98 protein-coding genes and 7 pseudogenes (1 of these 105 only partly in view) are annotated in these 115,343 nt (G+C 61.1%); 59 read left to right on the top strand and 46 right to left on the bottom strand.

What is annotated here, in order from left to right; genetic code table 11:
* A protein-coding gene (locus GQ59_RS18435; RefSeq protein WP_244448001.1) for a diguanylate cyclase domain-containing protein crosses the window boundary here: on the top strand, window positions 1-835 show its 3' portion. The gene continues 764 nt to the left of window position 1, outside the view; 835 of the gene's 1,599 nt are visible here — the last part of the coding sequence; its start codon lies off the left edge, out of view; the stop codon is at window positions 833-835.
* Window positions 836-913: 78 nt separating this feature from the next.
* Here GQ59_RS18435 and GQ59_RS18430 read toward each other — a convergent pair whose 3' ends face one another.
* From GQ59_RS18430 to GQ59_RS18400, 7 genes are all read right to left on the bottom strand, one after another.
* Window positions 914-2,707 (bottom strand): ABC transporter ATP-binding protein, encoded by a 1,794-nt coding sequence (locus GQ59_RS18430; RefSeq protein WP_037083827.1) that lies wholly within the window; start codon window positions 2,705-2,707, stop codon window positions 914-916.
* On the bottom strand, window positions 2,701-3,720 hold the full coding sequence (locus GQ59_RS18425; protein ID WP_084683218.1) for a glycosyltransferase family 2 protein: 1,020 nt from the start codon (window positions 3,718-3,720) through the stop codon (window positions 2,701-2,703). Before GQ59_RS18425 ends, GQ59_RS18430 begins: the two co-directional genes overlap by 7 nt.
* Window positions 3,720-4,823 (bottom strand): glycosyltransferase family 2 protein, encoded by a 1,104-nt coding sequence (locus tag GQ59_RS18420; protein WP_037083825.1) that lies wholly within the window; start codon window positions 4,821-4,823, stop codon window positions 3,720-3,722. The genes GQ59_RS18425 and GQ59_RS18420 overlap by 1 nt, the downstream gene beginning before the upstream one ends.
* The gene (locus tag GQ59_RS18415) at window positions 4,808-6,034 is read right to left on the bottom strand and encodes an acyltransferase family protein (protein WP_084683217.1); all 1,227 of its coding nucleotides are present in this window, start codon (window positions 6,032-6,034) and stop codon (window positions 4,808-4,810) included. Before GQ59_RS18415 ends, GQ59_RS18420 begins: the two co-directional genes overlap by 16 nt.
* Window positions 6,035-6,448: 414 nt before the next feature.
* The gene (locus tag GQ59_RS18410; RefSeq protein ID WP_037083824.1) at window positions 6,449-7,933 is read right to left on the bottom strand and encodes an ATP-binding protein; all 1,485 of its coding nucleotides are present in this window, start codon (window positions 7,931-7,933) and stop codon (window positions 6,449-6,451) included.
* A complete protein-coding gene (locus tag GQ59_RS18405; RefSeq protein WP_037083823.1) occupies window positions 7,930-8,652 on the bottom strand; it encodes a response regulator in 723 nt (240 codons plus the stop codon). Before GQ59_RS18405 ends, GQ59_RS18410 begins: the two co-directional genes overlap by 4 nt.
* A 260-nt stretch (window positions 8,653-8,912) precedes the next feature.
* On the bottom strand, window positions 8,913-9,182 hold the full coding sequence (locus GQ59_RS18400; protein WP_037083822.1) for a hypothetical protein: 270 nt from the start codon (window positions 9,180-9,182) through the stop codon (window positions 8,913-8,915).
* 436 nt (window positions 9,183-9,618) lie between these two features.
* Here GQ59_RS18400 and GQ59_RS18395 point away from each other — a divergent pair, with 436 nt between their 5' ends.
* From GQ59_RS18395 to GQ59_RS18385, 3 genes are all read left to right on the top strand, one after another.
* Complete coding sequence (locus tag GQ59_RS18395; RefSeq protein ID WP_084683216.1) at window positions 9,619-10,743, top strand: efflux RND transporter periplasmic adaptor subunit; 1,125 nt, start codon at window positions 9,619-9,621, stop codon at window positions 10,741-10,743.
* The gene (locus tag GQ59_RS18390; RefSeq protein ID WP_244448000.1) at window positions 10,740-13,796 is read left to right on the top strand and encodes an efflux RND transporter permease subunit; all 3,057 of its coding nucleotides are present in this window, start codon (window positions 10,740-10,742) and stop codon (window positions 13,794-13,796) included. The genes GQ59_RS18395 and GQ59_RS18390 overlap by 4 nt, the downstream gene beginning before the upstream one ends.
* 224 nt (window positions 13,797-14,020) lie before the next feature.
* Window positions 14,021-14,743: a response regulator transcription factor gene (locus tag GQ59_RS18385; RefSeq protein ID WP_037083819.1), complete on the top strand. Its 723-nt coding sequence runs from the start codon at window positions 14,021-14,023 to the stop codon at window positions 14,741-14,743.
* 245 nt (window positions 14,744-14,988) lie between these two features.
* Here GQ59_RS18385 and GQ59_RS18380 read toward each other — a convergent pair whose 3' ends face one another.
* Complete coding sequence (locus tag GQ59_RS18380; RefSeq protein WP_037083818.1) at window positions 14,989-15,837, bottom strand: MipA/OmpV family protein; 849 nt, start codon at window positions 15,835-15,837, stop codon at window positions 14,989-14,991.
* Window positions 15,838-15,919: 82 nt separating this feature from the next.
* On the opposite strand from GQ59_RS18380, the gene GQ59_RS18375 reads away from it, so the two are divergent.
* Window positions 15,920-17,455: an ATP-binding protein gene (locus GQ59_RS18375; protein WP_244447999.1), complete on the top strand. Its 1,536-nt coding sequence runs from the start codon at window positions 15,920-15,922 to the stop codon at window positions 17,453-17,455.
* Between the two features lie 18 nt (window positions 17,456-17,473).
* Here GQ59_RS18375 and GQ59_RS18370 read toward each other — a convergent pair whose 3' ends face one another.
* The 8 genes and pseudogenes from GQ59_RS18370 to GQ59_RS18340 form a co-directional block, all read right to left on the bottom strand.
* On the bottom strand, window positions 17,474-17,815 hold the full coding sequence (locus tag GQ59_RS18370) for a hypothetical protein (RefSeq protein WP_037083817.1): 342 nt from the start codon (window positions 17,813-17,815) through the stop codon (window positions 17,474-17,476).
* A gap of 11 nt (window positions 17,816-17,826) precedes the next feature.
* Window positions 17,827-18,825 (bottom strand): glycosyltransferase family protein, encoded by a 999-nt coding sequence (locus GQ59_RS18365; protein WP_152564380.1) that lies wholly within the window; start codon window positions 18,823-18,825, stop codon window positions 17,827-17,829.
* Between the two features lie 481 nt (window positions 18,826-19,306).
* Window positions 19,307-20,305 (bottom strand): ABC transporter permease, encoded by a 999-nt coding sequence (locus GQ59_RS18360; RefSeq protein WP_037083816.1) that lies wholly within the window; start codon window positions 20,303-20,305, stop codon window positions 19,307-19,309.
* A gap of 12 nt (window positions 20,306-20,317) precedes the next feature.
* Window positions 20,318-20,977 (bottom strand): annotated as a pseudogene (locus GQ59_RS33635) (ATP-binding cassette domain-containing protein); the annotation flags it as partial.
* A 327-nt stretch (window positions 20,978-21,304) separates the two neighbouring features.
* A pseudogene (locus GQ59_RS33630) lies at window positions 21,305-21,736 on the bottom strand (ATP-binding cassette domain-containing protein); the annotation flags it as partial.
* Window positions 21,737-21,905: 169 nt separating this feature from the next.
* Window positions 21,906-22,853: a sugar-binding protein gene (locus GQ59_RS18350; RefSeq protein WP_037083814.1), complete on the bottom strand. Its 948-nt coding sequence runs from the start codon at window positions 22,851-22,853 to the stop codon at window positions 21,906-21,908.
* Window positions 22,854-22,995: 142 nt separating this feature from the next.
* The gene (locus GQ59_RS18345) at window positions 22,996-23,988 is read right to left on the bottom strand and encodes a substrate-binding domain-containing protein (RefSeq protein WP_037083813.1); all 993 of its coding nucleotides are present in this window, start codon (window positions 23,986-23,988) and stop codon (window positions 22,996-22,998) included.
* Between the two features lie 41 nt (window positions 23,989-24,029).
* Entirely contained in the window at window positions 24,030-25,010 is a 981-nt protein-coding gene (locus GQ59_RS18340; RefSeq protein ID WP_037083811.1) for an NAD-dependent epimerase/dehydratase family protein, read from the bottom strand.
* A gap of 114 nt (window positions 25,011-25,124) precedes the next feature.
* On the opposite strand from GQ59_RS18340, the gene GQ59_RS18335 reads away from it, so the two are divergent.
* The 5 genes and pseudogenes from GQ59_RS18335 (at window position 25,125) to GQ59_RS31965 (ending at window position 30,549) form a co-directional block, all read left to right on the top strand.
* On the top strand, window positions 25,125-25,907 hold the full coding sequence (locus GQ59_RS18335; protein WP_201772428.1) for an ATP-binding cassette domain-containing protein: 783 nt from the start codon (window positions 25,125-25,127) through the stop codon (window positions 25,905-25,907).
* A 12-nt stretch (window positions 25,908-25,919) separates the two neighbouring features.
* The gene (locus GQ59_RS18330) at window positions 25,920-26,909 is read left to right on the top strand and encodes an ABC transporter permease (protein ID WP_037083807.1); all 990 of its coding nucleotides are present in this window, start codon (window positions 25,920-25,922) and stop codon (window positions 26,907-26,909) included.
* 32 nt (window positions 26,910-26,941) lie between these two features.
* Window positions 26,942-27,952, top strand: a complete 1,011-nt coding sequence (locus tag GQ59_RS18325) for a substrate-binding domain-containing protein (protein WP_051904059.1) — start codon at window positions 26,942-26,944, stop codon at window positions 27,950-27,952.
* A 186-nt stretch (window positions 27,953-28,138) separates the two neighbouring features.
* A pseudogene (locus tag GQ59_RS18320) lies at window positions 28,139-29,100 on the top strand (aromatic amino acid lyase); the annotation flags it as partial.
* 1,134 nt (window positions 29,101-30,234) lie between these two features.
* Window positions 30,235-30,549 (top strand): hypothetical protein, encoded by a 315-nt coding sequence (locus GQ59_RS31965; protein ID WP_152564379.1) that lies wholly within the window; start codon window positions 30,235-30,237, stop codon window positions 30,547-30,549.
* Window positions 30,550-31,714: 1,165 nt separating this feature from the next.
* On the opposite strand, the gene GQ59_RS18310 is transcribed toward GQ59_RS31965, so the two are convergent.
* Together GQ59_RS18310 and GQ59_RS18305 are read right to left on the bottom strand one after the other, a co-directional pair.
* Window positions 31,715-33,622 (bottom strand): CHASE2 domain-containing protein, encoded by a 1,908-nt coding sequence (locus tag GQ59_RS18310; protein WP_051904058.1) that lies wholly within the window; start codon window positions 33,620-33,622, stop codon window positions 31,715-31,717.
* Complete coding sequence (locus GQ59_RS18305) at window positions 33,622-37,302, bottom strand: FecR domain-containing protein (RefSeq protein WP_037083801.1); 3,681 nt, start codon at window positions 37,300-37,302, stop codon at window positions 33,622-33,624. The genes GQ59_RS18310 and GQ59_RS18305 overlap by 1 nt, the downstream gene beginning before the upstream one ends.
* A 113-nt stretch (window positions 37,303-37,415) precedes the next feature.
* Between GQ59_RS18305 and GQ59_RS18300 the strand changes: the two genes are divergently transcribed.
* From GQ59_RS18300 to GQ59_RS33080, 3 genes and pseudogenes are all read left to right on the top strand, one after another.
* On the top strand, window positions 37,416-37,958 hold the full coding sequence (locus GQ59_RS18300; RefSeq protein WP_037083800.1) for a Pycsar system effector family protein: 543 nt from the start codon (window positions 37,416-37,418) through the stop codon (window positions 37,956-37,958).
* 1,201 nt (window positions 37,959-39,159) lie between these two features.
* Window positions 39,160-40,002, top strand: a pseudogene (locus GQ59_RS33435) (amidohydrolase family protein); the annotation flags it as partial.
* Between the two features lie 88 nt (window positions 40,003-40,090).
* Window positions 40,091-40,696: an amidohydrolase family protein gene (locus tag GQ59_RS33080; protein ID WP_084683214.1), complete on the top strand. Its 606-nt coding sequence runs from the start codon at window positions 40,091-40,093 to the stop codon at window positions 40,694-40,696.
* A gap of 507 nt (window positions 40,697-41,203) precedes the next feature.
* Here the strand turns inward: GQ59_RS33080 and GQ59_RS18290 are convergent.
* The 11 genes and pseudogenes from GQ59_RS18290 to GQ59_RS18240 form a co-directional block, all read right to left on the bottom strand.
* On the bottom strand, window positions 41,204-42,433 hold the full coding sequence (locus tag GQ59_RS18290; RefSeq protein ID WP_037083798.1) for a metal-dependent hydrolase family protein: 1,230 nt from the start codon (window positions 42,431-42,433) through the stop codon (window positions 41,204-41,206).
* Window positions 42,434-42,447: 14 nt separating this feature from the next.
* Window positions 42,448-42,933 (bottom strand): GAF domain-containing protein, encoded by a 486-nt coding sequence (locus GQ59_RS18285; protein ID WP_037083796.1) that lies wholly within the window; start codon window positions 42,931-42,933, stop codon window positions 42,448-42,450.
* Window positions 42,934-42,945: 12 nt separating this feature from the next.
* On the bottom strand, window positions 42,946-43,920 hold the full coding sequence (locus GQ59_RS18280) for an ABC transporter ATP-binding protein (RefSeq protein WP_037083794.1): 975 nt from the start codon (window positions 43,918-43,920) through the stop codon (window positions 42,946-42,948).
* Window positions 43,913-44,914 (bottom strand): ABC transporter ATP-binding protein, encoded by a 1,002-nt coding sequence (locus tag GQ59_RS18275; protein ID WP_037083792.1) that lies wholly within the window; start codon window positions 44,912-44,914, stop codon window positions 43,913-43,915. The genes GQ59_RS18280 and GQ59_RS18275 overlap by 8 nt, the downstream gene beginning before the upstream one ends.
* A gap of 29 nt (window positions 44,915-44,943) precedes the next feature.
* A complete protein-coding gene (locus tag GQ59_RS18270; RefSeq protein ID WP_037083791.1) occupies window positions 44,944-45,888 on the bottom strand; it encodes a succinylglutamate desuccinylase/aspartoacylase family protein in 945 nt (314 codons plus the stop codon).
* A gap of 47 nt (window positions 45,889-45,935) precedes the next feature.
* Window positions 45,936-46,781 carry an ABC transporter permease gene (locus tag GQ59_RS18265; RefSeq protein WP_037083789.1) on the bottom strand — a complete coding sequence of 282 codons (846 nt, stop codon included), beginning with the start codon at window positions 46,779-46,781 and terminating at the stop codon, window positions 45,936-45,938.
* 5 nt (window positions 46,782-46,786) lie between these two features.
* Window positions 46,787-47,767 (bottom strand): ABC transporter permease, encoded by a 981-nt coding sequence (locus GQ59_RS18260; RefSeq protein ID WP_037083787.1) that lies wholly within the window; start codon window positions 47,765-47,767, stop codon window positions 46,787-46,789.
* 34 nt (window positions 47,768-47,801) lie between these two features.
* Window positions 47,802-48,907, bottom strand: a pseudogene (locus GQ59_RS18255) (M24 family metallopeptidase).
* A gap of 76 nt (window positions 48,908-48,983) precedes the next feature.
* Window positions 48,984-50,159 carry a M24 family metallopeptidase gene (locus GQ59_RS18250; protein WP_037083785.1) on the bottom strand — a complete coding sequence of 392 codons (1,176 nt, stop codon included), beginning with the start codon at window positions 50,157-50,159 and terminating at the stop codon, window positions 48,984-48,986.
* A gap of 93 nt (window positions 50,160-50,252) precedes the next feature.
* Window positions 50,253-51,788 carry an ABC transporter substrate-binding protein gene (locus GQ59_RS18245; protein WP_037083783.1) on the bottom strand — a complete coding sequence of 512 codons (1,536 nt, stop codon included), beginning with the start codon at window positions 51,786-51,788 and terminating at the stop codon, window positions 50,253-50,255.
* A 46-nt stretch (window positions 51,789-51,834) separates the two neighbouring features.
* Window positions 51,835-52,872, bottom strand: coding sequence for a GntR family transcriptional regulator (locus GQ59_RS18240; protein ID WP_037083781.1), 1,038 nt, complete (start codon window positions 52,870-52,872; stop codon window positions 51,835-51,837).
* 181 nt (window positions 52,873-53,053) lie between these two features.
* Between GQ59_RS18240 and GQ59_RS18235 the strand changes: the two genes are divergently transcribed.
* From GQ59_RS18235 to GQ59_RS18220, 4 genes are all read left to right on the top strand, one after another.
* The gene (locus tag GQ59_RS18235) at window positions 53,054-54,028 is read left to right on the top strand and encodes an aldo/keto reductase (RefSeq protein ID WP_037083780.1); all 975 of its coding nucleotides are present in this window, start codon (window positions 53,054-53,056) and stop codon (window positions 54,026-54,028) included.
* 338 nt (window positions 54,029-54,366) lie between these two features.
* Window positions 54,367-55,161: a molybdate ABC transporter substrate-binding protein gene (modA, locus tag GQ59_RS18230; protein WP_037083778.1), complete on the top strand. Its 795-nt coding sequence runs from the start codon at window positions 54,367-54,369 to the stop codon at window positions 55,159-55,161.
* Between the two features lie 299 nt (window positions 55,162-55,460).
* A complete protein-coding gene (locus GQ59_RS18225; protein ID WP_037083777.1) occupies window positions 55,461-55,691 on the top strand; it encodes a hypothetical protein in 231 nt (76 codons plus the stop codon).
* Window positions 55,692-55,775: 84 nt separating this feature from the next.
* The gene (locus GQ59_RS18220; RefSeq protein ID WP_037083776.1) at window positions 55,776-56,003 is read left to right on the top strand and encodes a hypothetical protein; all 228 of its coding nucleotides are present in this window, start codon (window positions 55,776-55,778) and stop codon (window positions 56,001-56,003) included.
* 649 nt (window positions 56,004-56,652) lie between these two features.
* Here the strand turns inward: GQ59_RS18220 and GQ59_RS18215 are convergent.
* Both GQ59_RS18215 and GQ59_RS18210 read right to left on the bottom strand, forming a co-directional pair.
* Window positions 56,653-56,892: a hypothetical protein gene (locus GQ59_RS18215; protein ID WP_037083775.1), complete on the bottom strand. Its 240-nt coding sequence runs from the start codon at window positions 56,890-56,892 to the stop codon at window positions 56,653-56,655.
* Between the two features lie 462 nt (window positions 56,893-57,354).
* Window positions 57,355-58,161, bottom strand: a complete 807-nt coding sequence (locus GQ59_RS18210; protein WP_037083774.1) for a hypothetical protein — start codon at window positions 58,159-58,161, stop codon at window positions 57,355-57,357.
* Window positions 58,162-58,822: 661 nt separating this feature from the next.
* On the opposite strand from GQ59_RS18210, the gene GQ59_RS18205 reads away from it, so the two are divergent.
* Window positions 58,823-60,070 carry a threonine/serine exporter family protein gene (locus tag GQ59_RS18205; protein WP_037083773.1) on the top strand — a complete coding sequence of 416 codons (1,248 nt, stop codon included), beginning with the start codon at window positions 58,823-58,825 and terminating at the stop codon, window positions 60,068-60,070.
* Between the two features lie 68 nt (window positions 60,071-60,138).
* Here GQ59_RS18205 and GQ59_RS18200 read toward each other — a convergent pair whose 3' ends face one another.
* On the bottom strand, window positions 60,139-60,924 hold the full coding sequence (locus GQ59_RS18200; protein WP_037083772.1) for an IclR family transcriptional regulator domain-containing protein: 786 nt from the start codon (window positions 60,922-60,924) through the stop codon (window positions 60,139-60,141).
* Between the two features lie 380 nt (window positions 60,925-61,304).
* Between GQ59_RS18200 and GQ59_RS18195 the strand changes: the two genes are divergently transcribed.
* The 7 genes from GQ59_RS18195 (at window position 61,305) to GQ59_RS18165 (ending at window position 69,456) form a co-directional block, all read left to right on the top strand.
* Window positions 61,305-62,747, top strand: a complete 1,443-nt coding sequence (locus GQ59_RS18195) for an NAD-dependent succinate-semialdehyde dehydrogenase (protein WP_037083771.1) — start codon at window positions 61,305-61,307, stop codon at window positions 62,745-62,747.
* Window positions 62,748-62,792: 45 nt separating this feature from the next.
* Window positions 62,793-63,194 (top strand): nuclear transport factor 2 family protein, encoded by a 402-nt coding sequence (locus tag GQ59_RS18190; RefSeq protein WP_037083770.1) that lies wholly within the window; start codon window positions 62,793-62,795, stop codon window positions 63,192-63,194.
* Window positions 63,195-63,252: 58 nt separating this feature from the next.
* Window positions 63,253-64,818, top strand: coding sequence for an ABC transporter substrate-binding protein (locus GQ59_RS18185; RefSeq protein ID WP_037083769.1), 1,566 nt, complete (start codon window positions 63,253-63,255; stop codon window positions 64,816-64,818).
* Window positions 64,819-64,888: 70 nt separating this feature from the next.
* On the top strand, window positions 64,889-65,830 hold the full coding sequence (locus tag GQ59_RS18180; RefSeq protein WP_037083767.1) for an ABC transporter permease: 942 nt from the start codon (window positions 64,889-64,891) through the stop codon (window positions 65,828-65,830).
* Between the two features lie 23 nt (window positions 65,831-65,853).
* Window positions 65,854-66,705 carry an ABC transporter permease gene (locus tag GQ59_RS18175; RefSeq protein ID WP_051904055.1) on the top strand — a complete coding sequence of 284 codons (852 nt, stop codon included), beginning with the start codon at window positions 65,854-65,856 and terminating at the stop codon, window positions 66,703-66,705.
* A gap of 55 nt (window positions 66,706-66,760) precedes the next feature.
* Window positions 66,761-68,569: an ABC transporter ATP-binding protein gene (locus GQ59_RS18170; RefSeq protein ID WP_051904054.1), complete on the top strand. Its 1,809-nt coding sequence runs from the start codon at window positions 66,761-66,763 to the stop codon at window positions 68,567-68,569.
* A 41-nt stretch (window positions 68,570-68,610) separates the two neighbouring features.
* Window positions 68,611-69,456, top strand: a complete 846-nt coding sequence (locus tag GQ59_RS18165) for a nitroreductase family protein (RefSeq protein WP_051904053.1) — start codon at window positions 68,611-68,613, stop codon at window positions 69,454-69,456.
* Between the two features lie 46 nt (window positions 69,457-69,502).
* On the opposite strand, the gene GQ59_RS30660 is transcribed toward GQ59_RS18165, so the two are convergent.
* The 3 genes from GQ59_RS30660 to GQ59_RS33625 form a co-directional block, all read right to left on the bottom strand.
* Complete coding sequence (locus GQ59_RS30660; protein WP_152564378.1) at window positions 69,503-69,757, bottom strand: hypothetical protein; 255 nt, start codon at window positions 69,755-69,757, stop codon at window positions 69,503-69,505.
* Between the two features lie 106 nt (window positions 69,758-69,863).
* Window positions 69,864-70,283, bottom strand: a complete 420-nt coding sequence (locus GQ59_RS18160; protein ID WP_051904051.1) for a DUF1353 domain-containing protein — start codon at window positions 70,281-70,283, stop codon at window positions 69,864-69,866.
* A 54-nt stretch (window positions 70,284-70,337) separates the two neighbouring features.
* A complete protein-coding gene (locus GQ59_RS33625) occupies window positions 70,338-70,742 on the bottom strand; it encodes a S8 family serine peptidase (RefSeq protein ID WP_152564377.1) in 405 nt (134 codons plus the stop codon).
* A 198-nt stretch (window positions 70,743-70,940) separates the two neighbouring features.
* Between GQ59_RS33625 and modB the strand changes: the two genes are divergently transcribed.
* From modB to GQ59_RS18080, 17 genes and pseudogenes are all read left to right on the top strand, one after another.
* On the top strand, window positions 70,941-71,642 hold the full coding sequence (gene modB, locus GQ59_RS18155; RefSeq protein WP_037083763.1) for a molybdate ABC transporter permease subunit: 702 nt from the start codon (window positions 70,941-70,943) through the stop codon (window positions 71,640-71,642).
* Entirely contained in the window at window positions 71,639-72,700 is a 1,062-nt protein-coding gene (gene modC / locus GQ59_RS18150; RefSeq protein WP_037083761.1) for a molybdenum ABC transporter ATP-binding protein, read from the top strand. Before modB ends, modC begins: the two co-directional genes overlap by 4 nt.
* A gap of 85 nt (window positions 72,701-72,785) precedes the next feature.
* Window positions 72,786-72,914, top strand: a pseudogene (locus GQ59_RS33620) (BrnT family toxin); the annotation flags it as partial.
* A 304-nt stretch (window positions 72,915-73,218) separates the two neighbouring features.
* The gene (locus GQ59_RS18145; RefSeq protein WP_037083759.1) at window positions 73,219-74,565 is read left to right on the top strand and encodes an extracellular solute-binding protein; all 1,347 of its coding nucleotides are present in this window, start codon (window positions 73,219-73,221) and stop codon (window positions 74,563-74,565) included.
* Window positions 74,566-74,698: 133 nt separating this feature from the next.
* Complete coding sequence (locus GQ59_RS18140) at window positions 74,699-76,000, top strand: carbohydrate ABC transporter permease (RefSeq protein WP_037083758.1); 1,302 nt, start codon at window positions 74,699-74,701, stop codon at window positions 75,998-76,000.
* 2 nt (window positions 76,001-76,002) lie between these two features.
* The gene (locus tag GQ59_RS18135) at window positions 76,003-76,860 is read left to right on the top strand and encodes a carbohydrate ABC transporter permease (protein ID WP_037083757.1); all 858 of its coding nucleotides are present in this window, start codon (window positions 76,003-76,005) and stop codon (window positions 76,858-76,860) included.
* Window positions 76,860-77,915 (top strand): ABC transporter ATP-binding protein, encoded by a 1,056-nt coding sequence (locus GQ59_RS18130; RefSeq protein ID WP_037083756.1) that lies wholly within the window; start codon window positions 76,860-76,862, stop codon window positions 77,913-77,915. Before GQ59_RS18135 ends, GQ59_RS18130 begins: the two co-directional genes overlap by 1 nt.
* An 11-nt stretch (window positions 77,916-77,926) precedes the next feature.
* Window positions 77,927-78,661 (top strand): annotated as a pseudogene (locus GQ59_RS31950) (glycerophosphodiester phosphodiesterase); the annotation flags it as partial.
* A 6-nt stretch (window positions 78,662-78,667) separates the two neighbouring features.
* Window positions 78,668-79,666, top strand: a complete 999-nt coding sequence (locus GQ59_RS31945) for a LacI family DNA-binding transcriptional regulator (RefSeq protein ID WP_432762593.1) — start codon at window positions 78,668-78,670, stop codon at window positions 79,664-79,666.
* Window positions 79,667-80,491: an inositol monophosphatase family protein gene (locus GQ59_RS18115; RefSeq protein ID WP_037083755.1), complete on the top strand. Its 825-nt coding sequence runs from the start codon at window positions 79,667-79,669 to the stop codon at window positions 80,489-80,491.
* Window positions 80,492-80,589: 98 nt separating this feature from the next.
* On the top strand, window positions 80,590-81,627 hold the full coding sequence (locus GQ59_RS18110; protein WP_037083964.1) for a LacI family DNA-binding transcriptional regulator: 1,038 nt from the start codon (window positions 80,590-80,592) through the stop codon (window positions 81,625-81,627).
* A 109-nt stretch (window positions 81,628-81,736) separates the two neighbouring features.
* Complete coding sequence (locus GQ59_RS18105; RefSeq protein ID WP_037083754.1) at window positions 81,737-82,405, top strand: amino acid ABC transporter permease; 669 nt, start codon at window positions 81,737-81,739, stop codon at window positions 82,403-82,405.
* Between the two features lie 15 nt (window positions 82,406-82,420).
* Complete coding sequence (locus tag GQ59_RS18100; protein WP_084683222.1) at window positions 82,421-83,077, top strand: amino acid ABC transporter permease; 657 nt, start codon at window positions 82,421-82,423, stop codon at window positions 83,075-83,077.
* A 52-nt stretch (window positions 83,078-83,129) separates the two neighbouring features.
* Window positions 83,130-83,930 (top strand): transporter substrate-binding domain-containing protein, encoded by an 801-nt coding sequence (locus GQ59_RS18095; protein WP_037083753.1) that lies wholly within the window; start codon window positions 83,130-83,132, stop codon window positions 83,928-83,930.
* A 34-nt stretch (window positions 83,931-83,964) separates the two neighbouring features.
* On the top strand, window positions 83,965-84,744 hold the full coding sequence (locus tag GQ59_RS18090) for an amino acid ABC transporter ATP-binding protein (RefSeq protein WP_051904050.1): 780 nt from the start codon (window positions 83,965-83,967) through the stop codon (window positions 84,742-84,744).
* Window positions 84,745-84,782: 38 nt separating this feature from the next.
* Window positions 84,783-85,718, top strand: coding sequence for a 2-hydroxyacid dehydrogenase (locus GQ59_RS18085; RefSeq protein WP_037083749.1), 936 nt, complete (start codon window positions 84,783-84,785; stop codon window positions 85,716-85,718).
* Between the two features lie 15 nt (window positions 85,719-85,733).
* Window positions 85,734-86,057 carry a hypothetical protein gene (locus GQ59_RS18080; RefSeq protein WP_037083748.1) on the top strand — a complete coding sequence of 108 codons (324 nt, stop codon included), beginning with the start codon at window positions 85,734-85,736 and terminating at the stop codon, window positions 86,055-86,057.
* An 18-nt stretch (window positions 86,058-86,075) separates the two neighbouring features.
* Here the strand turns inward: GQ59_RS18080 and GQ59_RS18075 are convergent, their stop codons facing one another.
* The 4 genes from GQ59_RS18075 to GQ59_RS18060 form a co-directional block, all read right to left on the bottom strand.
* The gene (locus GQ59_RS18075) at window positions 86,076-86,498 is read right to left on the bottom strand and encodes a VOC family protein (protein ID WP_037083747.1); all 423 of its coding nucleotides are present in this window, start codon (window positions 86,496-86,498) and stop codon (window positions 86,076-86,078) included.
* A gap of 83 nt (window positions 86,499-86,581) precedes the next feature.
* A complete protein-coding gene (locus tag GQ59_RS18070; protein WP_037083745.1) occupies window positions 86,582-87,418 on the bottom strand; it encodes an AraC family transcriptional regulator in 837 nt (278 codons plus the stop codon).
* A gap of 74 nt (window positions 87,419-87,492) precedes the next feature.
* Window positions 87,493-88,332 (bottom strand): tryptophan 2,3-dioxygenase, encoded by an 840-nt coding sequence (gene kynA, locus GQ59_RS18065; protein WP_037083744.1) that lies wholly within the window; start codon window positions 88,330-88,332, stop codon window positions 87,493-87,495.
* 24 nt (window positions 88,333-88,356) lie between these two features.
* On the bottom strand, window positions 88,357-89,010 hold the full coding sequence (locus tag GQ59_RS18060; protein ID WP_037083743.1) for a glutathione S-transferase: 654 nt from the start codon (window positions 89,008-89,010) through the stop codon (window positions 88,357-88,359).
* 118 nt (window positions 89,011-89,128) lie between these two features.
* On the opposite strand from GQ59_RS18060, the gene GQ59_RS18055 reads away from it, so the two are divergent.
* From GQ59_RS18055 to GQ59_RS18015, 9 genes are all read left to right on the top strand, one after another.
* Complete coding sequence (locus GQ59_RS18055) at window positions 89,129-90,343, top strand: polyhydroxyalkanoate depolymerase (RefSeq protein WP_037083962.1); 1,215 nt, start codon at window positions 89,129-89,131, stop codon at window positions 90,341-90,343.
* Window positions 90,344-90,425: 82 nt separating this feature from the next.
* Window positions 90,426-91,799, top strand: a complete 1,374-nt coding sequence (locus tag GQ59_RS18050) for a malonyl-CoA decarboxylase (RefSeq protein WP_051904049.1) — start codon at window positions 90,426-90,428, stop codon at window positions 91,797-91,799.
* Window positions 91,799-93,328, top strand: a complete 1,530-nt coding sequence (locus GQ59_RS18045; RefSeq protein WP_037083742.1) for a malonate--CoA ligase — start codon at window positions 91,799-91,801, stop codon at window positions 93,326-93,328. Before GQ59_RS18050 ends, GQ59_RS18045 begins: the two co-directional genes overlap by 1 nt.
* Before the next feature lie 88 nt (window positions 93,329-93,416).
* Window positions 93,417-95,084 (top strand): UGSC family (seleno)protein, encoded by a 1,668-nt coding sequence (locus tag GQ59_RS30655; protein WP_051904048.1) that lies wholly within the window; start codon window positions 93,417-93,419, stop codon window positions 95,082-95,084.
* A gap of 2 nt (window positions 95,085-95,086) precedes the next feature.
* Window positions 95,087-96,064 carry an NAD(P)/FAD-dependent oxidoreductase gene (locus GQ59_RS18035; protein ID WP_051904047.1) on the top strand — a complete coding sequence of 326 codons (978 nt, stop codon included), beginning with the start codon at window positions 95,087-95,089 and terminating at the stop codon, window positions 96,062-96,064.
* A gap of 4 nt (window positions 96,065-96,068) precedes the next feature.
* Window positions 96,069-96,758: a GntR family transcriptional regulator gene (locus GQ59_RS18030; RefSeq protein ID WP_051904046.1), complete on the top strand. Its 690-nt coding sequence runs from the start codon at window positions 96,069-96,071 to the stop codon at window positions 96,756-96,758.
* Window positions 96,759-96,869: 111 nt separating this feature from the next.
* Window positions 96,870-97,919: an ABC transporter substrate-binding protein gene (locus GQ59_RS18025; protein WP_051904045.1), complete on the top strand. Its 1,050-nt coding sequence runs from the start codon at window positions 96,870-96,872 to the stop codon at window positions 97,917-97,919.
* A gap of 97 nt (window positions 97,920-98,016) precedes the next feature.
* The gene (locus GQ59_RS18020) at window positions 98,017-99,765 is read left to right on the top strand and encodes an ABC transporter permease (RefSeq protein WP_051904044.1); all 1,749 of its coding nucleotides are present in this window, start codon (window positions 98,017-98,019) and stop codon (window positions 99,763-99,765) included.
* On the top strand, window positions 99,766-100,836 hold the full coding sequence (locus GQ59_RS18015; protein WP_037083741.1) for an ABC transporter ATP-binding protein: 1,071 nt from the start codon (window positions 99,766-99,768) through the stop codon (window positions 100,834-100,836).
* A 16-nt stretch (window positions 100,837-100,852) separates the two neighbouring features.
* Here the strand turns inward: GQ59_RS18015 and GQ59_RS18010 are convergent, their stop codons facing one another.
* Entirely contained in the window at window positions 100,853-101,707 is an 855-nt protein-coding gene (locus GQ59_RS18010) for an NADPH-dependent oxidoreductase (RefSeq protein WP_037083740.1), read from the bottom strand.
* Between the two features lie 72 nt (window positions 101,708-101,779).
* On the opposite strand from GQ59_RS18010, the gene GQ59_RS18005 reads away from it, so the two are divergent.
* The 3 genes from GQ59_RS18005 to GQ59_RS17995 all read left to right on the top strand — a co-directional run bounded on the left by GQ59_RS18005 (window position 101,780) and on the right by GQ59_RS17995 (window position 103,984).
* Window positions 101,780-102,154, top strand: coding sequence for a hypothetical protein (locus tag GQ59_RS18005; protein ID WP_152564376.1), 375 nt, complete (start codon window positions 101,780-101,782; stop codon window positions 102,152-102,154).
* A gap of 32 nt (window positions 102,155-102,186) precedes the next feature.
* Complete coding sequence (locus GQ59_RS18000; protein ID WP_037083737.1) at window positions 102,187-103,419, top strand: M24 family metallopeptidase; 1,233 nt, start codon at window positions 102,187-102,189, stop codon at window positions 103,417-103,419.
* A 109-nt stretch (window positions 103,420-103,528) separates the two neighbouring features.
* Window positions 103,529-103,984 (top strand): RrF2 family transcriptional regulator, encoded by a 456-nt coding sequence (locus GQ59_RS17995; RefSeq protein WP_037083735.1) that lies wholly within the window; start codon window positions 103,529-103,531, stop codon window positions 103,982-103,984.
* A 43-nt stretch (window positions 103,985-104,027) separates the two neighbouring features.
* On the opposite strand, the gene GQ59_RS17990 is transcribed toward GQ59_RS17995, so the two are convergent.
* Complete coding sequence (locus GQ59_RS17990) at window positions 104,028-105,245, bottom strand: SfnB family sulfur acquisition oxidoreductase (RefSeq protein WP_037083733.1); 1,218 nt, start codon at window positions 105,243-105,245, stop codon at window positions 104,028-104,030.
* Between the two features lie 269 nt (window positions 105,246-105,514).
* Here GQ59_RS17990 and GQ59_RS17985 point away from each other — a divergent pair, with 269 nt between their 5' ends.
* Window positions 105,515-106,834: an LLM class flavin-dependent oxidoreductase gene (locus GQ59_RS17985; protein ID WP_037083731.1), complete on the top strand. Its 1,320-nt coding sequence runs from the start codon at window positions 105,515-105,517 to the stop codon at window positions 106,832-106,834.
* A 175-nt stretch (window positions 106,835-107,009) separates the two neighbouring features.
* The gene (locus GQ59_RS31940) at window positions 107,010-107,192 is read left to right on the top strand and encodes a hypothetical protein (RefSeq protein WP_152564375.1); all 183 of its coding nucleotides are present in this window, start codon (window positions 107,010-107,012) and stop codon (window positions 107,190-107,192) included.
* Between the two features lie 99 nt (window positions 107,193-107,291).
* On the opposite strand, the gene GQ59_RS17980 is transcribed toward GQ59_RS31940, so the two are convergent.
* Entirely contained in the window at window positions 107,292-107,951 is a 660-nt protein-coding gene (locus GQ59_RS17980) for a peroxiredoxin (protein ID WP_037083730.1), read from the bottom strand.
* A 763-nt stretch (window positions 107,952-108,714) separates the two neighbouring features.
* On the opposite strand from GQ59_RS17980, the gene GQ59_RS17975 reads away from it, so the two are divergent.
* From GQ59_RS17975 to GQ59_RS17965, 3 genes are read left to right on the top strand one after another with little or no spacing between them, the layout of a single operon-like run.
* Window positions 108,715-109,665: a class I mannose-6-phosphate isomerase gene (locus tag GQ59_RS17975; RefSeq protein WP_037083728.1), complete on the top strand. Its 951-nt coding sequence runs from the start codon at window positions 108,715-108,717 to the stop codon at window positions 109,663-109,665.
* Window positions 109,666-109,667: 2 nt separating this feature from the next.
* Window positions 109,668-111,971, top strand: coding sequence for a glycosyltransferase family 4 protein (locus GQ59_RS17970; RefSeq protein WP_037083727.1), 2,304 nt, complete (start codon window positions 109,668-109,670; stop codon window positions 111,969-111,971).
* A 7-nt stretch (window positions 111,972-111,978) separates the two neighbouring features.
* On the top strand, window positions 111,979-113,277 hold the full coding sequence (locus GQ59_RS17965; protein ID WP_037083725.1) for a glycoside hydrolase family 130 protein: 1,299 nt from the start codon (window positions 111,979-111,981) through the stop codon (window positions 113,275-113,277).
* A gap of 127 nt (window positions 113,278-113,404) precedes the next feature.
* On the opposite strand, the gene GQ59_RS32715 is transcribed toward GQ59_RS17965, so the two are convergent.
* The 4 genes from GQ59_RS32715 to GQ59_RS17955 form a co-directional block, all read right to left on the bottom strand.
* Window positions 113,405-113,572 (bottom strand): hypothetical protein, encoded by a 168-nt coding sequence (locus tag GQ59_RS32715; protein ID WP_167336308.1) that lies wholly within the window; start codon window positions 113,570-113,572, stop codon window positions 113,405-113,407.
* A gap of 74 nt (window positions 113,573-113,646) precedes the next feature.
* Window positions 113,647-114,033, bottom strand: a complete 387-nt coding sequence (locus tag GQ59_RS17960; RefSeq protein ID WP_037083723.1) for a hypothetical protein — start codon at window positions 114,031-114,033, stop codon at window positions 113,647-113,649.
* A 195-nt stretch (window positions 114,034-114,228) separates the two neighbouring features.
* Complete coding sequence (locus GQ59_RS32365; protein WP_156376355.1) at window positions 114,229-114,402, bottom strand: hypothetical protein; 174 nt, start codon at window positions 114,400-114,402, stop codon at window positions 114,229-114,231.
* Window positions 114,403-114,605: 203 nt separating this feature from the next.
* Window positions 114,606-114,947: a hypothetical protein gene (locus GQ59_RS17955; protein WP_037083722.1), complete on the bottom strand. Its 342-nt coding sequence runs from the start codon at window positions 114,945-114,947 to the stop codon at window positions 114,606-114,608.
* Window positions 114,948-115,343 lie beyond the last annotated feature (396 nt).

The following is a 115,343-nucleotide window of genomic DNA, read 5'->3' as shown; positions in this document are numbered from 1 at the left end:
TTGTGACGGGGACAGCCTTGCGATCCTTGAAGCCAATCACGCGGCGCTTCACTTCTATGGCTACGACAGATCGGTTCTTCTTGGCAAAGCCGTTTTCGACATGCACGCCGAAGGCCAGGGTGAGGAGTTCGCCGGGAGGCTCCGCAACCTCGATGGCGACTGCGAAGCCCGCACCGTCTGGCGCCAGCGAACGGCGCAGGGCCGGGAACACCACGTCCTCATTTATGTCCGGTTGCTCCACGACGGCGGCGATCGACGGCTTCTGCTGACGATCGCGGACGTCAGCGACCGCGTGCTGGCGGAGGCGGAGGCCAACAGGCTGGCGCATCACGATGTTCTGACGGGCCTGCCGAACCGTATGCAGTTCTACAAAGCGCTCGACGCGGCATTCAAGTCTGAAGCGACCGAGGGCGTCGTCATCGTCTACTGCCTCGATCTCGACGGATTCAAGCCGGTCAATGACACGTTCGGCCATGCCGCCGGCGACGAGGTCTTGAAGCTTGCCGGCGAGCGCTTGCGCTCGGCCGCAGCCGGACATCTGGTCGCCCGCCTCGGCGGCGACGAATTCGCAATCCTCGTGAAAACCGAAAACCAGGCGGATATCGACCTTGCCGATCGGTGCATAGCGGCCCTGAACGCACCCTTCCGGATCAAGGGACTATCGATCAGCATCGGGGTCAGCATAGGCATAGCGGCTGCAAGAGTTGCCGCCGGCGATCGAGAAACGCTTGTTCAGGCCGCAGATCGCGCACTTTACCGGGCGAAGTCGGCCGGCCGCAACACCTGGCGGATGGCTGAAGACGAGATCATGCCGTTGGCTGTTACGGTTCGCTGAGGCTAAGGGCAGACCCCCATCGTCGCTTGGCGCCTGGTCTTGAGAACGCGGCGGTTCCGGCGGGATCAAACGTCATTCTCACGATTGGCTGCCATGCGATGTCTCATGTTCGTAAAGCTGTTCCATGCTCAAGGATGCAACCTCGGCAAAGGGCGTCTGATTGCGGACGCGGCCGGCACCGAGAATGACGACCTCGTCGCAGAAGGAGATGGTGCTGTGATGATGGCTGACAACGATCGTGGTGCGGCGCCCGGCTCTTAATTTCAGCGTCTCCACGATCGATGCCTCGGACAAGCCGTCCATGGCATTCGTGGCCTCGTCCAGGATCAGGATTTCCGGATCGCGGACCAGAGCTCTGGCCAGTGCGATCCGCTGTCGTTGACCGGCCGACAGGCTCGCTCCCCGGTAACCGACGACAGTTTCATATCCGTCAGGCAGCTTCTCGATAAATTCGTGCGCTTCGGCAAGTCTGGCCGCGCTTTCCGCCTCAGGGAGGGAAGTGTCGTGGCCGTAGACGATGTTCTCGAAAATCGTGCCATCCACCAGTTCAAGATCCTGGCTGGCAAGCGCAATCTGCCGGCGCCACTCAGCGGGATCGATTTGGTCGAGGGGAATGCCGTCGACAAGAATGCTCCCCTGATCCGGCTCTACAAATCGGCATAGGAGATTGACAATCGTGCTCTTGCCGGCGCCCGACCTGCCGATTATTGCGGTCGAGCGGCCTTGGCGAATGTCGAAGCTTACCGACCGCAGGACCACGGGCCGCGTGCTGGAACCCGGATACCTGAAGGTTACCTGGTCGAACTTGATCTGCCGGCGGAGCCCCTGGATCGAACGGCTACCCTGGGGAGGCGCCGGTTTGTCGGAGGTATCCAGTAGCCACCTGACTTCTTCCAGCGCTCCACTCCATCCCTGGATCTGGCTCCAGGCCATCTGCAGCGCGCGGACATGCGGTTGCAGCCTATAAAGCAGGACGACGAAAGCCACGATCACCGGGAACCCGACCCCGACCCGCCATGCGCTGACCACCACCCCCAGAAAGAGGGCGGAATGCAGCACTTCGGTTAGCGGCGGGAGCGCTGCCTGGCGGCTGTTGAGAACGAAGCCCGCCTTCCGCACGGCATTCGAAGCCGCGTCGAAGATCGTTCTTTCACGCACCTCCTGTCCGAATGCGCGGATCAGGCGCCCGGCGTGAACGAGGTGAAGCATCCTGGCGGCAAGTTCACTGTTGAACGACGTGACGTTGCGGCTCGGGCCCTTCAGTCCTGCCGACAGCAAGGCATGGATGGCTTGGATCAGGACGAGCCCAAGTGTGACGCATAGCGACATCTGCCACGAAAGAAGCAGCAAAAATGCGAGCAGGATAACGGCCGCTGATGCATTCACGATCGCGGCAAGGATGGTCTGGACCGCATCCGAGGCCCGCCAGGACTCGTTGGAGATGATGTTCAGAAGCCGGCCCGGGCTTTGCTGCAGGAAGAACGGGTAGCCGATCGTCAAAAGCTGGTCGGCGAGACGGTGCCGGATCGAATGACCGGCCTTGCCATATATGAAATTGGCGAGCACCGCGTTGGCAAAGGCCAGCACGTTCTTCACGGTGATCAATCCCAGAATGGCGGCCGCGATGACGATCAGCCGGGTCTGATCGTCCAATCCGGTTCCTACCCGCTGAAAGACGGCGGAAAGGCCAGCCATTCCCGAAGCATCGTTCTCGCCGGCAATGATGCTGAGCATCGGGATGACAAGACCGATCCCGGTGCCCTCGAGCACCGCGCTGCTCAGTCCGAGGATAACCACGATTGCCAACAGGCCGGTGTTTTTCCCCAGAGCCTCGCGCATGAGGTGAGAACTCGATGTCAGGAAATCTAGCATGGCGGCGATTCCCGTTGCGGGCGGCGCAGATGGCTGGTCGTGTCGGCATCCGTCTGTTTTGGCCACCGAATGGCTAGTAGGGCAAACTTGGCTGCTCCAACCAGGTTCATGGCCACGATCGTCAGGTGGGACAGGGAAATCTCCGGATCGAAACGGTAGCCGCCGAACAGTTCGCGCCAGGCCGATCGGGTCGTCCAGCAGAAATGACGAAGCAGCCAGGATGCCTTGAACGCGTGCTTGACGTAGAGGCCGCCGTTTCCAAAGCTGTAATCCCGGTGAAGCCGCTCGATGGCATCGCGTGTGGTTCGGCCGTGAAAGTGCTGGACCGTCATGTCGGGAACATATTCGATTGGAATGCCGAGTTGATAGGCACGGACGAAGTAATCCGTATCTTCTGCGGACCGCAACGGGCCGCCGGCCCCGAACCGTTCGTCAAAGCGCCCGATGCGGGCCGCGGCTTCTCGATGCATGGTCATGTTGCAGCCGAGCACAAATCCGCCCGGATGAACATCCGGCGTGAAACGGGCCCGAAATCGCGACCGCTTGATCGTGAAAGGCAGGTCGTGCGGGCTGCCGAGATCGACGCGACCACCCCGGATAATACATCGCTCACCGGCCGAATAATGCCGGTTCAGATCCTGGAGATAGGAGGTCTCGACGACGCAGTCATCATCGATAAAGATCAGAATCCTGCCCCGCGCCCGCTCCATTCCCGTATTGCGCGCGGCAGCCAGGCCCGGCCGCGGCTCCACCATCCATCTGACGGGGACAGCGGATTTCGCCGTGATGTGGGATAAACGCGCGGCTGTATCGTCGGTGGATCCATTGTCGACCACCACCAGTTCGCAGCTTAAGGAACAGGCTTTACAGGCGGTTTCGATCGAGCGGATACATGCCTCGAGCGCGGCTGCCCTGTTCCGCGTGCAGACGATGAAGCTCGCATCAATGGGGTGACGCCCCTCAGGAGACAAGGGGGGACTGGCGTGCAGGGCCTGCTTGTGCTCCCCGGACATCAGGCGAGCCCTCGAAGCGGTAACACCGTCTTGGCCGGTACCGATTGATAATATCGTGCCACCCCATCGAGCCTCCGGATCGCCTCTTCCGACATGCGGCTCAGCCAGGGCGCAGCGACCGCGGCTCGGAGGCCGTAGCGTTCCCGGCGCCGGATGACATCCCATTTTCCCGTTCGCTTAAGAAACGCGTGGGTCAGCTCCGGACGTTGTTCGTCAGCAATGAATTGGTAGAGGAAATAGAAGAAGCACAGGGCTCCTTCCGCGTAGCTGCGGGCGCTCGCACCCACTTGCTCGGCGACCTTTCCTTCGATCGCGAGCATGCAATCGGCGGCTCGGCGCACCGTATCCGGCGTAACGGCTGCGCCGATGGCGAGAAGAGCTTCGGGATCGTGGCTAAGAGCCTGCCGTTCGAGGTTCTCGGCGACGATCTTCAGATGGGTTCGGCGCATTTGCCGCCTGTGCTTGTTGGTAACGCTGTCGCTGTGGATACGGTAGGCGATCAGGCTCTCATCGATCATCGCCGCCGGAAACTCACGGGTCATGCGCCTGAAGAGATCGAAGTCCTCGGCGTGGACATAGCTTGCGTCATAAACCAGCATATCATCGGGAATGATCTTGCGATTGTACATCACCGTCGAATGCAGGAAGATCGTGAAGAACAGCGACAATATGTGCCAATCTGCCGACTGGTAAATGGGATTTGGCGTGCTGCGCACGACGCGGCGGCCGAGAAGCCGATCGACTTCGGTTCCGCAGATCGCAAGCTGGGGCTGCTGGTCAAAGAGAGCGATTTGACGGGAAAAGCGGGTTGGATAGGAGATATCGTCCGCGTCCATTCGGGCGATCAGGTCACCTCTGGCCAGGGCAATGCCCTCGTTCAAGGTCGCGATCAGCCCGCGGTTTTCGCGCGAAACGATCCGAACGCGATCGTCAAGCTTCTGATATCGCTGCAAAATATCTAGCGAGTGGTCGTTCGAGCCATCATCGATGGCGACGATCTCAAGGCGCCTGTAGTCCTGCCGCAGGATGCTCTCGACCGCGGCAGCGAGATAGGGTTCGCCGTTGTAGACGGGCAATATGACGGAGATCAGCGGGGAGGACATCGTTCGACTCGCAATGGCGTGGAAAATTGAAGTTCCTGCATTTGCGCAGCCTCCGAAATGGCTGTCGCAGACGGCGCGTCATACGTCGGGTCCGCAAAACGCAGGTCTCCGGATCCTTCCGGCTTGCCGAACGACGGGTCGGTAGCCTGCCTGCTTTGGGGGACATATGGGAAATAGCGCTTGAACTGGTTGAGCGGTTTTTCGAACGCCAGCCACGAGATTGTGGCCAATGCCAACGTTCCTGTGGTCGCCAAGATGAGGCGTCCGAACCCCTGTTCCGAGACGTTGAACGGAATCCACGGCTGTGCGCTTACCACGAAGGAGAGAACGATCGGATGGAACAGGTAGACCCCGTAGCTGATACGTCCGACAGCGGTAATCGGGGAGAGTTCCAATAGTCGGCCGGGAGCTCCCCGCAGGCCGGACGAACAGTATCCGACCAGGGCCGTGAGCGGGATGAGAGGAAGAACCTCCAGGCCGATCCAGTTCATCCAGGCGAGCGTCGGTGACAGGGAGAGCGGTTTCGCCCACATCAGAATGGCTGAAGCGACAAGCAGGGGTGCCGAACTCAGCCGCATCCAGTGCGGCAATGTCGGTGACCGCGCGCGATGGAGTGCAAGGAGCGCGCCGGACACCAGCGCGTCCATCGATGCAGGGGGAAGAAGATCCCGCGCGAGCGAAGGCGTGCCCGTGAACGGCCAGTAGAACCGATAGGCGAGCGAGCACGCGATGAGAGCGAGGCAAATCGGCTCAAGCCAGCGACGCGGGGCGAGGAGGATGACGAGCGGCCACACGACATAGAACTGCTCTTCGATGCTCAGGCTCCAGGTGTGACAGAGCACCCAGGGCGTCCATTCATCACGAAGGGCATACCAGAAATTCGAGAGGTAAAGGGCATGCCATTTGATGCTGCCGCGGGCGTCCTCGAGGTTGACCAACCAGACGAAGCTCAGCACTGCAAAGTACGGGGGGAATATGCGCAAGGCCCGGCGAATATAGAACGATCTTATCGCGATGCCTGGTTCGAACTGGGTGGTCGAGCGCGCTTCCAGCAAAAGTCGGGTTATCAGGAAGCCGCTGAGAACGAAGAACAGACGTACGCCGATATGGCCCCAGTGGGATCCATCGGCCGCGAAAAAATGCGCGTATAGAACCGTCGAGACGGCAAGAGTTCTAAGGCCATCCAATTGTCGGTCGCGTGCATGTAGCATGGAGCCCCCCAGTTGCGCAGAACTTGTGATAACTCCCGCCTCACTCGCATTTTGCCGCCGTGCTTTGTTTTGAACCCCAAGGAACCTGTTTTGGCAGCCCGAAAAGTTCAGGTGGAATCCGACCAAACTGTGGCCGCCACGCCGCTTCGGACTTTAGCCCCGAGGCGGGGCAGCCTTTAGTCCTATCTGGAGAGGCAGGATTTTCGACCGACGCGGAGGATTGGCCTCGCGGTCCAGCTTGGCGACGGACGCTGTTTGAGCTTTGCTTCGTACCAGGAGAACACCGGCCGATGGTGGAATTCCACGTCGCTGACCTCGGTTGGATTGACAGCGTCGATCCTGGCATTGATCGGGGTCTTCAACGCTCCGGTGGAGGTGACCGAGAAGGAATTGATATTCGCCCTCGGGCAGGAGCTAGAGCGTCCATTGCGCCGCGATGTTTTCTCGTGGACGTCGAGCCGCTTGTGTTAGTTCAGGTCGCTCGATGACGGGAAGAGAGATCGAAGCTCTCAAGCCCGGATTGTTCGAGGCAAGCACGATATCCCCGCCATGGTGTCGAACGATTGCTCTGGCAATGGACAAGCCCAGACCGACCCCGCCCGTTTCACGGTTGCGAGACTTCTCCAGGCGGAAGAAGGGAGAGAAGACCTTCTCGCGCATCGCCTCAGGGATGCCGGGGCCGGGATCCTCCACGATGATTTCAGTCGCCGATGGCGATTGGCGCACGAAGACTGTGGCCTGCCCGCCATAACGGATCGCGTTTTCAATGAGATTGCGGACAGCGCGCCGTAGCCCGTCGGGACGACATCTGTAGGTTATCTTCCTGCTTTCGACATACTCGACCCGTTGGCCCATCTCTTCCAGATCGGCACACAGGCTCTCCACCAATGCATTGAGATTGACCGTTTTTGTTTCCTCGACCGTCGCCTCGCCCTTTGCGAATGCGATCGTTGCCTCAGTCATGACCTGGATCTCGTCGATCGTGACCAGCATCTTCTGCTGGAGTTCCGGATCTCCGACAAACTCGGCGCGCAAACGTAAGGATGTCAGCGGAGTGCGCAGGTCATGGCCGATTGCCGCCAGCATCCGGGTCCGGTCTTCCACGAAGCGGTGAAGGCTCTGCTGCATCCGGTTGAATGCCTCTGCGGTCCGTCGGATATCGTCCGGCCCTTCCTCCGGCAGGGGCGGGAGCGACTCTCCGCGACCCAGAGCCTCCGCCGACACGGCAAGCCGTCGAAGCGGTCTTGCGATACGGTTCGCCGTCAAGACCCCGATGACCGAGAGGATGAGGGCCGTAATCGACAAGGTGAAGAGGGATTGTGAGGTCCACCAATTATTGGGAATGACTTTGTAATAGGCAGAGTTCAGCCACAGTCCGTCTTGAAGCTGGACCGCAAGGCCAAACCCGTCCGATTGGCCGATATAGGCGAACCTCGCCGGCTGGGCGAGGCTCCACACACCAGGCGCGGGCGTGACCCAGGCTTCGCCGGCGTTTTTCGCGACAATCCTCCTGCGTTCTTCCGGCCTGTCGATGGCTGCCGGCTGAACGCGCCATTCCGGCGGAAAGTTCGGGAGGTTTGGCAGGGGACGCGCAAGCTCTTCGACGGCGCGTCCCCGCCAGGCGTCGGCGTCATCCGGAGCCTGTTCACTCAGCCAGAACCGGGCATAACTGGTTTCGCTGGCGGCGAGGGCGTCCTGCCTCAGGTTGCGCGGAATCGACTCCATGAGCCTGGTAATGGTCGCGGTGCGGCTGAAGAATTCGCTTTTTGATACTGCCTTGAGCGCCTTGTCGCGTTCGTCCCAGGAGATCAGGAACGACAATGCCTGGGAACTCGCGAGCGCGAGGAGCATGAAACCGATAAACTGCGCAGCGAGACTTCTGGTCCAAAACCGTATCATTGCAGCACCACATCGGCGGAAAGACTGTAGCCGCCGCCCCAATGGGTTTTGATGATTGTCGGGTTCTTGGGATCGGCTTCGATCTTCTTGCGCAAGCGGCTGACCTGGTGGTCGATGCTGCGGTCGAAAATCTCCGCGGCTTTGCCGGCAGTCAGATCAAGGAGCTGATCGCGCGTGAGAACGAACCCGGGATGCTCGAGAAAGGCTTTGAGCAGACGGAATTCCACGGTGCTCAGGGAAACGACAACGCCGTCCTCGTCGGTCAGTTCTTGCCGGCCGACATCAAGCCGCCATTGGTCGAACCTGATGACTTTTGCCTTGATGTTGTCGCGCGGCTGCGTTGGCAGGGTGGTTGCCCGCCGCAGGACGGCGCGGACGCGGGCGAGCAATTCCCTGGGATTAAACGGCTTTACGACATAGTCGTCCGCTCCCAATTCCAAGCCTATGATGCGGTCGGTATCGTCCGCCATGGCGGTGAGGAATATGATGGGCACGTTCGTCGTGCTGCGTATGTGTCTGCACACCGAAAGGCCGTCTTCACCGGGCATCATGATGTCGAGGATGATGAGGTCAAGGACGTTTCGCTCCAGGATCTTGCGCAAGGCGGCGCCGCTGTCGGCGGAGCTGATGCGATAACCTTGCTGTCCGAGATATTTCCCGACCAGATCCCGGATGTCCTGATGATCATCGACAACTGCGATATGGGATGATGCCTGCATGAACTGCCCTCTACACCCGGAAATGATAGCATTGCGTCGGCAAGCCCTTCCATCGAATTCTGTTGCAAGTTCCCAGGCCCGGCTCCCACGACGTGCGCACGATTGGGCGTGGGCTGGCATAGGGCGGGGTGGGACTGCAGCGAAATTGATACCTTTGGTTCCCCGCTCATCCGCCTGGATTCTGCCCAGACCGGAGAGGGGCCGCCGCGGCAATATTTGCGACCTTGCCGCGGACGGTGCCTTGAATGAACTGCGAGTTGTCAGTTCGGGCGGTTGGCGCCTTCATAATAGTCGCCGCTGTCGAATGGGCGACGATCATCGCGGGTGGTTCCGCCAAACACCGACTGGCCGGACGTGCTCGGATAACCGAAGGTCCTGGTGCTGTCGACCCGCAGAGGATTGGCAGGACGCGACGAAGCGCCGCTCTTGGAGGCACCTTCATAATAATCACCCTCGGCAAGCGCCGGGACGGCGAATGCGGCCGAAGCCAGCAGAGCAGCGATAGCGGAGGATAGGAAGATCTTGGTCATGAGTTTTTCCTTCAGTTTCGATAGCGTCTCCTTGACGCATCCCAAACATAGAAGGTGTTTGTCGCACGCGTATGCCGCAAAACAGGGAAATTGTCGCAAAGTATCGCATCGCAACATTCCATGCCTGAAGGTGAAAACAGGCGATTTAGCGCCGGCCACTGGGGTCGGTGCCGCTCCATCTAACGGGCGGCGCCCGTTAAGAACCTGAGACACGAGCGTGCCGTAACATTTCTTAATGTGACTACACAGTGTGGCTCCTTCCCATCGCTATCGTGTGACCAAACAAGTCAAGGGCGCTCGGCGGCCCACTTAAAAGGTCCACTCAATGATCGCATTATCAACCGCATCATCCACGCTTCAACGATGCTGCGCGCTTGTCGGTAAAGCGGCGGTGCTCGCATGTGTGTTTTCGACGGTGGCGTCAGCAGACGCTCAAATGCCGGTAACGACGATCATCGCCAAGCGAGGTGCGCTGACGGAAAGGATCGAGGTGGTTGGTTCGCTCGCGGCGCGCGAAGAGATCGAGGTCTATCCCGCGGTCCTCGGCAAGGAGGTGCGGCAGGTTCTGGTAGAGGCCGGACAACATGTTGAACGCGGCCAGGCGCTCGCGGTCCTGGACACGACCGAAGCCCTGATGTTGCTGGACAAGAATGCAGTGAACGTCCTTCGCGCGCATGCTGCCGTGGCGGTTGACAGCAGCAAGATAGATGTGGCGATGGTCACCGAAGCCGAAGCACGCAAGAAGCTGGAACGCAGCCGCTCGCTGCAGCCAAAGGGTGCGATCGCCGACAATGTCCTCGAGGAGGACTTGAACGCTCACGCCCGAGCCGTCGCGGAGTTGCGACTGGCGCGCCAATCGCTGGAGCTCGCCAACGCAGATCAACAGTTGATCGCCAGCGAGCGGCGGGAAATCGAACTGACTGTTCAGAGAAGCACCGTGCGGGCGCCCAGCTCGGGTCGTATCTTGAGCCGGAAAGCGCGTGTGGGTGCGATGACATCAAGTTCAGCCGAACCTCTTTTTGTCATCGCTGACGATGATGATATCGAGTTCGTGGCGCAGGTGACGGAGACAAGCTTCGTTCGGCTGCGCGAAGGTATGAGTGCCGAAATTACCTTGCCAGGACGTGACCAAGCCATCGCGGGAACCGTCCGCCTGAACGCCGCGCAACTCGATCCCAGGACCAGAAGCGGGACCGTGCGGATCGAGCTTGCAGACAAGGCCAGACTTGTCCCAGGCGTCTTTGCGCGCGGTAGCATCGGTATCGAAGACCGGCGAAATGTTCTCCTCCCGGGGACGGCCGTCAAAAGCACTGCGGCTGGCCACAACGTTTACGTCGTTTCAAACGGGCTCGTGGATATCCGTCCGGTCCGCATCGGATCCCAGCAAGGCGGCTTTGTGGAAATCGTCGATGGCATCCGGGAGGGCGAGGAGGTGGTCCTGAAATCAGGTGCCTTCCTGAAGGCACAGGAGAGGGTAAGGCCCGTATTGGCCGCGACGCCGGCAGCGCGTGCCGACGCATCCACGCCTACCTCAAATCGGCTCGGAGCGCGATTTCAATGAACATATCCGCCTGGGCGATCCGTAATCCGCTTCCCTCGATCCTCCTATTCCTAGTCCTTGTCGCCGCGGGTCTCTACAGCTTTTCAGGGCTGCCCGTCACCTACTTCCCGACCATCGACGAGCCGGCGGTGAATGTCATTATCGACCAACCCGGCGGCGCGCCGAGCGAGTTGGAGACTGAAGTCACTCGCCTTGTTGAAGACGCGGTAGCGTCTCTTGCGGGGGTGGAAGAGATCAAGTCGACCGTTACTCAAGGCCGTTCGGTTACCGCTGTCGAATTCGAGTTGGGCGTCATTTCGCCAGACCGCGCCATGGGTGACGTCCGCGACGCAGTTGCGAAAATCCGCAGCGATCTTCCCGACGGAATAGATGAGCCTGTGATCGAACGGGCCGAGGAAGAAGCGCAAGCGGTCGTGACCTATGCCGTGACAAGCCCGGACATGACCGTCGCAGAGCTTTCGTGGTTCGTCGACGATGTCGTTGCCCGGCATTTGCAGGGCCTGAAGGGCGTTGGCCGCATCGATCGTGTCGGAGGTGCTGACAGGGAGATCCATGTCGAACTCGATCCGTCGCGATTGCAGGCGCTCTCCCTGACGGCGAATGCCGTTAACGAAAGCCTCATCGCAAGCCAGTTGGATCGTTCTGGCGGCCGCAGCAACCTGAATGGCAGAGAACGGACGCTGACGGCCGTCGCGGCGGCGCAGACGATCGCCGAACTCGGTGCTTCTCGCATCCTCCTGTCGGATGACGCCAGTGTGAAACTGGAAGATGTCGGCAGCGTCCAGGATACGATCGCCGAAGCCCGGGCCTTTGCCACTTTGGATCAGGAGGACGTCGTCGGTTTCGCGGTATATCGCGCAAGGGGTTCGAGCGAACTCGCTGTTGCGCAGGAAGTGGCCACCGCACTGGAGAAGTTAAATCTCGAACAGTCGTCGATCCGCTTCAAGCTGGTCGACGACAATATGTCCTACACGGCAGGCAACTACAACTCGGCCATGCATACCCTCTATGAGGGCGCGGCATTGTCAATCGTCGTCGTATATCTATTCCTGCGCGACTGGCGGGCCACGGTCGTAGCCGCAATCGCGCTTCCGCTTTCGATCATCCCGACCTTTTTTGCCGTCGATCTCCTGGGCTTTTCCCTCAACATTCTCAGTTTGCTTGGGATCACCCTGGTGACAGGAATTCTCGTGGATGATGCGATCGTTGAAATTGAGAACGTGGTGCGTCACCGCGACATGGGCAAATCCGCCTTCCGCGCTGCATTGGACGCCTCTGATGAAATAGGGCTTGCTGTCATAGCCATATCGGCCACCATCATGGCTGTCTTCACACCCGTGGGTTTCATGAGCGGCGTGGTCGGGCTGTACTTTCGAGAATTCGGGCTAACCGTTGCGATAGCGGTGTTCTTTTCACTTCTGGTGGCCCGATTGATCACGCCGATCATGGCTGCATACATCATGACGAACGCCCCTCCGTCGCAGATTCGCAGAGGGCGTCTGGTGTCGGCCTATGAGAGGCTGCTGAAGGTCGGTCTGCGGTGGCGATGGATGACAGTCGGATGCGCCTTTGCGGCCTTTGCACTGGCTTTATACGCCCTGACCTCGCTGCCGACCGCCTTTTTGCCGGAAGAGGACACCGGGCGCTTGACCCTCTCGGTGGAGCTTCCCCCTGGGGCGGCTTTGCACGAAACAAGGGCGGCGACGGACGAAATAGCTGCCCTGATCCGGCGGGACTTCGCGGTGGAAGGCGTATTCGTCAGGGCAGGGTCGAGTACGGCCGGACAGGAAGACGTACGATATGCGGTCGTCCTGATCGATCTGCTCCACAAATCCGAGCGCGACCGTTCATCGTTCTCGATACAAGCCGATCTTGAAAAGGCGCTTTCCTCTATTTCTGACGTCAGGCTGCGCTTTCTCAACACCCGCGGCGGGCGGGACATATCTTTCGCTGTCCTGTCTGCGGATGGCGTTCTGGCTCAGCGGGCGGCAGATAACATACTTCAGGAGCTTGCCGTCGACGAAAACTTCGTCAACCCGACCGCCGACAACGCGGCAACGCGACCAGAACTGCGGGTGAAAATCGACGCGGACAAGGCTTCAACGATCGGCGTATCGCCGGCAGAACTTGCCCGCACGATCCGTGTATCGACGGTGGGCGACGTCGATAGTCGATTGCCCAACTTCATCGACGGCGGCCGACAGATTCCAATCCGTGTGCTGCTCCAGACATATGCTCGCGACGATTTGCCAACCCTCGAAATGCTGTCAGTCCCGACGACGAGAGGCACATCGGTTCCGTTGTCTTCCGTCGCCGACGTCAGCTTTGATGAGAGGATCGCCGCCATCGAGCGATTCGATCGCCAGCGTCGCATCGAAATCTCAGCCGACATGGCTGACGGTACGACGTCAGGCCAGGGTCTCGACAGGCTGGCACAGCTCGAAAGCGTCAAGAGCCTGCCGGCGGGCGTGCGCATTCAGGCGACCGGGGATTCCGATACCGAAGGCGAGGTGTTCTCAAGCTTTGCGGTGGCGATGGGATCGGGTGTCATGCTCGTGCTTGTCGTTCTGATCCTCCTTTTCGGAAGCCTGCTGGCGCCCTGGACCATTCTGGCCTCCCTTCCCCTGTCGATCGGTGGCGTTGCAGCTGGCCTCATGCTCAGCGGCAATGCCGTCTCGCTTCCCGTCGTCATCGGTATCCTGATGCTGATGGGGATCGTCACGAAAAACGCCATCATGCTCCTGGACTTCGCCATTGAACGCGAAGCCGATGGACTGTCTCGGGTCGATGCGATCGTTGAAGCCTGCTCGGAGCGGGTTCGCCCCATCATCATGACCACGTTTGCTATGATCGGGGGAATGGCCCCCTCCGCGCTCGGGGTAGGGGACGGCGGCGAATTCAAGGCGCCCATGGCGATCGCGGTGATTGGCGGTCTGCTCGTTTCTACCGTTCTCTCGTTGATCGTCATCCCATCGCTCCACCTGATCATGTCCGATTTTGGCGATCGTACCGCTCGGATCTTCAAGCCCTTCCTCCAGTCGGCCGAGATCTGAAGGTTGCAGGCGTCGCAAGGACGCTTGCACTCCCAGCGGAGGGCCGGCCAACCACCTGGCCGGCCCTGCCGTATATCGCAGGGCGGTGCGGCTCTTATCGCCATAGCAAGATGCGTTCGGTATCCTGTACGCTGCGCGTGGCGACCGCAACAAAACTTAACAAAGCGAAATATCTGAGGACCAGCAGCCGGCCCATTGTAGGGTCCTCGAACAGGGAAAGACCTATGCAGCCCAATTCAGCGTCCGCGAAGATATTGATCGTGGAAGACGACTTCGAAATCGGCAATCTTCTGGCATCGACAATTCAAGAAAGCGGGATGCTGCCGACCGTGGCCGAGGACGGAAACGTGATGCAGTCCCTGCTTCGCAGCAATTCCTATGATCTGATCATCCTCGATGTCATGCTGCCGGGCGAAGATGGCCTAAGCATCTGCAAACGCATCCGTTCGGAAAGAACGATCCCGATAATCCTGCTGACGGCACTCGGAGAGGAAGTCGATCGGATCGTGGGACTTGAAGTCGGCGCCGATGACTACATTACAAAACCCTTCAGCCCGAGAGAAGTGGTCGCTCGGATCCGCAGTCTCCTGCGCCGCGCCTCTTATGGCCTGACAAGCAGCTCCGCTCAAAGGAGGTTGCGCTTCGACGGATGGGTGATTGACCCGATGCGGCGCCGGCTTCACGATCCCAGCAACGCTCGCGTCGCTTTGACAACAACGGAATTTGATCTGCTGCTGGCGTTCTGCAGAAATCCGGGCAGGGTCATCACCCGCGAGGAACTGCTCTTGTTTACCCATTCCGGGCTGGCAGGGCCGATCGAGCGCAGTATTGATGTGCATATCAGCCGCCTTCGTCAAAAGATCGAGGCTGATCCTCGCGAGCCAACGCTCCTGCAGACGGTCAGGCTGGGAGGATATACTTTCACCGCGTCGGTGGAGGAAGTCTGAAACAGAGGCCTCAATCGTTCTCCGGCGCCGTAATGCCATGCGGCCGCGGTAGCAGGGCCAGCACAAATAGCCGAGCAAGATCGTTTGGTGCCAGATGTTATGACCTCGAGCAGGCGCTGGACGCCCGCTGCGAGTGCCACGGCATAACCTCTGGCAGTCAAAGATATCGCCAGGGCCAACGTGTGCCGCCTTATGGATCGGAAGCGACCGTGCAGGCGACACGCCTTTCATTTCTCTGCGAGGCTTCAGAACTTGTAGCCGACAAAAGCAGAAACGGAAGGTTGGATCTTCTTCTCAACGATAGGGCTATCCGCGGCATCTCCGGTGAGCACTCCGATGCCTGCTTCCCCGCGCACCAACCAATGATCGCTCAGAGCGTATGTGGCAGAGGCAGAAAGATCGACACGCTTCAAGCCTGCTCCTGCTTTATATTCAGGCAGGCCTGAACGTGCCGACTGCGCGGCATCGACGCCGAAATAAGCCTGCATATGCTTGTCATCGGCCACGGTGGCTTCGGCGCGTGCGCCCAGAATGAGACGCTCCGTGACGGGTGCCGAGTATTCGATACCAAACTTTCCAATCAGGCTTTCGCTGCCAGCGATGGTCTGGTCAACGCTCGCATAGATTTCCACCGGACCCCATTCATAGCCGACCTTTGCGCCGACTGTTGCGGCGAAATCGATGTCGCCGAGCCCGCGGAGGCGATCACCGTCACCGTCATCCCGCCCCGTTTCATAACCGATCTGAGCGGCGATGGAAAATCCGCTTTGATCCAGGACAGTGACGCTGATCCCACCTGGATCGATTTCCAACCATTCGCCATAGCTGAACACCACGAAGGGAATGGGGCTGACTTCAAATTCGTCGCTCCCTTCGTATTTGGGATCGTAAGAGGCGCCGGCACCAACGATCAGGCTCCAGTTGCGCTCCGGCTGGCGTTTGTCGAAACGCTGCCTGTCGAAAGGTGGCTCCGGCGTCTGCTCCGTGGTGGCCTGGTCGGCGCCATAGGCGTTTGGGGACAATCCTACAACGCTGAATGCGGCGCATAAGGCGAGGGGCGAAAGACGCCGCTTGGCTTTTTCAAGATCTAGCATAAGGGCTCCAGAACAGGTTATCAGTCCCCCCACACAGAGGAGCCTGCGACGGCTTGTGTTTCATGCCGGAGCCCCCCGGTGCGTGTTTTTTTGTTACGCTTTGTTGCGGCTCGCCGCGATCAGCAACGCGGCGGCCCGGCCGCAACAAAACGTAACAATCAAGCAGCAAGAAATTTGGGACCTTGTGAGGGAGTTCGCCTATATTTCTGCTTCGTTGAGCGGCGTCGGCTCAGGCGCGCTTCATAATTTCGACAGGGTGCTCATGTTTTTCCGGCGGCTTCCAGGCCTATCGACGATCCACAGTCAGATCACCGGCGTTATTCTTCTCGGCCTCACCATCACCGTCTTAGGCGGCTCTTTTCTCGAGCAGCGTGTCGGAAATGGATATCCGATGGTTGACGTTGAGGAACTCGCCGACAGTGTGTTTACGATAGGTTCCATCCTCAAAACAGCCACGCCTGAGGAACGCGACATCGTTCTTCGTGCAGCCAATCGTGCCGGTTGGGATCTCAATCTGCGACCGCGCGCCCTGGCGGAAACGTTCAAGAACTCATCACCGCAGGAAAGCGTCCTGGACGCGACGATAGACTGGCTTTTTTCCCCCGACGGGAGGCAGACGCCACTCGGTGGCTGGCAAACCTTTGTCGATGACAAGCGCGTCCTCTCAACCGAGGTTGACGACAAAACAATCCTCGTTTTGGGCGGTCTTCCAAGCACGGCGTTCTGGAGCGAGGTCCTCGTCCGGGGGCCACACTATCTACTGGCGCTCATCACCTTGATCGTGCTGTTTTCTTCGTTCGGGGTCCGGGCGATCACGCGACCGCTGCGGAAGATTGCTTCAGCGGCTGCGAATGCCGACATCACGTCCGGCCGGGTCATCTTCGACGAGGAAGGCAGCGTGGAGATCGTTGCTGTTGCACGCTCCTTGAACGGGATGAGCGGTCGTATCACCGATATGATCCAAAGCAGGACGCGGATGCTGCGTGGAGTGAGCCACGATCTGCGCACGCCATTGACGAGACTGAGACTTCGAGTGGAGCGGGTCGGCGACGCGCAATTGCGCGATATGTTGCTGGCGGATATCTCTCGCATCGATAGCCTTCTCAAGGAGAGCCTCAGCTATCTGCGTGACGACCACCATCGGGAGCAGGTGGAAACGATTGACCTCGCAACGACGCTGCAGACGATCTGCAGCGAGTTTGACGATGTGGGCCATAAGATCAATTATATCGGCCCCAATCATCTGTCCGCCAATTGCAAGCCCCTCGCGATAACGCGTGCAGTGACCAATCTTTGTGAAAACGCCGTGAAATTTGGCGAGAAGGTCGCAATCGAGCTGAAGCGAAGCGGAGACAGGGTGGTGGTCGACGTGTCGGACAATGGTCCCGGGATACCGAAGGAATCACGTGCAAGGGTGTTGGAACCATTCTTCAAACTGAATGCGGCGAGGACTGATGGCAACGCTGGTTTCGGGCTTGGATTGTCCATCGTTGCGGAAATCGTGCAGGCCCACCGGGGAACGCTGGAGCTGTTGGACGGGGAGCCATCCGGGTTGTTGGCACGGTTTACGTTTCCAGCAGATCTCCAGGCTGACGGCGTCACCGCGCAGGTTCGGTGAACGTTTGCGCGAATGGCTTTAATCCGCCACGTGAAAGCGAATGCGCTGGACAAATGCCGCGGTATCGAAATGAATCCGAGGGCGATTGTCTTCGTCTGGACGGTCGTGAACGAAGATTTCGTAGTTGATGATCGGCTTGCGGGCGTGTTTTCTGGCTTCGGCTATCTGCGCGGTGTTGGTAACGATCGCCGCATATCGATTCTGCCGCAACTCCTCGGTGAACTTGTGCCTGTCATCGATATGTTTGAGCGCAAACTCATGCTTGCCGAGAATGTTGCACAGCTGGGCGGCTACTTTCTGGTTTGCAACATAAACGAGAACTGGCGGACGTTCCCGAATGCCTTCCGACACGTCAACCATGTCATGCTCACCTATTCCCTTCTTCCATCACAGCGCGAACCGGTGCTGTCCGCATTGCCTGTCGCGGAGGCGGCGTAGCGCTGGCCATAATCCGGGGGGCTTACCCCTTCTGGACCGGCGCTTACTGTCGCGCCTGCCTCGAATTTGGCTGCAGCTCTGGGGACCGATATCGGACTTGTGCGCCAAGCGTGTGGAACGACTGGGTCCGGTTCGCCCGCGAGGGAAGCCAACATGGCGTCGGCCTGATTGAAATATTGCTTGATCCAGGGTACGGGCCCGACGCCAAATCGCCTTTTCGAACCCCATCGCTCGCCTTTTTCGACCATCGTATCCCAGGGCCTGGGCTTGCCGTGGAAAACAATGATTTTCGCGTTCCGCGGCTGCTTGATCCTCGGCAGGAGCAGATTGATGGGAAAGTATTTCGTGCAGCTTCTCTTGAAGCTGACGCAGAAACCTGTCGGCCAATAACTTTTTTGCCGAACCGCCTGCGTCAGGTAGGATTGGTCGTTCTTGAACTGCGCGATAATCGCGTCAGCCTTGCTTGCAAAGTCATGGTAAATTTCATCGACATTTCCCGCATGAAATCCAACGACGGATGACTGCGCACCCCTGTCCGGCCTGCAGCTGTTTGGGAGCAGGTTCCAGAGATCCGGATTCCATTCCCGTTGGATCACAAAATGGCGGCGCTCTCGAAGCAAGCCGATCAGCGGAGCGAGTGATCGTTGGACCATGACGTCAAGATCGAGGAAAAGCACGACCTCTCCAGGCGGGAAAAGACCGGGGGCAAACACTCCGATCTTGGGCCAGCACCCTCGTCTCCACGCCTGCTCGGGTAGGCCGAGGTTCGGGATAGGACGGGTGATAATGGTGGAAGCAAGGCCGCGACGATCGTCCGTCAGGCACACAAAGTCGAACGGCTCCTCCATGTTGCGCAATACGCCGGCATAAAGAGCATTGACATGGTTGGCGGTGAAGGCCGTTCCCCATTTCATGCAAACAATCGTAACCATCATGCCGCTCCATCAATAATCTGGAAGACGGTTAAGCGACTTTGGTGCGGATGATTGTTTATAGTTGTTATATGATGTTGCCGAAGATTGTCATTGATGTCGGCGGTGCGGATGACCGACAGTGCGCCGCATGACGAGGCGAAGGCCCTATGCAAGTTGCGCCGTGGCTGCGATATGCTGAACGCTCGCCCGATGAACTAGTCAGCGCGATGATGAGCTCGCAAACCGGGGGAGGAGGTTTCACCGGCCGGAGCCCATCGATGACTCGACCTTCGTTATCGATACACCGGTCTGGGGGATGGAACGCCGCGATGTCCCTCTTTTCGTGCGATGCCCATCGTCTGGCCTCCAGGAATGCCGAAAGCGATACTTGTTCCCAGTCAAAACATTGACTGTATCTGTGCCGAGCGGTCCTAATACGCCTGCCTTCTCCAAATGCCGTTTCGCCCCTGCAAGGTAGCCTTCGTCGGAAGCTTTCAGCTCACACTTGAGGTTTGCTGCCGTCTTCTAAGGCGGCCATGGCAGTGGCCTGCCTGCGGGCGTCGCGGTAGCGGGAAAACTGGGTGTCGGCGATCACACCGGCAAGGATGACACTGCCCATGACGGCGAAATTCAGTGAGGAGGGGATGCCCAAAAGATTGACGAGGTTTTGCAGTACCTGAAGCAGGATCACGCCCAGCACCACACCAATGATCGACCCCTCGCCACCCCGCAAGGAGAAGCCGCCAAGGACCGCGGCGGCTATGCCATACAGCTCGTAAAAATTGCCATGGGATGAGGGCTGGACAGAGCGGGTATACATGGCGAAAAATACCGCCGAAATGCCCGTCAGGAAAGTGCAGAGCATATAGGCTTGGATGACGACCCTGGTTGTATCGATACCTGCAAAACTCGCCGCCTCGGGATTTTTGCCGACGGCAAAGAGATGCCGGCCGAGCACCGTCCGGTGCAGGAGAAACCAGGCGGCAACAGCTACCAGCAGGAACGCGACGACGGAATGCGGCACGCCGGCTGTGCGGCCCGCGATCAGATATTCCAGCATCGGAAAGTCGGACCCGAAGGTGAAGCCGGCGGTGCCATCCCTGGTGTAGAAGCGCGCAATGCCGCGATAGATCAAAAGCCCGCACAGCGTGACGACGAAAGGCTGAAGCTTGAGGCGGGTTATCAGCCAGCCGTGCAGAAGGCCGATGGCGAGCGACAGCGCCATCGCGATTGCAAGTGCAATTGGCCAGGGAACGCCGAAGCTGGCGATGAGATCGATAAATATGACGCCAATCAAGGCGATCACCGAGCCGATGGACAGTTCGATGCCCGCCGTGACGATGACGAAGGCCTCGGCAATGGAGAACAGCCCGAACAGGCCGATCAGGTTTGCCGTGTTGGCCAGGTTGATCGGCGACAGGAACCGTGGGTTGATCACCGCGACGATTGCGCCGACGGTGATCACAAGCGTGGCTAATCCGATATCTTTTTTCTGCATGCTAGGGAGTCCCTATTCCACGGCCAGTTGGAGAATGGCCTCCTCGGTCAGTTGATCGCGTACGAGCGTACCGGCGAGGCGACCGCGGCACATGACGGCGACCCGATCGGATATCCCGATCACCTCTTCCATGTCCGAAGAGATCATCAGCAGCGCTACCCCATCGGCGGCGAGGGCCTGCATCAGGCGGTAGACTTCCGCTTTGGCGCCGACATCGATGCCGCGCGTAGGCTCGTCCAGAATGATTATCCTCGGCTTCATTGCCAGCCATTTGGCCAAGACCACCTTCTGCTGGTTGCCACCGGACATTTCTGCCGCCGCGCGACCAAGGCCTGCCGTCTTGATGTTCAGCTTGCGCCGCGATGCCTCAGCCAGGGCGGTCTCGGCGCCCATATCGACAAATCCTAGCCGCGACAGCGCGGCATGGCTCGGCATGGCGATGTTCTCGGTGATGGAGAAATCGAGAAAAAGGCCTTCTGTCTTGCGATCCTCCGGGACCAGGCAGAGGCCGGCGGCGATGGCGGCTGGAACGGAATGGTCGGCGAGCCGCTGGCCCTTGATTTCCAGCGCCCCCCCTTCGATGCGGTCTATGCCAAAAAGCGCGCGGGCAAGCTCCGTACGCCCCGCGCCGACCAGGCCCGTCAGGCACAGGATTTCGCCCGCGCGCAGGCAAAGGTCGAGCGGATGCTGCGGAAAGGCCTTCGTGCGCAGGCCCTTCAATTCCAGGACCGGCCAGCCGGGATCATGCTCTGCCTTTTCATAGAACTGGCCGACATCGCGTCCGATCATCAACCGGATCATGGCGTCCTTGGTGATTTCGCCGCAACCGAGGGTTCCGGCATTGCGGCCGTCACGCAGCGCCACGACGCGGCTCGCCACCTCCTCGATTTCAGCCAGGCGGTGGGTGATGAACAGCACCGCCACGCCGTCGGCGCTCAGCTGCCTGATGACGTCAAGGAGACGCTTGGTCTCGGACAGGGTCAGGCTGGACGTGGGTTCGTCGAGAATGAGCAGGCGCGGATCGATCGAAAGCGCGCGGGCGATTTCAAGCAATTGGTGGTCGGCCAGGGACAGGGCTGAGACAGCGTCATTCGGACCGAAACGAGTATCCAGCCTGGCGAGGATCGGCGCGACCTTGCGCTCCATGGCGGCCTGGTCGAGAAAGCCGAACATCCCGCGCCTGATTTCCCGACCCAGAAGGACGTTTGCCGTCACATCGAGATTGGGAAACGGATTGAGTTCCTGGTGGACAAGGGCGATGCCGCGCTCATGCACGCGCGCCGATGTCAGAGATGTCACTTCCTCGCCATCGATGACGATGCGACCTCCGTCCGGCGTGATGGCGCCGCTTAGCACTTTCATCAGCGTGGATTTCCCCGCACCGTTTTCTCCAACCAGGCCGACCACCTCACCGCCGCGAATGCTCAGCGAGACATTGTTGAGGGCGATTGCTCCCGGATAAACCTTGGTGATCCCCAGAAGGTCGAGCGATATGTCTTTTTGCCGATGGGCCGTCATCGAAACTCCCGGATGGCAGGAACGGACAGGTGCTGCACGAACCAGGCGAGTTCGTGCAGCAGGACCGTTTTGGAGACGACTTCTATTTCCCCACGCGTGCCTTCAGTTCGGCGGCGAAGGCATCGACATTGCCTTTGTCGATCTTCTTGGTCGGCACGATGATCAGGCCGTTTGCCGGTATCTGCGACTTGTCGCCCTTCAGGTAGGCGGCCATCAGCTTCATGCCCTGGTATCCCCATTGGTAGGGATCCTGGACCACCGTTCCGGCGAATTTGCCTTCCCTCACCGCGCCGAGCGTGACGGGATCTTCGTCGAAGGCGATGACCTGGATTTTTCCCAGCTTGCCGGCCGCCTGCAGGGCTTCGTAGATCTTGGGCGGATTATAGGAATAGAAGCCGACCATGCAGGTGATGTCGGGGTTGGCGGCCAGCACGTCATCGACATTCGACCGGGCGCGGGCGAAATCGACGTCGTCGCCGCGCACATCGACCAGCTCTATGCCGGATCCTTTGACCGCCTTTCGGAAGCCTGCGATCCGTTCGACGGCATTGTCGGCCCCCAGGAAGCCGACGAAGCCCATGCATTTTCCGCCCTTGGGCATGGCCACCCGCGCGATCTCGCCGGCCTGGACCCCGGCATCCGTATTGGACGAACCCAGATAGGCGATGCGCTTGCTGGCGGGCGCGTCGCTGTCGGTGGTGAATAGCGGCACCTGGGCCGCGATCCTGTTGAAGGCGTCGATCGAGTTTTTCGGATCGGCCGACGAGATCATGATCGCATCCGCCCCGGCGGCGACCAGATCGTCCATCAGGGCATTCTGCAGGGCGGCGGTTCCTTGAGCCGGGTAACGGAACTGCAGGTCGTAACCCGGCAATTCGGCCTGGGCCGCCTTCACGCCAGCCTCAGCCAGTTTCCAGAAATCGGATGCGGCGTTGACGACAAAGGCGAGCGCCGGCTTGTCCTCGGCAAGTGACGGACTGGCGGCAAGCACCAGGCCTGCGGCAAGTATCAGCGAATTGAGACGTTTCATGTTGCTCCTCCCCGCGGCCCTCAAAGGTCGCGCTAACCACGGTTTCACATCTGCTGGCGAAATTAATGCTATTATTAATAATTCGCATCCTGCCAGGGGCCTTGAAACGAACCGGCGCCTCGGTCCCTGGCATGGATCCGCACTAGTTCTTGGCACAGAAACCCGGATCGTCGAGGTTGCAGACGTCAAGGCCCGTAAACAGTGGATCGGCCACTTTCTCGCCCTTAATCAGCTTGATCATGACGTCAGGCGCCTTGTAGCCCATCTCGAAGGGGCGCTGGCCAACCTGCGAATGGCTTCGACCTTCGCGGAAGGCCTTGGTCTGTGGCGGTAGCGTATCGCCGGCGATGATGATCAGATCCTTGCTCTTGAGCTTGGGCATCACCTGGTCCGTGACCTGCGCATAGGCCTGCGGGGCAAACTGCGCCCAGCCGCCAACAAGGATAAAGGCGTCCAGCGTGGGATTTGCAGTGAACACATCGGACATCTGCTGGTTAGCAAGGTCAGCCTGGTCATTGGTGTAAACCGGGCACCCTGCGATTTCCTTCCAACCGCCCTGTCCGGTCAGGCGATCGATATTCTTGGCGCCGCCGATGGTGTCGCGGAAGCCCTGCGCGCGGGCATTGATATTGGCGGCCGCCACGTTGCCGAGTTGCAGGCAGACCGATCCACCCTTGGGCTTCAGCTTCATGGCCTGCTCGGCCATCTTCACGCCCATCAGGTAGTTGTCGGTGCCCAGATAGGTCTTTCGCAGGCCGTGGTCCTTCTCGAGAAAGTCCGCATCGACTGTCATGACCGGAACGGACGGGGCGATGGCCTTGATGCGGGTCGCCATGGCCGGCGCGTTCGAGGGCGAAATGGCGATGGCCGCAACGCCTTTCGTCAGCAGGTCGTCGACGATCTGGACCTCACCGGCCTCATCCGCCGATGAGGCCGGGCCGGTATAGAGGCATTCATATTCGCTGCTCGCATTCTCCGACTTCCACTTCTTGCATCCCAGATTGATCTGCTCGAAGAAAGGATTGTCGAGACCCTTGACGACGATCGCCAACGTCTTCTTACCCTGCGCAGCGGCCGGCGCCGCAGCGATCGCCGCAACTGATATGGCCGCCATTGCCAATAGAGTGATTTTCATTTTCTTTCCTCCTCCTCTTACACCGATCGAGGCCTCATGCCTCAGCCGGGATACCAGACAATGCGCGGGTCGTTGTCCGCGCGCTCGTAGCGCCACGCGCGATCGATCATCTGCTCGAGATCGACCTGCGGTACCCAGCCAAGCAGCATTCTTGCCTTGGAATTATCGAGCCAGTTGCTGTGAAACGGGGTGTCGATCTCGATCGGCCTTAGTCCATGCCGCGCCGCCAGACGTGCTCCGAGATCGCCGTAATCCACTGGTTGGTCCATTGAAATGTTGAAGAGCTGGCCGCTGGCGTGCGGGTTGTCGATGGCAGCCAGGATCGCCCCGACCACATCGTCGACATGGACGAAATTGCGCCTCAGGTAGCCGCCCCCGGCGTCGCGCATGACGGGCGCATAGCCGCCCGTGCGATATTGTTCGAGCGCATCTGCATCGATCAGTTCCGCCCAGTTCGGGCCGCCGAACTGGTCGTCGCCCAGGGCAAGAGCGAAGCGGAAGTCATCCTTTTCCATGATCCAGGGCGACCGCAGGGTCGTCCAATTCACCCCATACTGGATGCCGAACTGCTCCAGCATCACCTCCTCGAGGGTCTTGGTCAGGGCATAGCAGCCCTTGTAGGCGCGACGCGGCGAGGCTTCCGTGATCGGCTCGTCGTAGCGTTGAAAGATATGCCCCACGGTGCAATCGCCGCTGAGAAGGATGAACTGCCGGGCGGTATCGGATTTGCGGAACGCGTCGAGCAGCAGGAAAAGGCCCTTAAGCGCGACATCGAAAATATGTTCCGGCGTTTCCTTGACGGCGGCCATGTGGATCACATGGCTCACCCCTTGCAAGGCGTCGGCGACGACGGCGGGATCCGACATGGAACCGGCGACGACGGACAGGCGGTCTGCGGGCTCGATGGTCCTGTTGTTGCAAAGCGCCGCCACCTCCCAATCCGCGAAACGGAGATCAGACAGGAACGCCGGCAGGAAAGCCTGCCCTACCTTCCCTGTGGCGCCTGTCACCAGCAGTTTCATGTCGCACTCCCCTGCAACATTCTTGCGTGACGGATTTTGTTTACTAATAATATTAAGTCAAGTATTTAGTTATTAAATGCGCAAAACAGGGGCGCGGGCGGGGCGAAGTGCCGCCTGCCGGCGCCTCAGGAAGCCATCGCGGGGGAGGAGAGCCACGTGTCGCGACTTGTCTTTTCGGGAATTTCGAAAAACTTCGGGGCCATCCAGGCACTCAACGACGTGTCGTTGTCCATCGAACCAGGGGAAGTGCTGGGACTGATGGGCGACAACGGCGCGGGCAAGTCCACGCTGGTCAAGATCATCGCCGGCAATTTCCGCCCGTCTACCGGCGAACTCAGCATCGATGGAAAATCTGTCGTCTTTCACAGGCCGATTGATGCGCAGCGTGAAGGGGTGGAGATGGTCTACCAGGACCTCGCGCTTGCCGACAATCTCTCGGCCGCCTCAAACGTCTTCTTGGGCAGAGAGCCGCTGCGCCGGTTCGGGCCGATCCGATATATCGATTACAAGCGGATGAACACAGTCTCAGCCGACCTGTTCAAGCAGCTCAAGTCCGAAACGCGCCCGCGGCAGCTCGTGCGCCGCATGTCCGGGGGGCAGCGGCAGGCGGTCGCGATCGCCCGCACGCTGCTGTCTGAACCGAAGATCGTGATGATGGACGAACCGACGGCGGCCATCTCGGTGCGCCAGGTGGCTGAAGTACTCGACCTGATCCGCCGCCTGCGCGACCGCGGCATCAGCGTGATCCTGATCAGCCACCGGATGCCGGACATCTTCAGCGTATCCGACAAGATCGCCGTCCTGCGCCGCGGGCGCTTGGTCTGCCACAAACTGGTGGGCGCCTCGTCGCCCGAGGAAGTGACCGGACTGATCACCGGCGCCATCGATGCTGCCTAGGAGAAAATCGCCATGACGACACTCGACGAGATCATCAACAATTCCCGGCACGACAGCTGGTTTGCCCGGCTGAAGAACCTGCAGGTCTTTTGGGTCTTCATAGCGGCCGTCCTGGCATGCCTGGCCCTGTCGCTGATGACTGACGCGTTCACCAGCGAGCGTAATCTCTTCAATGTCGCCCGAAACTTCGCTTTCGTGGCGATCATTGCCATCGGCATGACGGCCGTGATCGCATCGGGCGGCATCGACCTGTCCGTCGGCTCGAACGTGGTGCTGAGCGCCATGGTAATCAGTGTGGCCATGTCTGGGGGCATGGGTTTCTGGCTTTCTGCCGGTCTTGCCCTGGGAGCCGCCCTGCTGGTCGGCCTGCTTAACGGCATCCTGATCGCTTATGCCGGCATGCCGGCCTTTGTCGTGACGCTTGGGAGCCTGTCGGCCGCCCGGTCTCTGGCGATGGTACTTTCGGACAACAAGATGATATGGGAGTTCGGCCCCGATCACGGCCGGCTGCTATGGATCGGCGGCGGCTCGACATTCGGGCTTCCCCATCCGCTATATGTGCTGTGTGTGCTGACCGTGGTCATGTCGCTGGTGTTTCGCTGGACGAGGTGGGGCCAGCATCTTTTTGCCATCGGCGGTAACGAGAATGCGGCTGTGCTGGCCGGCATCCCGGTGCGGAGACTTAAAGTCAGTATCTATATGTTCTCGGCCATGACCGCGGGGCTGGCCGGCATCTTGATGGCCGGCTGGCTGGGAAGCGTCACGACCAATCTCGGACAGGGAATGGAACTGACCGTGATTGCGGCCGCCGTGATCGGCGGCGCCAACCTGGCGGGCGGGGAGGGAAATGCGCTTGGTGCGGTGGTTGGCGCATTGTTGATAGAGGTGATTCGCAACTCCCTGATCCTGTTGGGGATCTCGACTTTCTGGCAGGGAATGTTCATAGGTACGTTCATAATCGTTGCTGTGGCATTCGACCGATTCCGGAATATGCGGCGATAGGTGGAAAACCTCGCGGTATTGTGGCAAGCGGCATGGAGAACTCCTTGAAACCAACCATGATGGATGTCGCGGCCCGAGCAAGTGTGTCACAGGCAACCGTTTCCCTGATCCTCAACGGCAGTTCCGGCGCCCGCTTCAGCGAAGCCACGCGCAAAAAGGTAATGGATGCGGTTCAGGAGCTTGGATACAGACTCCCGAACAGGTCGCCGTCTGGAGACCTATCGGACAGCAGGGTCATCTGCTTTATCACGGACGAGCTGACAACCGATCCCTGGATGGCGCTCGCCTTCGAGGGAGCGCGGGAAAAGGCGCTCGAATTCGGCATTATCGTCACGCTCGGGATTTTTCGTGCGGGCGAGGACCCCGAGGAGGACGTGTTTTCGCTGTGCCAGCAACAACCCCTGCTGGGCTATATCTTCGGCACCATCCTGACCCGCAAGATTGACCCGCCGGCGGCCCTGTTTAACGTGCCTTCAGTGCTGGTCAATTGCTACGACCAGGACAGACGACTGCCCTCCATCGTGCCTGGAGACGTCGCCGGTGGCCGCGCCGCCACGGAGCGGCTAATCCGTGCCGGCCGCAGCCGGATCGCCTTGATCAACGGCCAGGAGGGTCTCGACAATCCGCGTGACCGTTTGCGCGGCTACAAGCAGGCGCTGGCCAGCAACGACTTCACCTTCGACCCGCAACTGGTGCGCTACGGTAATTGGGAGCCGTCATCAGGCTATAGCGAAACCCATTTCCTGATGGACCTGCCCAATCCCCCCGACGCCATCTTCTGCGCCAACGATCTGATGGCGCTGGGGTGCGTCGAGGCGCTCAAGGAGCGGGGAAAGTCCATCCCGAAGGACGTCTCCGTGATCGGGTTCGACAATCGCGACATCGCCCAGTTCATCCGTCCGCCGCTGACAACCCTGCACCTGCCGCTGTTCGAGATGGGCGCCATGGCCGTGGAAATGATCCACGACATCGCCGGCGGCCTGAAAAGCAGCCATGACCAGCTGAAGGTCGAATGCGCGCTTGTCGAGCGCGAATCCGTCTAAATCCACCGCGGGCTGCAGCCCGGTTCGGCGATCTGATGTTATCAATCAGAAGCACGTCTCCGTTTCGAGATCGAGAAGGTAGACCTCGCGTGTATAGAACGCTCGGGATGAGGTCGGGAACAGCACATGGGTGTGGTTTTTGACAACCAGCGGCCCGGCGAGCCGGCCCCGAAGCATGCTGCAGGCAAAGGAGGCTTCAGTCTCGTCAATGGAACGCCATGTGCCACCGGTCTCGGTGCCTTGGCGGTTTCGCGTCTCTTCCACCTTGCCGATTGGGCCGTTGCCGCTGCCGCGATGACCTACGAGAATCTTGGCGCCCAGGCCGATCCCTTCGCGGAAATGCCACTGGCGCTGCGCCAATCACCCGGTCTGCAGCATGTCGGGCGCAATCTGCGCCAGTGGCTCGCCGGAAGCGCGCTTCTCGCGCAATCGGCCGGCAGCCGCACCCAGGATGCGTTGAGCCTGCGTGGCGTGCCGCAGATCCACGGGGCCGTGCGTGATGCCTTGGCGTATGTCGCAGACATCGTTGATCAGGAACTTTCGAGTGTCACGGACAATCCGATCGTTGCCGGTTCGCCTGAAACGCCCGAAGTCCATTCGCAGGCCCATGCGGTGGGCGCCGCCCTCGGTCTTGCCATGGACAGCCTTGCAACGGCTGCAGCAGAGCTCGCAGCCATATCCGAACGCCGGATCGACCGGATGGTCAATCCCTGGTCAGCGGACTGCCGGCCTTTCTCGCCGAGGCCAGCGGCGTCGCATCCGGGTTCATGATCATCCAGTACACGGCAGCAGCACTCGTCGCCGAAAACCGCCGGCTGGCGGCACCCGCAAGCCTTGATGGAGGCATCACCTCGGCACTGCAGGAGGACATCCTGACCCATGCGACGCCGGCAGCAGACAAGGCGTTGACGATCATCGACAATCTGCAGACCGTCCTGGCCATCGAAGTGATGGCTGCAGCGCAGGCGTATGACTTGCAGACCGGATCAGCAAAAAAGGCGGCGCGGGCGACGGTTCTCCATAAACGGGTTCGCGAGACGGTCTCCTTTTATCGTGACGACCGACCGCTGAACGTCGCGGTCGCCAAAGTTCGCGCGATGATCGGAACAACCCCAATCTCCTCGGAAGGAGACACGCTGGTTCTGTAACGATTATTTTGGACCGTTGCTCCGCGAAGGGTGAGCCTGCCACAGGGCGGAACGATGCGGCGGGTCCGCGCTTGGCCGCCAAGCTCGGCGAATGGGTTACCAATCTCGGTCGGCGACAGTCCAACCTGGGGGGCAAGATGCGGTCTGGCAGATCGAAGCGTTCGTGGCTGCAATGTCGTCAAATGCGCTCTTCCGTCGCCGCGCTCTCGACCAACATTGCCGAGCTCAACAAGAATCAGAGGCAGGCAATCGCGGTGGCGCTCTCAACGAAGTGAAGGCGGCTCAGGGAGCGTCCATGGCCAGCGCGACATCATTCTCGATCGTCGGGGGCGTCTCGGCCGGGTCGAGCAACAGCGTTGATTGACCTAGGAGCTGGCCCAGCCAAAGTCGGGGTGACGCACTTATTCGCGCGTTTCGTGGCGGGCCTGAGCCCCGTAGCCTTAGCCGGCTGCGGGGCGTTTCGTCCCTGGCTATCGCAAATTGCCCGGGACAGATAGACAAGCGCAAAGCGTGGTTAGGGTTGGAGCAAGCACAAAAAAAGCCCCGCCAGCAGGACTAACTGGCAGGGCCCATGTCGGGAGTAGAGCGCGGTCGCACTGCGTCCGTTCTCCCGGAAAAGTTCTCGATCACCCAATGGTCCTTGGCGATGTGAGCTTTCCCGGCCTCCTGATGGTGTTCTAACCGTTCGAGTGCTGAACGGTTCCCTTGTGGCGATCGATGATCGCGCCGCTCCCGCTCAAACCAACGCCCTGTAAACCAGCATGGTGGCTATGGCGATCAGGCTGACGCTGGCGCCCCTCTTTTTCGCACGAGCCATAAGAAAACGTTCCGCATCCCATTCGTAAGTCATCGGCATCTCCCTAATTTAGCTTGCGCTTATTTGGAGGCGGAAACTTGCGCGGCCCTTGAGCTGCCGAATTTGGAAAGGCGGAGCGCCAAGTCAGGTGTAGGTGCAGCGACAGAGGAAAGAGACGATACGCTCCGGCTCCCCAGCATAGGCCGGCGACGTTTGTTTCCGAATTCTAGATGTCGTCACTCGTTTAATTCAACTTTTGCGAGGAACATTCGATGCACCTCGCTGTTCGTCTTTTCGTAGGCATAAAGCCACGACGAAACGAGAGGAAACAATTCATGATGAAACTTCTAACTGTGAGCGCCTTGGCGCTTGGTTTAGCCACCTCCGCATTCGCCCAGGGTACCGGCGGCGGCACTGGTACGGGCGGTACTGGCACGGGCGGCTCCGGCGGGGCCGGAACTGGCGCTGGTACGGCGACCGATACGACGGCCCCCGGCACGTCAGCAACGGGTACAGCCAATACGCAGGGCGCGGGCACAGCCGGCAGTTCCAATTCCAACTGCGGCAAGAGCCCGACTGTTGCAGGTGCGGCCGGAAACAACGCTTCCACCTCCACCGCAAACAGCCCGGTCAATCAGGCCAACTCGTGCTGATCGATTAGCGGTTTCCACGAAGAGCCCCGCGCCTTTGGCCGGGGCTTTTTTGCCTGCACCAGTCAAGCCGGTTTCCGGAGCGCCATTCGCGCGCGGTTCCTGCCTCATTCCGGTCGAAATGGATCTCCGTCCCCGTATCCAGCAAATATCCAGGTCCCGGACAATGCCGGCAGCCTTCAGCAGGCCTGCTTTGACATCATCCTTTGATCGATTGCCGACCCCAGCGCCACAGCTAATGTCTGCAGGTCGATCACCGCGTCCGCGCCGGTCGGCTGCCAGGGATGCCGATCGTCTCGCGCATGGCTCGAATCGTCGTCATTGGCCGGTCGACGAGTCGGCGAGCTTCTGCGCCGGGAGCTTCTCGACCTCATTCGCGGCTCGCACGAGCTCCGCACTTAGATCGGTCGTCGGGCTCAATGCAGTGTGACCCTATCAGGCACCATACCCACCGAGTTCATATAGTCGGCCAAGGTATCTGCACTATCTTGCGGTAGGCCGCAAAACGGCTCGCCCCTGAAAACCACGGTTCGACCGTTGGTGGTGTCGAATATTTCCCAGGTATGTTCGCCGTCCTTGCGGCGATCGAAGCGGTGGCGTGTACTCATGCCGGGAAACTGACACGAAGTTGCAAGGAGTCAAGAACTCGTAGCAGACAAGGTCATGGCGAGTGGGCCGCGGTTCAATCGTCGGGAAAAGGCGGGCACGTGCAATAGAATACGAGAGCCACCAAGGCGAAGAATGCCAGAAATGCCAAAAAAACTACAATATACGTGCCCATTATTGATCCCCTTGTCGAGGATAAGCGCGTGGGTGTTTGTTTTGTTCCGAGGTTGCTCTTGTCAAGACGGGTCGGACGTCGCCGATGCGTTGCCGGACGAGCCAGGTCATAATCCGCTCATTCGGCTGGCCATGAGGCCTCCAAGCTAGCGATCGACGGCAAGCATCGAGTGGCAACGTGTTCTCAGGTCGCACGGCAAGCAACTCATCGGTATCAGGCAAGGCTTGCTATGATGGATGTCATTCCCGAGCGGACATCCGGATCATTCCGCTGAAGTTTAGACCTCGACTGCCGTCTGGCAAAACACTGGCGGCTCGTTGCTCGGAAATCCGAAGAACGATCCGCCAACGACAGCGCCTCCCCATGGTAGCCGGCAACGCCGGCACATTATGGGTGAGGATCGGCGCCGAAGTCCGTTGCATCGCTATTGCCGCGGTGTTGCGCGTGAATGGCCTCGTCGTCGGCCTCTCGCCCCACCACAGTATTGTGGCGAACTGCTGTGGAGACAGGAACCTCCTCCGTTTTGCCTTTGACCGTGATCCGGTCCACTTCAAGGACCGCGAATGTATCGCCCACGGCCCGTGCGGTCCGTTCACCCAGGAGCAGCGGCACCCCGTAAGACTTCGAAGCGCTTTCAAGTCTCGCTGCCAGATTGACGGCGTCCCCGAGTGCGGAATAGTCGAAACGAGTCGTCGAGCCCATGTTGCCCACGACACATTCGCCGGTGTTGATGCCGATCCCGATCGCCAGCGGATAGAAAGTCCGTCCCGTCGCCTCCGCTTCGGCCTTCAGGTCGCGGTTCAGCGCCTGCATCGAGTCGAGCATATCCAGCGCGGCGGATACCGCATGGACCGCGTGCGACGGGTCGTCGAGCGGTGCGTTCCAGAAGGCCATCAGACAGTCGCCGATATATTTGTCGATCGTGCCGCCATGGGAAAGCACGATGTCGGACAGCGGTGTCAGCAGCCGGTTGATCAGCATCGTCAACTGTTGGGGATCATCCTTGAGCTGTTCTGCGATCGTAGTGAAGCCCCGCACATCGCAGAACAGGATTGAAAGTTCGCGGGTTTCGCCGCCGAGCTTCAGTCTGGATGGATCGCGCGCGAGTTGATCGACGAGTGCGGGGGCCAGATATTGCGAGAAAGCCCGAGTGATCTGACGGCGTTTCTTCCGCTCCTGCGCATAATCGAGCGTCGCCTGCGCCGCGGCCAAGCCGGCAAAGGCGAGCGAGGACGTCATGGGGGACAGGAAGATGCGGCCGAAGCGCAAGCTGACATAGCTGCCGACGAACAGCACGACAATCGCCACCGCGCCCAGTGCCACCGTACGCCAGCCGGTACCTTTCCAGACAAGCACAGAGGCCGCCACGACTGCGGTCAGCAGCAGCAGTTGTTTCATCGGGCCGCTGGCTTCGGCGATGGAACTCGTGAGCCGCAGGTTGTCGAGTATGGTCGCCTGGATCTCGGCGCCAGCCGTCAGCTTGCCATTGTGAACCGTATAGGAGGTCGGAAAGACGTCGGCCCCGCCGCTGTCGATCGACGGCGCATTTTGCAGGCTCAACCCGACAATGGCGATCCGGTCCTTGAATATCCCTGGCGGCAGGAAATTTCCGGGATCGAGGGCCTGATAGTAGGACACCGTTGGATAGGTGCGGGGACCGCCAAACACCTGGATGAGGCTTCCCGGCTCCGGCAAGTCCGCCTCAATACCTGCGGCCGCCGCGACCATGGCGGCAAAGCCGTCGTCATAGTCGGGCATCGCGCGCAGCACGCCGTCCCGGTGCAAGCCGATCGAGGCGATACCGGTCGGCGCCTGCCGGTCGGAAAACATCTGCAGCGGCATGACCCGGATGAACTGGTCGGCCTGGTCCGAGGTCACAAGGGTCTCGTCGCCCGCCAGCACCACATCCGGACCAAGTGCTTCGGCGAGCGCTTCGTCCTCGGCCGGGGCCGACGGCTCGGAGAAAATGATGTCGAGGCCTATCACCTTGGCGCCAGCGGCCCTCAGTTGGGTGATCAGCCTCGCATGCAGGCTGCGCGGCCACGGCCACTGGATGTTGATTTCCGCTAGCGACGGCTCGTCGATCGCCACGATGATCGGCCCGTCCTTGGCAACAGGCTCCGCCCAGACGGTCGAAAGGTAATCGAAAGCCCGGTAGTCAATCAGCGGCCAGCCGGGCAGGCGGGCGATAAGTCCAGCCGCTCCGAAGAAAAATGCCGCGAGAACGGTTATGTGAATCCTGCGCGACGAGAAAATGCGCCGGGCGAAAAAGGAGAGTTCGTGCCCGCCGCCCATCAGAACCGAACTTTGAGCGTGCCCCTGAAGGACCGGCCCCAGCCGGGCGTGCCGGCGCTCACTTCGATGTCTTCATCCAGGAGATTGTAGGCCGTGAGATCCAGTTCGAAACGCTTGTCGAAGGGTTCCCAGGTCAGGCTGGCGTCGAGGGTCCAGTAGTCGTCAAGTTCGATACCGACTTCATCGACGCGATTGCCTACATAATTGGCGGCAAGCGTGGCCTTCACATTCGCTTCATTGACCCAGGTGAGAGCCACCTGTCCTCCCCATTCCGGTACGAAAGGCAAGGGGCCGCCAAATGTCGCGGATGAAGGGTCACGGTCCTCGGAGTCGGTGTATGCAACAGTCGATGAGAGACCGAAGCCGTGGCCGAGCAGAAGATTGCCGCTCAGGCTGCCGCGATCGATGCGGCCTTTAGAAGTGGTAAAAGGTATGGCGGAAAGCGGAATACCGATCTGCGGATTTTTCACATCCTGATGTTGGAAGTCCAAGGCAGTGAAGAAGTCCGGCGTCCATTCCGCGTCCCACCGAAGCGCAACGGTATTGGTATAGCCTTCCGGGTCGGTCGAAATCTGGTTCGGCTGCAGACCGACAATCCCGATTGGGGAGAGTGTCGGAGTTGATACATCCACGCTGCTACGTATGAAGCCTGCACGCAGCCATTGTCCGTTCGCAGGCGACCAAGCAATCCCGACGCGGGGATCGAGACGTTGGACGTCCACGCCGTCTCCTGAAAGCAAAGTCCCAAAGAGACCATATTCGGCCTTGAGATCGGGATTGATTTCATGGAGCAGGTCCACATAGATGCGGCCGATGCCGACATGGCTCGATGACGAAGCGCTTGCTGCACCTGATAGAAAGTCAAACGTGTCTTGCGATTGGTAACTATCGAGCCATCCAGCCTCGATGCCGTACCTCCAGGTGAAATTTCCGGTTCCGACCGTGTGATTGAGCGCGGCGATATAAGTATCTTGTTCGGATCTGCTTTTTGCGCTGTCGATCTCAAAAGGGAATCCTAAGATATCAAGCACTTCAGAACGGTCGCTTCGACTATCGGTACGATTAAAGAGCAATGCGGAGCTGACTACATTTTCGTGCTCAATCGTATGGCTCCAGCCGATTCCGCCACTTGTCAGTCTGTTAGTATGTAATTGCTGGGTGATATCCGGAACAAAAAACGGAAATCCTAGTCCAAACAGAGGATCGATATCCACAAGTCGTTGGAAGTCGAATTCGGAGTCGCCCTTCGCAGTATTGTAGTAGAGAACAAATCGATCATGCGCTGTCGGGCTTGCAGTCAGGTAACCATTGCCTCCAATGATCTTGTTGTCCGTATTAAGATCGGTGAACGCGCCAATATCCCGGCTGTCCGGCACCCTTTGCCACTGCAAATTCCCATAGAAGCTGATCGGGAATGGCAGGTTGCTATATCCCTGGACCTCTCCCTCCCCAATATAGTCCAGTTCGCCGCCGGCGGAATTGATCCCGCCGCCGATCGAGCCCTCGAAGAACGGGCGCCGGATGATGTTGGCGGAGCGTGAGCGGCCGGAAATGATATGCGGTTCGAGCATCAGGCCCTGCAGGAAGGACGAGAAAGCCTGTCCGTTCGGCGCGTTGGTGATGACGTTGTCGCCGTAGAAATAGTTGTTGACGAAGGGATTGGCGCTGCCGCGGATGCTCTGGTCGATATAAGCGGTGCCGGCGAACGGATCGAAGGCCGCGTCGCTATAATATTCGCCCCAGGCATTCATGCCTTGCAGGCGGAATGCATCATTCAGCGTCGATCCCGCCTGCTGGTTGGCGCCAAGCGAGGTGAAATCGCCGCCGCGGGCTTTCGAGCGCTTGAGATATTCCTGCGCGTTGCGGATGGCGCCTTCCGAATCGTAATTGTCGATCGCAATTGCCGTGCGCAGGGCAGAAATCACCGGATCATTGTCATCGAGCCGTTCGGCATTTTCCGTCGCCTGCTCGGCCGGTACGCGGTCGCCCTTCTCATAGTTCGCTGCCGCAAGCAGCAATTGCGCCTGCGAATAACCCGGATTGGCCACGCTCGCCGCAAGCAGGTCGTCGACCGCCTTGTCCAGTTCTCCGGTCTGGAGATAGTAACGGCCGCGGGCGACAAGTGCGATATCGAAGCCCGGATCGATGGCGAAGGCCGTGTCGATCTCCCGCTTGGCATCCTCGATACGGCCGATGTCGAGATAAAAGAGCGCAAGGTTGGAATGGGTGAGAGGATCCTGCGGATCGAGTTCGATCGCCTTCTTGAAGGCCGCTTCGGCCTCGCGGTTGGCGTTCCGCACCGAGTGGATGTTGCCGATCGCGTTCCAGGTAGTCGAACTCCCGGGCGCGACCTTGACGGCTGCTTCGAGGTCGGCAAGCGCGCCTTGATAGTCACCCTTGAAGCCTGCGCGAAAATGTGACCGGGCCTCGAGCGCCGTCGGTTCGGCGGGATCGATCGAGAGCGAACGGTTGAGCGCCTCTTCCGCTTGGGCGCGATCGTTCAGCAGAATGGCAAGCCAGCCGCGATATGCCGGCAGTTCCGGATCGTCCGGATACTGGCGTTCTGCCTCTTCGAGAACCTTTATGGCCGCGCCCAGATCCTGCAGGAAACCAAGCGCATAGGCGCGCAGAAATGCGCCGTCCGGGCCTCCTACCTGCGGCGGCAGTGCCTCGGCCCGGTTGGGATCGGCGAGCGCGCGGGCATAATAGCCGCCGTAGAGTGCGATACCCCGTCGTTTCGGGTCGAGGCCGCGCTGCGCCTTCTCGAACAGTCTGGCGGCCTCCGCATAGCGGGTCTCGCTTGCGGCAAGAACCGCCTCGATCAGCATCACGCGGGCGTGCTGCGAGGCGGAAAGCGGCCGGCCCTTGAGATTTGCGAGGGTTTGCCGCGCCCGCTGCCTGCCTTCGAGCGAAAGCTGGGCTTCGGCAAGTGCGACCCAATCCTCCGCACTGCGGCGATCGAGGGGAATGGCCGCGATACGATCAGCATTGCGGCGCATCTCGGCGACGGGCTGGGCAGATGGCGGCATCCGCCCGAATGCCGCGCGCGGCGGCAGGAAGAACAACATCTGCTCGCGGTCGTCGGAATCGACAATGACGATCTTACGCGGCGCCTGGCCGATGGAGGCGACCGCTCCTTCGCCCTGCCGCACTTCGACGCTGCCCTGCGGATTGCTCAGCTGGACGACACCCTCGAGAACGTTGAGGGATGTTTGGTCGCCCTTGACGGTCATGGTCCAATCGGTGCCGCGGATCGCTGCTGCCGCCGCCGGCGTCTCGACCCGGACCCCAGGCCCGCCGCGTTCTGCGCGTGCCCAGATAGTACCGGACTGAAGCTCCAGCACGGTGTCGGCACTGGTGCTGGCGGTGATCTGCTTGACGACCAACGAGGAATTGCGGCCAAGCCGGACCTGCGTCCGGTCGGAAAACAGGATCGCCAGCTGGCCGGTCGCATTTGTGCGCAGCACGTCGCCGGTAAGGAGGTCCTGCTTGAGGTCGACGAACTGCCAGCCGGATAGGTCGATAAAGCGGACTTCCTCACCCACCTTGCGGGCAATGACTGCGCCGGCAGCCGGCCCCGCCCGTTGGACAGGCTCCGCCGCTGCCGGAGACATCAGCCCGCCAGCAAGTATAGGCAGCACAACTGCTGCAACATAAAACCGATTGAACGCCCCCGACATGCCTCACAACTGCGTAGAAATGCGGCAGGAGTCAAGACGAGCTTTAGCAATGGCATTGCTTTTCGGCCGGACTGTATTAACAGGGAAACAGTTCGGAACAGGGGGAAAGCAAATTGAGCGACTTCGAAAGCGTGCCGACCGAGATGCTCGAAATGCCAATGGCGTCCGGCGAGATCACCGAGGAATACTTCAATCATGTTCGAAAGATCAACGACGTATTTTACGATCAGATCAAGATATCCGATCAGAAGGCCGCCTATATCTTTACCTTCATGCTCGCCTTTCTGATCTCGTCGAGCGAGGGGCGAGGCGTATTCACCTTGGCGCGTTATACCGATGGCGCGTGGGCAGCGGTGATTGTTTCCGCTTTGCTCGCTATTGCTTCAGTTTCGTCAATTCTTTCGGCCATCCTTGTGGTGCTGCCGCGGCGAGTGGAGAAGTCCACCTCGCTTTTTTGGGGAACATGGCCGCAGCACAGAGCAATATTCGAGCACGCGGCGCAGAGAAGCGATGTGGGCTATCTCTTCAAGGAATACCTGGACAACGCCGACGTGCTGTCCCTGATCGCCCGGCAGAAATACCGCTGTGTCTCCTATGCCTTCCGCGGGCTGATGTTCACGGTCGTTGCATACGTCCTGCTTCTTTTGGTGACCTGAAGGCACGAAGGCGGCCCTAACCAAGCTTTCGACCCGACTTGCTTTTAGAGCAGATGCGCATTGCATTTGCAGTCGTATGCCCGCGCAAGGGGCACCCCGACTGGGACGCTTGCGGCCATCACGCCGCTGCAGTGCCTGCATTGGACAAGTCGCAATGGCGTGCCTCCGCTCGGCTTCGGTGATGTCGCAGGCACGATTGCTCCCGGGGCAGATATCGCGCTGGCGCAGGCCGACGCGCTCAACATGGCGCGAGGTTCCGGACGCCCCGATAAGATGCTGGTCCACTCGGGGATGCGTCATAACGGCGATACCGTAATCGCGGATAGCACGATCCTCAAATGGAAGGGTAAGATCGCTCGGGTCTATGCGGCAGGGGCCGCGAGAAAGCGAAACTTCGATCCACAATATCCGCAAGCGCGCCGAAATCGAGCGGCACCCACCGACAAGGCTCCGGCTCTCTGGACTTGGCCAAGTGATTGACGCGGTTCTTGCTTTAATCCAGTCACTTCGAACATACGAAGGTCAATTTCTGGATGACCGATCCCACTCGTGCTCGTATCGCCAACCAAGCCGGTCCCACGGCGACGATCCACAATTCCCTGCCTATAGTGATTTTCAACCAGGCGCGACTTCGTCCCGGGGTGGAAACAAGGACGGACCGCAACGGCCAACCTCGACGCTACGGTGCGTTACGGGGACAGCGCCGAGCTGCGCCTGCCAGGGTCCATGTCGAGCAGCATTCGGAAACTCCCCTCGAAGCCGACGCGGTCGGGTACGACGGTCCGCCGGACGGCTATCTACCCGCGGACGGCGGCTTCTCTCACGAGCGAGGAATGACCCGTGTACGAGATCGAGCTCTTGCCGGAAGCCGGATCGTACCCGCCTCCCCACATGGCGAACCAGGCGAAGGGAGAGGAAGACGCGGCCTATCCCTGTGCGCTGGTCGATTGAGGGACGCCAGCCATTCTACCCGGACGGTTCGCGCAGCTTCGAGGAGGTCGACAGGCTGAACATCGGCGCCGATGGCGTTGCCGAGCCGCATTCCGAAACAGGGGGATATCGGTTCTTTCCGGGTGCTCCCACCCTCCGGTTTTCTCAAGGGGTGGCTGCACATCAGCAGTGGAGATCTTCGACCAGCACAATCCCGCAAGCCTACATCGATCAAATAAGCCAACATTGATTGAACAACAAGGGGAACGAAATGACTGGAAAACATGAAACCGACACGCCGTGCGACTGCTGCGGCGAGCCTATCGAGCCGCGGTTCGGCCGCCGCTCCCTGCTGCTCGGCGCAAGCGGCATCGCCTGCACCGGCGTGCTCGGGCTCGCAGCCCCTGCTTTGATCGCGCCAGGTCCTGCACGCGCGCAGCAATCGGCGCCACGGGCCCTGCCGGACCGCGAGGAATATCTTATAAAGGGCGGCTCGCTGCTGACCGTCGATGAGAAGCTGGGGAATATCGAAGGCGCCGATATTCACGTCCGCAACGGCGAGATCGCGGCGATCGGCGCAAATCTCCAGGCGCCCGGCGCAGAGGTCATCGATGCATCGCGCATGATCGTCATGCCGGGGATGATCGATACGCATTTCCACATCTGGACCAGTATCATGCGCAACATGCTGGCGCCGGGCCTGGAATATTTCGGCGTCAAGCGTGCCTTCGTGCCGCAGATGACGCCGCAGTCATTCTATGCAAGCGACATGCTGGCCATGGCCGAGAGCCTGAATGCCGGCGTGACGACCCTGCACAACTATTGCCACCACGTCATGTCGCCGGAGACCGTCGAGGCCGAGATGCGGGCGCACAAGGATTCCGGGATGCGCGCCCTTTTCACCTTCGGTCATCACGACCAGCTCATGAAGGACAAGCTCATCGACCTCGAGCTTGCGGGACAGGTCCAGAAGCAATGGTTCGACGCGAACTCGCCATTCGAAAAACTGGTAACCTTCGGCCTGAATTCCCGCGGCCCGGCCACCCTTACCGAAAAGCTGTTCCGCACTGAAATGGACTGGGCATTCGAACGCGGCCTGCCGGTGGCCATGCATGCCGGCCAGGGCAGCTACAGCTACGGCGTGGTGCCGCTGAAGACCTGGGGTTATCTCGGCCCGAAGACGATCATCGTCCATTTCGTCCATGAAGCCCGAGGACCGTGCCGCGATGGCAGAAACCGGTGCGCCTCTGAGCTACTCCGTTCATTCCGAACTGCGGCTTGGAAACTCCGGCTACCAGGCGCAGCAACTCGTGCACATGTTCAACGCAGGGGTCAATGTGTCGTTGTCCTTCGACGCCAACGCGCTTGCGCCGATAGACATGTTCGAATCCATGTCGTCGGCTTGGTACATGGGCATCCCGTTCAAGGGTTCGGACACAGAGAAGTCGAAACCGATTAATTTTGCCGATGTCATCAAGATGGGGACGATCAATGGCGCAAAGGCGCTGGGCATCGCCGACAGGACCGGATCGCTGACCGTTGGCAAGCGGGCCGACATCGTGCTCGTGCGCGCCGATGACCTCAACATGCTGCCTTATGGACGGCCGGAAGGCATGATCGGGCGCACGGCCCGCGCCGCCAATGTGGATACAGTGCTTGTCGATGGCCGGGTCATGAAGCGGGGCGGAAAGCTGGTCGGCCTCGATGTGGAGCGTATCAAGGAGGAGGCTGTGCGCGAGGCCTATGATCTGCGCGGTCGCGCAGGGGGGGAGATGGCCGGCCTGAGTGACTGGGCCAAAATTCACTAAACGGCGTCGGGCATGGAGCCTGCATAGGGAAGTCTCAGGCGGGGCTATGCCCAGCCCCATTATTCTCTACACTTCAGTCCGCTGACGAGATTGATGTTTACGGAACAGTCTTTCTCTGCTCATCGCAGAACAAGCGCAGAAGAACGGCGGCAACCTCCCAGCCGAGGCGACATTAAAGCAGCTGGCGGCTGCCAGCAAAGCCCGATGAATCTGCGAGCAGGCGCAAGCACTGATGGCAATGATCGCTTATGCCTTCCCGCAGTATGAGCGCCCCAAAAAGGCCAAGCCGGAAAAAACCAAGGGGCCTGCGCCTAAACCGGCACTGCGAGCCACACGGCGCGCGGTCCCAGCCGCACTAACAGATCACCAACCACCTCAACGGTGTCCCCATTGGCCAATCAGGTTCAGAACGCCAACTGCATTCCGCCAACCTAGTGCTCGGATTGTGAGATGGAGCAGGGCAGGGCAAGCCGTTATCGCCGCCAATTATGCCTCAGCTTCATACACTTATCTCCGGTTCTTCACGAAATTGCCGCCCCGGACGATGATCGGCATATGGGCGCCCTGATGCGTGAGCAGCGACATGTCGTCGAGCGGATTGCCGTCGATTACGATCAGATCGGCAAAGGCGCCGCGGGCGATACATCCGATCTTGCCTTCCATCCTGAGCAATTTTGCTGCGACATGCGTTGCCGAGGCGATCACGTCGTGGGCGGGGAGGACGCGTGAGCGAATCACGAATTCTTCCGACTGATGGCGGTGCATTTCGCCGAGCAGGTCGGTGCCGTAAGCCATCGGCAAGCCGGCGTCGCGCATGATCGAGAGCGATTCCATGCCGGCCAGTCGCACGGAATCGACTTTGGCGACAGAGGCGGGCGGCAAGCCAAGCGCCGGCCCCTCGACGCCGAGCTTCTCGTAGGTGACGAGCGTCGGCACGGAGATGCAGCCCTTCTCAGCGGCGAATGTCGCAGTTTCAGGGGTGATCAGGTTGCAGTGTTCCAGCGAATGGATCCCGCACTCGATCGCCCGGCGGATTGCCTTGTCGGTATAGAGATGCGCCGCGACATAGGTGCCGGCGTTCTCCGCCTCCTCGACGGCGGCGATCAGCTCTTCCCGCGAGAAGCCAAGGAAGTGGATCGGGTCGGTCGGCGAGGCGATGCCGCCGTTTGCCATGACCTTGATGAAATGGGCTCCCGATTTCAGTTCTTCGCGGGCCGCCTTGCGGATTTCCGGCACCCCGTCGCAGATGCGCCCGAGATTGCCGAGCGTGTGGCCGGCCCTCGGCGTCGGCGTGTCGTCATAGGGGCCGCGATAGTCCGTGTGGCCGCCGGATTGCGAGAGCGCCTTGCCACAGATATTGAGCCGCGGTGTCGGCCAGGGCGCTTCCTGCGTGGCGGCCAGCAGGCCGGAGGTCGCGCCGCCCAAATCACGGACCGTGGTGAAGCCGCGCATCAGCATGTCGCCCATGATCTTGAAGGCGCGCACGGTGACGATCGGATCGGGAAGTTTGGCGTTCTGGCCGAGGTTCGCCATGCCGGCGATGACATGCACATGAGCGTCGATCAGGCCCGGCATCAGCACCTTGCCGGCAAGGTTGATCCGCTGCGCGCCGGCACTGTTGATTAAGGGCGAAACCTCGCTGATCATATCGCCCTCGACGAGCACCGAGACCGGCTCGCTCGCCTGGGGGCTCGTTCCGTCGACAATGCGGGCATTTTCGAAAAGATAGGAGGTCACGGTCTTATTCCTTGTCAATTTCCCCGCGTATTGCGGGCGCGGCGGGCTTCGAGGAAGGCGGGGAGCAGCAGCGGAGCGAATTTCCTGGCGATCTCGACATGCGTCTCATCGTAGAAGAATTCCTCGTGCAGCAGGTTGATCGTGCCGATTGTCTCGCCGTCATAGACGACCGGGATGTTGATCGCGGCGTTGAGGCCGATGCTGGCGATCAGCTCGTGATCGAAGAAGGCCCATTTGATGGCCTCTCGGTCGCGGCCGAGAAAGGGTTGCTGCCGGCGCAGCACCAGATCGCCCCAGGGCGTGAGGCCCATCGGTTTGCGGCCGAAGACGGGATAAACGTCCGGCATGTTCGAATAGACGCGGGCCACCTCGTCGCCATCCGTGTAGAGCAGGGTCAACAGGCGGTGGCCGACGTGCCTGGCGAGAGCGGCGTCCAGCGCATCGTAGAAGAAGTTTGGCTGGCCAGGTTCTGCCAGAAGCCCGATCAGGTCCTCGATCATCGTGAAACTCCTCTATCGGTGATGGCAGGCGACGGACTGGCCATCGGCCTTCCGTTCGAGCCGCGGTTCGATTTGGCGGCAGATATCGGTCGCAAGGGGGCAACGGGTGTGGAAGGCGCAGCCCAGGGGTTTTCGCGTGGCGCTCGGAATGTCGTCGCTGACGGCGCTGAACTTGTGACGCTTGCGCGGATCATGCGCAGGTGCCGAGCGCAGCAGCAGTTCCGAATAGGGATGTAGGGGTTTCGTGAAGATCGCCTCTTTCGACCCGGTCTCGACGATCTTGCCGAGATACATGACGGCGACCCGGTGCGAGACGTGTTCGACCACGCCGAGGTCATGCGAGATGAACAGGTAGGAAAGACCGAGTTCCTTCTGCAGGTCGGCGAGCAGGTTGAGGATCTGCGCCTGTACGGACACGTCCAGTGCAGAAACCGGCTCGTCGCAGACGATGATATCGGGCTTGAGGGCCAGCGCCCGGGCAATGCCGATCCTCTGGCGCTGGCCGCCCGAGAACTGGTGCGGGAAATTGTCGGCCTGATCGGGCCTCAAACCCACCAGCGACATGAGCTTGGCGACCTCGGCCCGCCGTTCCTCGATCGTGCCGATGCCATGGATATCGAGCGGCGCGCGGATGATGTCGCGCACCCGCTGGCGCGGGTTGAGCGAGGAGAAAGGATCCTGGAAGATGATCTGCATGCGGCGGCGGTAGGATCGTGGAATGCCCCGCATTTGCGTGACGTCCTCGGCCCCCTGCATGGCGATCTGTCCCTCGGTGGCCTTCACCAAGCCCATGAGGGCGAGCCCGGTGGTCGACTTGCCACAGCCGCTTTCGCCGACAAGGCCGAGCGTTTCGCCCGAGCCGATCGAGAAGGAAACGCCATCGACGGCCTTCACCTCGCCGACCTGCCGCTGGAAGACGCCGGAGCGGATGGCAAAATGCACCTTGAGGTTCTCAACGGAGAGGAGAGGGGCCGCGGCATCAGGCATTGTCATGCTCCCAGCAGGCGGCGAAATGACCGGGTTTCTTTTCGAGGAAGGGTGGGCGTTCCTCCAGGCAGCGAACCGAGGCGCCTGGACAGCGGGGCGCAAACGCGCAGCCCTTCGGCAGGTCCCAGAGCGGCGGCACGGTGCCGGGAATATCCGTCAGCCGCTCCGGGGCGGCTTCCGTTCTGTCCCGATGGGGTACGGCGCCCATCAGGCCGACCGTATAGGGATGGATCGGGTTGTCGAAGAGCTCGTAGACGCTGCATTCCTCAACTCGCCGGCCGGCATACATGACGATGACGCGGTCGGCGATTTCGGCAACGACGCCGAGATCGTGGGTGATCAGGATCTGCGCGGTGCCGAGCCGCTTCTGCAGGTCGGAAATCAGTCCGAGAATCTGCGCCTGCACGGTCACGTCGAGGGCCGTCGTCGGCTCGTCGGCGATGATGATCTTCGGCTCGCAGGCAAGCGCCAGAGCAATCATCGCGCGCTGCCGCATGCCGCCGGACAGTTCATGGGGATATTGCCGGGCGCGGCGTTCGGGATCCGGCATCTGGACCAGTTCCAGGCACTTGACGGCGCGCGCAAAGGCCTCGCGCCGCCCAAGCCTTCGATGCTGGCGGACGGATTCAGCGATCTGTTCGCCGATCGTCAGCACGGGGTTCAGCGCCGATAGCGGTTCCTGGAAGATCATGGCGATCTTGTCGCCGCGGAAATCCTCGACCTGGCGCCGATCCATGGCGAGAAAATCCTCGCCATGGATCCTGATCGAGCCGGATGCGACGCGGGCGCTGTCGGGCAGGAGACGCAGCAGCGACAGCGCGGTCATGGATTTGCCGCAGCCGCTTTCGCCAACGATGCAGACCGTCTCGCCGGGGCGCACCGAAAGGCTCATCTCCGAGACGACGGGAAAGGCCCCGTTCTCCCCGAGGATCTCGACATTCAGGTCGCTGACGGCAAGCGCCGGTTCGGCGTGTTCCATAGCCCGATCTTCCATCTATTTCATCCGTGAAGCACGTCCGACAATCAGTCGGTGGCGCCTTCCATGTTCCCGACCATGTAGCCGTAGTCGCCGGACTCCACGAGATTGCGGGAGAGGTGCTGCATGATCATGATTCCGTTTTCGAAGGGGGTCGGAATTTCTTCCAGCACTTCAAAGTCGTAAGGGCTGACGACACGGCCGAGGAGTTGGCCTTTCGTGATCAGCTCGCCGTTCGCCGGCGCCAGCGGTTCCAGCCAGCCGGCCTGGGTCGGTCGGATGCCGGCGATCTCGTTGACGACCACCTGCTTCGGGTTCGGGGTGACGTCCCCCGAAATGGCACCCAGATGGCGCAGCATGTTCAGGAGGCCGGCAACTGTGCGATCGACGTAAGGGCCCTGGTCGATGATGCCGCCACCGAGTTCGACGACCACGACCGGAATGCCACGCTTGTCCAAGGTCACGGACTTGGTCGTGCCGGAGAAGACCGTGCCGTCTTTGCCCTGTGCGGGCCGGTAGAGGACCTTGGAACCGAAGGAACGGGACAGGGCTTCGTCGTTCCAGATATAGACGTAATCGACGGTTGGGCGGTCGGTGCCGGAATGCAGGTCGAGATGCACGTCGATCTTGTCGAGGAACTGGGCTGATATCGCATAGGCCAGCTGCTGGGTGTAGTTGCCATTCGGGTTGCCCGGAAATTCGCGATTGAGGTTCAGTTCGTCAATCGGCGTGAAGCGGTGGTTGACGGCGAAGGCGCGTGGGTTGGCGACCGGCAGAAGCACAATGCGGCCCTTGAGCGGCAGGTCCTTGAGGATGCGGAAGAGGTCGACGATCGCCTGCGAGCCGGCATTCTCGTTGCCGTGGATTGAGCCGGAGATCCCGATGGTCGGACCGTCCGTCTCGCCCACAAGTTCGTGCATGAAGAGCACGGCATCGCTGCCGTCCGCATGGGTCGTGAATTTGGGACGAAGCTTGTTGATCGACTTGACCATGGATGTTTCCTTTCACTGTCGTTGTCGTCTGGATCCTGAGGGGTTGGCTATTTCTTCTTGCCTGCAGAGCGCGAGAGATGCCGCGGGTCGAGCACATCGCGCAGGCCGTCGCCGAGCAGGTTGAAGCCGAGCACCGTCACCATGATCGTGGCGCCTGCTATGATTGCCAGCCACGGCTCGTCGCGCATGAAGCGTGTTCCGTAGGCGAGCGTCCAGCCCCAGGTCGGCGCCGGCGGCGGCAGGCCGAAACCGAGGAAGCTGAGCGCCGATTCCGAGATGATCGCGGTGCCGAAGCCGAGCGAGGCGAGCACGATGATCGGCCCTATCGCATTGGGCAGGATTTCCTTGACGAGGATGCGGACCGGATGGGCGCCGAGCGCCCTTGCGGCCTGCACATAGTTCTGCTCGCGCAGGACCAGCGTCGTCGCGCGAACCACGCGTGCATATTCCGTCCATGCGACCACGATGATGGCAATCGCCACGTTGATCGTGCCGGGGCCGAGCACCGCGACGATGGCGAGTGCGAGCACGATCGCCGGAAAGCCCAGGAAGATGTCGGTGATCCGCATCAGGATCAGGTCCGTCCATCCGCCGAAATAGCCCGCGGTCAGCCCGACCGTCGTGCCGATGAGAGCCGATGCGGTGACCGAGATGCAGGCGATGGTCAGCGAGACGCGCGCGCCGTAGATCAGCCTCGCCCAGAGGTCTCGCCCGAAATTGTCGGTGCCGAGCCAGTGGGTGAGCGTCGGGCCGGAGAAGCGGTTGCGCATGTCCATCTGCTCGATGCCATGCGCCGACAGATAGGGCGCAAAGACGGCGCAGATGACGATCGCCAGCACGATCGACATGCCGAGGATCAGGGAGATATTGCGGAAACGCCTGGACAATCTCATGAGCCTCAACCCAAACGGATGCGCGGATCGACGACCGCATAGAGAAGATCGACGACGAGGTTCACCAGCGCGAAGATGATCGCGAACGTGAGCACGATGCCCTGAATGAGCGGCAGGTCGCGCTGCGAGATCGCCGTGATGGTCAGTTGGCCGAGGCCCGGCCAGGCAAAGATGGTTTCGGTCAGCACCGCGCCCCCGAGCAGGGCACCGAAGCGCAGGCCGACGACGCTCAGCACCGGGAGGAGCGCGTTGCGGAACGCATGGCGAAGGATGACGCGCTGGCGGCGCAGGCCCTTGGCATAGGCGGTGCGCACGAAGTCCTCACGCAGCACTTCGAGCATCGCCGTGCGCACGAGCCGTGAGATGATCGCAGCGGAGTTGGCGGCAAGTGCGACTGCCGGCAAAAGGATATGCGCGAAACTGTCGATGAGGACCTGCGGCCGGCCGGTAAGAGCGGCCCAGAGCGCTTCGGGAAAGGGCGCGCCGCGGCCGATTGCCGGAAGCCAGCCGAGCGTCACGGCAAAGAGCAGCATCAGCAGCAGGCCGAGCCAGTAGACCGGCATCGAAACGCCAAGCTGGGCGAAGATCATCGATACGGTATCGACGATCGAACCCTGTCGCGTGGCAGCCAGAACCCCGAGTGAGATGCCGACGAGACAGGCAAGGATCAGTGCGACAACCGCAAGCTCGATGGTCGCGCCCAGCCGGCCGGCGACGATTTCCGACACTGCCTGATTCTGAAAGATCGAGCGGCCCATGTCGCCCTGCAGCAGCCGGCCGAAATAGGAGCCGAGACGGATATACCAGGGATCGTTGAGGCCGAGCGCGTTGCGCAGGTTGTTGATCGCTTCGGTCGAAGCCTCCTGGCCAAGCAGGACGGAAGCCGGATCGCCGGGGATCAGCAGCAACAGGCCGAAGGTGACGACGACCATGCCGGCCGCCATCGGGATCAGCAGCAGCAGACGGCGGACGATATAGGCTAGCATCGGGCGGTTCCGCTTGGCTGTGCCGGAGCGACGGTCATGACAGGACGATCTCCTCGAAGCGGCGCGGGAATTTCGTGAGTGAATCGGGACCTTGCCCGGTGACGAGAACCGTGTCGGCGAGGCGAAAACCCCCGACCTCCGGCACGTAGAGCGCAGGCTCGCTCGAACAGATCATCCCGTCCCGGAGAATGGTCTGGTCGCCGGCCTCGACCCAGGGCGGTTCGTGGAAGGCAACGCCCATGCCGTGGCCGACGCGGTGCTTGAGATAAGGGCCCATGCCCTGTTCGCGGATATAGGCAAGCGCGGTGATATCGGCAGAGGCGCAGGTGCGGCCGGCGACGAGACCTGCCGTGCCAGCCGCTGCGCTTCCTGGGCGATGGCATAATATTTCTCGTGATCCTTGCCGGGTTCGCCAAGCACGAACGTGCGCTCGCTTTCCGCCGCGCGGCCGCCGACCCGGCAACCCAACGACAAAATGAAGCTCTCGCCCGGCTGGATGCGGCGGTGGGAAATGATGCCGTGCGGATAGGCCGAGTTCGCTCCGCCGTAAACCAACCCACCCGCCAGCGTCGGGACATTCATGATGTCCTCGTGCTCGTTTTCCATGATGTCGAGCGCATGACGCACCACATGCCCCTCCAGTGCGATCTCGCTCGGCAGCGGCCTGCAGGCCCGGAAGGCTTCGGTGACGAGATCGACGCCCGCCTGGACCATCGCGTCGGATATGCGTGCCGCCTCGCGATGCAGCCGCAGCTCCTCGGGATATTTCACCTGCCGCATCCTGGCGACGATATCCGTCGGCATAACGCGGTTGTTCGGGAAGAGTCCGGCAAGCTCCGCCGCCCGTCCCACCGAAAGCCCGTAGGAATGGGCGATATCGCCTCCGATTTCGCCGATCGAACGCGCGAGCAGCGAAAAGGCCCGATCTATGCCCGGAAACTCGAAATAGACGAGAGTTTCGGCCGCTAGGTCCTGACGGTCGGCGTGTTCGCGCTCCAGTTCGGGGATCAGCAGGATCGCATCCGTTGCGGTCAAAGCCAGCACCACCGGCCGTTCGTTCGGTCGGAATGAAAAACCCGTCGTGTAGAGCACGTCGTCGGCAGCATCGAGGATCAGGAGGCCCACGCCCTTCTCCTCCATGCGGGCCCGGATGTCGCGATGGAGCCGCTGATAGAATTCCGGTGCTAGGCGCTGGCTGAAACCCATTTTGCGAACCTCAGGCGATGATCACGTCTTCAAGCTTGCGGGGATAGAGCGTCATGCTGTCCGGCCCCTCGGCCGCAATCAGCACGGTATCGGCGATGCGGTAGCCGGCGAAGCCCGGCACGAAGATCGCCGGCTCGCTGGAGGTGATCATGCCGGGTTCCAGGATCGTCTGGTCGCCCCCTTCCACCCAGGGTGCCTCGTGGAACATGATGCCCATGCCATGGCCGACGCGATGAAGCAGGTATTCGCTCATGCCGCTGTCGCGAATATAGGCGAGCGCCAGGTTGTCGACGGAAGCGCAGGTGTGGCCGGCAATCAGCGCCGCAGTCGCCATGCGCTGGGCCTCGCAGGCGACGGCATAATGCTCCCTTTGCAGTTTCGACGGTTCGCCGATGAAGAAGGTGCGTTCGCTTTCCGAAGCGCGAGCGCCAACCCGACAGCCGAGCGACAGGATGATACTTTCGCCGATCTTCACCGGATTGCCGGTCGGCATGCCGTGGGGAAAGGCGGAGCGGGCGCCGGAATAGACGAGCCCGCTCGCCAGTCCCTGCACCAGCATGATGTCCTCATGCTCCTCGTGCATGGTGCGCATGGCGTGGCGCGAAACGTAGGATTCGATCTCGACCTCGCTTGGCAACGGGCAGCCCTTTCGCATCGCCTCGCGGATCATCTCGACGCCGACCTCGACCATCCGGTCGGACAGGCGCGCGGCTTCGCGGTGCAGGGCGATTTCTTCCGGATGTTTCCGGAGCCGCATCTGCTGGACGATATTGCTCGGGATCACCCGTTCCGCATTCGGGAAGGCGCCCTCGATCGGCTCTACCCGGGCAAGCGAGATCGCGTGGCCATAGGCGACCGTTCCTCCGAACCCGGCAAACTTGCGGCCGAGCACCGCGTGCCACGGGTCTATGCCGGGAAACTCGAAATAGACGATCGCCTCTGCGGCTACATGCTGGTGTGCAGCATGGGTACGCTCCAGTTCGGGAAGCAGCAGGAAAGCATCCGTCGCCGTGATCGCCACGACCACCGGCCGCTCTGTCGTGTAATGCGAAAATCCGGTCGTGTAGATGACGTCGTCGTTGGAATCGAGAAGCAGAAGATCGATGCCGGCCGCGTCCATCCGCTTGCGGATCTCGGCCTGAATTTTCGCGTAGAAGTCCGCGCCGAGACGCTGTGAGAAAGCCATCGGGTCACCCTGGAACACGCTAAGGGAACTGCAATTTCGGCATGACGCGGGCCGGCCTCCGATACCCAGATTGGCCGGCCCGCAGTCTGAGCATCAGTCCTTGAGGCCGATCATGCCGCGCATGTTGCCGCGCGAGGTCGCCTGCACCTCGAAGGGCAGTTTCTTCGAGTAGAAGAGCTGATAGCCCTGGTAGGAGACGATGTAATAGGGCAGGTCGCTCGCCAGCAGCGTTGCGGCCTTCTGGTAGGCTGCGGTGCGATCCGCCTGGGTGGTTGCCGAACGGCCCTGCTTCAGGAGATCATCGACTGCCGGATTGGAATATCCGCCCCAGTTGGTCGAGCCGCCGGTGGTCAGCTGGGCGAACAGGAGACGGTCCGGATCGACGATGTTCAGCCAGCCGAGCAGCGCGATCTGGTGCTGGCTCTTCTGCACGTAATTGGTGGAGAAGGACGGCCAGTCGCTGACCTGCGTCTTGGCATCGACGCCCGCGGCCTGGAAATTCGCCTGCATGAATTCGACCGTCTGGACGCGGTTGCTGTCTTCGCTATGGGTGGACAGAACGATGCTCAGCGGCTTGCCGCCCTTGTCGAGGATGCCGTCGCCATTGGTGTCCGCCCAGCCTTCTTCCTTGAAGAGCTTCTTGGCACCCTCGACGTCGAAGCCCGGCTGCTTGATGTCCTTCGAATAGGCCCAGGACGAGGGAAGGACTATCGAGGAAGCCACTGCGTCGACACCCTGGTAGATGTCGTTGACGATCGTTTTCTGGTCGATCAGCATCGAGAAGGCCTGCCGCATCTTCGGGCTGGAAAGCAACGGATCCTTGGTGTTGAAGTTGATGTAAGTCACGCCGAGGCCCGGCTGAACGACGGCGCCGAAACGCTTGTCCGCCTGCAGCCGCTTGATGTCCTGCGGTGCCAGCGGCGACTGGATAATGTCGAGGTCGCCGGCTTCGAAGGCCTGGGCGCGGGCCGAGCCGTCGCCGATGATCTTGATGTTGACCTTGTCGGCCTTCGGCTTCTCGCCCCAATAATTTGGATTGGGCTCGAGCTGGATGGCGCTGCCGCGCGTCCAGGAGGCGAATTTCATCGGGCCTGCGCCGACCGGTTTCAGTGCAATGTCCGTGCCGCCTTCGACCAGCGCCTTTGAAACGATGCCGATGTCGAGATAGCTGAGCAGCGGTGCATAGGGTGCCGAAAGCGTGAATTTCACCGTCTGAGGATCGACCGCTTCCACGGCCGAAATCGGCGTATAGAGCGCCCGCATCGGCGCGTTGAAATCCTTGTTCAGGATCGAGCTGAAGGTGAAGACGACGTCAGCGGCCGTCAGCGGGCTGCCGTCCGAGAATTTCAAGTTCGGGCGGAGCTTGAAGATCCAGGTCGTCGGGTTGGGGGTTTCCCAGCTTTCGGCGAGATCCGGCTTCGCTTCCAGGCTCGGTGTCGTATGGATCAGACCGGAATAGATGAGATCGATGACGCGGTAGGCGGTCGTGTCGCGGGCAAGGCGCGGGTCCAGCGTGCCGGCATCGACGTCTGTCCCGATGGTGACGGTCGCGGCATGCGCGGACGAAAGGGCGGCGAAGGAAAGTCCTGCAAGCAGGAACGTGGCTGTGATCGATAGTGCTTTGCTCATGTCTGTTCCCCTTATTGGTTTTGGTTCATTCAAAGCGTTGCTCGTATCAGCGGGTCTTGGTCCTCCGAGATGCGAGTTCGGAAACCCTGGCCGGCGCCTCGCCGTCCTTGATCTTGTTGTGGCGCAGTTCGGCAAGTGCCGGCGCAAGAAGGTTCTCAAGCACACCGGGATCGGGCGAATGGCGGTATTCGAAACAGCGTTTGTTCGGCCCGGCGAGATCGGCGACGTGATCGGCGCCGGAGGCGTAGATGACGACATCACAGCGGGCGATGATGTCGGCGAGATCGTCGGCATAGGACCATGCGACAGTAATGTCTGAAATATGCGGCGCGAACTCGCGCACACTCGGACGCATGATGGCGATGTAGTCCTTCAGCTGCGTGACAGCGGCAACCCGGGTGCGCGGATCGAGAAGTGCAAGCGACTGCCGTGTCCGCTCCGACGGGATGAAGCGGATCGCCAGGATATTGGCTTCCGGCACAAAACCGCGGATCTCCACCTCGCGATGGACGAAGGTCAGCACGAGGTCGGCATTGCGGCACTGCTCGCGGACTTCGGCGCTGTCGCGCACCTGATCGGCGGTGACCAGGCTGATGACGTCGTTTGCCGCAAGCGTCGGGCGGATCTGCTCGACATAGTCGCGCGCCGGCGCCTCGAAGATGCCGACGAAGACGATGTTCAGATGAACCCGCGGTTTCCTCAGCCGCGCCTGGGCCTGGACCATGGAGGCGAGCGTGACCGGCGAAATCCCCAGCCGTTCAGCCTTTTCGAGCAGACTGTCGATATCCGCGCTCAGCACGTTCGCCGGCGCCCCGCGACCGATCTGCCGGTTCGGCTCATAGACGGTAAAAGCCCCGAGACCAGCCCGGATCTCCACCAGCCCCTCGGCCCGGAGCTGTTTGTAGACTTCGGCCACCGTCATCGGCGCGATGTCCAGTTCGGCGGCCAGCTGACGCACCGACTGCAGTTTCACGCCCTTCGGCATGTCGCCAAAGGACAGCATGTAGGCCAGCAGTCCGTAGAGCTGCTTGCCGACCGGAACCGGGAGGGACCGGTCGATGCTGGAGGCATCGATGGTGAACATCTGTGTATCACTCGTTTGATACACCCACCGTAACATGGGATACGCCAATGGCAATCCCTTCGACAAAAATTTGCATATTTTCGCGGCAGAGCAATTGAATGCCTCGAAAGGCTTCAGTTATATAGCTTTCCCTAAGGGGACCGCTCTGCCGGCGGTCCTTCTTGAAGGGTGAGGTGTATCAATGGATTATGTCAATCTTGGTCGGTCTGGCCTGAAGGTCTCGCGCCTTGCGCTCGGCTGCATGACCTTCGGATCGAGCGAATGGGCGCCTTGGGTGCTGGGTTTCGAAGACAGTGCCAAGATCCTCCGCCAGGCGGTCGATCTCGGCATCAACTTCTTCGACACGGCGGACATGTATTCTCTCGGCAAGAGCGAGGAGATCACCGGCAGGGTGTTGCTGGACCTCGTTCCCCGCCACAAGCTTGTGATCGCGACGAAGCTTTTCCATCCGATGAGCAGCGATATCAACGACCGCGGCCTGTCACGCAAGCATATCCTCGACGCGGTCGACGGCAGCCTCAAGCGCCTCGGCACCGATCATATCGACCTCTACCAGTTGCACCGGTTCGACTACGGTACGCCTCTCGAAGAGACGCTGGAGGCTCTGAACGACGTCGTGCGGGCTGGCAAGGTCCGTTACCTCGGCGCGTCCTCCATGCATGCCTGGCAGTTCATGAAGGCGATCGGGCTGCAGCGGCAGAATGGCTGGGCGCAATTCGTCTCGATGCAGCCGCACTACAATCTCATCTATCGTGAAGAAGAGCGTGAAATGCTGCCTCTATGCCTCAGCGAAGGTGTGGGCGTCGTGCCCTGGAGTCCGCTTGCCCGTGGCCGGCTGGCCGGACGGGCTGCGGGTGAAACCACGCGCGGCCAGACCGACGGGACGGCGCGAGCCCTTTACGACCAGACGCAGGCTGCCGACGATGCGGTGATCACCGCCCTCAAGGCGGTGGCGAAGCGCCATGACAGACCGATGGCGCAGGTCGCCTATGCCTGGGTCGCGAGCCGCACGGCGGTGACTGCACCGATCGTCGGCATCTCGAAGCCGGCGCAGTTCGAGGATGCCGTGAAGGCGTTGGAGATCAGCCTCTCCCCCGAGGATGTCGCTGACCTCGAGCGTGACTATCTGCCGAAGCCGATTGCCGGCCACGTCTAGCCGCTGATAGGTTCAACAAGGGCGAAGTTGCCAGCTATTTCCGTGTCGTCAACTTGGCATGTCTATCGTTTGTGCTCGACGCGGTGCGTCTTGCGTGCACGCTCGTCAGGCTCACGCGAAGATCGGCACCCGGCACCACGCCCCTTGCTCAATCGCTGGAAGATATCAGCCGGGATCGGGACACGGGTATCGCCACCTTCGGATATGATCACCTGCTCGCGGGAAGTCTTCACCCACGATGAGCCTGCCCACCAACCGATCAGGATATCCACGCTGGCAAAAACCTCGCAAGCGAGATATCCAAAGGGATATCTCGCTCAAGGATTGGAGAGGAAGTCATGAACATTGATCGTCATTCCTGGATCAGCTACGCAGCAACGTCGGTGGCAGCCGCCTTCGTATCGCTCGCCGCGTTGGCTGCTCCTGCCGCGGCGCAGGAAAAAGTCACCGTCTTTGCAGCAGCCAGCATGAAGAACGCGCTCGACAACGCCAACAAGGCATGGGCGACCCAGGGTGGGGGGCAGGTCACCGTTTCCTATGCCGCAAGTTCCGCGCTCGCCAGGCAGATCGAAAACGGCGCGCCGGCCGACATCTTCATTTCGGCCGACCTCGACTGGATGAAATATCTCTCCGACAAGAAGCTCGTGAGGCAAGAGACCAGGTTCAACTGGCTCGGCAACCGCATCGTGCTGGTCGCCGCCAAGGACGCCGCCAAGCCGGTCGATATCAGGCCGGGCCTCGATCTCGCAGGCCTGCTCAAGGGCGGCAGGCTCGCCATGGGTGAGCCGAACGCGGTTCCGGCCGGCAAATACGGCAGGGCCTCGCTCGAAAAACTTGGGCTCTGGTCGTCGGTGGAAAAGAGCGTGGCAAGTGCCGAAAGCGTCCGCGCAGCACTCGCTTTCGTCTCGCGCGGCGAAGCGCCTTACGGCATCGTCTACCAGACGGACGCGGCGGCCGATCCGGGTGTCGCCATCGTCGGTACGTTCCCGGCCGACACCCACCCGTCGATCATCTATCCGATCGCCATCCTGTCGGAATCGAAGTCCAAGGATGCGCCCGCCTATCTCGACTATCTGAAATCCGCCAAGGCAGCGCCGTTCTTCGAAAAGGAAGGTTTTACGGTTCTGGAGTAGCCACAAGCACTCCGGCAACGCGCATCGAAACGGCCCCTTCCGGGCTGTTTTTCGTTTCCGGTCGGGCCGTTCTCAAAGGCGAGCCTATCCGCCCACCCCGGTCCGATTCTCGATTTCAACCGGTCTCACGCGATCGTTTGTTCTCGAATCCCGAACATTCCGTTTGGAAATCGTGCCCTAGCGACCTCGATCGGGCTTACCCATCTCCATGACCGGAAGCAGACAACGCGCTTCCGCAATATCACCGAGCGGGCGCCGGCTCCCAAACGGCCCCGTTTAGCAAACTAAGGAATACGACAATGAAAACCATTCTCTCCACTTTTGCCGCCGCCATGATCGCTTCGGCTTCCTTCGCCGGCGTCGCCCTTGCGGAAGGCGATTATTATCAGGGTGCGACCAAGGGACAGGCCGCGATACAGACCAACGACAAGATCGACAATGTCCGGACCGGCAGCATCGATCAGGTTCGCGCCGACGACAACCGCGGCGGCCAGCCGATCTTCAAGCATGAAAGCCGCGACAATCGCTAACGGCAGCTCATTCAAGATACCGAAATCGTCCGGCAGGCAGGTCGCAAACTTGAGCCCCGGACGAACTCTGAAAGGAATAGGACAATGAAGACTTCCATCTCCGCTATCGCCGCCATGATTGCCGCAGCTTCCTTCGCAGGCTCGGCTCTCGCCGAGGGCGACTATTATGAAGGTACCTCCAAGACGCACGCTTCCGCTCGGGTCGACGGCGGCAATGTAGACGGTGTCCGCACCGGCAGCATCCAGATCCGCGACAACGATCGCCAGGAAAGCCAGTCGATCTTCGGCAACACGACCCGCGACAACCGCTAATCCGTCGCGCATGAAAACCGAGGCTTCAGGGGCCTTCGTTCAGCAAACCACCTTGTGAATGCGATGGTGAAGGGAGAGCAGCGGTAGAACCGGCGCTCTCCCACCGCGTTTTTGAGAAAAAACAGTAACTTTTGTAGGAAGTCAAGCGAGATGACATTCCGGATCGAATGAAATCAATGGCTTACGGATAGGAAATCTTCCGCTGAAGACTAAAGTTCAGTGAAAGATGTCTCAGGCAGTAAGCCGCTGATATCGTTTAATATTCCCTTGTGGATTCAGATGCTGACAGTCCCGCAGGGGCGAGGGTTAAACTAATGAAGGCACCTTGCTGGACGACGGCAACCCGTTCGGTGGCGCTTCCACTGTAGACCTCTCACCAAGTCACCATCGGGTTCATTTTGGAATTCTCGGAGAAGGCGGTTAATCTGCGAGCGTCGAAGCTGGCCGGATTGGCACGGTCTCGAGCTTGCTAGGTAGGCTTCGGGACCATGCGTTCCGCGTCCGATCGGTGGACGATCAGGCAACCGATCTCCGAGTGGGGGGACGCGGGGGTTCCGCCGTATTGGCGGGCAAGTGCGTCCACTGACTTATGATGCAGGCCATGCTTCCTGCCGAACTGCCCGCGGCCATGTAGCGCTCTTCGAAATACTCAAGCGTCCCGCTGGAGAACAGGAAGCTGTTCTCTCTCACGCTGCGGAGTACCTTGCTTCACGAGCCAGGACAGGGTATCGCGGCGAATATTGAACCTCGCGCACGCCGAAGCCGCGTTCCAGTTTCTCCCGAACAGCGCTTCCCTGAATTCGCCCTGATCCACGAGAAGACCGTCCAGAAGCGACCCGGTTTCGGCATAAGCGATGCGGCGAAGCTTGCCGGAGAAGACAGCCTTCAATACCTCTCGGTGGTGCCCAGAAAGGCGAACAGGGCAGTGCGCAACGGCTACAGGCAGCGGCTCGACTTCTGTTCCCGGATCGACGACAGCGAATACCGCTGGCGCAAGCCCCGCTTGAGTTTCGTCCTCTCGACCTCCGGAAACAGAATTCCTTCCCGCGCGAGCCGCAGGCATTCGTCCCGCGTCCAGCCGAGGATACTGGCAGCCTGCGGGAGCTCGACAGTCCCGGCCAGCGGCTCGACGGCGGCCAGCGCCCTGGCGGAATCGATGAGGCCGGGTTTCTTTCAGGCCTCGAGAATTCCCTTGCGCTCGAGGAACTTGCGGACGGTTCCCTCGGCCCGGTCTCGGAAGCGACAGTTTTGAAAGTCATCCATCCCATGTCCTCGGTCGGCCCGAAGACGCGCCCTTTCCGGACAGCGGCACCGCCTTGACGGTCCGCTCGCGGACGGCGTCCTGATGGCGTCATACTCCGCGCCGCGATCCCGAAACGTGGAGATAGGCGTAAAGCTTGCCGTAAAGGCCGTGGGCGCCGCAGCGCGACCTCGGCGGATGCTGCGCTGCCAGCTGCCGCAGGACCTCGCCGACGCCCGCTTCGCCCCGCCTGAGGGCGAGATAGCCCGCGTTGGAGGCGAGGCTCAGCTCGTGCGGCGCGACCCCGCGGAAGCGCTGTCCGATGCGACTGGCCATCCCGAAAAGCTGGCACAGGTCGATCGCCGTCGAGAGCGATACCCTGTCCAGGACGTCTCCGTGCGACCGCTGTCCGGAAATCCGTTCCGCGACGAATTCGTCGAAGTCCGAACGGAAAGGCGGCGATCCGGCCACGGCGTCCTCGGCACCACGCAGATCGACCGCGCCAAGCACTGCGGCGATGTCCGGGCAGTTCAAGTTGGACCCATGAACCTGTGGCTGCTGCAGACGCCGTTCGTGACGACTGCAGGAGACGACTGAAGTCACCAGCCAGATCGACCTGAGATACCTGCGGGTGCCAGGCATCCGCGCGACGTCCTTGTCGTCGTCGGCGAGGCAGCACGGAACCTCGGAACCTCGGACACCTGGAAGTTTCCGTTCCGCAAATAGCTTTCCGCTTGCTGTTCGTTTGCCGATCGCCAAAGCGTATGTGCGGTTGGTTTCGACGGTCGCCTCGAAGATCGTCCCGCCCCGGCTGACCGCAGCGCCGAAAGCCTCGACCTTGTTCGCCTTGGGCAAGGTGCTGCACCCGGCGCAGATGACAAGCAAGCCGACGCCGACGAAGGCAGCATTCTTGTACATTTTGAAATCCCCCAATCCCAAGCACATGTCACATACAACCCGAGATTGCTTTCAGATCAAATCACAATCGATTGCCGTCCGGCCGAACGCGCAGCGCTCCAACGGCAGCGCGCGGCATCGCATGTCGATGTCAGGACGTTCACAATCCAGAGGTAGCCAGGAGCCTGAAGAACTCCACGAACTGCCATGCGGGTCGGGGCGGCCAACGCTACCCGCGAAATCTACAATACGGGCCTGGGCGAAAGCCGCATAAGCCGCATAACCGAGGCGAAGACCGACGACTGAAGGCCGAAAGGAGACAACATGCACGGGCTAGACGACGACGGGCAAACCCGGCACCTGGGCTCACCGCGCGCTGGGCAGCCGTCTGCGCCTGATGGCGAGAACGCGTTCGACGAAGCTCTTGAAGAGAGCTTTCCCGGCAGCGATCCCCTATCCCTCACGTCTTCCGTTCTCCGCGAAGGGGGCCGGATCCCGCCGTGCCTGGACATCCTCCGGAACGTTGAGGCTCGCGCCGCTAAGCCACCGTTAGGTCGGGGCCCCAATGGGTCCGCTGAAATCCGAGAAGAACCTCGGCTAGCCGCGATTGTCTCGCCCGCGCGCCGACCGAACCCACAGTCAGCGACCCGCTATGAAAAAAATAACAGAGGACCACAACGGAATGGCGCTCCTAGAACCTTCGAGAGCGGCTCATCTGGCGGCTCGCATCGGCCGCGTTCTCTTCGTCAACGGCGCGGACAGCCAGCATGTCTCGCGCGCGGTGGCCGGCGTCGCGGGAGACATGGGTCATGCCGCTCATGTGCTGGTCACTTCCGAGGCCGTCCTCGTCACCGTCGGCACTAATGAGCAGTTCTGCACCAAGGTCGGACAAGCGTTCTCGTCGCCTTCGGTCAACATGGGCAGGCTGACTGCGGTGAACGAGCTCCTCGAGGAGGTAAAGCTCGGCGAGCTTGACGCGGATGCGATCGAAGGTCGACTTGACGATATCGAGGCTTCGCGGGGCCGTTACCCGGTGGGCCTCGTCGTTCTTGGAGTGACGGTCACGACCGCTGCTCTGACCAAGCTGTTCGGCGCGACGTGGGCGGTTGTCGCCGCGTCGCTGGTTTCCGGCCTGGTCAGCGCGCTGCTTCGCAGGTGGATGCCGTCGGTATGGTCAAACCAGTTCGGCGACGCCTTCGTCGTTGCCATCCTCAGCGGATTGACAGCCGTAATCGTCTTGCGGTTCTATCCGGATGAGTCACCAGTTCTCGCGTTGACTGCCGCAGGCATGATCCTCGTGCCGGGGGTTCCGCTCATAAACGGAGTGCGCGAGGTCACATCGGGGTATGCCGGGAACGGCGTTGCTCGACTGACGACGGGCATCGCCACCGTCCTCGCGATAGGGTTCGCGCTCTTTACGGTCAGCTTCGTCACGGGCGCAGTTCTACCTGTCAACGCCGCTCCCGGAAGTCTGCAGGTCCCGGAGGATCTGCTTTTCGCGGGCCTCGCCGCAGTGGGTTTCGCCCTCCTATTCAACGTGCCGCCGAAGGCCATCTGTTTCTGCGTGATTGCGGGCATGACCAGCCACGGCCTGCGCACGCTGTTCGAACATGCCGGCCTCGCGCTGCCTATCAGCTCACTTCTGGGGGCGTTGTCCGCCGGGCTCATCGCCCGGCTCGGAGCGCAGATCCATGACGTGCCGGCGGTCGCTTTCGCGTTCCCGGGCGTCGTGGCGCTGATCCCCGGCTCCTACGGCTTCAGAGCCGGCATTGCCGGCCTGCAGATCATGGCTCAAGGAGCCGAAGCGTCACCAGCGCTGGTCGCCACGATGCTTTCGCTGATCATCACGACGATAGTGACGACGTCGGCGATCGCTATCGGTCTGGTTCTCGCTTTCTCGGGACCGGCGCAGGACGGCCGGCGCAGGTGAGGAAATGGCGGAGTGAATCGGCGCTTTGGATCCACCGGAAGCGAAAGCGCCGCGTCCTTCGCGATGCTCTAGGCGTTGATGAGTATCCCGATTTCTCGCGCGGCTCGACGCATGCTTTCGAGGTTGTCGTCGATGAAAGCCTGATGATCGATCTTCTCGCCGTAGGCGCTCATGTTGAGCACGGCTGACATCATGCCGTCGGCATTGGTGATCGGTACCGAAAGCGCCAGCAGGTCATGCTCCATCTCTCCGAATACGAAACTCCAGCCCTTATCCCTGGCCCGCCGCACTTCATCCTCGATGGCAGGAATGTCCGTAAGCGTTTTGCTGGTGAGCTTCTTGATGTCCGACCGCAGCAATAGCTGGCGCACCTTCTCGTCGTCGAACTGGGAGAAAAGAACTCTCCCCATCGACGTGCAGTATGCGGGAACCCGGATGCCCGCTCGCGCGCTCGCGAAAGAAGTGTGGTGAACCGATGACGTCTTCAGATGCAGGACGTCGCAGTCGTCGAGGATCGCGATGGAGCAGGAGTGACTGGACTGGCTGACGAGCCGGTCGATGACGCCTTGTGACAGATTGAAGATCGACGACGAGTTTATGTAGGCGAAGCCGAGATCAAGCACTCTCGGAGTGAGAGCGTATTTGCCGCCTTTGCCGACTATGTAGCCAAGGTTGATCAAGGTCAGGAGGTTGCGGCGCACGACGGCCCGGTCGAGCTTCGTGTACTCCGCGATGTCCGACAGGCTCTGCTCTTTCCTGGCGAAGTTAAAGGACTTGATTATGTTCAGGCCCCTGGCGAGCGACTGAACGTAGTTGTATCCGGGTTTCTGTTGGTCAGTGTCAGCTTTTTCCACCGGTTAATCCTGTTTTGCCTTCGGGTAAAATCACTTTTGTCGCGACGTCACGAAGATCGGCTCGCCGATCGTTCGTGACCATCGCAGGCTAATCGCATTCATCGGGCCTCAGGGCCTAATCTCCTTGAATACGCGAGCCACGCGTCGCTCTTGTCCCGGCTACGCCGCCGCCGGTTCATGAGGACGCAGGGCTTCGCTGGCACGCGAGCGCACCTTCAATGGGGGAGCGACTGCAGTTCAGCATTAAAAATTCTTAACAGCTTTTTCCCCTATTGACAATATGAAGACAATAAACGCACGATGTGTGCGTCATATAGCTGCCTTGTGCGATATTTGGCACCAACGATTAAATACGAGACCAAGATAGGCGGATTTTAGACATGACTGCTGATGGCTATGACGAACTGAAGCTCTACATCCACGGGGAGTGGCTTTCCGGCGGCGGCGGTTCGTCGCCCGTCTTCAACCCCGCGACCTTCGAGCTGCTTGGAGAGGTGCCTCTCGCGTCAAGCGAGCAGATCGAGATGGCTATCGAAAGCGCCTCCAGCGGCTACCGCGTGTGGAGCAAGATGACGCCTTTGGCGCGCGCGGCCGTACTCAAGAGAGCTGCAGATCTAATCCGCGAACGCGGGGAGCACATCAAGCGTCAGCTGACGCTCGAGGAAGGCAAGCCCCTTCACGAGTCCCACTACGAGGTCTACACGGCGGCCGACTACTTCGAATGGTTCGCGGAAGAGGGAAAGCGCGCCTATGGCCGCACCATTCCGGCGCGAAGCGCTGGCGCTCGCCAGACTGTCTACCGTGAGCCGATCGGACCTGTCGCGGCCTTTGCGCCCTGGAACTTCCCGGCGATCACCCCGACGCGGAAGATCGCCGCATCGCTGGCGGCAGGATGCGTCTGCATCATCAAGCCTGCCGAAGAGTGCCCGTCGACGGCCCTGGCCATCGTTAGGGCGCTCCACGACGCAGGGCTTCCAAAGGGAGTCGTGAACGTCCTGTTCGGAAATCCTCCGGAGATATCGGAGCGCCTGATCGCTTCCCCGCATATCAGGAAGATTTCGTTCACGGGCTCTCTCCCGGTGGGCCGCTTGTTAGGCCGCCTGGCTGCCGACCAGATCAAGCCGATTACGCTGGAACTCGGAGGACACGCGCCCGTGATGATATTCGACGACGCCGATGTTGACGGCATCATCGACCTGTCCGTTAAGGCGAAGTACCGCAACGCCGGGCAGGTCTGCCTCGCGCCGACACGGTTCCTGGTTCAGGAAGGCGTCTACGACCGGTTCGTCGACGGGTTCGTCGAACGCACCAAGGCGCTGAACGTCGGCAACGGTCTCGATGGCCAGACGGAGGTGGGGCCGATGGCGAACAAGCGGCGTCTGTCCGCAACCGCCGAGCTGGTCGACGACGCTGTGAAAAAGGGCGCGCGCGTTCGCGCCGGCGGTCCGTCGGAGCGTAACTCCGGCTATTTTTGGAACCCCACCGTCATCTCCGATCTGCCCGCAGATGCCAGGTTGATGAACGAGGAGCCGTTCTCCCCCATCGCGCTGATGGCTCCGTTCAAGTCCGTCGAAGATGCGGTGGTCGAGGCAAACCGGCTGCCTTACGGTTTGGCGGCCTATGCCTTCACCCGATCTCACAAGACGGCTCACGAGGTTGCTTCGAACGTCGAAGTCGCGATGTTCGGGGTCAACCAATACTCCATCACCGTTGCCGAAACCCCCTTCGGAGGGATCAAGGAAAGCGGGTTCGGTTCCGAAGGCGGGATCGAAGGGCTCCAGGGCTACATGGTGAACAAGTATACCAGCGAAGCCTTTGCCTAGAGCTTCGCGTCAACGAGCAACTGCCATCCGAAGAAAGGAATCGAAATGGCGACTGAAATGGAACTCAAGGATGCTGAAGCCGCGGCCAAGGAAGGTCGGCTGCTAATGAAAGAGGCGTTTGCCACGCGCGACCCGCATAAGATCGCAGCCCGTTTCTGCGCGGACGGCTCGTTTATCAACGGCCGCGGGCAGGTGCCCATGGGCGACGTCTACCAAGGCCACGAGGCGATCGCCGGCTACTTCGCGAAGCTCTTCGCCGACACTCCGGACGTCGCTTGGACTGAATCGGCGGAGCCGATCTTCTCGGGTAACAAGATCGTCGCTCAGTGGCGGCGGACCGCCACGACGAAGTCGGGCGAAAAGCTCGACTGGCTCGGGCTCGACATCTACACGTTCCGCGGCACCGAAGTGCTCTGCAAGGACACCTTTATCAAAGACGTAAAATAACAGCGCGAGGGATGTGTGGCCTCACGCATCCCTCGATAACAATCCAGAGGGCAATGATATGCTGAGAAGACTTCTTCTTTCGGCCGCGGTTTTCTCTGCGGTCTCGATTGGCTCCGCGGCTGCCGCCACGCTCAAAGTCGTGGCACACGCAGACCCCAAGATCCTCGACCCGACTTGGTCCACCAACTACATCAGCCGAAACCACGGCTACATGATCTATGACACGCTTTTCGCTGAAGACGAGAAGGGAGTAGTCCGTCCGCAGATGGCGGAGGGCTACACGCTCAGCGACGATCGCCTTACCTACACGATCACGTTGAGGGACGGTCTCAAGTGGCACGACGGCGCTGCGGTCACGACCGCTGACGTGGTCCCGTCCATCAAGCGGTGGGCTTCTGTCGACAGAGCCGGCCGCGCCCTCGCGGCTTTCATGAAGGACATCAAGGTCGTCGACGAGAAGACGTTCCAGATCGTCCTCAACGCTCCGTTCGGCCATGTCATCGAAGTGCTGGGGAAGGGCGACGCGAACGTGCCGTTCATCATGCCCGCGCGCGTTGCAGCCACTCCGGCCACGGAGCAGATCAAGGAGTACATCGGCTCGGGCCCGTTCAAGCTCGCACTCGGCGAGTGGAAGCCCGGGGAGCGGATCGTCTACCTCAAGAACGAAGACTACAAACCCCGCAGCGAGCCGCCGTCAGCATTCTCCGGCGGGAAGGTGGCTTACGTCGACCGGGTGGAATGGGTCACGATGCCAGACCAGTTCACTGCGGTGAACGCTCTCGTCGCCGGCGAAGTCGACATCATCGAGGCGCTTCAGCCGGATCTCTTCCCGGTCGTCGAATCCAAGAAGGACATCAAGCTCTTCCAGTGGAACGAGGCTGGACTTCAGAGCGTGCTGCGGTTCAACCACCTGCAGCCGCCGTTCAACAACGTCGAAGCGCGTCGCGCGGTGATGAGCGCGATCCAGCAGGACATGTTCATGACAGCCCAGCACGGCGATCCCCGCTTTTTCCGCCCCTGTAACGATCCCCTCGGGTGCGAGGTGGGAGAGAAAGGGCCCTACGGTGACCTCCTGCTAAAGCCTGACCTGCCCAAAGCGAAAGCGCTCCTGAAACAGTCGGGGTACAACGGCGCTCCGGTCGCCGTCCTTCACCAGACGGATCTGATCTCATCGAACAAGATGGCCCCGGTCTTGAGCAACGTGCTCACCAATGTCGGGTTCAAGATCGACGTGCAGTCGATGGATTCCCAAACCTACTTCGTCCGGAGAAACAACCGCGGGCCTGCTGGCAACGGCGGCTGGAACATCTTCTTCACCGTCAGCCTCATGTCGAACGTCCCCAACCCGATGTACAACATCTTCACCGACGCATCCTGCGAGAAAGCATTCGTCGGCTGGATGTGCGATCCAGAGCTTGAAACGATGCGACGGGCCTACGAGGTCGCGGGATCTCCCGAACAGGCAAAGCGGATCGCCGACCAGATTTCCAAGCGGATCGTCGATCAGGCTCACTTCGTGCCGATGGGCATCTACAATGTATTCGGTGCCTACCGGAACGACAGGGTGTCCGGTTGGCTCAAAGCACCTGCCGCCATCTTCTGGAACATCAAGAAAAGCCAGTGAAGTACCGGGAGCCCCCGGCCGCGACAAGGCCGGGGACGACGACAACGTCCTTTTGTAGTTGGAGCGATCGATGTTCAGTTATGCGATGCGGCGTTTTATAACGACGATACCTGTCTTGCTCGGGATCTCCGTTCTGGTCTTCCTGACGCTCCGGGTGTCGTCCGGAGACCCTGCCGCCATTCTCGGCGGAGACGCGGTCACGACAGAGCAGATCGAAGCTATCAGACAGCAGCTGGGCCTCGGAGAGCCTGTCTGGAAGCAATACCTGCTCTGGCTCTCTCACGCTTTACGCGGCGACTTCGGGGTGTCTTACTACTACAAGATGCCAGTCACGCAGCTCATCCTGTCACGCGTCGAACCGACGATGGTCCTCGCGGTCCTGACGCTTGCAGTATCAATCCTGATCGCGATCCCGCTCGGTACGGCGGCGGCGCTTAGAGCCGGCTCGATCGCGGACAGCCTCTCGACGGCAGTGGCCGTAGTCGGCTTTTCTGTTCCCGTGTTCGTGGTCGGCTACGCGCTCATCGGACTCTTCTCGATCAAGCTCGGCCTCACTCCGGTCCAGGGGTACCACCGACTGTCCGACGGCGCGCTGGCCACGCTTGCCAGCACCATCCTGCCGTCGCTGGCGCTCGCCACTGTCTACATCGGCCTTCTCACGCGCATAACCAGGGCAAGCGTGCTGGAAGTCCTCAATGCCGACTACGTCCGGACGGCGAAGGCGAAAGGCCTCATGCCGCTTCCGATCACCATAAAGCACGTTCTGCGCAACGCGGCAGCCCCTATCGTCACGGTGGTCGCGATGGGTTTCGCAAGCCTCATCAGCGGCGTCGTGGTCACCGAAAGCGTCTTCAATATTCCCGGTCTCGGGAGGCTGATGGTCGATGCGGTGCTGGCGCGCGACTACCCGTCCGTGCAGGCGATCATCCTGATTTTCACGGTCTTCTACGTCTTGATCAATCTTCTCGCGGACATCTCGTACGGGATCTTGGACCCGCGCGTCGCCAGCTGACACCCGCATCGTTGGATAGGAAAATGAAGAAACCAGTCCTTTCGCTATCGTACGCCATAGTGGCTGTCATCCTGCTGATGGCAATTCTCTCGCCCCTGATCGCGTCCGCGGATCCGAATTTCGTCGATCCGTTCAACCGCAACCTAGCTCCGCTCGCGTCGGTCAACACGGCTTTCCTCGAAGACAAGTCCGCTCGGCTAGCCGTATTCGGAACGGACGGGCTTGGACGAGATATCCTCAGCAGAATGGTCTACGGGGCGCGCACGTCGATCCTGATCGGATGCTCGGTCACGGTCGTCGCGGTTCTGCTGGGCACCCTCATCGGGCTGATCTGCGGCTCGTTCAGGAGCGCCGACGGCGTGATCATGCGCGTGATGGACGGCCTCATGGCAATTCCCGCCATCCTCCTCGCCATCGCGTTCATGACTGCAATCGGGAGCGGCGTGTGGACGGTGATCCTGGCTATCACGGTGGTCGAGGTGCCGAGGGTAGTTCGCCTCGTGCGGTCGGTGGTCCTTTCCGTGAGGCAGGAACCATACATCGAGGCGGCGGTATCGCTGGGAGTCCCGACGGGCCGTCTGCTCGCCCGCCACATCCTTCCCAACGCCGTCGGTCCTCTTACGGTCCTGGCAACGTTCATACTGAGCGCCGCCATCCTTCTGGAGGCCACCCTGTCCTTCCTCGGTCTGGGCATGCCGCAGGACGTACCGACTTGGGGCAACACGATCGCGGAAGGGCGCACCCTGTTCCAGATCCACCCCCATAACATCTGGATACCCGCGGCCTTCCTCTCTCTCACGGTCCTTAGCGTCAACGTTATCGGAGACGGCTTGCGCGACAAGCTCGACCCTAAGAACGCGTCCAGGGCCCGGTAGAACAGCGCGCCAGAATTCCGGAAAATGAACAGGCCTCTCAAGGTGGTACGTGCTTATGACAAACAAACTCCTCTCAGTGGTCGACGTTAGCGTCTCTTTCGGCAGCGGCCAGAAGTGGAAGCCCGTCACCAGCGATGTCAGCTTCGACATCGGCCACGGCGAAACGGTCGCCATTGTCGGTGAATCAGGCTCCGGCAAGAGCGTGACCGCCTTGTCGATCATGCGCCTGTTGCCGGAGCGGACGACACGCATCTCGGGACGCGTGGAGTTCGACGGCCGCGACCTGACGGCATACTCGAGCGCCCAGATGAGAGACGTCCGCGGCAACGAAATCGGGATGATTTTCCAGGAGCCCATGACGAGCCTCAACCCGACTATGTCGATCGGAGACCAGATCGGCGAGGTGCTGGTCCGCCATCGGGGCCTCTCCCGCGCCAGAGCGCGCAAAGACGTGCTCGAACTTCTGGCGCGAGTGAAAATCCCCGCAGCGGAACGCCGGATTGACGAGTATCCCCATAACTTCTCCGGCGGGATGAGGCAGCGCGTGATGATCGCGATGGCGCTCGCCTGCAAACCGAAGCTTCTCATCGCCGACGAACCGACGACCGCCCTCGACGTCACGATCCAGAACCAGATCCTCCAGCTCATCAAGGAACTGCAGGAGGAAGAGAAGATGGCGGTGATGTTCATCACGCACGACATGGGAGTGGTCGCCGAAACCGCCGACCGGACTGTCGTCATGTATAACGGCCGGGTGGTCGAGCGGGGCGAGACGTCCCGGATATTCTTCCAATCGGAAGAACCCTACACCAAGAGGCTTCTCGCTGCCGTCGCGCCGCTCGACGCCTCGCGGTTCAAAAACCGTCCGGTGCGTTATGCCGAGTACGGGTCCGATGGAAGCATCTCCAGGCTGGAGGAGGAACAAGCAGACACGGTAGATGGAACCTCAACACCGGCGCTGTCGGTCGAGAACCTCACGACGCGCTTCGTGATCCGCGACAAGCTCTTCAAGCGAGCTGTTGGCAAGGTCCACGCGGTCGAGAACGTGACCTTCTCCATCCAGCCGGGGGAGACTCTGTCCCTGGTCGGCGAATCCGGGTGCGGGAAGTCAACGACAGGCCGATCCATCTTGCAGCTCGTCAAGCCCGTCTCGGGCACTATCCGGCTGTTCGGGCGCGATCTCAGCAACCTCAGCGGGGCGGACTTGAGAGCTGAGCGCCAGTCCCTGCAGATGGTCTTCCAGGATCCGTTCGCCAGCCTGAACCCCCGCTTCACTATCGAAGATGCCTTGGTGGAGCCCATGCGCTGCGCTGGCGTCGATACGGTGACAGCGCTTTCCAAGGTGCCCGAGCTCCTGACCCTCGTCGGCCTGAACCCCGAAATGGCCAACAGGTATCCCCACGAGTTTTCGGGAGGCCAGAGGCAGCGGATATGCATCGCGAGGGCGCTGTCCGTGTCGCCGAAGGTCATCGTCGCCGACGAAGCCGTCTCCGCGCTGGACGTGTCCGTCAAGGCGCAGATCGTGAACCTTCTCCTGGATCTCCAGCAAAGGCTCGGCCTGTCGTACCTGTTCATCTCCCACGATATGACGGTGGTCGAGCGGGTAAGCCACAGGGTAGCCGTCATGTATCTCGGCGAGATCGTCGAGATCGGGCCCCGCGCGGAGGTTCTGGGCAATCCGCGCCACCCGTATACCCGCCGCCTCTTGAGCGCGGTTCCGATCGCCGACCCGTCTCGCCGCGGCCAGCGAGCGGCCGGCGGGTTTCACGAAATCAAGAACCCGATCCGGGACGTCGATTATGTCTCGCCCCCAAGAGAATACCAGCAGGTGAGCGACACCCACTACGTCATGGCTGAATCATGACGTGCGGATCTCCGCCATCGAATAGAAGAAGAGGAACTGCCGTGGACACGATCAATGCATATGCCGTGGAATATTGCCGACCTGTCGAAGATGCCGTTTCCGACCGATACGGCGAGGGACATGGCATCTCGACGCCCGAAAACCCCGTCATCGACCACATGCTGATGCACAGGACGATACGCAGGTTCACGTCTGATCCCGTGGCCGAAGATGACGTGCGGACGGCGATCGCCGCGGCGCAGTCCGCCGCGACGTCGTCGCATCTCCAGAGCTGGAGCGTCGTGAAAATCTCGGATCCGGCGCACAAGCGCGAAGTGAACGCGCTTTGCGGAAACCAGGGCCAGATCGAAGCCGCGCCCCTTATGCTCGTGTGGCTTTCCGATCAGAGCCGCAACCACGCGATCGGCGGAGAAGAGGCGGTCCCCCGCGAAGGGTTCGAATATTTCGAGGCCAGCCTCCTCGGGATAGTGGACTCCTGCATAGCGGCGCAGAACGCGGCTCTCGCGTTCGAGGCGCTTGGCTACGGTACGTGCTACATCGGGGCCGTCAGAAACAACGCTGCGAAGCTGGCAACGCTTCTCAATCTTCCGGATCGCTGCTTCCCCGTCACGGGTCTAGTCGTCGGCAGGCCCGACCCGAGCCACGACACCGACATAAAGCCAAGACTGCGCCAGGAAGTGGTCGTCCACGACGAGACTTACAGGACAGCGGACTTCGACGAGATCAGGGCCTACAACCGGGTCATGAACGAGTTCCAGGAAAAGCAGCGCCTGTCTCCGGTCGACTGGTCGAACAAGGTTGCCGTCCGCCTGAGCGGGAAGAGCTCTCTGCACGGTCGGGATCGTTACATGGAGTACTTGCGGTCCGTCAACGCGGGAAGCCTGTGACGGGATGGGCAAACCGGGAAGGCGTAAGTAGGTTTGAGTGGTGCCCCTAACGCCACACTCCATTGACAACGCGCGGAGAGGGCTGTGCACTCCCGCGCCGGATGGATCGGATTGGCAACCTCCACATACCGAGGTCACCGCCGACCTCGTCGCCGTTGACGAAGAAGATGTCGCCCGCCATCGCTTTCGACGCTTCTATTTCGACTTCGGCTGCATCCAGCGCTTCCGCTTGTTGTTCGCCTTCTGAGCCATCAGGTTGGCAGACCTCGTAGCGGCGAAGCCCGCCGGGCGGGTCAAACACCTCGCTTTCCTCCCCAAGCGAGACGCCGGCGCTGGGGAGCGAGGTCCCGATCTGCACGTTGTTGATGCAAGACGACCCGATGGGGCAGGGCTTGCCTTAACCAGTTTCACCCATTTTGGCCCGCCGACGAGTATCGCAAAGTACATGACGCCTGCTTTGCCTCGCGAACCCCGCTTTCCAGCAATGCGTCGAAGAAGACGCGATGCGTCTGCCGCCAAGGGTGGACGTGGCGGTCGCAGTAGTGGTCGTGGATGATCGCCGCCTTGATGAAAGCGGCCTCGAATGGCTGGCCTACAAATGGTCTGTCCCAGGGCGGAATGGATGCGCCGTCCGTCAGCAGTCCGGCTCTCGCCATCCAGCCCAATCCCCACAGGTCGACATAGCCGAACTCTTTCTCGACAGTGCAAAATCCTTCCGCCTCACACCCGACAGGAACGAGCTTCAGTTCTCCGACGAACGCGGCAAGAGATGGCGACGCGAAGGTGAGCGCGATCACTCCCCAGCAGACAAGGCGTCTGGTGATCATGGCACCTTCCTCGTCACGAGCGTAAGTGGCAAGCGTTGAGAGACCGACACAGCTTCAGCATCGGGACGCCAAGATCTCCCGCCAATCCCGCCGCCGACATGCACTTGACGAGTTCCACGCCCCTGTATCCCGGTCTGACGAGCCTAAGCAGCGCGTGGGTGGCGGCACAGTATGGAAAAGCATGGAGGTCCCGCTCATTCGACCGTACGAGGACGTCGAGACCTTCGAGTCGCCGTCGAACGCTAGGGCGCTCATGATGTCGACGCCGGGGCAGCAGATGTCGCCACCGGAGTTCGAGAAATAGGCCCTCTTTCCCCTGCTGTCGTGCGCGGCGACGATCACGCCATTCTCGACACCTCTCTTGCGTGCCTCGAGAGCTGCCCAGTTGAAGGGGCTAGCGTACTTTGCGGAGATTGGCCTTTGCCCTCTGTCGCAGTCGTTTCCGGCGGCCGAGAACACGACCTTATCACATGCTTCTCATGATCCAGGTCGTGACATTTTATAGGAAAATAATCCTTTTGCAAACTTGTGGTTAGTTTTGACGCTGTGACAATTTGCATCGAATCCTACAACTTTTCCGCCAGGACCTAGCCATCAGAGCCTTCTCGATATATCCAATGCGATATATTGCATAGCGGCTACGGATGGGGTCGGCGTTTGGACTGGCTGGTATTGAGCGACGAGGAATGGACCGCGATCAGGCTCAGCCTGAAGGTTTCCGCCGTCGCGATGATCGTCAGCCTGCCGTTCGGCCTTCTCGTCGCATACCTGCTCGCCCGCGGAAAATTCTGGGGCAGGTCGATCCTGAACGGCATCGTCCACCTGCCGCTCATCCTGCCGCCGGTCGTCACCGGTTTTCTGCTGCTGATACTGTTCGGGCGACGCGGCGTCGTTGGCGCCTTTCTCAACGAATATCTCGGCATCGTTCTCTCCTTCCGGTGGACGGGCGCGGCGCTTGCCTGCGGCGTCATGGGCTTTCCGCTGATGGTGCGCTCCATCCGGTTGTCGATCGAGGCCGTCGACCGCAAGCTGGAGGAGGCGGCCGGTACGCTCGGCGCGGGACCCGCGTGGGTTTTCATCACCGTGACGCTGCCGCTTATCCTGCCGGGCGTGATCGCCGGCATGATCCTTGCCTTCGCCAAGGCAATGGGCGAGTTCGGCGCGACGATCACCTTTGTCTCCAATATTCCCGGTGAAACCCAGACCCTTTCGGCAGCGATCTACACATTCACGCAGGTGCCGGGCGGTGATGCCGGGGCGATGCGGCTGACGCTGGTCGCGATCGCCATCTCGTTTGCAGCGCTGCTCGCCTCGGAGTTCCTGGCTTATCTCGTCGGCAGGAGGGTCAATATCGAATGACCCTCGTCGTTAACGCATGGCAGGCGCTGGGAGAGTTTGTTCTCGACGCGGGCTTCACGTCGGATGGCGGCGTGACTGCGCTGTTCGGGCCTTCGGGCTCCGGCAAGACGTCGCTGGTGCGGGTGATTGCAGGACTGTCGAAGCCGGATCACGGGCGGTTGGTGGTCGATGGCGAAACGCTGCTCGACACCGAAAGCCGTATTTTCGTGCCAAAGCACAAACGACGTTTCGGCTACGTCTTCCAGGAGAGCCGGCTTTTCCCGCACCTCTCTGTGCGTCAGAACCTCGCTTATGGCCGCTGGTTCGCACCCAGGACAGCGCGGCCGGAAAATTTCGATCGGATTGTCGGATTGCTTGGCATTGGCATGCTGCTCGACCGACGGCCGGGGAAGCTTTCAGGTGGCGAAAAACAGCGCGTCGCGATCGGTCGGGCATTGCTTTCCGCTCCGCGTCTCCTTCTGATGGATGAGCCGCTCGCCGCGCTCGACGACCAGCGCAAGGCCGAAATCCTGCCCTATCTCGAGCGCCTGCGCGACGAAACCTCGACGCCGATCGTCTATGTCAGCCATTCGGTCTCGGAAGTGGCGCGGCTTGCCGACAAGGTGGTGACAATGAAGGCCGGCCGGGTCGAGGCCGTCGGTACGCCCTCCGAAGTCCTATCTCTGCCGTCGGCGGATCGCCGCGATGCCGGCGCGGTGCTGACCGGCGTGGTTGAGGTTATCGATATCCCGCACCGGCTGGCGACGATCCGGCTGTCGCAGGCGCAGATCGTCGTGCCGAATGCGCATGCCCAAGAGGGCTTGAGCGTCCGCGTGCATATCCCGGAACGGGACGTAATGATCGCCACCCGGCGGCCGGAGGGCCTGAGCGCCCTTAATATCCTTGCCGGCACGATCGCCGCGATCGAACCGGATGGCGACGGCATGGTTCGCATCCGCATCCGCTGCGGCGAGGACATCCTGCTCTCCCGCATCACCGCGCTTTCCGTCGAGCGCCTGGACCTCAAGCTCGAAAAACCGGTATTTGCGGTGATCAAGACTGTCGCGCTGGAGCGGTAAACTCGCTCTTTTCAAAGTCGTCCGCATTATCGTACATACATTTAATGAAGATCACCTGGGACGATTCCAAACGCCAGAACAAGGCCGCTTCAAAGTGATCGGAGAACTAAACGGCCGGATCATCATTGCGGTCGTCTTTCGACCGCCCGGTTCGCAAGCGCTGTCGGTGATTTCCATGCGCCTGGCAAGCCGCAAGGAAAGGAAGCTCCCATGAGGCAGTCCCGCATGAACGACGATCTGCGGAAGGCTGCGGGAATATAATCGAACCCGAATTCCGAGGGTCGTCGAGCGGCCCGTTCGTTGGCCTGTTCGTCTTGCGGGGCTCCGGCTCGTGTGAGGGCCGGCCTTGCAAATTAGCCCCTGAATAAATTTTGCACACGCGTACATTTTGTCATCTGGGTGTTATGGAGCGCCTCTAGACCGCTTCCTGTTGATGATCTTCAGCGCTTCCGGAGCCTTGGGCCGATAGGGTCTCTCAGGGTTCGGAAGAAGCCATTTCGCTCTTCGGGGAGTAAACCATGACTGTTCTTCCGATACTCAAATCCGCCACGCTTGCGGCCATTCTCTTCGCCTCCACCGCCGTCTTCGCGTCGGCCAAGGATGTCACCATCTCCGTCTGGTCCGGCGGTTCCGGGCCGAACGACAACTATCGCACCGATGCGTTCGACATCGCTGCCGATATTCTCGAGCGCGAAGCCGCCATCCGCGGCGAACAGCTCAACATCATCGTCCAGAAGACGCCCTATTCCGGCTGGGAAGATTTCAAGCAGGCGCTGACGCTGGCCGCCGAAGCCAAGAAGGCTCCGAACATCGTCGCCACCGGCCATGAAGACATCGGCCCCTGGGCGCAGGCCGGCCTCATCGTTCCGGTCGAGAAGTTCATCGACCTCGACTCGTGGCCGATCAGCGACATCTATCCGAACCTGATGGAGATCACCTCCTTCAACGGCGCCGTCTACGGCATCCCGCAGGACGCCGAATCCCGCCCCTTCTTCTTCTGGAAGCCCTACATGAAGGAAATCGGCTATTCGGATGCCGATATCGAGGCTCTGCCGGCCAAGGTCGAAAAGGGCGAATATACGCTGAAGAACGTCCTCGAAGACGCCAAGAAGATGCAGGACAAGGGCCTCGTCCAGGCGGGCTACGGCTTTTATCCCCGCAACAGCAACGGCCCGGACTACTGGCAGTTCTACACGTCCTTCGGCGGCGTGATGGAAGAGGAAGGCAAGCTCGTTTTCGACAAGGCTGCGATGAAGCGCACCTACCAGTATTTCGCCGATCTCGTGAAGGCCGGCGTCACCAAGAAAAACCACATCGGCATGCCGGGCGACCAGTGGTGGAAAGAAGTTGCCACCGGCAAGGCGGGCATCTGGCACGGCGGCACCTGGCACTATGCGCGCCTGGTCAACCAGGAAGGCCTGAAGGACTTCTTCAACAATGTTCAGTTCACGCTGATCCCGGCCGGCGAAGGCGGCAAGTCCAACACGCTGACCCATCCGCTCGCTTACCTGCTGATGGCCGGCCATACCGACGAAGCGACCCGGATCGCTGCCGACCTGATCAAGATCGCTTCCGAGCCGCGCATCAACGCGCTGCATGCGATCAAGTCGGCCCATCTCGGCATCTCGCCGTCGGAAACCAAGGTCGATCTCTACTCCGCCGACCGCTGGGCTTCCGAGGCCACCGAGCGCCTGCTGCCGCATGCCAACGCCATGCCGAACAATGCCGATTTCGGCAAATACTGGACGATCATGTGGAAGAACCTCGAAGCATCCTGGACGGGTGCCAAGACGGTCGATGCCGCGGTCAACGATGCCGAAACCGAGCTGAAGTCGACGCTCGGCGCAGCGATCATCATCCGCTGATGCAAGGCGACTTATCTCGCTCATTCAGGGCGGGATAGGTCGTTCGCCTTCCGGGCGAAACGTCTCGCCCCGAACTGCGGGCGGCGCTCGCTCCGCCGCCCGCATCCCATCCGCGTATCCCAAGGCTTCACCCATGCGAACGTCACGAACGCTCGGACTGGTGATGATCGCACCCGCGGCGATCATGATCTTCCTGTTCTTCCTGATGCCGGTCGTCCTGACCGCCATCTTCGCCATGACCAATATGAGCACCGCAACGGGCATTTCCGGCGGCGCCTGGCAGGTCACGCAAGGCGCCATCAATCGCCTGAAGGCAGACATGCCGGACCTTGCGGGCGGCATTGCCGAGCCGCGTTTCGTCATCGACGAGGAGGGACTTGCAGCCCTTGAAGCCCTGAAGATCAAGGCAGGTTTCAGCATCGAACTGCGTACCAGCCACATGGGGGAGGTCTTTCCCTCGCGTCGAGAGGCCGAACGCATGATCAAGGCGCTGAAGGACCGGCCCTCGACCCGCGAGGTCAAGCAGATTTCCGACCTCTTCAACCGCTCGGTTCTGAATACCCGGTTCGAGAACCGCGACGGACTGATGGCAAGCCTGAACAAGCTCGGCTTTACGCTGACCCCGGCCGAACAGGAGACTGTCGCCGCGGCCACCTATACCGGCTGGGTATGGACGACGGAGAATTTCAAAATCATCGGCAACTCGCCGGACATGGCGCAGATCTTCCTCAACACCGCCTTCTACGTCTCGGTGACGCTGCTCCTCTTCAACGTCAGCTACGCGCTCTTCCTCGCCATCACGACCCACTACATGCCGGCTTCGACCGCATCCATCTTCCGCGCCATCTGGCTGCTGCCGCGCATCACGCCGGTGGTCATCTACGTGCTGATGTGGAAATGGCTGACCTGGGATAGCGGCTTCATCTCGATGTTCATGGGCCAGTTCGGTTATCCGGTAAAAAACTACCTGCTCGACAGTGCCTATAACGCCTGGTTCTTCGTGATCCTGATCAACGGCTTCATCGGCGCTTCGATGGGCATGCTGGTCTTCTCTTCCGCCATCAAGGCGATCCCGCAGACGCAGTTCCATGCAAGCGAGGTCGATGGCGCCAGCCGTTGGCAGCAGGTCCGCCACGTCATCCTGCCGCAGCTTCGCTGGCCGATCCTGTTCGTCACCTGCTACCAGACCCTGTCGCTGCTCGCCTCCTTTAACGAAATCCTCCTCTCGACCCGCGGCGGGCCGGGGCGGGCGACCGAAGTATGGTCGCTCGCCGCCTACCACACCGCGCTCAACAACTACACCGGCAATCTGGAATACGGGCTGGGCGCGGCCATGGCGCTGGTGCTGGTGGTTGTCGGCATCGTGCTGTCGCTCATCTACCTGCGCATCTTCCGTTACGACACGCTGATCTCCAAGCCGCTGATCGAGGATTGAGCATGGCCGAAAAACCGCAAATCTCGTCAAACACGACCTCGGCGAATTTCTCGAGCCTCCCGGTGATCCTGCTGCTGGGCCTTTTCAGCCTGCCGCTGCTGGTGATGTATGCCTATCTCTTCGTCGACACGATCAGCGACACGGAAGTCGGCTCGCTGATCCCCAACGAGTTCACGCTGCGCCACTGGAGTTTCCTCTGGGAGACCAAGACCGGCAAGCCGAATATCTGGCTCGTCACGCTCAACACCTTCATTTTCGCAAGCTGCATCACCGGCGTCATCCTTACGGTCTCGTCGATGGCGGGTTATGTTCTGTCGCGCCTCAACGTGCCGGCACGCGGCTTTTTCCTTGCCGGTGTCATGGTGCTGCACGCCTTCCCGTCGGTGACGCTGATCATCGCCATCTTCATCGTGCTGCAGTGGATCGGCCTCTACAATTCGCTGATCGGGGTGATCCTGGTAAAGGCTGCGGTCGAACTTCCGCTCGGCATCTGGCTGATGAAGGGGTTCTACGACACCGTGCCCTGGGAGATCGAGATGGCCGGGACGGTCGACGGCGCGTCGCGCTTCACGGTCTGGCGCCGGCTGGTGCTGCCGCAGATCAAGCCGGCGGTGATGGCACTTGGCCTGTTTTCCTTCCTCACCGGCTGGAGCGAGTTCATCATGCCGCAGGTGCTGGCGCCAGGCGCGAAGGTGCAGGTGCTATCGGTCTATCTGGCGAGCCTGATCATCGACGACAACAATTTCGATTTCGGCACCTTCAAGGCCGTGGGCGTCTTCTACGTCGTGCCGGTGCTGATCCTCTACGTCTTCTTCCAGAAGCATCTCATGAACATCTATGGCGGAGGCACCAAGGGCTGATGCGTATACTGCTCGACAAGTTTTCCAAGAGTTTCGGCTCCACCAGAATTATCGAAGACATGGATCTCGAAGTGGGTTCCGGCGAAATGCTGGCACTGCTCGGGCCTTCCGGCTGCGGCAAGTCGACCACGCTGTTTGCCGTCTGCGGCATCCACCGACCGACCTCGGGCCGCATCCTGTTCGGCGACCGGGACGTCACCCATCTGCCGAGCCAGGAACGCAATGTCGGTGTCGTCTTCCAGTCCTATGCGCTTTATCCGCATATGACGGTGGAGGAGAATATCGGCTTTCCGCTGATGGTGAAGCGGGTCGCCGCCGCCGATATCAAGAAGCAGGTCGCGGATATCGCGGCACTCGTCCATATCGGCGATCTCCTGGGTCGCCGGCCGGCGCAGCTTTCCGGCGGCCAGCAGCAGCGCGTGGCGCTCGCCCGTGCCCTGATCCGCCGCCCGGACGTGCTTCTCCTCGACGAGCCGCTCGCCAATCTGGACGCAAAACTCCGCCTCGACATGCGCTCGGAAATCCGCCGGCTGCAGAAGGAGACGGGCATCACCGCCATCCTCGTCACCCATGACCAGGTGGAAGCAATGTCGATGTGCGACCGCATTGCCATCATGAAATCGGGCGAGATCGTCCAGATTGCCACTCCGTCGGATATGTACAAGGATCCTCGGACATCCTTCGTCGCCAGTTTCCTCGGCAATCCGCCAATCTCCTTCCTCAAGGGCCGGGCGCAGCAGGGCGCCTTCGTGCTTGGCGAAAACGGCTTGCGCCTGCCGCTTGCGGCGCTGTCGGGCATTGCGGACGGAACCGCGCTCAGCCTCGGCGTCCGTCCCGAACATTTCGGAACTGCGGGCGGTGTGCCCGTCGAGGGACGGGTGGTGTTTGCGGAAACGCAAGGGCGCGAAAACCTCTACGACGTCGTGTTGCCGGACGGTTCCGTGCTGCGCTCGATCCAGCCGGTGCGCGACGACGTGAAGCCGGGCGACAGCGTGCGCTGGAACCTCGACAGTGCCTCGACCTTCGTATTTGCCGCAGACGGACAGAGATTGTGACGGAGGCCTCGATGCACGACTTTTCCGCCTTTTTCGGCAAATTCGGCTGGCCGGAAGGGAAGGGCCGGCTGCCCTTTTGCATCGGCCACCGCGGCGCAAGCGGCCATGAACGGGAAAACACGCTGACGGCCTTCCGCCGCGCTGCCGAACTCGGCGCCGAAATGTGGGAACTCGACACCCAGATGACCTCGGACGGCGTGGTCGTTGTCTCCCATGACGACCATCTGCAACGGGTCTTCCAGAAGGACCTGCACATTTCGCAGATGACGTTTGCGGAGCTGCGCGCGGCGGTGCCGGATGTGCCGAGCTTTGCGGAAGTCGCGGCCCTCGGCCGCGAGACTGGCTGCGGCCTTTACGTTGAGCTGAAGCGGCCGGGCACTGGCGCGCTCTGCTGGCGACACCTGAAGGACATGGACCAGCGCTTCGCCTGCCTCGGTTCCTTCGATACCGCCCAGGTGCGCGAACTGCGCGAGATGGGCTGCGACTATCCGCTCTCGGTGCTCATCCGCGTCGGCCACGATCCGCATGCGGCAGGCGAGGCGGCCGGCGCCGACATCCTGCATCTCTGCTGGGAAAAGGCGAGCGACACGCCGCAGGAATTCGTCACCGAGGAACTGATCGACAGGGCTTTTGCCGAGGGCAAGGAGATCGTCCTCTGGCACGAGGAACGGCCGGACGTACTGAAGGATATCATGGTCCTGCCGGTGCTTGGAATCTGCACCGACCTGCCGGAGCTGATGCGGCCGAGGGAAATAAGCGGCATGTCCCGCGAGCAGCGGCGCGTCACCTCCTTCGATGTCGCCCGTGCGGCCGGTGTCTCCCGCGCCGCCGTGTCGCGCGCCTTCACCCCGGATGCGAGCGTTTCGGAAAAAACCCGCCAGAAGGTCTACCAGGCGGCCAAGGAACTCGGTTACCGGGTCAACTATCTCGCCCGCAGCCTCACCAACAAGCGGTCCGATTTCGTCGGCCTGGTGGCCGCCGGCCTCGACAACCCGTTCCGCACCCAGCAGCTCGAAAATCTGGCCCGCGCGCTGATTGCCCGCAACTACCGGCCGATCCTGCTGCCGACTTCCAAGGAGGCGGACAGCGCCACCGTCATCGGCCAGCTGCTGCATTACGCGGTCTCCGGGGTCATCGTCACCTCGGATGCGCCGCCCTCGCATATCTTCGAGGAATGCGCGGTCGAGGGCGTGCCGATCGTGCTGGTCAACAAGGGCGAGGATTTTCCCTTTGTCGATCGGGTCGTTTCCGATGACCGGATGTCGGGTTACACCGCCGTTGACCATCTCGTCGAGGCGGGTGCCAAGAAGCTCGCCGTCATCGCCGGTACGGCCGTCTCCTATTCCTCGCGCCGCCGCGCCGAGGCTTTTCAGAGCCGCTGCCAGATGCTCGGGCTCGACGCACCTCTGATTCCGGTCGCCATCAACGACTACGCCCATGGCCACGAGGCTGCGCAGGCGCTGATCGACCTGGGCATAGACGGGGTGTTTTCGGTCAACGACTATATGGCCTGCGGCGTGCTCGACGGGCTCGCCAGGGCAGGCCGGAGCTACGGCTCGGTCAAGGTCATCGGTCATGACGACATCCCTCAGGCAAGCTGGTCGGCCTATGACCTCACCACATTCGTACAGCCCTGCGACGTACAGGCGGAGCAGGTGATCGATCTCCTGACCAGCCGGATGTCGGAACCGGACGCCGTCGCAAGGGTGGAATTCACGCCGGTGACGCTGATCAAAAGAAGAAGTGCATAAATGGCATCTGCATTCGATCTCTCTTCACTACAGTCTCGCGAAAGAACCGCAATCGAGCTCGCCCGCCGGGTCGGCATGCAGGCTGCCGCCTTCCGCGCCGAGGCGCTTCCCGAAACGCTCGGTGTCGAGAACAAGGGCCTGCAGGACTTCGTCACCGTCGCCGACAAGCGGGCCGAAGAAGCGATCCGTGCAGCGCTGCTCGGCGAATTCCCCGACGATTCCTTCATGGGCGAGGAGGGTGGGGGGCATTCCGGAGAGCGGGGCACCTGGGTGGTCGATCCGATCGACGGCACCACCAATTTCATCCGCGGCTTTCGCCACTGGGGAGTCTCGATCGCTTTCGTTGCCGGCGGCAAGATTCTGGTGGGCGTGATATACGATGCCGCCCAGGACCGGGTTTTCCACGCGATCCGGGGTGAGGGGGCCTTCAAGGAAGGCAAGCCGATCGCAGCGGCAAAGACCAGCGATCCCAATCACGCGATTGCCATTCTCGGCCATTCCCGCCGCACCGATTTCGAGGACTACATCAACGTCTCACGCAAGCTTTACGAGCGCGGCATCGACTACCGCCGCATGGGGGCCGCCGCGATCGGCCTCATCCGCGTCGCCGAGGGCGTGTCCGATCTCTATTACGAACGGCACCTGTCCTCCTGGGACATGCTTGCCGGCGTGCTGATCGCCTCGGAGGCCGGCGCGACGATCGCAGTGCCGCCGCTCGACGAACTGCTTTCCCGCGGCGGGCCGGTGGTTGCCTGTTCACCGGGGCTTGCCGGCGAGTTCGCCTTCCTGATGGAAATGGAAGGCCTGCTTGCAGACGCGGAGTAATGCGGTCAGATAGCAGACGGATTGACCCGGCACATGCCGAGGTCAATGTATAGGGAGGAATCCGTTCGGGTTCCCGACACTTCTGCTAAGTGATTTTGATGCCATTCGAAGACAAAAAGAAAAACCGTGTAACGCTTCTCGACGTGGCGGCGCGCGCCAATGTGTCCCGCGCGACCGCTTCGCTCGTCATCCGCAAGAGCCCGCTGGTCGGCACCGAGACGCGGGCTCGGGTCGAGGAGGCGATGCGCGAACTCGGTTACGTCTACAATATGGGTGCCGCCCGGCTCAGGGCTGAACGCAGCCATACGGTCGGCGTCGTGGTGCCCAATCTCACCAATCCCTTCTTCGCGGAGCTTCTCTCCGGCATCGAATCAGTGATCGATGCAGCCGGCATGGTGGTGATCCTCGCCAATAGCGGCGATCTTGCCGAGCGGCAGGACATGGTCATGCAGCGCATGCGCGAGCACGGCGTCGACGGCGTCATCATCTGCCCGGCGGCCGCCACCGAACCGGAATTCCTCGACCGGATGGCGGAATGGGGCCTGCCGCTGGTTCAGGCGCTGCGGCATATTTCCGACGATATCGATTATGCCGGCGTCGATTATGCCGCCGGCATGCGCGAAGCGGTCGGCCATCTCGCCTCGCTCGGCCATCGCCGGATTGCCTTCGCGGTACACGGGCCTGTTCATTCCGCCTATCTGGAACGGATCGAAGGTTTTCGCGACGCAATGTTCTCCCGCGGCTTTGATCCGGACCTGATCATCCGTGTCCCCGACCAGACGGCGCAGATCCCGGGTTCGGCACATCTGCTGTTCGAGAACCGGGAAAAGCCGACCGCAGTTGTCTGCTTCAACGACGTGATCGCGCTTGGCCTTTCAGCCGGTCTTCACGATCTCGGGCTGAAGGTCGGTGAGAATTTTTCGCTGATCGGCTTCGACGACGTGACGGAAGCCGACATCATCCGCCCGCGGCTCACCTCTGTCTCCACCGCGCCGGTGACGATCGGCGAGAATGCCGCCCGCCTGCTGCTCGACCGCTTGAGCGATCCGCTGCTTCCGCCTCGCAGGGTTGTGAAGGAGACGCGGCTGCATATTCGCCAGTCCTGCGGGCCGATCGCCGGTCCGGCTCGATATTGATCCGTTAATTCCCGGTTGACGCCCGGGCGAAAAGCTTTTAGATCGATCTAAATGGAAAGGTCGCCGCAGAGGAGTGACGCTCTTTCAACATCATTGGGGAGGTCCCAAGTTGTACAATTTCAATTTCGAGCCCGTGTTTGCGGGTTTCGACCAGCTTCTGCTCGGCGCCTGGCTGACGATCCAGCTTTCGGTGGCGGCGATGATCATCGGCCTGATCGTCTCGATCGCCTGCGCCGCTGGCAAGACGTCCGGTATAGCGCCGCTGCGCTGGGTTATCGACGCCTATATCGAAATCATTCGCAACACGCCGTTCCTGGTGCAGATCTTCTTCATCTTCTTCGGCCTGCCGTCGCTCGGGATTTTCCTGACCCCGAACAGTGCGGCGCTCGTGGCGCTGGTCGTCAATTTCGGCGCCTACGGCACGGAAATCATCCGCGCCGGTATCGAGTCGATCCAGAAGGGGCAGATCGAGGCCGGCACCGCGCTCGGCCTCTCGAAGCTGCAGATCTTCCGCTATATCATCATGAAGCCGGCGCTGCGCACCGTCTATCCGTCGCTGACCAGCCAGTTCATCTACCTGATGCTGACCTCGAGCGTCGTCTCGGCGATCTCCGCCGACGACCTTGCCGCCGCCGGCAACAATCTGCAGTCGCAGACCTTCGCGAGCTTCGAGGTCTATATCGTCATAACGGTGATGTATCTCGTCATGTCGGTCGGTTTCTCGACGATCTTCTCGATAATCGAGAAGGCCGCCTTCAAATATCCGCTGAGCCGGTAGGAGCCTGACATGCCATTGATCAGACCTTTCGGCATCAACGAATTCTGGATCATCGTGCTTGCGGCGCAGTGGACCATCGCGCTCTCGGCGATCGCCTTTGCAGGCGGCGGCATCGGCGGCCTGCTGATCGCGCTGCTACGCGTCTCTGATGCAAAATGGCCGCGGCTGATCGCCACCGGCTTCATCCGCATCTTCCAGGGAACCCCACTGCTCATGCAGCTCTTCCTGGTGTTCTTCGGCATGAACATCCTCGGGTTTGCCATCAATCCCTGGCTTGCCGCAACCGTCGCGCTCACCCTGCATGCCAGCGCCTTCCTCGGCGAAATCTGGCGCGGCTGCATCGAAGCCGTGCCGCCGGGCCAGCGGGAAGCCGCGACCGCGCTCGGCCTGCGCTACTTCAATCGGATGCGCTACATCGTCCTGCCACAGGCCTCGAAGATCGCAGTGGCGCCGACGGTCGGCTTTCTGGTGCAGCTGATCAAGGGCACTTCGCTTGCGGCGATCATCGGTTTTACCGAGCTCACCCGCCAGGGCCAGATCATCAACAATGCAACGTTCAGCCCGTTCATGGTGTTCGGCACGGTGGCGGCGGTCTATTTCGTCCTCTGCTGGCCGCTTTCGGTACTTGCAAGACGCATGGAACTCAGATTTTCCCGCGCAACGGCACGTTGACGGGACCCGAGCCGGAGGGAGGAAAACCGGCGCAACAGAAAAGGGTAGGAAAATGAATATTTCTAGACGCATGGTTATGGCCGTCATCGGCGCAGGCCTGATGATGGGCGCAGGCGCCTCCACCGTATCGGCCCAGACCGTCGAAAGCATCAAGTCCGCAGGCACCGTCAAGATCGGCATGCTGGTCGACTTTCCGCCATTCGGCATCATGAACACGTCGAATGAGCCGGACGGTTATGACGCCGACGTGGCAAAGCTGCTTGCCAAGGAATTCGGCGTGAAGGTGCAGATCGTTCCGGTCACCGGCCCGAACCGCATCCCCTACCTCCAGAGCAACCAGGTCGATCTGCTCGTCGCCTCGCTCGGCATCACCGAAGAGCGCGCCAAGAGCGTCGATTTCTCCCAGCCCTATGCCGGCATTTCGATCGGCGTGTTCGGCGCAAAGGCGACTGCAATCTCCAAGCCGGAAGATCTCTCGGGCAAGACGATCGGCGTCGCCCGTGCCTCGACCCAGGATACCGGCGTGACCAAGATCGCTCCGGCCGACGCCAAGATCCAGCGTTTCGACGACGATGCCAGCGCCGTCCAGGCCCTGCTGTCCGGCCAGGTCCAGCTGATCGGCGTCTCCAACGTCGTCGCCGCCCAGATCGAAAAGGCCGCTCCCGGCCGCTTTACCCAGAAACTGCAGCTCAGCCAGCAGGTTCAGGGCATCGCTGTCCGCAAAGGCTCGACCGAGCTTTTGACGGCTGTCAACGCCTTCATCGCCAAGGTCAAGGCCAATGGCGAACTCGGCAAGATCCATGAAAAGTGGCTCGGCGCTCCGCTGCCGGACTTCGTCGCCAACGCCAAGTAAGACCAGAACCGACTATCGAAGGGAGTTCCTCGCAATGACTGAGGTGAACGCAAACGCATCGGCAGCGGCCACGCGAGGAACTTCCGAACTCGCCGTCAGGATGGAAGGCGTCAACAAGTGGTATGGCGGCTTTCACGCGCTGAAGGACGTCGAATTGTCGGTCAACCGGGGAGAGCGGATCGTCATCTGCGGCCCGTCCGGCTCCGGTAAGTCGACGCTGATCCGCTGCATCAATCAGCTGGAGACGATCCAGAAGGGCAGGATAGTCGTCGACGGCCATGAGCTGACCGCCGGCGGCAAGAATGTCGATATCGTCCGCCAGGAGACCGGCATGGTCTTCCAGCAGTTCAACCTCTTCCCGCATATGACGGTTCTGGAGAACTGCACGCTGGCGCCGATGAAGGTGCGCGGCGTTTCCAAGGTCGAGGCGGAAAAGACCGCCCGCAAATACCTGGAGCGGGTGCGCATTCCCGAACAGGCCGAAAAATATCCCGCCCAGCTTTCCGGCGGCCAGCAGCAGCGCGTGGCGATCGCCCGGGCGCTCTGCATGAACCCGAAGATCATGCTGTTCGACGAGCCGACCTCGGCGCTTGATCCGGAAATGGTCAAGGAAGTGCTCGACACCATGATCGACCTCGCCAAGGAGGGTATGACCATGCTCTGCGTCACCCATGAAATGGGTTTTGCCCGGCAGGTCGCCGACCGGGTGATCTTCATGGACCGCGGCGAGATTCTCGAAACCGCCGCGCCGGAAGAATTCTTCGGCAATCCCAAGAACGAGCGCCTGAAGATCTTCCTCGGACAGATCTCTTGAACGCTGCTGCCACTCATTGAAATCAAGGAGTTCCGGACATGAAACCAGATATCCTGCTTGTGGAACCACTGATGCAGTTCATCGAGGATCAGCTCGATGCCATCTATACCGTGCATCGGCTGTACGATCCGGCACAGAAGGAAACGCTGGAAGCGGCCTTGCCGAACATCCGCGCCGTTGCGACAGGCGGCGGCTCCGGCCTCTCCAACGAGTGGATCGAGAGGCTGCCGGCGCTCGGCGTCATCGCCATCAATGGCGTCGGCACCGACAAGGTCGATCTCAAATTCACCCGCAGCCGCAATATCGACGTCACCACCACGCCGGGCGTGTTGACCGATGACGTCGCCGACATGGGCATCGCGCTGATGCTCGCTGTGCTGCGCCATATCGCCAAGGGCGACGCCTTCGTGCGCGCCGGCAAGTGGGGCAAGGAAGGCTTTCCGCTCGGCAACAGCCCGAAGGGCAAGCGCCTCGGCATTCTCGGCCTCGGCCAGATCGGCAAGGCCTTTGGCCGCCGCGCCGAAGCCTTCGGCATGGACATCCGCTTCTGGAACCGCTCGCCGGTCACGGACACGACCTGGAAGTCCTGCGCCTCGCCGGTGGCACTGGCGGAAGACAGCGATGTGCTGTGCGTCATCGTCGCGGCGAATGCCGAGACGAAAGATATCGTCAATGGCGAGGTTCTGAAGGCGCTGGGACCTAAAGGTATCCTGATCAATATTGCTCGTGGCAGTGTCGTCGACGAGAACGCGCTGCTCGCTGCCCTGAACGACGGCACGATCGGCGCAGCCGGCCTCGACGTCTATCTCGACGAACCGCGTATCCGCGAAGATTTTTTCACCGCGCCAAACACGGTGCTGATGCCACACCAAGGCAGCGCCACGGTCGAGACCCGCGTCGCCATGGGTGAGCTGGTGCTTGCCAATATCGCCGCCCATTTCGCTGGCGAAAAGCCGCCGACCACCGTCAACTGAACAGAGAAAATACCCATGATCATCCGTCAGGCCTTTTTCGAAGGCGCGATCCATGCCGGCCGGGAAGAGGCGTTCAAGGCCTATGTGGCCGAGAAGCTGATGCCCATGTGGCTCGCCTTTCCGGGCATCAAGGAAGTCCGCGTGCTCTACAATATCGAGCGGGACGAGGGCGCACCGTCCTACCCGATGGTGCTGTCGACCATGTACGAAAGCCGCGAGGCGCTGGCGGCGGCCCTGGAATCGCCGGTGCGTTACGAGAGCCGGGACATGACCAAGGGCCTGCTCACCATGTTCGACGGTCACATCCATCACCACGTCTTCGATCTGGCGCTGAGCTGAGATCTCCCGGGTCGCCGGTCAACCGCCAGCGGTCCTGGTGCCTGAGCCGGGCGCGCGATAAGCGGGCGTGTTCGGCTCGAACAGTTCGATCAGGTTTCCGGACGGATCCTCCAACAAGATCTGCTTGCCGCCTGTCCCCTGGATGATTTCGTTGCGGAAGTGGCAGCCGGCCAGTTTCAGGCGTTCGACCATGCCATCCAGGTCGTCGACGGTCAGATGAATGCGGTTCCAGCCGCCGGGAGCCTGCTGCTCTCCGGACGGCATCGGTGCACCGCCGCCACCCCGCGGGTTCGGCTGGGACAGATAGAGATGCATGTCGCCGCGCGAAATTTCCGCGAAGGGCGGGGCAGGGTTCATCTCGAGCTTGAAGCCGAGATGTGCGGTGTAGAAATCGATCGCTGCCTTTACATCGTTGACGATATATCTGAAGCATGCAGACATGGTCCGCGCCCTCCTGCGTCAGGTGGATATCCGAAACACGGAGCCTAATACTCCCACAACAAAGGGCAAGCGTCCCGCCGTCCTCAGCAAGGCCCGCCGGATGCTTGCGGCGGCCGCGCAGAAACCGCATAAAGGTGCGGGGAAAGCCCGAAACTGCGGGTGAAGATGCGGGTCATGTGGCTCTGATCGGAAAAGCCGCTGGCCAGCGCCGCCTCAGCAAGTCCCGCTCCGCCAACGATCAGTTTTCGCGCCAACTGGACACGCCGCTGGATCAGATAGGCATGCGGAGTGAGCCCGGTCGCCTTGTCGAAAGCGCGCAGCAGCTGGAATTGGCTGATGCCGGCCGGTTCCGCCAGATCGGCAAGGCTGACCGCTTTGGCCGGATCGTCATCAATACGCTCCCGCGCTGCCCGGATAGCTCGCGGCACCGGTTTCGGCTCCGGCGTCTCCCGCAAAACCTCGGCCAGCAGCGTCAGCAGCAATTCCTGGCGGCGGAGCTCGGTGCCGGCTCGCTCGGCGGTCATTGCGGTAAACAGCTGCCGCATTGTCGTGGCATGCGGGGGGTGCCGCAGCACCGGATCGGCAAATTCGAAATCGCCGGGCCTGCCCTGGCGGATATCGGCCACCGCGCCGGTTATCACATCCGGATCGAAATAGAGCATCCGCCAGAAACGGCCATCGTCGCCGATCGGCGCACCGTCATGCACCTCGCCGGGATTGACGGTGATGACGTCGCCCGGTCCGGCTTCCACCGGACCGCGTCCGCTTGCGGACTTCTGGGCGCCGCTCTCGATCACGCCGATGCCGTACTGGTCATGGGTGTGACGGGCGAAACGGTGGTCGGAGCGGGCCACGACCGCCTGTACGCCGGCCATGCCGCATCGAAACATCCGAAACCCGTTTTGTCCCTTCGCCCGCATCGGCTCCCCGCGTTTGAGCCAACATAACTCGGCTCAGGAAGATCACCAACCGGCAGCTTCCAGCCTCGCGCGATTTACAGGACGGTGCGCACCCGCCAGAGTTCGGGAAACAGTTCGACCTCCAGCATCTTCTTGAGATAGGACGTTCCCGACGTGCCGCCGGTGCCGCGCTTGAAGCCGATCACCCGTTCCACCGTGGTGACATGGTTGAAACGCCAGCGGCGGAAATAGTCCTCGAAGTCGACCAGCTTTTCCGCGAGTTCGTAAAGCTCCCAATAGGTGCCGGGTGCGCTATAGACCTGTTTCCAGGCCTCCAGCACCTGCGCGTTCTCGGTGCGTTTTGTGCGCCAGGCGGTTCTTGCGGCGTCCTCGCCGATATCGAATCCGCGCCGGGAAAGCAGCATCAGCGCCTCGTCGTAGAGGCTCGGGCGGGCAAGGATGCCTTCCAGCATCTTGGTAATATCGGGTCGATGGGCATGCGGTCCGAGCATCGCGACGTTGCGGTTGCCGGCAAGGAACTCGATCGCCCGGTATTGATAGGACTGGAAGCCGGATGACTGGCCGAGCGAGGCGCGGAATTCTGTATATTCGCTGGGCGTCATGGTGCGCAGCACGTCCCAGGCATTGTTGAGCTGTTCGAAAATGCGGGCGACGCGGGTGAGCATCTTGAAGGCCGGCTGCGGATCGTCGTTACGGATCGCCGAGATCGCCGAGCTGATCTCGTGAATCGCAAGCTTCATCCACAGTTCGGACGTCTGGTGCTGGATGATGAACAGCAGTTCGTCATGAGCTGCCGAAATCGGCGCCTGCGCGTCGAGCACCTTTTCGAGATGCAGGTAGTCGGAATAGGACATCTTTTCGCGGAAAGACATTTCCGCGCCGTCTTCGCTGGGATCGTAGGGTTTTGCGCTCATGATGTCCGATATGTCTTTCGCCGGTCAGAATTCCACTTCCAACTCGACGATTTCGTCCGGTTCCGCAAGTGCGCCTTCGGTCCATTCCAGCATCAGCGGCCAGGCCAAAACCATCTCCGCATACGCCGCGAGCTTCGGTTCAAGCTCGACCGCATAGGTGCGAAAGCGGCTGCAGACCGGCGCATACATCGCATCCGCGACCGTCGGATTGGCGCCAAACAGCCACGGGCCACCGCTTGCCTCCAGGCACTCGGTCCAGATCGTCTTCACCCGCTCGACATCCGGCCGGGCGCCCGAAAAGATCTTGAAGCGCTCGTGCCGCGCCTTGAGGTTCATCGGCAGGGCCGAGCGAAGATTGTGGAAACCGGAATGCATCTCTCCCGAAACGGCGCGACAACGGGCACGGTCGGCGATGTCGGCCGGCCAGAGACCGGCATCCGGCGTGATTTCATTCAGATATTCGGCAATCGCCAGCGTATCCCAGACGGTGACGTCGTTATGGGTCAGCCGCGGCACCAGCACGGACGGCGACAGGAGCAACAGTTCCTGGCGCGCGTCGTCATTCATCTCGACCAGCACTTCCTCGAAATCCAGCCCCGCCATGCGGCAGAGGAGCCATCCGCGAAGCGACCATGAGGAGTAGTTTTTCGACGAAATCGTCAGTGCCGCCTGCGTCATCAGTTTCCAACCCTTGCCGGACAATCCTGTTTTTCACTTACAATCTTCTCGCATCGCGAGACATATTGCACTAGCATTTTTGCACTGCCGCATTTTAGCGGCGCGCGGGGTCATGTTCATGCTCTATCAGGCCTATCAATTCCAGGACGACCTGCTCGCACCGATGCGGGATATGGCCCGACGCCTGCAGCTGTTGTCCTCGACGCTGTTCTTCGGCGCCGGCACCGAAATGGGCCGGCATGCGGCCGCGGCGCTCGAGCTGATGTCGCGTTTCAAGATCACCCACGAGAGGCCGGAATTCGAGATCAACTCGGTCACGATCGGCAATCGCGACGTGCCGATATCAGTCGAAACGGCGCTCGACCTGCCCTTCGGCCGGCTCCTGCATTTTGTCGCCGACGTCGATATGCCTCGCCCACGGGTGCTCGTCGTGGCGCCGTTGTCGGGCCATTTCGCGACGCTGCTGCGCGGCACGGTCCAGACGCTGCTGAAGGACCACGACGTCTATGTCACCGACTGGGCCAATGCGCGGGACGTCTCCACGTCCGCCGGCCGTTTCGGCATGGACGATTACGTCGATTATATTATCCGCTTCCTGGAGGAGATCGGCCCGCGCGGGCATATCCTCGCCGTTTGCCAGCCCTGCGTCCAGGCGCTCGTTGCGGTCGCCGTCATGTCGGAGGCGAAGAACCCGGCGACCCCGCGCACCATGACGCTGATGGCCGGGCCGGTCGATACGCGGGAGAGCCCGACCAAGGTCAACGAACTGGCCGTGTCAAAGCCGCTGTCCTGGTTCAAGAGTGAGTTGATCACCGGCGTTCCGATGGGTTTTCCCGGCAGCGGCCGGCGCGTCTATCCGGGCTTCCTGCAGCTCGTCGCCTTCATGAGCATGAACATGGAGCGGCATGTCGAGGCGCATCGCAAGCTCTACGGCCATCTCGCCAAGGGCGAGACGGCTGACGCGAACAAGATCAAGCATTTTTACGACGAATATTTCGCTGTGCTCGACATGACCGAGGAATTCTACATCGAGACCATCGACCGGGTGTTCCAGAGGGCGGAGCTGGCAAGCGGCACCTACACTCATCATGGCCGCAAGGTGGATCCGAACCATATCCACGCCACGGCGCTTTTGACCGTCGAGGGCGGACGCGACGATATCTGCGGGCTCGGTCAGACTTCGGCCGCGCATGACCTCTGTCACTCGCTGCGGCCGCATCTGCGCCGCCACCATCTGCAGGCCAATGTCGGGCACTATGGTGTCTTCAGTGGGCGCCGGTGGGAGAAGGAAATCTATCCCGTTGTGCGCAATCTGATCCTTGCCATGGAATGAGGTCAAGGGCGCCAAGTCTCATACCTTGACTTGCATACGATCCTCTATCTGCTGTATGCAATGAACGGGCAGGAGAAAAGAGATGAGCAGCAGGGATCCAGTTTTTGGCTGGTGGGACGCTCCACCGTTTATCGGCGAACTGATCCAGTCCTTGTCGGGCCGCGGCCGGGCCTTGTTCGGCCTGTCATCGCCGCCCGTGCAGAACCGCGATCTCACCGGTCTTGCCGAGATGATCCTGTCACGCCGCGGCGAAGTCTCCGGCGCCATTCTCGCCGAAGCCTTCCTTGAAGCCTATCGCCAGGCACGCGTCCCGGACCGCGACATCTTCATGCGCGCGCTGCTGGATCGGTTCGGCCCCGACCGCAAGGCCCTGGATGCGGCGGCCGAAGCCTATCGTGGCGACCCCAGTGCGGAGAACATTGCCAGGCTGCACGAGGCGGCCGAGCCGCGCCGGCAGGAGCTTTTCCGCCGCATCAATTTCGCCAAGCGCGGCACGGCGACGCTGGTCGAGATGCGCGAACACCTGATGGACATGCTGTCCAAGGAACCGGCGCTGCAGCCGGTCGACCTCGACTTCTGCCATCTCTTCTCCTCATGGTTCAACCGGGGCTTCCTGATGTTGCGATCGATCGACTGGACCACGCCCGCCAATATTCTGGAGGCGCTGATCCGCTATGAAGCCGTGCACGATATCGACGGCTGGGATGACCTGCGCCGGCGATTGGCGCCGGCCGACCGCCGTTGCTTCGGCTTCTTCCATCCCCAGCTTGAAGACGAGCCGCTGATCTTCGTCGAGGTGGCGCTGACCGACCATCTGCCGGCCTCGGTCGATGCGCTTCTCGCCCGCGATCGCCAGCCGCTGGACGTGCAACAGGCGACGACGGCCGTCTTCTATTCGATTTCCAACTGCCAGCGCGGCCTTGCCGGCATTTCGCTCGGCAACTTCCTCATCAAACAGGTGGTGAACGATCTGAAGCGCGACCTTCCGCGGCTCGAAAATTTCGTGACTTTATCCCCCATCCCGGGCTTTGGTGCCTGGTTACGCGGCGAAAGCCGCGTGACCGACAGCGAGGAAATCAGCCAGGAAAAGCAGCGGCTTATCGCCAGGCTTGAAGGTGATTGGGCCTCTGCCGGCGAACACGAACTCGACCAGATCCAGCGCGCCATGCTGCCGCTCGGCGCGCATTACCTGTTGAACGTCCGGCGCGGCAATGGCCGGCCGGTGGACCCGGTGGCGCGGTTCCATCTCGGCAACGGCGCGCAGGCCGAGCGGCTCAATTTTCTCGGCGACCGATCGCCGAAGGGGATGCGCCAGTCCTACGGCCTGATGGTCAACTATCGCTACCGGCTCGGCGAAATCGAGAAAAATCACGAGGCTTACGCCGAGAACGGCCATATCGCAGCCATGCCGGCGCTGCGCAAGCTGGCCCAACCGGTTTCCCAGGAGGTGTTTTGATGGCTGGTAATCTCTATGAGGCGCTGCTCGGCGGGTTGGACCGGGAGGATCGGCTGCTCCTGACGGACGAAACGGCCGGCGCGATGAGCTACCGCGCCTTCACGGACCAATGCGCGCGGCTGGCCGGAGCGCTTCTCGAGGCCGGCCTGCAGCCTGGCGACCGGGTTGCGGTGCAGGCCGAAAAGTCGGTGGCGGCACTGGCGCTGTACCTGGCGACGGTCAGGGCAGGCGGCATCTACCTGCCGCTCAACATCGCCTATACACCGGCGGAAATCGAATATTTCCTGACCGACGCCGAGCCCGCGATCTTTGTGTGCGATCCTTTAAAGCTCGAGGCTCTGCAGCCGATCGCCAAGGCGGCCGGTGCAAAGATCCTGACCCTCGATCCCGCGGGGAAGGGAACTTTGACGGACGCGGCCGGCATTGCCAAGCCGATTGCCGAAACCTCGGCGCGGGGAGGCGCGGATATTGCCGCGATCCTCTACACGTCCGGCACGACGGGGCGCTCCAAGGGGGCCATGCTCAGCCACGACAATCTCCTGTCGAACGCGACGTCGCTGGTGGACAGCTGGCGGTTCACGGACAAGGACGTGCTGATCCACGCGCTGCCAATCTTCCACACGCACGGGCTTTTTGTCGCCACCAATGTCGTGCTCGCCGCGCGCGCCTCGATGATTTTCCAGCCGAAATTCGACCCGAACAAGATCATGGAGGCGATGCCGAAGGCGACGGTGCTGATGGGCGTGCCGACCTTCTACACACGCCTGCTACAGCATCCCGTACTGAACAAGGAGAGCACCGCGCATATGCGCCTCTTCGTCTCCGGCTCGGCGCCGCTTCTGGCCGAGACCCACGCGGAATGGCAGGCGCGCACCGGTCACGCCATTCTCGAGCGCTACGGCATGACCGAGACCAACATGAACACCTCGAACCCCTATGACGGTCTGCGCGTCGCCGGCACGGTCGGTTTCCCGTTGCCGGGCGTCGAGGTGCGGATCACCGACCCGGAAACAGGCGCCTCCCTTGGCAGGGAAGAGATCGGCATGATCGAGGTGCGCGGCCCGAACGTGTTTTCGGGCTATTGGCGCATGCCGGAAAAGACCGCGGCGGAATTCCGCAAGGACGGCTTCTTCATCACCGGCGATCTCGGCAAGGTGGATACCGACGGTTATCTGCATATCGTCGGCCGCGGCAAGGACCTCATCATCACCGGCGGCTACAATGTATACCCGAAAGAGGTGGAGATGGAGATCGACGCCATGCCGGGCGTCGCCGAAAGTGCCGTCTTCGGTGTCAGCCATCCGGATTTCGGCGAGGGCATCATAGCCGCGGTCGTGCTGAAATCAGGTGCCCAATTGTCCGAGCAGGAGGTCATCAAAGCGCTCGACGGCCGTCTGGCCAGCTATAAACGCCCGAAAAAAGTGGCGTTCATGGCGGAACTGCCGCGAAACACCATGGGCAAGGTCCAGAAGAATATACTCCGAGATCGGTTTGCCGGAGCATTCGAGCCTGCAGTGGCTGCAAAATAGGCGACAGTGATTTTAGGACTTGACGGCTGATGTATACGCGTGGACTATGAATTGCATACGAGCACGGATCATTTCGGGAGGAAATGGGATGTTGCAACAGGGAAAGCCGCAGAGCGTTCAGCCGCTCGTCACCGTCCACAACCCGATGGGTTATCCGCCGAAGGTGAGCCGCAAGCAGCCGGCCGACCGGCCCGCCAGCCTCGACGGCAAGGTCGTCTATCTCGTCGACAGCCGCTTTGACGATTCCGTCGAGCTCCTGAAGGAGGTCGAGGCCTGGTTTGCACGCAACATGCCCTCCGTCGATGTACGGATCCGCCAGATGGCGAACACGTATTCCAAGGATGATCCGCAGCTCTGGGAAGAGATCAAGACGAACGGCCATGCCGCGATTATCGGCGTCGGCCATTGCAGCACCTGCGCACCAGCCGTCACCACCCATGCGATCACGCTCGAAACCAAATACGGGGTGCCGACCGCGGCGATCCATACCGAAAAGTTCGATAAAGTAGTCCGCTCCGTCGCCAAGATGGGCGGTCTCTCGCAGCAACCGCTGGTCTTCGTGCCACAGCCGGTGATGGGCAAGACGCCGGAAGAGCTGCGCGCCTATGTGGAAGGCATCGATCCGATCAGCGGCAAGCCGGTGATGAAGGAGATCATCGAGGCCCTGACCGTCGGCCTCTCGGCAGGTGCCGAGGATACACAATTCGAGCGCAGCACGCCGCGCCTGATCGAGCCGGACACGGAGGACAATCTCCACGCAGCTTTCCTGCGCAACAGCTGGACCGACAAGCTGCCGATCATCCTGCCGACCGATGCCCGCGTCGCCGACATGCTGGCCGGGACAAGTCGAAAGCCGGACGAGGTCGTCGGCCATATGCAGCCGACCACCAATCGCGGCCTGTGGGAATACACGGTCGAGAAGGTCGCCGTGAACGCCGTCATGGCCGGCGCGTCGCCCGAATATTTCCCGGTCATCCTGGCGCTGGCGGCGGCACAGGTCTCCGCCCGCGGATCGACCTCCTCTTCGGCAGCGGCGATGGCCGTCGTCAACGGACCCGTTCGCAACGAGATCGGCATGAACTGCGGCGTCGGCGCGCTCGGCCCCTACAGCCATGCCAATGCCACGATCGGCCGCGCATTCGGCCTGCTGTCGCAGAACCTGCAGGGCGGCTCTGTTGTGGGTGAGACCTTCATGGGGTCGCTCGGCAACAACTACACCTACAACAACCTCACCTTCGCGGAAAACGAGGAGCGCAGTCCGTGGGAGCCGCTGCATGTGCAGAAGGGTTTCGACGCCAGGACGAGCACGGTCAGCATCTTCCACGGCTGCCGTTCCACGACCTTCAGCCTCGGTCTGCGCAAGGAATACTGGCGCGAGCATGTGCGCGACATGCTGCTCGGCACCGATGCGATCACCGCGCCGACCCTGGTGCTCGACCCGATCTGCGCCAGGCAGTTCATCGATCGCGGCGGCTTCGTGAACAAGCAGGACCTGCTCGACTTCATCTATGAGACGGCACAGATGCCGGCCGGCCGTTACTGGGACCTGCAGCTCGTTCAGAACTACATCTATCCCCGCGCCACGTTCGGCGAGGAGCCGATGGCCGGCAAGCTGAAGCCGGGCAGGGACGAACTTGTCCACATCTTCCGCCCGCAGGACATCAATGTCGTGGTCGTCGGCGGCGAGTCCAACGGCTACTGGCAGATCTACGGCGCGCATTATCGCACGACCGTTTCCGTCGACGATTGGCGCTGACGATGAGCCCGAACGATTGCGACATCGTGGTGATCGGCGCAGGCGTTGCGGGGCTCAACGCCGCCATCGCCGCCGCACGCCACGGCGCACGCACGATGATCGTCGACATGCTCGGCGCCGGCGGCCAGGTGATCAATGTCGATCGCATTGACAATTTTCCGGGGCCGGCCGAGGGCATGTCCGGTTTCGAACTCGGCCCGATGCTGCAGATGCAGGCGGACGAGGCAGGCGTCGAATTCGCGCTCGACACGATCGAGACCATTTCGAAGACGGATAGCGGCTTCCGCGTTGCCGGCGCCGATCTCGATCTGACGGCGGGCGCGGTGATCATCGCCGCCGGCTCCGCCAGGCGCATGCTCGGCATTCCGGGCGAAGCGGAATTCGAAGGCCGCGGCGTTTCCCACTGCGCCTCCTGCGACGGCCCGCTGATGCGCGGCAAAGACGTGTGCATCATCGGCGGCGGGGACTCGGCACTGGATGAGGCCTTGGCGCTCGTTCCCCATGCCGCCCGCATCACCGTTATTCATCGCGGTTTCCATCTCACCGCTTCCGCCGCGCTGCAGACGAAAGCGCGGGAAGCCTCCAACATCGAAATCAAGCTGAATACAATCGCCATCGCCATCAGCGGCGAAGGCGGCGTCAGCGCCATAACCGTCCGCGATCTGTCGATCGGCGCGGAGAGCGAAATCCCCTGCCACGGCGTCTTCGTGTATGTCGGGCTCGAACCCAATACGTCTTTCCTCGGCGATACCGTGACGCTTGCGGCCGATGGCCGGATCGTTGTCGATCTCGACATGCAGACATCTGTGCCGGGTATTTTTGCAGCCGGCGACATTCGCGCTCGCTCAGTCGCGCATCTGGCAGCCTCCGCCGGCGACGGCGTGACGGCCGCGATTTCCGCCGTGCGTTATCTCGCGGAACAGGACGGCAATACCCACCAGGCGGAGCCGCGTTTTGCCGCGGCCGCATCGGCAGGATAGGCTCATGAACGTGCAGCTCAAAGGCAAGCAGGGCAAACCGAGCGTTCGCGATGCGATCGAGCAGGATATCGTCACCGGTTTCTATTCGCCCGGCGACCGGCTCGACGAGGCAGGGCTTGCGGCCCGCCATCAGGTGTCGCGCACGCCGGTGCGCGAGGCGCTGATCCAGCTCAGCACCATGGGCCTCGTGAAGATCGTGCCCAATCGCGGCGCCTTCGTCACCCAGCTATCGATCACCGAACTTGTCGAAATGTTCGAGGTGATGGGCGAGCTCGAGGCCATGTGCGCCCGGCTTGCCGCCCGCCGCATCCGCCCGGAACAGCTGAAACTGCTTGAAGGAGCGCAAGCCGCCTGCGCTACGGCCCAGCAGGCCGGCAATTCGGACGATTATTATTACGCCAACGCGGAATTCCACCGGTTGATCTACGAGGCGAGCGGCAACGGCTTTCTGGCGGAAAATGCGCATGCGCTGCAACGGCGGCTGAAGCCTTATCGGCGCCTGCAGCTGCGGGTGCCCGGGCGCGTCAACAGTTCGCTGTCCGAGCACGAGGAGGTGCTTGCAGCGATCCGGGACCGAGACGACGCCCGCGCCCGCGATGCAATGCGCAACCACGTGGTCATCCAGGGCGAATATTTCAGCGATTTCCTGGCGCTGATGCGCCCGGTGGAGCGCCAGCTGATCCCCGGCGAATGATGAGGAACATCGCCACCGGGATGGCGTGGAGCGGAACGAACGCATGAATTTTTGAGCTCGGGAGGGTCGAGCTTATGTCCGGCATGGGCCGGATCAAAAGGAGGAGAGATCATGAAGCATGCCATTACCTATGTGGCCGGCCTGGTTCCGGCATTCTTGCTGGCGGCCGGTCTTGCCGGCGCGGTTGAAATGACGGCCGGCGAAAAGCAGCTCTACGATGCCGCCAAGAAGGAAGGTTCGGTCACCTGGTACGTCTCGCAGACGACCACCGAGTTCGCCGACGGCATGTGCGGCCTGTTCAAGAAGAAATATGCCGGCGTCGAGTGCAACGTCGTGCGCGCCTCCGGCCAGGTCATCTTCCAGCGCCTCGTGCAGGAACTTCAGGCCAAGGCCGTTCAGGGCGACCTGATGTCGACCAATGACGACGGCCAGATGCTGCAGCTCAAAGAACAGGGCGCGCTTGCCCAGTTCGCACCGGAAAACCTCAAGGACATGGTACCGGAACTTCGGGCGCTCGCCGACAAGGACAACTACTGGATCACGTCGGGCGTCTCGCCTCTCGTCATCGCCTACAACACCAGGCTGGTGACCGAGGCGGAAGCGCCGAAGAACTGGACCGATCTTGCCGATCCGAAGTGGAAGGGCCAGGTTGCCATCGGCCATCCGAGCTTCTCCGGCAGCGTCGGGTTATGGACGGTGCTGATGAACGATCTCTACGGCTGGGACTTCTTCAAGAATATCGAGAAAAACAAGCCCCAGATCGGACGCTCCGTTGCCGATGGACATAACCTTGTCGCCTCGGGCGAACGCAAGGTGGCGCTGGCGCCGCTGCCGCTGATCCTGTCGGACTCGATCCTCAAAAAGGTACCGATCGGTGTCGTCTATCCGACCGACGGCGCGCTGCTGCCGCCTTCGGCAACCGCCATCTTGAAGGACGCACCGCATCCCAACGCCGCGAGACTGTTCGAGAACTTCCTGCTCGGGCCGGAGATCGCGGAGTACTTCGCCAAGGATTACCGTTACCCGCTTCGGGCCGGCGTGCCGCTGGCAGAGGGCATGCGTCCGCTCAACAGCTACAAGACGAAGTCGATCGCGACGACCGACGGCATCAAGAAACTGCCCGAAGTCCAGGAAAAGTTCCGCGACACGTTCGGTATCTGAGCCGTAACCGGGAGGCCGGGATCTGCCGGCCTCTGCTCACCACGCCCGGTGGCGTGACCTGTTTCCGACGCCTCCAGTGACAAAGCGAGCGCCGATCATGACGAGTGTTTCCCATCCCGCGGCCTCCACCTGGTCGGAAGACCAGCCGGTGAAGGTGCGTGTGCCCTGGCGCCAGCGGCTGCAGCCGGCCAATGTGCTCTGGCTTTTCCTGGCCGGCATTCTCGTCGTGCTGATCGTGGCGCCGATGTGGACGCTCGTCGTCTCCAGCTTCACCGACGCCAAGACCGGTGGCTGGACCCTGAACAACTATGTCGAGGCCTATGGCAAGGAACGGCACATCACGGCGCTCACCAATACGCTGAAGATGGGTGCCGTGGTCGTGGTGCTGAAACTGGCCTTCGGCGTGCCGCTCGCCTGGGCCTGCACCCGCACCGACATGCCGGGCCGCAATTTCGTGCGCTACAGCGTGTTCGGCGCCTTCATCATGCCGCCCTATCTCGCCGGCGTCGGCTGGATCCTGCTCGCCGGCCCCAATACCGGCTGGATCAACCGGGTCTGGCACAGCCTTTCCGGGTCGACCGAGCCGCTGGTCAACATCTTCTCCTTTGGAGGCCTGGTTTTGGTTACCGCGATCGGCGGTTTCTTCCTCGTCTTCGTGCTGGTGAGCTCGGCCTTCGAGATGATCAATTCCGAGATGGAGGATGCCGCCAACATTCTCGGCGCCGGGCCGTTCAAGACGGCGATGAAGGTGACATTCCCTCTCGTCATGCCGGCGATCATCGGCGCAGCCCTTCTGTCCTTCCTGGGCGCGATCGCGCTCTACGGGGTGCCGGCTTTGATCTCGATCCCGGCGCGTTATCCGGTCGTGGTGATCCAGCTCACGGAATTCTTTTCTTTCCCGCTGCGGATCCAGGTGGCGGCCGCCTATTCGATCCCGCTGCTGCTGATCACCGCCACGATGCTCGGGCTGCAGAAACTGATCCTGCGCCGCAAGGGTTATGTCTCGGTCAGCGGCAAGGGCGGCGAGCGGCGTATCGTCAAACTCGGCAGGTGGCGCTGGGTGCTGTTTGCCTATTGCTTTTGCGTCGTTGCCCTTTCGGTGCTGATGCCGCTGTTCGTCCTGCTTCTTGCCGCCTTTTCCGACTCATGGACCACGGGCTTCTCGTTCAGCAACCTGACGCTCGGGAACTTCTATTACGTGCTGTTCGAACATTCGAGCTCGCAAAAGGCGCTGGTCGGCAGTATCGGTCTCGGCATCGTGGCGGCGACGGTGGCGATCACGCTGGCGCTGTTCATCGCTTATATCGTCCAGCGCAAGCTGATCCCCTTTTCGGGCCTGCTCGCCTTCCTGGCGGTCTCGCCCTATGTCGTGCCGGGCATCGTGCTCGCGATCGGCTTTTATGCCGCCTATGCGCTGCCGCCGATCGCGCTCTACGGCACCTATACGATCATGGCGCTCGCCTTCATCACCCGATTCCTGCCGATCGCCTTTACCACCAGTTCGGCCGGCGTGCGCAGCATCCATCCGGAAATGGAGGAGGCGGTGCGCATCCTCGGCGGCGGACGGGTGGCGGCACTCCGGCATGTGGTCGGGCCGCTCCTGAAAAGGACGCTGGCCGGCGGCTGGCTGCTGATCTTCGTGCCGGCGGCACAGGAACTCTCGACCGCCATCTTCCTGGTCGGTCCCACCACGCGCGTCGTTTCCGTCGTACTGCTCGATCTCAGCGAGGAAGGCGAGCTCGAAAAGCTCGCTTCGCTGGGCTCTCTGTTGTTGATCATCATTGTCGCTGTCGTCGCCATCGGGATGCGCTATCTCGGACGCGACTTCATGTTGAGGAGAAGCTAAATGGACGGACTTGTCCTCAGGAAACTCGGCCGTCGTTTCGGAGCCGTCGATGCTGTTCTCGATTTCGACCTGCATATCAAGCCCGGCGAATTCGTCTCGCTGCTCGGTCCTTCCGGTTGCGGCAAGACGACGACGCTTCGGATGATCGCCGGCTTCATCGATCCGACCTCCGGCTCGATCGAGCTCGACGGCAAGATATTGTCGGCGCCGTCGGGCTCGGTGCCGCCGGAAAAGCGCGGCATGTCGATGATCTTCCAGTCCTATGCGATCTGGCCGAACATGACCGTCACGCAGAACGTCGCCTTCGGCCTCAACCTGCGCAAGCTGCCCTCCGACGAGGTCAAAAAACGCGTCGGCGCGGTGCTGGAAACCGTGCGGATGAGCCATCTCGCCGACCGCTACCCGGCCGAGCTCTCGGGCGGCCAGCAGCAGCGCGTGGCGCTCGCCCGCGCCGTCGTCATCCGCCCGGCCGTGCTTCTGCTCGACGAGCCGCTCTCCAATCTCGACGCAAACCTGCGCGAAGAAATGCGTTTCGAGATCAAGCGCATGCATGACGAGTTCAAGATCACCTCGGTCTACGTCACCCACGACCAGGGCGAGGCGATGGTGACTTCCGACCGCATCGCCGTGATGAACAACGGCCGCCTCGAGCAGATCGACACGCCTTACGCGCTCTACAGCCGTCCGAAGACGCGGTTCGTGGCGAGCTTCATCGGCCGCACGAATTTCCTGTCCGGCAACTGCGGCAACCACATGATCGACTTTGCGGGCTTTAGCGTGCCGCTTGCGATGATCGGCGAGGAGGTGACGGGCGGCGGGCCGATTACCGTTTCGATCCGGCCGCAGGCGATGAAGCTCTCTGCGACCGAGGCTCCGCGCGACAAGGCCATCAACCTGCAGGGTTCGGTCCAGCAATCCGCCTTCCTCGGCGAGACCTGGGACTACGTCTTCCAGCCGAAGGACAGCGGGCTGCAGTTCCGGGTCGCAGCGCCGCCAGCCGATGTATTCCAGGTCGGCGCTCCGGCCTGGCTGCAGATCGATCCGACCCAGATTGTCCCGATCGTGGATTGAGGCCTGCCTCAGTCCGCTATTTTACCTTGAAGCCCATGCGGCGCACGACATCGAGCAGCACGTGCCGGCCTTTGAGGGCCGGTGCATCGGCGATGCGGCTGGCGACAACGCCCGTCCAGCCGCGGACAGCCATTCCCTGGTCGGTCTGGAACGACCGCATCGTGTCGTCATACGTAGCGAAATCCGCCTTGGGTTGGGCTGTCTGATATTGCTCGCGGTGCAACACGAGCGATTGCGGCAGGCGCGGCTTCACATCCGTCTCGACGGCCGGATCGGGATACCCCACGGTCATGCCAAAGACCGCAAATGCTTCCGGCGGCAGGCCGAGGATTTCACCCACTTCAGCCGGATGGTTGCGGATGCCGCCGATATAGCAGGTGCCGAGGCCGAGCGATTCCAGCGCGACCAGCGCATTCTGGGCGGCCAGCGACGCGTCGATCGCCGCCAGCAGGAAACTTTCCAGATAATCGAGACCTTCGCCGGTCTTGCCGTTCTTGGTGGTGATTTTTCTCAACCGCGAAAGATCGGCGATCCAGACCAGGAAGAGCGGCGCGGAGATGATCTGCGGATTGGGGGAGGCGAGTTCGGCGAGCTTAGCCCGCCGCTCGGGATCCTCGACCGCCACGACACTCCAGGCCTGCAGGCTGGAAGAGGTCGGCGCCGATTGGGCGGCCGCGACGGTCAGCTGCAGCACGCTTTCCGGCACTGCTTTGGGCAGGTAGGAGCGGACGGAACGGTGCGAGAGGATCGCGTCGAGCGCGGCGTTCCACTCGGAAGTCGCGGCCGGCTGGGCCGATCCATAGCGCTGGCGCACCAGATCGGCCGGGGTCGGGGAAGTTTCAGGCGCGGAGGCGAAGCGGGAAACGGACATCGAAGAACTCCTTTGAATATGAGAGAGGGATCAGGCCCGCATGCTGGGAATGCTGGACAAGAGTTTTTGCGCGTGGACATGACGAGGGGTGGCGAGGATATCTCTGTTCCCGCCGCTTTCGTTGATCCTGCCACGTTCGAGGATGATGGTTTCCTCCCAGAGCGAGGCGACGAGGCCGATAACCTGGGAAACGAGCATCAGTTCACGGTCTTCGACAGTTGCCTGAGCAGTTCGACGACGCGGATCGTCAAGCCGGCCATGTTAAACCCCCTGATCATGCTGACCTTTTTCAGCCATTGTATACTGGCGAAGAATATCTCAGTCCCTTTCAGCCGGAAGGATAACGGAGGGCGATTTTGCATATGGACGAGAAATGCTCTTCGCCGCCATGGCGGCATTCAGGAATTTTTGTTCCAACTGCTGGCGATTTGGCCGGAGGCCGGCTAAGGCCTTGAGAAAAGACGGTTTTGGAGTATGCGATGAGTGATATCGACCGCCGCCATGCAGAGCGCCTGATGGCGCACGCGGGCCTCGACGCCCTGGTAATTTTCCAGCCCGAAGCCTTTCGGTATGCGGTGGGCGCACCGGCCGGTGTCGCGACCATGTGGGGCAGAGCGGGTGCGGCAATCGCGCTTGTGCCGGCCGATGCCTCGACCGATCTGGCCGCAATCGCCAGCGACCATGCCGGCGGATCGATCCGCAAGGCTGCGGCAGCCGCGGACCTGCGCACCCATCGGATCTGGATCGACATGCTCGATCTGACGGGAGCCACGAGCATCGCGCAGATCAATGAGGCCTATCGCCGGCTCGGTTCTCTCGGACCCCGACCGGAAACGTTCGATCGGTCCGCCTGTTTCGGCCTGCTCAGCGATCTCTTGAACGAGCGTGGCCTTGATCGCGCTCGGATCGGCGCCGACCTCGAATTCATGCCGGCCGCCGATTTCGAGGCCCTGAAACTGGCTTTGCCGACGGTAACCTGGACCGATGGCTCGGACGTGCTACGCCGCCTGCGGGCCGTCAAGACGCCGCGCGAGATCGAGCGGTTGCGTCGTGCCGCCAAGGCTGCGGAAGCGGGACTCGTCCGCATGGCAGCGGCGGTGAAACCCGGCGCGCGGCTCACCGAACTCTCCTGTGCCTGGAAGGCGGGCGCCGAGGCAGCCGCGGCAGAAGGAGGCTTCGATCTGAGCGGCCACTGGGACTTCATCTCGGTCGGCGCAGATCTTTCGGACATGTCGGCGGTCGTGACGCCGGGCGCACCGATCAAGGCCGATGTCGGAACGCTGGTCGAGGGTTACTCCTCGGACGGCGCCCGGACCTTCACCCATGGCCGTGCATCGCCACTGTCGCGCGAAATCTTCCAGGCGCTGGAAAACGCTTTCGCAGCCGGGCTCGATAAACTTCGTCCGGGTAACACGTTCGGCGCGGTGCATGCGGCCATGCTCGCCTCGATGCGTGAGGACGGCTTTGCAGAATATGATCGCGGCCATTTCGGCCATTCGGTCGGTGGCAGCGTCGGTATCGAGGAATGGCCGTTCTTCTCCGTCGGAAATCCGGAGATCATTCAGCCGAACATGGTGGTGGCACTGGAGGTTCCGTTCTACGGGCAGGGCGTCGGCGCGCTGATGATCGAGGATCAGTTCCTGATCACCGAAACGGGGGCCGAATGCATGAATACGTTGCCGCGGACATTGCGCGATCTTTCGGCAGAATAGGGCAGACGAGCAAACCGACATTGAACCTTTGTCACCGCTCCTGTATCGGTGTCACACCCTCGGCGATTTCGCCGGGAAGGACACCAGTCAGGCGGAATTTCGATCCTCGATGCTTACGAAAAAGGGAAAATACGGGCTTAAGGCGCTTGTCCACCTGGCACAGCTCGAACCCGGCAAGACCGCTTTCGTCAGCGACATCGCCCAACAGAACAACATTTCCAAGAAATTCCTCGACGCGATCCTGCTGGAGCTGCGCAAGGGCGGCATGCTGCGCTCGAAAAAAGGGCCGGGCGGCGGTTATGCGCTGTCCAAGCCCGCTTCGCAGATCTATGTCGGCCAAGCGGTCCGCATTCTCGACGGTCCGCTGGCGCCGATCCGTTGCGCCAGCAAGACGGCATTCGAGGCCTGCGACGATTGCGACCATCCGGAAGACTGTCAGATCCGCCATTCGATGACGGAAGTGCGCGACGCGATCGCCTCGGTACTCGACAACATGACGCTGGAACAGATGGTCGCCAAGCGCTCGAGCGGCCTTCTCGACGACGCCCAGACAAGCAGCAAATAGATTACGCCGCGGGCGCAGGCCGCTGCACACTCGGCGAGAGGGTCTAGAACTGTCCGTTCGGCCGCGGGACATTGCCGTTGAGGTGAAAGTCGCCGATCGCGTGATGTTTCCAGCGTACCGGATCGTGAACCGTATGGGTGCGGGCGTTGCGCCAATGGCGGTCGAGGTTCAGGTCCTCCTTGGTCGCAGACGTCCCGGCGAGTTCGAACAGGCCGTTGGTTGCGTCAAGTGCTGCTTCCGTGGTCAGGATCTTTGCCGCAGCGACGGAAAGCGAGGCCTCGATCGCAGTCTCCGAGGATGGATTGACCTGGGCGACATCGACCTTGCGACCGGCTCGCTCGAGAACCGCACTTGCCGCCTCCAGCTTCACGGCGATCGAGCCGGTCCGCGCGATGGTCAGCGGATCGGCACTTGCCGTCTCTATGCCGACATTGCGGATCCCGCGGGATTTGTTGCGAACGAAGCCGACCATGTCGGCAAAGGCGGCGCGCGCGATCCCCAGGTCGACGGCGGCATGCAAGAGCTGGCCAAGCGAGCCCAGTGGCGCATGCCGCTCGAAACTCCGGTAGTAGCTGATGACCGAATCCGGCGAAACGTAAACGTTGTCGATCAGCACGGTGCCGCTGGCCGTGGTGCGCTGGCCGAACCCGTCCCAATCGTCGACGATCGTCAGTCCTTCAGCATCGCGCGGCACAATCGCCATGACTGCTCTTCCTTCGGGATCGAGACCAAAGATGGCCACCCAATCGGCAAACAGCGCGCCGGTCGAATAATATTTGCGGCCAGTGACACGATAGCCAATGCCTTCCGGCACGAGCCGGGTCTCGATATCGCCCGCAGCCTTCGTTCCGGACTCGGCAAGGGCATTGCCGAAATGTTCACCAGAAAGCGCCCGCGCGAAGAAATATTTCTTCTGCTCCTCGCTGCCGGAAAGGCGCAAGGCTTCGAGGATGGAAAAATGGTTCTGCGGGATCTGCCCGACAGATGCATCAGCCTCCGACAGAATGGCGATCACCTCCGCCAGGAAGGCGTTGGAAATGTCGGCTCCGCCATATTCGGCGGGCACGGTTATCCCCAGCAGGCCTGACTGGGCGACCAGCTCCATCTCGTCATGAGGAAGCAGCCGCTCCCGGTCGCGGTGGCTCGATCCTTCGGCGATCCGCGCCGAAAGCCCCCTGGCGACGTCGATCGCCTGGTCCTCTGTCGCGAGGTAAGGAGCCACTGCTCTGATCTTTCCTGCCAAATGGAAAACCTTGCTCATACGCGCCTCCCGGATCAAGTCTGTCATTGAGCCACGCCACGAAGACCGGGAGAAGGAATAAAGCTTCAATTGCACGCTTTGAACGAAGTGAATTTTCTCTTTTGGTGGCCGAAGAGAGAGTTCTGGGGATTGTCACGCCAAGTTGACCAGACGGAGGGAGAATTTCTCCGGGACGATGCAATCGGCGCAACAACGTTGCTTAGCATCTGAAATTGGAATGCCTAGTTTAAGCCGATCAGCCTTCTCTCATCCCACAAGAGCGTCGTCCCATGGCAAGATCCCTGCACCTTACAGCCTTCATGCGTCCCGTCAGCCTGCATACCGGCGCCTGGCGTTATCCCGGCGCCTATGCGGACGCCAATTTCAATTTCGGGCATATCAAGTCCTTCATACAGAAGCTGGAGGCGGCGAAGTTCGATGCGTTCTTCATGGCCGATCATCTGGCGGTGCTGAACATGCCCGTCGAAGCGCTGAAGCGCAGCCATACCGTAACGTCGTTCGAGCCGTTCACGCTGCTCTCTGCGCTGGCAGCCGTCACCGAGAAGATCGGCCTTGCGGCGACCGCCTCAACGACTTTCGACGAACCCTATCATGTGGCCCGCCGGTTCGCCTCGCTCGACCATATCAGCAACGGCCGCGCCGCCTGGAATATCGTCACCACGTCCAACCCGGATTCCGCCCGTAATTTCGGCCTCGACGAACATGTCGAGCACGGCGAGCGCTACAAGCGGGCGCGCGAGTTCTACGACGTCGTCACCGGGCTGTGGGACAGTTTCGCAGACGATGCCTTTATCCGTGACCAGCAGAGCGGCATCTTCTTCGATCCTGAAAAGATGCACGTGCTCGACCATAAGGGCGACGAACTCAGCGTACGGGGGCCGCTCAACATTGCCCGCCCGGTACAGGGCTGGCCGGTGATCGTGCAGGCGGGGCAGTCGGAGCCGGGACGTCAGCTTGCGGCCGAGACCGCCGAACTGGTCTTTTGTTCGCCGCGCGATCTGGCGGCCTCCAAGGCGCTTTACGCGGATATCAAGGGTCGCATGGCCGTCGCCGGGCGCAATCCCGACCACCTGAAGATCCTGCCGGCCGCCTTCATCGTCGTCGGCGATACGGTGGAAGAGGCGAAGGCGAAGCGGGCGACCCTCGACAGCCTGGTGCATTACGACAGCGCCATCGCCTCGCTGTCGATAGCCCTCGGTCACGATGCGTCGGGTTTCGATCCGGACGGTCCGTTGCCGGACACCCCGGAAACCAACGCCAGCAAGTCCGGCCGCGCCCAGGTCCTCAGACTCGCCGAGCAGGAAAAACTGACGGTACGCCAGCTCGCCCAGCGTTACGGCGGCTATTCGGGCCTTGCCTTCGTCGGCACGCCGCAAACCATAGCCGACGAGATGCAGACCTGGCTTTCGGAAGAGGCAAGCGACGGCTTTACCGTCGTCTTCCCCTACCTGCCGCAAGGCCTGGACGACGTGACGCAAAGGGTCATTCCGGAATTGCAGCGGCGCGGCATCTTCCGCCACGATTATGAAGGAGAGACGCTTCGCGAGCATCTCGGCCTGCCGCGCCCCGCCAACCGCTTTTTTTCGTGAGGGCATGTTACTGGAAGCGGGCAGGGATCGCTATTTCGCCGGCTGCCACATTTTGGACATAACAATTTCAAATGTGTCAACGAATTAGTATAGTGTTTTGATGGACTACATTGACCGGAACGGAGTTTGGCCTGAAAGTGGAGCGGTATGACGCGCAACCAACTGGAGGCTGACGATGATCACTTGTGGCTTATCCCTGTTTGGATTTGATCTGTTCGGACTGGCCCGGCGCGCGCCCGGCAAGGCGGGCGCGGACAGCACTGAACGCAAGACGTTCGAAAAGGATCGTGAGGAACTTCGCGATCCCGATCGCGAACATTCGGAAAGCTTCTTCTGGGGCATGTATCCAGTCTATTGAGATCGGCCTTCCGACACGGGGGCCGTATCCGGAACACGCATAAAGGCCGGCGAAGCGATCCGCTCCGCCGGCCTTTATGTTCACATAGACGAGCCGATATCAGGCCGTGGGCTGCTTGGTCTTGCGCAGATAGGGAAGCACGGTATCGAACGAACCGAAGCGGGTGATCGCATCCTCGTTGGAAACGGCTGCGGTGATGATCACATCCTCACCCTGCTTCCAGTTGGCCGGCGTCGCCACCTGGTGCTTGGCGGTGAGCTGGATCGAGTCGATCGCCCGCAGGATTTCGTTGAAGTTGCGGCCGGTGGTCATCGGGTAGGTGAGGATCAGCTTGATCTTCTTGTCCGGGCCGATCACATAGACCGAGCGCACCGTCGCATTGTCGGCGGGCGTGCGGCCTTCCGAACTTTCGCCGGCTGCGGCCGGCAGCATGTCGTAGAGTTTGGCGACCTTGAGGTCGCGGTCGCCGATCAGCGGATATTCCACCTCGAAACCGGTCGCCGTCTTGATGTCGTCCTTCCACTTGCCGTGGCTTTCGACCGGATCGACAGAGATGCCGATGATCTTGACGCCGCGCTTTTTGAATTCACCCTCGAGCCCTGCCATGGCGCCGAGCTCGGTCGTGCAGACCGGCGTGAAGTTCTTCGGATGGGAAAACAGCACGGCCCAGCCACTGCCGATCCAGTCGTGGAAATGGATCGTGCCCTGGGTGGTCTCGGCGGTGAAATCCGGTGCTATGTCATTGATACGAAGGCTCATGTCTCAGCTCCCTTGAATTGTTGTCTCTGTCGCGATCGGGGCTTCGAAGCCGGCCCGATCGCCCGGCCGCTTGGGGCGCCTACGAATTATAGAGTATTTCGTAGATACCCGCCTACTCTTCCATCGGCCTGCTGCCCACGGTGGCCAAAAGCGAGGATCGACCATTGAAAGCTCCGGATCCGTGTCATCACAAGAAGGGTATAGACGCTTCAACCTTGTGGGCCGACGTAGTTTGTTCCAAAATGCCGGCAGGAAAGAGTGTAGCTTTCCAAATCATGCCGTGTCTGCAGTCGAAGGGCGATGTCCGGTTCCCATCCAGACCTGGCGCGCTACCGTGCCAAGGAGGCCGGGCAATGAAGCCGGCCACAAGGTGGAGATCTCTTCCGGCCAGCAGGCGACCTTTCTGAAGCGCCGTAATTCTTGGAAAGCAATAATACATCCTGAATTTTACGATTATCATTCGCAAGATTTACTAACCATATCAAAATATTGACCGAAAATTTCTGATTTTATGGAAGATTTCATGCCATTGCATTTTTGAGATCTGGGATTATATACAAATTTGGATCGAAAAATATTGAGTTAGATTTCGAGTTTATTTATTTTTCTTCTTCTTGAAATCGTTCCGATCTGAGCAGCCGCAGGCTGACCGCACTCGTTTTGGCCGGATTCTGATCAGTCCTCACGGACTGTCCGCCACCCCAGCAGGATACTCCGACCTCAGATCGACCCGGTCTTAGCGGTACGATGAAGGAGTTCCATAATGGTAATCGAACAGGCCGGCGCGCGGATTGCGCGCAAACCCTGGGGCAGCCACGATCTCCAGCCCTGGACGAAGACACGCCACAACGACGCGATCGGCGAAATTTGGTTCGAGCGCGCCGACGTGCAGTCGCCCGATTCTGCTCTGCTTCTCAAGCTGCTCTTCACAAAAGAGCCCCTGTCTATCCAGGTCCATCCCGACGACGGCCTTGCGCAATCGCTCGGCATGGAAAACGGAAAGACCGAAGCATGGTATATTCTGTCAGCGGAACCGGGCGCTCAGGTTGCCGTCGGGTTGACGAGGAGCCTGACGCAGCCGGAACTGCGCCATGCGATCCTTGATGGCTCCATAGCCGATATCGTGGATTGGCGGGATGCCAGGGCGGGCGACGTCATTTTCGTCCCGGCCGGGACCATTCACGCCATTGGCGCCGGACTTGTTGTCGCGGAGATTCAGCAGAGAAGCGATACGACATTTCGTCTGTTCGACTATGGCCGCAAGCGCGAACTGCATGTGGATCAGGCCGTCGCGGCGGCGGATCTGGAGCCGGCGAAGGCCCAGGCAATTCCGGTGGACCTCACAGAGGTCAGGACACAACTGGTCTCCTGTCCTTTCTTTGTCCTCGAACGGGTCAACCTTCCGGCAGATTCGAACTGGGAGTTGAACGCGGAATGCGAAACCTGGATACTGGTCATCGCGGGTGAGATAGACGCCGGGAAGGCTCATGCCGGTATCGGAGATGCGTTGTTTGCCGACGCTTCGCACACCCATATCAAGGCCGGGAGCAAGGGACTGACCGCCCTTATTGCCTATTCCGACGCGGAACCAAGGCCCGGCCTGCTGCGCAATCTCGACATGCGCATGGCCAAGCCAGCGACCCGGCATCTTGAGCAGGCACTCATTCACCACCAACAATCGGCGGGCTTGCCATTCCGCTCAACGGAGGCATGACCATGACCCAACTCAGGAAAATTGCATTCATTGGCAATTCGCTCCCGCGTCGCTGCGGCATCGCGACTTTCACCAGCGATCTTCAACAGGCGGTTTCCAAATCCCCGGCAAAGGTGGAGACGGTAATCGTGGCAATGAACGATCACGGCCATACCTATGATTACCCTCCCAGTGTCTCGCTTCAAATACGTGACGAAAACCTCGAGGACTATATCAGCACGGCCGAGGCCCTGAATGCCGGACGATTCGACGTCGTTTGTCTCCAGCATGAATTCGGAATTTTCGGCGGCGAAGCCGGTAGCTATATTCTCGAACTGTTGTCGCGCCTCAATATGCCGATCGTGACGACCCTGCACACGGTTCTTGCCGAACCCAGTGCAGCCCAGCGGCGCGTTCTGACGCGGATTCTCGAGACATCAGCAAAGGTCATCGTCATGGCCGAGAAAGGCCGTGCGCTTTTGCGTCAGGTCTATGATGCCCCGGCAGAGAAAATCGAAGTGATCCCGCATGGGATTCCCGACATTGCCTTCGCGGAAACGGAGCTTGCAAAGGCAAAACTCGGGTTCAGTGATAGGCCGGTTATCCTGACATTCGGACTGCTTTCGCCCAATAAGGGCATAGAGGTGATGATCGATGCGATGCCTCTGATCCTGGAAAGCAGTCCAGGCGCCGTCTATGTAGTGCTCGGTGCGACCCACCCCAATCTTATCCGCAATCAGGGCGAGGCCTATCGCGAGAGCCTTATTGCCCGGGTGCAGGCGCTCGGCATCGAAAACCACGTCGTTTTCCTCGACCAGTTTGTCGACCAGGCGAAGCTCCTGGACTTCATTTCCATGTGCGACGTCTATGCAACGCCTTATCTGAATGAGGCGCAGATGACATCGGGCACCCTGGCTTACAGTTTCGGCTTGGGAAAAGCGGTCGTGTCGACACCCTATTGGCATGCGCGCGAACTTCTGGCCGAGGGCCGCGGTATTCTGGTTGCGTCCGGTGATGTAAAAGCCATCGGCACGGAGATCGCGGGATTGCTGACGGATGACACAAGGCGTGACGCCATGCGTGCGCGTGCTTATGCCAGCAGCCGGTCGATGACGTGGCAAAGGACGGCCGAACGTTATGTGGCCGTCTTCGAGACCGCCAAGCGACATTTACGGCCCGTCGCAACCGCTGCCGGGGAGAAAAATGCTCCAACCCGCGACGTTTCCGTTCTGCCGGATACGCAACTCACCTATTTCCTCTCCATGTGCGACGACACGGGCCTGTTCCAACACGCCGTCCATTCGGTACCTGATCGCGCGCACGGTTATTGTGTCGATGACAATGCACGGGCATTGCTTCTGGCGAGCGCCCTCAACACGTCCGGCGAGAAATCCCTACCGGAGACACTGACGAGCCGATTTGCATCCTTCGTGCAACACGCGTGGAACCCCGACAAGAAGCATTTCCGCAACTTCATGGGCTTCGACCGGAGATGGCTCGAAGACACCGGTTCCGAGGACAGCCACGGGCGCACGCTCTGGGCTCTGGGAGAATGCGCCCGCAGCGATGCCAATGCGTCCCGCCGTAGCTGGGCGGCGGCCCTGTTCGCGGACGCTCTGCCGACGGTGGAAATGTTTCGCTCACCGCGCGCCTGGGCTTTCACCCTCCTTGGACTGGATGGCTATTGTGCCGTAAGGGGAGAGGATCTTTTCGCCAAACGGATGCGCCGTCTTCTCGCAGACCGTCTGATGGATATCCTCGTTCGTGTGGAGACCGGGGATTGGACCTGGTTCGAGGAAGGCCTTTCCTATGACAATGCACGCCTGCCTCAGGCGCTGATCCTGACGGGCCACGCCAGCGGAACATCCGCGTATGTCGTTGCCGGTATGCGGACCCTGCGTTGGCTGATGACAAAGCAGACGGCGCCGGGGGGGCATTTCCGGCCGATCGGAACCGATGGTTTCGGCGACATCCGCAAGCCGCCCCGGGAGTTTGATCAGCAGCCACTTGAAGCGACGGCGACGATCTCGGCCTGTCTTGCCGCCTGGCACTCCGATCAAGGTGCAGAATGGAAAACCGGCGCCATCAGCGCCTTTGCTTGGTTTCTCGGCAGCAACGATCTTTCCCAGACACTCGTCGACATCGACACTGGCAGTTGTCGCGACGGACTGCACCGTCTGCGCGTCAACGAGAACCGGGGTGGCGAATCCGTAATTTCCTATCTTCTGGCCCTTGTGGAGTATCGCCGGTTCGCCCGTGTCAGCGAGCAGCCTGCAGAACCCGCCCCCCTTCGCGCCCTGCGCCTAATCGCCAATCAGATCAATTGAGGTCCCTTTGTCACAAGCCACATTTCTGAACCGTCAGGCTCTTTTCCTGCGTCCCGATTCATCGCGCGTCGTCGTGCGACCTTTCAAGCCTGCCACCGAACCGCGGGACCTCAATCCCACCGAGAAATCTCGGGCAAACCATATCGTCGATCGCGTTCTGGCGCTTGACCTTGAGATGACGGAAATCCTTCTCGCCGACGTCCTGGAGAATTTCGAGGGCCGTCATCGTAACCTGCTCGCGACGTTCGAAAACCGGGCCGCGGAAATGGAGGAGGCGTTCGCGCCTCACGCCAACTTCACGAAAAAACAGCGTCAGCTTGTTGGCGCTTATTTTCTCAATGAATATTCCTTCGAAGCATCTGCGTTGTTCAATCCCAGCATTGTCTCCCATCCGGACCAGTCCGGTCTGGAAAAGGGGAGCCGGCGTTTCGTTCTCAGCTTGCGCGCCGTCGGCGAAGGGCACGTGTCGTCCCTGACATTCCGTACCGGCGTGATTGCTGCCGATGGCGGCGTTGACATCGATCCGACGGTGCGGCTCGCTTCCACGCCAACCGTCACTGCGCGCACATTCGTTGCGGCAGGCGAGCAGGTCGACGTCAGCTTCGGTTCGGAACAGTCGATCAGCGAGCGGGTCATCTTTCCGATCACACCCGCTCAGTCGAATGGGATCGAGGACGCGCGGTTTGTCAAATTCGAGGATAACGGAGAGAAGACATTCTACGCGACCTACACCGCCTACAACGGCAGGGGCATCCGCTCGGAACTGCTGGAGACCAAGGATTTCGTGTCTTTTCGCTTGAGCCCACTCGCAGGCAGCGTGGCCAGGAACAAGGGAATGGGCCTGTTTCCCCGCAAGATCGATGGCCGCTACGCGATGATCGGCCGGCAGGATAGCGAGAACCTCTACCTCATCTATTCCGACGATCTCTATACCTGGAATGGCGGGCAGTTGATCCTCGGCCCCAAGTTTCCATGGGAGTTCGTTCAGATGGGCAATTGCGGCTCACCGATTGAGCTCGACGAAGGCTGGCTGCTGCTGACCCATGGCGTCGGCGCCGTCCGCAAATATGCTATCGGCGCGGCGCTGCTCGATAAACAGGATCCCTCCAAGGTCCTCGCCCGTTCGCGGGAACCGCTGGTGCGGCCGGAGCCATCCGAGCGGGAAGGGTATGTGCCGAACGTCGTCTATACCTGCGGCGCCATGCGCCACAACGACCAGATCGTCCTGCCATACGCGGTATGCGACACGTTTTCGAATTTCTCGACGATCAAGATTGCAGATCTTTTGCGAACGCTCGACGGCTGAGCCGCCCTGTTCCGCCGCCGTGGCGCAAGCCATGCTGGCCGTCGGCGATCGGTCTTTCTCAATCCCGGGCGTGGTCAGGCCATGCCCGGGATTGCTTATGTATGGACGAAGCAGATGCGGAATAATCCTAGATAAGACGGTCATCTTCCCTTGCCGGCAGCGAACGGCGACGCGCGCTTTCCTCTGCCGATTTCTTGTGTCCTTCGACGGCGGCCCCTCGGACTTCGTCGAAGCGGTTTTTTTCGCTCTCCGGCGGCAGGGGTGTTGTGGCGACTTTCTTTTCGAAACGGATCATGATGTCTTTCTCCTGTTTGGCAGATGAAGGAGGCGTCCCGATGACAGGGCGCCCGAGCGATTTCGAGGAGGCGGTTAGGCGGCCAGGGCAGTGCTGCAGCCTTCGGCAACGCGGCTGTCGGCGGAGGTCTGGCCCGGCATGGTGGCCCAGCCGCCGGCTTCGATGAACTGCCGCTTCCTGTAGCTGTCGGGGATGGCCTTGAGTTCGGTCAGTTTTGTCGCTGCGTCGGGTGCCGCGTTGAAGCGGTGGACGCAGATGGCGGTGGCGAGTTCGCCCCGAGCCGTATCGGCCGCAGTCACAGACGAGGCGCGCGACGAGCCGCCCGTCACCCAGCCGCCCCAGTTGAACCCGACGACGATGGTGGCGATCACTGTGACGAAGCACGCCCAGACAAGAACAGTCTTGCTGGGCTGATAGCCGTCGAAACGCTGGGCAATAGAATTCTTGCTGCTGTTTTGCATGGCGGTTGGTCTATCCCTTTATGGATATTGCGGGTCCGCTCCCCGGTCGCATCGACCGCGAAGTTCAGGCACTACTCTCCGTATTTCATTCCGGTCACACCGGCGGCAAGACAGCGCCATCGCCCGGGAAACGTCCCTTTTTGCGCTGCCGCACGGGAACGTCCCCGCGTCTTTTACGAGTTCCGTTTCCGGACCCTAGCTCGAGCTCGGGTTGCCGCTTTCGCCGCGCAACCCGGATTCAACGGCGATCATTTCGCCGTCCTTGCGGCTTTCCCTGACGATACGGCGAACGATGATACCGCCCTTGTATTTGAGAACGCCTTTAGCGGGCCGGATGACGCCCCCGTCCTTGAGCGGGCGGTACTTCATGATCCTTCTGCTGCCGGACAATGGGGCAGCTACGAACCACGACTACCACTTCGGTGGCCGCTACACCAATGCTAAATATTCGCTTTTACAATGGTTTCCGGCGCATCCGTTTGGCTCATTGCAACAGAAAGCGGCTTCGATACATCCCCATGGGCAACATTCCAGGGGGATCCTCTGACGGTTCACAAACAAGCGGGGTGAGGTTACTTCGCCGTGAAGAACGTGAGAAGCACTTTTCCCTTTTCCCCTAACAGGCAGACGAACCGGTCCGGTGTCGTGGTATTGCCGTTGCGCGCTATGTAAGCGTCGCCAAGGATCACTGTCCTTACGGGAACATCTCCCACTTTGGTGTCAGCGGCACTTATCGCAAGGGTATCAGCGTCCAGGACCAGATCAGTCACGTCCTTCGATCGTTCCTGGAGGGCGACGAGTCCGGTAGACCGACAGGCGCTGGCTTCCGGCCCGTCTGGGCTTTGTGCCGTGGCCGGGGCGATCACGACGGACATGCTCATGGCGGTAACGAGCAACAATTTGGTGATCTTCATTGGCAATCCTCTTGTGAACGCACGGGAACGCCGGGAACCTTCCATGGTTCCCGGCAGTGCAGATGACCGGATGAGGCACCGTTGCCTCGTCCACGAAAAGCCTGCAGTCACTGCGCCATGCGCGGAACCATCTGTGGCAGATCGAGCTGACGAGGCCGATACTGGTATTCCCCAGTTGGAGACCGGGTTCGGATGAGGTTTCGTTGCGAGGCTCGGGAAACCGGTCCAGTAGGTCGTGTCCATGGTCGCGATGAGGTTGTAGACCATGGCGCGATCCTTCAATTTGGCATCAGGGATGGCCCCTTTCTCGTGATGAACACGAGATGTTGCTTATTCGTCCGGTTGCCAAGACACCATCATTGTTGCACCACCATTGCGTAGTATAGACTCGATTTT

The sequence above is a fragment of the Neorhizobium vignae genome, from assembly GCF_000732195.1.
Classification (GTDB): Bacteria; Pseudomonadota; Alphaproteobacteria; order Rhizobiales; family Rhizobiaceae; genus Neorhizobium; species Neorhizobium vignae.
Note: the sequence above shows the minus strand (reverse complement) of the source record. Positions and strands in the feature narration are given on the sequence as shown.

What these genes read in the sequence shown, in the direction of transcription:
- GQ59_RS18145 (WP_037083759.1), top strand. Translation starts at nt 73,219, where the DNA reads ATGACTGTTCTTCCGATACTCAAATCCGCCACGCTTGCGGCCATTCTC.
- GQ59_RS18020 (WP_051904044.1), top strand. Translation starts at nt 98,017, where the DNA reads ATGACGAGTGTTTCCCATCCCGCGGCCTCCACCTGGTCGGAAGACCAG.
- GQ59_RS18380 (WP_037083818.1), bottom strand. Translation starts at nt 15,837, where the DNA reads ATGCTAGATCTTGAAAAAGCCAAGCGGCGTCTTTCGCCCCTCGCCTTA.
- GQ59_RS18075 (WP_037083747.1), bottom strand. Translation starts at nt 86,498, where the DNA reads ATGTCTGCATGCTTCAGATATATCGTCAACGATGTAAAGGCAGCGATC.
- GQ59_RS18385 (WP_037083819.1), top strand. Translation starts at nt 14,021, where the DNA reads ATGCAGCCCAATTCAGCGTCCGCGAAGATATTGATCGTGGAAGACGAC.
- GQ59_RS17960 (WP_037083723.1), bottom strand. Translation starts at nt 114,033, where the DNA reads ATGCAAAACAGCAGCAAGAATTCTATTGCCCAGCGTTTCGACGGCTAT.
- GQ59_RS18305 (WP_037083801.1), bottom strand. Translation starts at nt 37,302, where the DNA reads ATGTCGGGGGCGTTCAATCGGTTTTATGTTGCAGCAGTTGTGCTGCCT.
- GQ59_RS18060 (WP_037083743.1), bottom strand. Translation starts at nt 89,010, where the DNA reads ATGACGCAGGCGGCACTGACGATTTCGTCGAAAAACTACTCCTCATGG.
- GQ59_RS18010 (WP_037083740.1), bottom strand. Translation starts at nt 101,707, where the DNA reads ATGTCCGTTTCCCGCTTCGCCTCCGCGCCTGAAACTTCCCCGACCCCG.
- GQ59_RS18285 (WP_037083796.1), bottom strand. Translation starts at nt 42,933, where the DNA reads ATGATCGAGGACCTGATCGGGCTTCTGGCAGAACCTGGCCAGCCAAAC.
- GQ59_RS18115 (WP_037083755.1), top strand. Translation starts at nt 79,667, where the DNA reads ATGGCATCTGCATTCGATCTCTCTTCACTACAGTCTCGCGAAAGAACC.
- GQ59_RS18390 (WP_244448000.1), top strand. Translation starts at nt 10,740, where the DNA reads ATGAACATATCCGCCTGGGCGATCCGTAATCCGCTTCCCTCGATCCTC.
- GQ59_RS18415 (WP_084683217.1), bottom strand. Translation starts at nt 6,034, where the DNA reads ATGCTACATGCACGCGACCGACAATTGGATGGCCTTAGAACTCTTGCC.
- GQ59_RS18420 (WP_037083825.1), bottom strand. Translation starts at nt 4,823, where the DNA reads ATGTCCTCCCCGCTGATCTCCGTCATATTGCCCGTCTACAACGGCGAA.
- GQ59_RS18275 (WP_037083792.1), bottom strand. Translation starts at nt 44,914, where the DNA reads ATGGAAGATCGGGCTATGGAACACGCCGAACCGGCGCTTGCCGTCAGC.
- GQ59_RS18030 (WP_051904046.1), top strand. Translation starts at nt 96,069, where the DNA reads ATGAACGTGCAGCTCAAAGGCAAGCAGGGCAAACCGAGCGTTCGCGAT.
- GQ59_RS17990 (WP_037083733.1), bottom strand. Translation starts at nt 105,245, where the DNA reads ATGAGCAAGGTTTTCCATTTGGCAGGAAAGATCAGAGCAGTGGCTCCT.
- GQ59_RS18085 (WP_037083749.1), top strand. Translation starts at nt 84,783, where the DNA reads ATGAAACCAGATATCCTGCTTGTGGAACCACTGATGCAGTTCATCGAG.
- modA (WP_037083778.1), top strand. Translation starts at nt 54,367, where the DNA reads ATGAACATTGATCGTCATTCCTGGATCAGCTACGCAGCAACGTCGGTG.
- GQ59_RS18015 (WP_037083741.1), top strand. Translation starts at nt 99,766, where the DNA reads ATGGACGGACTTGTCCTCAGGAAACTCGGCCGTCGTTTCGGAGCCGTC.
- GQ59_RS18245 (WP_037083783.1), bottom strand. Translation starts at nt 51,788, where the DNA reads ATGAGCAAAGCACTATCGATCACAGCCACGTTCCTGCTTGCAGGACTT.
- GQ59_RS18035 (WP_051904047.1), top strand. Translation starts at nt 95,087, where the DNA reads ATGAGCCCGAACGATTGCGACATCGTGGTGATCGGCGCAGGCGTTGCG.
- GQ59_RS18330 (WP_037083807.1), top strand. Translation starts at nt 25,920, where the DNA reads ATGACGACACTCGACGAGATCATCAACAATTCCCGGCACGACAGCTGG.
- GQ59_RS32365 (WP_156376355.1), bottom strand. Translation starts at nt 114,402, where the DNA reads ATGAAGTACCGCCCGCTCAAGGACGGGGGCGTCATCCGGCCCGCTAAA.
- GQ59_RS18175 (WP_051904055.1), top strand. Translation starts at nt 65,854, where the DNA reads ATGAAGAAACCAGTCCTTTCGCTATCGTACGCCATAGTGGCTGTCATC.
- GQ59_RS18190 (WP_037083770.1), top strand. Translation starts at nt 62,793, where the DNA reads ATGGCGACTGAAATGGAACTCAAGGATGCTGAAGCCGCGGCCAAGGAA.
- GQ59_RS18025 (WP_051904045.1), top strand. Translation starts at nt 96,870, where the DNA reads ATGAAGCATGCCATTACCTATGTGGCCGGCCTGGTTCCGGCATTCTTG.
- GQ59_RS18325 (WP_051904059.1), top strand. Translation starts at nt 26,942, where the DNA reads ATGGAGAACTCCTTGAAACCAACCATGATGGATGTCGCGGCCCGAGCA.
- GQ59_RS18270 (WP_037083791.1), bottom strand. Translation starts at nt 45,888, where the DNA reads ATGGTCAAGTCGATCAACAAGCTTCGTCCCAAATTCACGACCCATGCG.
- GQ59_RS18400 (WP_037083822.1), bottom strand. Translation starts at nt 9,182, where the DNA reads ATGACCAAGATCTTCCTATCCTCCGCTATCGCTGCTCTGCTGGCTTCG.
- GQ59_RS18110 (WP_037083964.1), top strand. Translation starts at nt 80,590, where the DNA reads ATGCCATTCGAAGACAAAAAGAAAAACCGTGTAACGCTTCTCGACGTG.
- GQ59_RS18265 (WP_037083789.1), bottom strand. Translation starts at nt 46,781, where the DNA reads ATGAGATTGTCCAGGCGTTTCCGCAATATCTCCCTGATCCTCGGCATG.
- GQ59_RS18360 (WP_037083816.1), bottom strand. Translation starts at nt 20,305, where the DNA reads ATGCAGAAAAAAGATATCGGATTAGCCACGCTTGTGATCACCGTCGGC.
- GQ59_RS31965 (WP_152564379.1), top strand. Translation starts at nt 30,235, where the DNA reads ATGAAACTTCTAACTGTGAGCGCCTTGGCGCTTGGTTTAGCCACCTCC.
- GQ59_RS17980 (WP_037083730.1), bottom strand. Translation starts at nt 107,951, where the DNA reads ATGAGCCTTCGTATCAATGACATAGCACCGGATTTCACCGCCGAGACC.
- GQ59_RS18045 (WP_037083742.1), top strand. Translation starts at nt 91,799, where the DNA reads ATGGCTGGTAATCTCTATGAGGCGCTGCTCGGCGGGTTGGACCGGGAG.
- GQ59_RS17985 (WP_037083731.1), top strand. Translation starts at nt 105,515, where the DNA reads ATGGCAAGATCCCTGCACCTTACAGCCTTCATGCGTCCCGTCAGCCTG.
- GQ59_RS18365 (WP_152564380.1), bottom strand. Translation starts at nt 18,825, where the DNA reads ATGGTTACGATTGTTTGCATGAAATGGGGAACGGCCTTCACCGCCAAC.
- GQ59_RS18345 (WP_037083813.1), bottom strand. Translation starts at nt 23,988, where the DNA reads ATGAAAATCACTCTATTGGCAATGGCGGCCATATCAGTTGCGGCGATC.
- GQ59_RS18260 (WP_037083787.1), bottom strand. Translation starts at nt 47,767, where the DNA reads ATGCTAGCCTATATCGTCCGCCGTCTGCTGCTGCTGATCCCGATGGCG.
- GQ59_RS18090 (WP_051904050.1), top strand. Translation starts at nt 83,965, where the DNA reads ATGACTGAGGTGAACGCAAACGCATCGGCAGCGGCCACGCGAGGAACT.
- GQ59_RS17995 (WP_037083735.1), top strand. Translation starts at nt 103,529, where the DNA reads ATGCTTACGAAAAAGGGAAAATACGGGCTTAAGGCGCTTGTCCACCTG.
- GQ59_RS18055 (WP_037083962.1), top strand. Translation starts at nt 89,129, where the DNA reads ATGCTCTATCAGGCCTATCAATTCCAGGACGACCTGCTCGCACCGATG.
- GQ59_RS18095 (WP_037083753.1), top strand. Translation starts at nt 83,130, where the DNA reads ATGAATATTTCTAGACGCATGGTTATGGCCGTCATCGGCGCAGGCCTG.
- GQ59_RS18250 (WP_037083785.1), bottom strand. Translation starts at nt 50,159, where the DNA reads ATGGCTTTCTCACAGCGTCTCGGCGCGGACTTCTACGCGAAAATTCAG.
- GQ59_RS17955 (WP_037083722.1), bottom strand. Translation starts at nt 114,947, where the DNA reads ATGAAGATCACCAAATTGTTGCTCGTTACCGCCATGAGCATGTCCGTC.
- GQ59_RS18000 (WP_037083737.1), top strand. Translation starts at nt 102,187, where the DNA reads ATGAGTGATATCGACCGCCGCCATGCAGAGCGCCTGATGGCGCACGCG.
- GQ59_RS18280 (WP_037083794.1), bottom strand. Translation starts at nt 43,920, where the DNA reads ATGCCTGATGCCGCGGCCCCTCTCCTCTCCGTTGAGAACCTCAAGGTG.
- GQ59_RS18310 (WP_051904058.1), bottom strand. Translation starts at nt 33,622, where the DNA reads ATGGGCGGCGGGCACGAACTCTCCTTTTTCGCCCGGCGCATTTTCTCG.
- GQ59_RS32715 (WP_167336308.1), bottom strand. Translation starts at nt 113,572, where the DNA reads ATGATCCGTTTCGAAAAGAAAGTCGCCACAACACCCCTGCCGCCGGAG.
- GQ59_RS18130 (WP_037083756.1), top strand. Translation starts at nt 76,860, where the DNA reads ATGCGTATACTGCTCGACAAGTTTTCCAAGAGTTTCGGCTCCACCAGA.
- GQ59_RS18350 (WP_037083814.1), bottom strand. Translation starts at nt 22,853, where the DNA reads ATGAAACGTCTCAATTCGCTGATACTTGCCGCAGGCCTGGTGCTTGCC.
- GQ59_RS18405 (WP_037083823.1), bottom strand. Translation starts at nt 8,652, where the DNA reads ATGCAGGCATCATCCCATATCGCAGTTGTCGATGATCATCAGGACATC.
- GQ59_RS18080 (WP_037083748.1), top strand. Translation starts at nt 85,734, where the DNA reads ATGATCATCCGTCAGGCCTTTTTCGAAGGCGCGATCCATGCCGGCCGG.
- GQ59_RS18210 (WP_037083774.1), bottom strand. Translation starts at nt 58,161, where the DNA reads ATGTACAAGAATGCTGCCTTCGTCGGCGTCGGCTTGCTTGTCATCTGC.
- GQ59_RS18240 (WP_037083781.1), bottom strand. Translation starts at nt 52,872, where the DNA reads ATGTTCACCATCGATGCCTCCAGCATCGACCGGTCCCTCCCGGTTCCG.
- GQ59_RS33080 (WP_084683214.1), top strand. Translation starts at nt 40,091, where the DNA reads ATGAAGCCCGAGGACCGTGCCGCGATGGCAGAAACCGGTGCGCCTCTG.
- GQ59_RS30655 (WP_051904048.1), top strand. Translation starts at nt 93,417, where the DNA reads ATGTTGCAACAGGGAAAGCCGCAGAGCGTTCAGCCGCTCGTCACCGTC.
- GQ59_RS18050 (WP_051904049.1), top strand. Translation starts at nt 90,426, where the DNA reads ATGAGCAGCAGGGATCCAGTTTTTGGCTGGTGGGACGCTCCACCGTTT.
- GQ59_RS18160 (WP_051904051.1), bottom strand. Translation starts at nt 70,283, where the DNA reads ATGATCACCAGACGCCTTGTCTGCTGGGGAGTGATCGCGCTCACCTTC.
- GQ59_RS17970 (WP_037083727.1), top strand. Translation starts at nt 109,668, where the DNA reads ATGACCCAACTCAGGAAAATTGCATTCATTGGCAATTCGCTCCCGCGT.
- GQ59_RS18340 (WP_037083811.1), bottom strand. Translation starts at nt 25,010, where the DNA reads ATGAAACTGCTGGTGACAGGCGCCACAGGGAAGGTAGGGCAGGCTTTC.
- GQ59_RS18410 (WP_037083824.1), bottom strand. Translation starts at nt 7,933, where the DNA reads ATGATACGGTTTTGGACCAGAAGTCTCGCTGCGCAGTTTATCGGTTTC.
- GQ59_RS18205 (WP_037083773.1), top strand. Translation starts at nt 58,823, where the DNA reads ATGGCGCTCCTAGAACCTTCGAGAGCGGCTCATCTGGCGGCTCGCATC.
- modC (WP_037083761.1), top strand. Translation starts at nt 71,639, where the DNA reads ATGACCCTCGTCGTTAACGCATGGCAGGCGCTGGGAGAGTTTGTTCTC.
- GQ59_RS18370 (WP_037083817.1), bottom strand. Translation starts at nt 17,815, where the DNA reads ATGGTTGACGTGTCGGAAGGCATTCGGGAACGTCCGCCAGTTCTCGTT.
- GQ59_RS17975 (WP_037083728.1), top strand. Translation starts at nt 108,715, where the DNA reads ATGGTAATCGAACAGGCCGGCGCGCGGATTGCGCGCAAACCCTGGGGC.
- GQ59_RS18185 (WP_037083769.1), top strand. Translation starts at nt 63,253, where the DNA reads ATGCTGAGAAGACTTCTTCTTTCGGCCGCGGTTTTCTCTGCGGTCTCG.
- GQ59_RS18195 (WP_037083771.1), top strand. Translation starts at nt 61,305, where the DNA reads ATGACTGCTGATGGCTATGACGAACTGAAGCTCTACATCCACGGGGAG.
- GQ59_RS18430 (WP_037083827.1), bottom strand. Translation starts at nt 2,707, where the DNA reads ATGCTAGATTTCCTGACATCGAGTTCTCACCTCATGCGCGAGGCTCTG.
- GQ59_RS18135 (WP_037083757.1), top strand. Translation starts at nt 76,003, where the DNA reads ATGGCCGAAAAACCGCAAATCTCGTCAAACACGACCTCGGCGAATTTC.
- GQ59_RS18140 (WP_037083758.1), top strand. Translation starts at nt 74,699, where the DNA reads ATGCGAACGTCACGAACGCTCGGACTGGTGATGATCGCACCCGCGGCG.
- GQ59_RS18170 (WP_051904054.1), top strand. Translation starts at nt 66,761, where the DNA reads ATGACAAACAAACTCCTCTCAGTGGTCGACGTTAGCGTCTCTTTCGGC.
- GQ59_RS18220 (WP_037083776.1), top strand. Translation starts at nt 55,776, where the DNA reads ATGAAGACTTCCATCTCCGCTATCGCCGCCATGATTGCCGCAGCTTCC.
- GQ59_RS18425 (WP_084683218.1), bottom strand. Translation starts at nt 3,720, where the DNA reads ATGTCCGGGGAGCACAAGCAGGCCCTGCACGCCAGTCCCCCCTTGTCT.
- GQ59_RS18395 (WP_084683216.1), top strand. Translation starts at nt 9,619, where the DNA reads ATGCCGGTAACGACGATCATCGCCAAGCGAGGTGCGCTGACGGAAAGG.
- kynA (WP_037083744.1), bottom strand. Translation starts at nt 88,332, where the DNA reads ATGAGCGCAAAACCCTACGATCCCAGCGAAGACGGCGCGGAAATGTCT.
- GQ59_RS18180 (WP_037083767.1), top strand. Translation starts at nt 64,889, where the DNA reads ATGTTCAGTTATGCGATGCGGCGTTTTATAACGACGATACCTGTCTTG.
- GQ59_RS18070 (WP_037083745.1), bottom strand. Translation starts at nt 87,418, where the DNA reads ATGCGGGCGAAGGGACAAAACGGGTTTCGGATGTTTCGATGCGGCATG.
- GQ59_RS18235 (WP_037083780.1), top strand. Translation starts at nt 53,054, where the DNA reads ATGGATTATGTCAATCTTGGTCGGTCTGGCCTGAAGGTCTCGCGCCTT.
- GQ59_RS18225 (WP_037083777.1), top strand. Translation starts at nt 55,461, where the DNA reads ATGAAAACCATTCTCTCCACTTTTGCCGCCGCCATGATCGCTTCGGCT.
- GQ59_RS31940 (WP_152564375.1), top strand. Translation starts at nt 107,010, where the DNA reads ATGATCACTTGTGGCTTATCCCTGTTTGGATTTGATCTGTTCGGACTG.